This window comes from Micromonospora sp. CPM1, assembly GCF_023896895.1.
GTDB classification, from domain to species: Bacteria; Actinomycetota; Actinomycetes; order Mycobacteriales; family Micromonosporaceae; genus Micromonospora; species Micromonospora tulbaghiae.
The window spans coordinates 283,130-395,708 of record NZ_JAMHIU010000002.1 but is presented as its reverse complement, the minus strand read 5'-3'; the positions used below and the strand labels follow the sequence as shown (position 1 = coordinate 395,708).

112 protein-coding genes (2 of these 112 cut by a window edge) are annotated in these 112,579 nt (G+C 73.1%); 51 read left to right on the top strand and 61 right to left on the bottom strand.

Annotation, left to right across the window (positions count from 1 at the left end; genetic code table 11):
* The 4 genes in view from M8C11_RS04390 to M8C11_RS04375 are tightly spaced (at most 37 nt apart) and all read left to right on the top strand, a layout consistent with a single transcriptional unit that may run on beyond the window.
* Positions 1-1,386, top strand: partial view of an alpha-N-arabinofuranosidase gene (locus M8C11_RS04390; RefSeq protein ID WP_252448428.1) — the 3' portion only. 126 nt of this gene lie to the left of the window's left edge; the window shows 1,386 of its 1,512 coding nt (coding positions 127-1,512); the start codon falls outside the window, past its left edge; the stop codon is at positions 1,384-1,386.
* A gap of 37 nt (positions 1,387-1,423) precedes the next feature.
* A complete protein-coding gene (locus M8C11_RS04385) occupies positions 1,424-2,758 on the top strand; it encodes an ABC transporter substrate-binding protein (protein ID WP_252448427.1) in 1,335 nt (444 codons plus the stop codon).
* Between the two features lie 6 nt (positions 2,759-2,764).
* Positions 2,765-3,727: a carbohydrate ABC transporter permease gene (locus tag M8C11_RS30485; protein WP_120572986.1), complete on the top strand. Its 963-nt coding sequence runs from the start codon at positions 2,765-2,767 to the stop codon at positions 3,725-3,727.
* Positions 3,728-3,737: 10 nt separating this feature from the next.
* On the top strand, positions 3,738-4,562 hold the full coding sequence (locus M8C11_RS04375) for a carbohydrate ABC transporter permease (protein WP_252448425.1): 825 nt from the start codon (positions 3,738-3,740) through the stop codon (positions 4,560-4,562).
* Positions 4,563-4,630: 68 nt separating this feature from the next.
* On the opposite strand, the gene M8C11_RS04370 is transcribed toward M8C11_RS04375, so the two are convergent.
* Positions 4,631-6,124 (bottom strand): amino acid permease, encoded by a 1,494-nt coding sequence (locus M8C11_RS04370; protein WP_252448424.1) that lies wholly within the window; start codon positions 6,122-6,124, stop codon positions 4,631-4,633.
* 273 nt (positions 6,125-6,397) lie between these two features.
* On the opposite strand from M8C11_RS04370, the gene M8C11_RS04365 reads away from it, so the two are divergent.
* Positions 6,398-8,062 carry a glycoside hydrolase family 10 protein gene (locus tag M8C11_RS04365; protein WP_252448423.1) on the top strand — a complete coding sequence of 555 codons (1,665 nt, stop codon included), beginning with the start codon at positions 6,398-6,400 and terminating at the stop codon, positions 8,060-8,062.
* A 160-nt stretch (positions 8,063-8,222) separates the two neighbouring features.
* Positions 8,223-8,765 carry a phospholipase gene (locus tag M8C11_RS04360; protein ID WP_252448422.1) on the top strand — a complete coding sequence of 181 codons (543 nt, stop codon included), beginning with the start codon at positions 8,223-8,225 and terminating at the stop codon, positions 8,763-8,765.
* A gap of 44 nt (positions 8,766-8,809) precedes the next feature.
* On the opposite strand, the gene M8C11_RS04355 is transcribed toward M8C11_RS04360, so the two are convergent.
* Together M8C11_RS04355 and M8C11_RS04350 are read right to left on the bottom strand one after the other, a co-directional pair.
* Complete coding sequence (locus M8C11_RS04355; protein WP_252448421.1) at positions 8,810-11,626, bottom strand: adenylate/guanylate cyclase domain-containing protein; 2,817 nt, start codon at positions 11,624-11,626, stop codon at positions 8,810-8,812.
* Between the two features lie 155 nt (positions 11,627-11,781).
* Complete coding sequence (locus M8C11_RS04350; protein ID WP_013288739.1) at positions 11,782-11,997, bottom strand: zinc ribbon domain-containing protein; 216 nt, start codon at positions 11,995-11,997, stop codon at positions 11,782-11,784.
* Between the two features lie 38 nt (positions 11,998-12,035).
* On the opposite strand from M8C11_RS04350, the gene M8C11_RS04345 reads away from it, so the two are divergent.
* From M8C11_RS04345 to M8C11_RS04335, 3 genes are all read left to right on the top strand, one after another.
* The gene (locus tag M8C11_RS04345; protein WP_252448420.1) at positions 12,036-13,283 is read left to right on the top strand and encodes a murein transglycosylase; all 1,248 of its coding nucleotides are present in this window, start codon (positions 12,036-12,038) and stop codon (positions 13,281-13,283) included.
* 67 nt (positions 13,284-13,350) lie between these two features.
* The gene (locus tag M8C11_RS04340; protein ID WP_120572980.1) at positions 13,351-14,367 is read left to right on the top strand and encodes a GNAT family N-acetyltransferase; all 1,017 of its coding nucleotides are present in this window, start codon (positions 13,351-13,353) and stop codon (positions 14,365-14,367) included.
* 92 nt (positions 14,368-14,459) lie between these two features.
* Entirely contained in the window at positions 14,460-17,732 is a 3,273-nt protein-coding gene (locus M8C11_RS04335) for a lamin tail domain-containing protein (RefSeq protein WP_252448419.1), read from the top strand.
* Between the two features lie 32 nt (positions 17,733-17,764).
* Here the strand turns inward: M8C11_RS04335 and M8C11_RS04330 are convergent, their stop codons facing one another.
* The 6 genes from M8C11_RS04330 to M8C11_RS04305 form a co-directional block, all read right to left on the bottom strand.
* Positions 17,765-18,397 carry a helix-turn-helix domain-containing protein gene (locus tag M8C11_RS04330; protein ID WP_252448417.1) on the bottom strand — a complete coding sequence of 211 codons (633 nt, stop codon included), beginning with the start codon at positions 18,395-18,397 and terminating at the stop codon, positions 17,765-17,767.
* A gap of 460 nt (positions 18,398-18,857) precedes the next feature.
* Positions 18,858-19,841, bottom strand: coding sequence for a porphobilinogen synthase (hemB, locus tag M8C11_RS04325; RefSeq protein ID WP_120572977.1), 984 nt, complete (start codon positions 19,839-19,841; stop codon positions 18,858-18,860).
* Between the two features lie 13 nt (positions 19,842-19,854).
* Complete coding sequence (locus M8C11_RS04320; protein ID WP_091426652.1) at positions 19,855-21,435, bottom strand: uroporphyrinogen-III synthase; 1,581 nt, start codon at positions 21,433-21,435, stop codon at positions 19,855-19,857.
* Positions 21,432-22,418, bottom strand: a complete 987-nt coding sequence (hemC, locus tag M8C11_RS04315; RefSeq protein ID WP_120572976.1) for a hydroxymethylbilane synthase — start codon at positions 22,416-22,418, stop codon at positions 21,432-21,434. Before hemC ends, M8C11_RS04320 begins: the two co-directional genes overlap by 4 nt.
* Complete coding sequence (locus M8C11_RS04310) at positions 22,415-23,788, bottom strand: glutamyl-tRNA reductase (RefSeq protein ID WP_120572975.1); 1,374 nt, start codon at positions 23,786-23,788, stop codon at positions 22,415-22,417. The genes hemC and M8C11_RS04310 overlap by 4 nt, the downstream gene beginning before the upstream one ends.
* Entirely contained in the window at positions 23,785-24,555 is a 771-nt protein-coding gene (locus M8C11_RS04305) for a redox-sensing transcriptional repressor Rex (protein ID WP_252448416.1), read from the bottom strand. Before M8C11_RS04305 ends, M8C11_RS04310 begins: the two co-directional genes overlap by 4 nt.
* Before the next feature lie 389 nt (positions 24,556-24,944).
* On the opposite strand from M8C11_RS04305, the gene M8C11_RS04300 reads away from it, so the two are divergent.
* Complete coding sequence (locus M8C11_RS04300) at positions 24,945-26,249, top strand: sensor histidine kinase (RefSeq protein WP_252448415.1); 1,305 nt, start codon at positions 24,945-24,947, stop codon at positions 26,247-26,249.
* Positions 26,250-26,315: 66 nt separating this feature from the next.
* Complete coding sequence (locus M8C11_RS04295; RefSeq protein WP_252448414.1) at positions 26,316-26,972, top strand: response regulator transcription factor; 657 nt, start codon at positions 26,316-26,318, stop codon at positions 26,970-26,972.
* Positions 26,973-26,981: 9 nt separating this feature from the next.
* Here M8C11_RS04295 and M8C11_RS04290 read toward each other — a convergent pair whose 3' ends face one another.
* Genes M8C11_RS04290 through M8C11_RS04280 form a run of 3 tightly spaced genes read right to left on the bottom strand, consistent with a single transcriptional unit; the run spans position 26,982 to position 29,568 of the window.
* Positions 26,982-27,623, bottom strand: coding sequence for an HAD family hydrolase (locus M8C11_RS04290; RefSeq protein WP_252448413.1), 642 nt, complete (start codon positions 27,621-27,623; stop codon positions 26,982-26,984).
* 24 nt (positions 27,624-27,647) lie between these two features.
* Complete coding sequence (locus M8C11_RS04285; RefSeq protein WP_252448412.1) at positions 27,648-27,902, bottom strand: glutaredoxin family protein; 255 nt, start codon at positions 27,900-27,902, stop codon at positions 27,648-27,650.
* Positions 27,892-29,568, bottom strand: a complete 1,677-nt coding sequence (locus M8C11_RS04280; protein WP_252448411.1) for an AMP-binding protein — start codon at positions 29,566-29,568, stop codon at positions 27,892-27,894. Before M8C11_RS04280 ends, M8C11_RS04285 begins: the two co-directional genes overlap by 11 nt.
* Positions 29,569-30,063: 495 nt before the next feature.
* On the opposite strand from M8C11_RS04280, the gene M8C11_RS04275 reads away from it, so the two are divergent.
* From M8C11_RS04275 to M8C11_RS04265, 3 genes are all read left to right on the top strand, one after another.
* A complete protein-coding gene (locus tag M8C11_RS04275; RefSeq protein ID WP_252448410.1) occupies positions 30,064-31,047 on the top strand; it encodes an ECF subfamily RNA polymerase sigma factor, BldN family in 984 nt (327 codons plus the stop codon).
* A 292-nt stretch (positions 31,048-31,339) separates the two neighbouring features.
* Positions 31,340-32,200, top strand: coding sequence for a DUF5667 domain-containing protein (locus M8C11_RS04270; protein WP_120572968.1), 861 nt, complete (start codon positions 31,340-31,342; stop codon positions 32,198-32,200).
* Between the two features lie 112 nt (positions 32,201-32,312).
* Positions 32,313-33,191: an HAD family phosphatase gene (locus tag M8C11_RS04265; RefSeq protein ID WP_252448409.1), complete on the top strand. Its 879-nt coding sequence runs from the start codon at positions 32,313-32,315 to the stop codon at positions 33,189-33,191.
* Between the two features lie 16 nt (positions 33,192-33,207).
* Here the strand turns inward: M8C11_RS04265 and M8C11_RS04260 are convergent, their stop codons facing one another.
* The 11 genes from M8C11_RS04260 to M8C11_RS04205 form a co-directional block, all read right to left on the bottom strand.
* The gene (locus tag M8C11_RS04260; RefSeq protein WP_374667063.1) at positions 33,208-34,356 is read right to left on the bottom strand and encodes a lysophospholipid acyltransferase family protein; all 1,149 of its coding nucleotides are present in this window, start codon (positions 34,354-34,356) and stop codon (positions 33,208-33,210) included.
* 131 nt (positions 34,357-34,487) lie between these two features.
* Positions 34,488-35,561, bottom strand: coding sequence for an NAD-dependent epimerase/dehydratase family protein (locus M8C11_RS04250; protein ID WP_120572965.1), 1,074 nt, complete (start codon positions 35,559-35,561; stop codon positions 34,488-34,490).
* Positions 35,562-35,681: 120 nt separating this feature from the next.
* Positions 35,682-35,783 carry a 30S ribosomal protein bS22 gene (locus tag M8C11_RS04245; protein WP_007465623.1) on the bottom strand — a complete coding sequence of 34 codons (102 nt, stop codon included), beginning with the start codon at positions 35,781-35,783 and terminating at the stop codon, positions 35,682-35,684.
* Positions 35,784-36,004: 221 nt separating this feature from the next.
* Positions 36,005-36,214 carry a helix-turn-helix domain-containing protein gene (locus M8C11_RS04240; RefSeq protein WP_013288759.1) on the bottom strand — a complete coding sequence of 70 codons (210 nt, stop codon included), beginning with the start codon at positions 36,212-36,214 and terminating at the stop codon, positions 36,005-36,007.
* Between the two features lie 226 nt (positions 36,215-36,440).
* Entirely contained in the window at positions 36,441-37,625 is a 1,185-nt protein-coding gene (locus M8C11_RS04235) for an ABC transporter permease (protein WP_013288760.1), read from the bottom strand.
* The gene (locus M8C11_RS04230) at positions 37,622-38,536 is read right to left on the bottom strand and encodes an ABC transporter ATP-binding protein (protein ID WP_252448407.1); all 915 of its coding nucleotides are present in this window, start codon (positions 38,534-38,536) and stop codon (positions 37,622-37,624) included. Before M8C11_RS04230 ends, M8C11_RS04235 begins: the two co-directional genes overlap by 4 nt.
* A complete protein-coding gene (locus M8C11_RS04225) occupies positions 38,533-39,930 on the bottom strand; it encodes an efflux RND transporter periplasmic adaptor subunit (RefSeq protein ID WP_252448406.1) in 1,398 nt (465 codons plus the stop codon). Before M8C11_RS04225 ends, M8C11_RS04230 begins: the two co-directional genes overlap by 4 nt.
* 29 nt (positions 39,931-39,959) lie before the next feature.
* Entirely contained in the window at positions 39,960-41,591 is a 1,632-nt protein-coding gene (locus tag M8C11_RS04220) for a hypothetical protein (RefSeq protein WP_252448404.1), read from the bottom strand.
* 115 nt (positions 41,592-41,706) lie between these two features.
* Positions 41,707-42,042 carry a YrdB family protein gene (locus M8C11_RS04215; RefSeq protein WP_252448402.1) on the bottom strand — a complete coding sequence of 112 codons (336 nt, stop codon included), beginning with the start codon at positions 42,040-42,042 and terminating at the stop codon, positions 41,707-41,709.
* The gene (locus tag M8C11_RS04210; protein ID WP_252448400.1) at positions 42,039-42,608 is read right to left on the bottom strand and encodes a TetR-like C-terminal domain-containing protein; all 570 of its coding nucleotides are present in this window, start codon (positions 42,606-42,608) and stop codon (positions 42,039-42,041) included. The genes M8C11_RS04215 and M8C11_RS04210 overlap by 4 nt, the downstream gene beginning before the upstream one ends.
* The gene (locus M8C11_RS04205; protein ID WP_252448398.1) at positions 42,601-43,395 is read right to left on the bottom strand and encodes an alpha/beta fold hydrolase; all 795 of its coding nucleotides are present in this window, start codon (positions 43,393-43,395) and stop codon (positions 42,601-42,603) included. Before M8C11_RS04205 ends, M8C11_RS04210 begins: the two co-directional genes overlap by 8 nt.
* Positions 43,396-43,471: 76 nt before the next feature.
* Here M8C11_RS04205 and M8C11_RS04200 point away from each other — a divergent pair, with 76 nt between their 5' ends.
* Entirely contained in the window at positions 43,472-43,876 is a 405-nt protein-coding gene (locus M8C11_RS04200; protein ID WP_252448396.1) for a VOC family protein, read from the top strand.
* Position 43,877: 1 nt separating this feature from the next.
* On the opposite strand, the gene M8C11_RS04195 is transcribed toward M8C11_RS04200, so the two are convergent.
* A complete protein-coding gene (locus M8C11_RS04195) occupies positions 43,878-44,798 on the bottom strand; it encodes a proline dehydrogenase family protein (protein WP_252448394.1) in 921 nt (306 codons plus the stop codon).
* Between the two features lie 127 nt (positions 44,799-44,925).
* Here M8C11_RS04195 and M8C11_RS04190 point away from each other — a divergent pair, with 127 nt between their 5' ends.
* The 3 genes from M8C11_RS04190 to M8C11_RS04180 are packed head-to-tail and all read left to right on the top strand — an operon-like array spanning position 44,926 to position 46,955.
* Positions 44,926-45,201: a hypothetical protein gene (locus M8C11_RS04190; RefSeq protein WP_233585676.1), complete on the top strand. Its 276-nt coding sequence runs from the start codon at positions 44,926-44,928 to the stop codon at positions 45,199-45,201.
* A 1-nt stretch (position 45,202) separates the two neighbouring features.
* Entirely contained in the window at positions 45,203-46,369 is a 1,167-nt protein-coding gene (locus M8C11_RS04185) for a glutathionylspermidine synthase family protein (RefSeq protein WP_252448392.1), read from the top strand.
* Positions 46,370-46,388: 19 nt separating this feature from the next.
* Positions 46,389-46,955, top strand: a complete 567-nt coding sequence (locus M8C11_RS04180) for a CGNR zinc finger domain-containing protein (RefSeq protein WP_018787720.1) — start codon at positions 46,389-46,391, stop codon at positions 46,953-46,955.
* 52 nt (positions 46,956-47,007) lie between these two features.
* Here the strand turns inward: M8C11_RS04180 and M8C11_RS04175 are convergent, their stop codons facing one another.
* Positions 47,008-47,814, bottom strand: coding sequence for a sugar phosphate isomerase/epimerase (locus tag M8C11_RS04175; protein ID WP_252448390.1), 807 nt, complete (start codon positions 47,812-47,814; stop codon positions 47,008-47,010).
* Positions 47,815-47,889: 75 nt separating this feature from the next.
* Positions 47,890-48,834 carry a Ppx/GppA phosphatase family protein gene (locus M8C11_RS04170; RefSeq protein WP_121684347.1) on the bottom strand — a complete coding sequence of 315 codons (945 nt, stop codon included), beginning with the start codon at positions 48,832-48,834 and terminating at the stop codon, positions 47,890-47,892.
* Positions 48,835-48,908: 74 nt separating this feature from the next.
* On the opposite strand from M8C11_RS04170, the gene M8C11_RS04165 reads away from it, so the two are divergent.
* Positions 48,909-49,715 (top strand): hypothetical protein, encoded by an 807-nt coding sequence (locus tag M8C11_RS04165; protein ID WP_121684348.1) that lies wholly within the window; start codon positions 48,909-48,911, stop codon positions 49,713-49,715.
* A 42-nt stretch (positions 49,716-49,757) separates the two neighbouring features.
* Here M8C11_RS04165 and M8C11_RS04160 read toward each other — a convergent pair whose 3' ends face one another.
* From M8C11_RS04160 to M8C11_RS04150, 3 genes are all read right to left on the bottom strand, one after another.
* Entirely contained in the window at positions 49,758-50,333 is a 576-nt protein-coding gene (locus M8C11_RS04160; RefSeq protein ID WP_252448389.1) for a hypothetical protein, read from the bottom strand.
* A gap of 1,061 nt (positions 50,334-51,394) precedes the next feature.
* Entirely contained in the window at positions 51,395-52,078 is a 684-nt protein-coding gene (locus tag M8C11_RS04155) for a response regulator transcription factor (protein ID WP_030272198.1), read from the bottom strand.
* Between the two features lie 21 nt (positions 52,079-52,099).
* Positions 52,100-53,392: a sensor histidine kinase gene (locus tag M8C11_RS04150; RefSeq protein ID WP_374667014.1), complete on the bottom strand. Its 1,293-nt coding sequence runs from the start codon at positions 53,390-53,392 to the stop codon at positions 52,100-52,102.
* 201 nt (positions 53,393-53,593) lie between these two features.
* Here M8C11_RS04150 and phoU point away from each other — a divergent pair, with 201 nt between their 5' ends.
* The gene (phoU, locus tag M8C11_RS04145; RefSeq protein ID WP_252448387.1) at positions 53,594-54,238 is read left to right on the top strand and encodes a phosphate signaling complex protein PhoU; all 645 of its coding nucleotides are present in this window, start codon (positions 53,594-53,596) and stop codon (positions 54,236-54,238) included.
* Between the two features lie 46 nt (positions 54,239-54,284).
* Here the strand turns inward: phoU and M8C11_RS04140 are convergent, their stop codons facing one another.
* On the bottom strand, positions 54,285-55,052 hold the full coding sequence (locus tag M8C11_RS04140) for a phosphoglyceromutase (RefSeq protein ID WP_120572950.1): 768 nt from the start codon (positions 55,050-55,052) through the stop codon (positions 54,285-54,287).
* 151 nt (positions 55,053-55,203) lie between these two features.
* Between M8C11_RS04140 and M8C11_RS04135 the strand changes: the two genes are divergently transcribed.
* Positions 55,204-56,529: an MFS transporter gene (locus tag M8C11_RS04135; RefSeq protein WP_252448385.1), complete on the top strand. Its 1,326-nt coding sequence runs from the start codon at positions 55,204-55,206 to the stop codon at positions 56,527-56,529.
* Positions 56,530-56,609: 80 nt separating this feature from the next.
* Positions 56,610-57,866, top strand: coding sequence for an MFS transporter (locus M8C11_RS04130; RefSeq protein WP_252448383.1), 1,257 nt, complete (start codon positions 56,610-56,612; stop codon positions 57,864-57,866).
* 379 nt (positions 57,867-58,245) lie between these two features.
* Here the strand turns inward: M8C11_RS04130 and M8C11_RS30685 are convergent, their stop codons facing one another.
* The 3 genes from M8C11_RS30685 to mshA all read right to left on the bottom strand — a co-directional run bounded on the left by M8C11_RS30685 (position 58,246) and on the right by mshA (position 61,391).
* The gene (locus M8C11_RS30685) at positions 58,246-59,373 is read right to left on the bottom strand and encodes a hypothetical protein (RefSeq protein WP_374667009.1); all 1,128 of its coding nucleotides are present in this window, start codon (positions 59,371-59,373) and stop codon (positions 58,246-58,248) included.
* A gap of 77 nt (positions 59,374-59,450) precedes the next feature.
* Positions 59,451-59,984 (bottom strand): YbjN domain-containing protein, encoded by a 534-nt coding sequence (locus M8C11_RS04120; protein WP_252448379.1) that lies wholly within the window; start codon positions 59,982-59,984, stop codon positions 59,451-59,453.
* Between the two features lie 45 nt (positions 59,985-60,029).
* On the bottom strand, positions 60,030-61,391 hold the full coding sequence (gene mshA, locus M8C11_RS04115) for a D-inositol-3-phosphate glycosyltransferase (RefSeq protein WP_252448377.1): 1,362 nt from the start codon (positions 61,389-61,391) through the stop codon (positions 60,030-60,032).
* A gap of 171 nt (positions 61,392-61,562) precedes the next feature.
* Here mshA and M8C11_RS04110 point away from each other — a divergent pair, with 171 nt between their 5' ends.
* On the top strand, positions 61,563-62,327 hold the full coding sequence (locus tag M8C11_RS04110) for an SDR family NAD(P)-dependent oxidoreductase (RefSeq protein ID WP_121685736.1): 765 nt from the start codon (positions 61,563-61,565) through the stop codon (positions 62,325-62,327).
* Positions 62,327-63,109, top strand: a complete 783-nt coding sequence (locus M8C11_RS04105; protein ID WP_252448376.1) for a class I SAM-dependent methyltransferase — start codon at positions 62,327-62,329, stop codon at positions 63,107-63,109. The genes M8C11_RS04110 and M8C11_RS04105 overlap by 1 nt, the downstream gene beginning before the upstream one ends.
* Positions 63,110-63,381: 272 nt before the next feature.
* Here M8C11_RS04105 and M8C11_RS04100 read toward each other — a convergent pair whose 3' ends face one another.
* Positions 63,382-64,473, bottom strand: coding sequence for a UDP-N-acetylmuramate dehydrogenase (locus tag M8C11_RS04100; RefSeq protein WP_308212720.1), 1,092 nt, complete (start codon positions 64,471-64,473; stop codon positions 63,382-63,384).
* A gap of 70 nt (positions 64,474-64,543) precedes the next feature.
* On the opposite strand from M8C11_RS04100, the gene M8C11_RS04095 reads away from it, so the two are divergent.
* The 7 genes from M8C11_RS04095 (at position 64,544) to M8C11_RS04065 (ending at position 72,032) form a co-directional block, all read left to right on the top strand.
* Positions 64,544-65,299, top strand: a complete 756-nt coding sequence (locus M8C11_RS04095) for a maleylpyruvate isomerase family mycothiol-dependent enzyme (RefSeq protein WP_252448375.1) — start codon at positions 64,544-64,546, stop codon at positions 65,297-65,299.
* 176 nt (positions 65,300-65,475) lie between these two features.
* Positions 65,476-66,783: an ABC transporter substrate-binding protein gene (locus tag M8C11_RS04090; protein WP_120572942.1), complete on the top strand. Its 1,308-nt coding sequence runs from the start codon at positions 65,476-65,478 to the stop codon at positions 66,781-66,783.
* 70 nt (positions 66,784-66,853) lie between these two features.
* Positions 66,854-67,843: a carbohydrate ABC transporter permease gene (locus M8C11_RS04085; protein ID WP_252448374.1), complete on the top strand. Its 990-nt coding sequence runs from the start codon at positions 66,854-66,856 to the stop codon at positions 67,841-67,843.
* Positions 67,840-68,673 carry a carbohydrate ABC transporter permease gene (locus M8C11_RS04080; protein ID WP_121683310.1) on the top strand — a complete coding sequence of 278 codons (834 nt, stop codon included), beginning with the start codon at positions 67,840-67,842 and terminating at the stop codon, positions 68,671-68,673. The genes M8C11_RS04085 and M8C11_RS04080 overlap by 4 nt, the downstream gene beginning before the upstream one ends.
* Positions 68,670-70,037: a GH1 family beta-glucosidase gene (locus tag M8C11_RS04075; protein WP_252448373.1), complete on the top strand. Its 1,368-nt coding sequence runs from the start codon at positions 68,670-68,672 to the stop codon at positions 70,035-70,037. The genes M8C11_RS04080 and M8C11_RS04075 overlap by 4 nt, the downstream gene beginning before the upstream one ends.
* A gap of 19 nt (positions 70,038-70,056) precedes the next feature.
* On the top strand, positions 70,057-71,064 hold the full coding sequence (locus M8C11_RS04070) for a LacI family DNA-binding transcriptional regulator (protein ID WP_252448372.1): 1,008 nt from the start codon (positions 70,057-70,059) through the stop codon (positions 71,062-71,064).
* Between the two features lie 62 nt (positions 71,065-71,126).
* On the top strand, positions 71,127-72,032 hold the full coding sequence (locus M8C11_RS04065) for a GNAT family N-acetyltransferase (RefSeq protein ID WP_252448371.1): 906 nt from the start codon (positions 71,127-71,129) through the stop codon (positions 72,030-72,032).
* On the opposite strand, the gene M8C11_RS04060 is transcribed toward M8C11_RS04065, so the two are convergent.
* Together M8C11_RS04060 and M8C11_RS04055 are read right to left on the bottom strand one after the other, a co-directional pair.
* Positions 72,025-72,543: an O-acetyl-ADP-ribose deacetylase gene (locus M8C11_RS04060; RefSeq protein ID WP_252448369.1), complete on the bottom strand. Its 519-nt coding sequence runs from the start codon at positions 72,541-72,543 to the stop codon at positions 72,025-72,027. The genes M8C11_RS04065 and M8C11_RS04060 overlap by 8 nt on opposite strands.
* 1 nt (position 72,544) lies before the next feature.
* A complete protein-coding gene (locus tag M8C11_RS04055; RefSeq protein WP_120572935.1) occupies positions 72,545-73,336 on the bottom strand; it encodes an EI24 domain-containing protein in 792 nt (263 codons plus the stop codon).
* Positions 73,337-73,376: 40 nt separating this feature from the next.
* Between M8C11_RS04055 and M8C11_RS04050 the strand changes: the two genes are divergently transcribed.
* The gene (locus M8C11_RS04050; protein ID WP_252448367.1) at positions 73,377-74,366 is read left to right on the top strand and encodes a YafY family protein; all 990 of its coding nucleotides are present in this window, start codon (positions 73,377-73,379) and stop codon (positions 74,364-74,366) included.
* Here the strand turns inward: M8C11_RS04050 and M8C11_RS04045 are convergent.
* Entirely contained in the window at positions 74,357-75,271 is a 915-nt protein-coding gene (locus M8C11_RS04045) for an SDR family oxidoreductase (RefSeq protein WP_252448366.1), read from the bottom strand. The two genes, M8C11_RS04050 and M8C11_RS04045, sit on opposite strands and share 10 nt — an antisense overlap.
* A gap of 76 nt (positions 75,272-75,347) precedes the next feature.
* On the opposite strand from M8C11_RS04045, the gene M8C11_RS04040 reads away from it, so the two are divergent.
* Positions 75,348-76,019, top strand: coding sequence for a DNA polymerase beta superfamily protein (locus tag M8C11_RS04040; RefSeq protein WP_252448364.1), 672 nt, complete (start codon positions 75,348-75,350; stop codon positions 76,017-76,019).
* Between the two features lie 6 nt (positions 76,020-76,025).
* Here the strand turns inward: M8C11_RS04040 and M8C11_RS04035 are convergent, their stop codons facing one another.
* Positions 76,026-76,475 carry a VOC family protein gene (locus M8C11_RS04035; RefSeq protein WP_252448363.1) on the bottom strand — a complete coding sequence of 150 codons (450 nt, stop codon included), beginning with the start codon at positions 76,473-76,475 and terminating at the stop codon, positions 76,026-76,028.
* A 43-nt stretch (positions 76,476-76,518) separates the two neighbouring features.
* On the opposite strand from M8C11_RS04035, the gene M8C11_RS04030 reads away from it, so the two are divergent.
* Positions 76,519-77,118: an ABATE domain-containing protein gene (locus M8C11_RS04030; RefSeq protein WP_252448361.1), complete on the top strand. Its 600-nt coding sequence runs from the start codon at positions 76,519-76,521 to the stop codon at positions 77,116-77,118.
* Position 77,119: 1 nt separating this feature from the next.
* Here the strand turns inward: M8C11_RS04030 and M8C11_RS04025 are convergent, their stop codons facing one another.
* From M8C11_RS04025 to M8C11_RS04005, 5 genes are all read right to left on the bottom strand, one after another.
* Positions 77,120-77,857 carry an alanyl-tRNA editing protein gene (locus M8C11_RS04025; protein WP_064446700.1) on the bottom strand — a complete coding sequence of 246 codons (738 nt, stop codon included), beginning with the start codon at positions 77,855-77,857 and terminating at the stop codon, positions 77,120-77,122.
* 11 nt (positions 77,858-77,868) lie between these two features.
* Positions 77,869-78,756, bottom strand: coding sequence for an alpha/beta fold hydrolase (locus M8C11_RS04020; RefSeq protein WP_013475119.1), 888 nt, complete (start codon positions 78,754-78,756; stop codon positions 77,869-77,871).
* Entirely contained in the window at positions 78,753-79,067 is a 315-nt protein-coding gene (locus tag M8C11_RS04015; RefSeq protein ID WP_013288803.1) for a DUF2516 family protein, read from the bottom strand. The genes M8C11_RS04020 and M8C11_RS04015 overlap by 4 nt, the downstream gene beginning before the upstream one ends.
* Positions 79,068-79,139: 72 nt before the next feature.
* A complete protein-coding gene (locus M8C11_RS04010) occupies positions 79,140-79,865 on the bottom strand; it encodes a hypothetical protein (RefSeq protein WP_252448360.1) in 726 nt (241 codons plus the stop codon).
* On the bottom strand, positions 79,862-80,470 hold the full coding sequence (locus M8C11_RS04005; RefSeq protein ID WP_252448358.1) for a helix-turn-helix domain-containing protein: 609 nt from the start codon (positions 80,468-80,470) through the stop codon (positions 79,862-79,864). The genes M8C11_RS04010 and M8C11_RS04005 overlap by 4 nt, the downstream gene beginning before the upstream one ends.
* Before the next feature lie 113 nt (positions 80,471-80,583).
* On the opposite strand from M8C11_RS04005, the gene M8C11_RS04000 reads away from it, so the two are divergent.
* On the top strand, positions 80,584-81,381 hold the full coding sequence (locus M8C11_RS04000; RefSeq protein ID WP_252448357.1) for an alpha/beta fold hydrolase: 798 nt from the start codon (positions 80,584-80,586) through the stop codon (positions 81,379-81,381).
* A 120-nt stretch (positions 81,382-81,501) separates the two neighbouring features.
* Here M8C11_RS04000 and M8C11_RS03995 read toward each other — a convergent pair whose 3' ends face one another.
* The 4 genes from M8C11_RS03995 to M8C11_RS03980 form a co-directional block, all read right to left on the bottom strand.
* Positions 81,502-82,461, bottom strand: a complete 960-nt coding sequence (locus tag M8C11_RS03995) for an asparaginase (RefSeq protein WP_252448356.1) — start codon at positions 82,459-82,461, stop codon at positions 81,502-81,504.
* Positions 82,462-82,555: 94 nt separating this feature from the next.
* The gene (locus M8C11_RS03990) at positions 82,556-83,398 is read right to left on the bottom strand and encodes a 3-keto-5-aminohexanoate cleavage protein (RefSeq protein WP_120572926.1); all 843 of its coding nucleotides are present in this window, start codon (positions 83,396-83,398) and stop codon (positions 82,556-82,558) included.
* Between the two features lie 112 nt (positions 83,399-83,510).
* Complete coding sequence (locus M8C11_RS03985; protein ID WP_252448355.1) at positions 83,511-84,620, bottom strand: folate-binding protein YgfZ; 1,110 nt, start codon at positions 84,618-84,620, stop codon at positions 83,511-83,513.
* Positions 84,617-85,048, bottom strand: coding sequence for a Fur family transcriptional regulator (locus tag M8C11_RS03980; RefSeq protein WP_252448354.1), 432 nt, complete (start codon positions 85,046-85,048; stop codon positions 84,617-84,619). Before M8C11_RS03980 ends, M8C11_RS03985 begins: the two co-directional genes overlap by 4 nt.
* A 68-nt stretch (positions 85,049-85,116) precedes the next feature.
* Between M8C11_RS03980 and M8C11_RS03975 the strand changes: the two genes are divergently transcribed.
* Entirely contained in the window at positions 85,117-85,962 is an 846-nt protein-coding gene (locus tag M8C11_RS03975; RefSeq protein WP_252448353.1) for an aminotransferase class IV, read from the top strand.
* 74 nt (positions 85,963-86,036) lie between these two features.
* Here the strand turns inward: M8C11_RS03975 and M8C11_RS03970 are convergent, their stop codons facing one another.
* Both M8C11_RS03970 and mtfM read right to left on the bottom strand, forming a co-directional pair.
* Positions 86,037-86,627: an FABP family protein gene (locus M8C11_RS03970; protein WP_120572922.1), complete on the bottom strand. Its 591-nt coding sequence runs from the start codon at positions 86,625-86,627 to the stop codon at positions 86,037-86,039.
* A gap of 55 nt (positions 86,628-86,682) precedes the next feature.
* Positions 86,683-86,787 carry a small membrane protein MtfM gene (mtfM, locus tag M8C11_RS30395; protein WP_013288813.1) on the bottom strand — a complete coding sequence of 35 codons (105 nt, stop codon included), beginning with the start codon at positions 86,785-86,787 and terminating at the stop codon, positions 86,683-86,685.
* 23 nt (positions 86,788-86,810) lie between these two features.
* On the opposite strand from mtfM, the gene M8C11_RS03965 reads away from it, so the two are divergent.
* The 3 genes from M8C11_RS03965 (at position 86,811) to M8C11_RS03955 (ending at position 89,710) form a co-directional block, all read left to right on the top strand.
* A complete protein-coding gene (locus M8C11_RS03965) occupies positions 86,811-87,173 on the top strand; it encodes a DsrE family protein (protein ID WP_135242222.1) in 363 nt (120 codons plus the stop codon).
* A gap of 72 nt (positions 87,174-87,245) precedes the next feature.
* Positions 87,246-87,635: an SCP2 sterol-binding domain-containing protein gene (locus M8C11_RS03960; RefSeq protein WP_252448352.1), complete on the top strand. Its 390-nt coding sequence runs from the start codon at positions 87,246-87,248 to the stop codon at positions 87,633-87,635.
* A complete protein-coding gene (locus M8C11_RS03955; RefSeq protein ID WP_252448351.1) occupies positions 87,632-89,710 on the top strand; it encodes a glycogen debranching N-terminal domain-containing protein in 2,079 nt (692 codons plus the stop codon). Before M8C11_RS03960 ends, M8C11_RS03955 begins: the two co-directional genes overlap by 4 nt.
* Before the next feature lie 2 nt (positions 89,711-89,712).
* Here M8C11_RS03955 and M8C11_RS03950 read toward each other — a convergent pair whose 3' ends face one another.
* The 6 genes from M8C11_RS03950 to M8C11_RS03930 form a co-directional block, all read right to left on the bottom strand.
* Positions 89,713-90,564 (bottom strand): hypothetical protein, encoded by an 852-nt coding sequence (locus M8C11_RS03950; RefSeq protein WP_252448350.1) that lies wholly within the window; start codon positions 90,562-90,564, stop codon positions 89,713-89,715.
* 112 nt (positions 90,565-90,676) lie between these two features.
* Entirely contained in the window at positions 90,677-91,015 is a 339-nt protein-coding gene (locus M8C11_RS03945; RefSeq protein WP_252448349.1) for a DUF1416 domain-containing protein, read from the bottom strand.
* Positions 91,015-91,863: a sulfurtransferase gene (locus M8C11_RS03940; protein ID WP_120572916.1), complete on the bottom strand. Its 849-nt coding sequence runs from the start codon at positions 91,861-91,863 to the stop codon at positions 91,015-91,017. Before M8C11_RS03940 ends, M8C11_RS03945 begins: the two co-directional genes overlap by 1 nt.
* Before the next feature lie 205 nt (positions 91,864-92,068).
* Complete coding sequence (locus M8C11_RS30680; RefSeq protein WP_310503780.1) at positions 92,069-92,146, bottom strand: Ms5788A family Cys-rich leader peptide; 78 nt, start codon at positions 92,144-92,146, stop codon at positions 92,069-92,071.
* 136 nt (positions 92,147-92,282) lie between these two features.
* Positions 92,283-93,065, bottom strand: a complete 783-nt coding sequence (locus tag M8C11_RS03935) for a DUF2993 domain-containing protein (protein ID WP_252448347.1) — start codon at positions 93,063-93,065, stop codon at positions 92,283-92,285.
* Positions 93,066-93,144: 79 nt separating this feature from the next.
* Positions 93,145-94,191 carry a hypothetical protein gene (locus tag M8C11_RS03930; RefSeq protein ID WP_252448345.1) on the bottom strand — a complete coding sequence of 349 codons (1,047 nt, stop codon included), beginning with the start codon at positions 94,189-94,191 and terminating at the stop codon, positions 93,145-93,147.
* A gap of 243 nt (positions 94,192-94,434) precedes the next feature.
* Here M8C11_RS03930 and M8C11_RS03925 point away from each other — a divergent pair, with 243 nt between their 5' ends.
* The 7 genes from M8C11_RS03925 to pstB all read left to right on the top strand — a co-directional run bounded on the left by M8C11_RS03925 (position 94,435) and on the right by pstB (position 101,504).
* A complete protein-coding gene (locus M8C11_RS03925; RefSeq protein WP_176722767.1) occupies positions 94,435-95,154 on the top strand; it encodes a response regulator transcription factor in 720 nt (239 codons plus the stop codon).
* A 150-nt stretch (positions 95,155-95,304) separates the two neighbouring features.
* A complete protein-coding gene (locus M8C11_RS03920) occupies positions 95,305-96,159 on the top strand; it encodes a polysaccharide deacetylase family protein (protein WP_252448343.1) in 855 nt (284 codons plus the stop codon).
* Positions 96,160-96,226: 67 nt separating this feature from the next.
* A complete protein-coding gene (gene mshD / locus M8C11_RS03915) occupies positions 96,227-97,165 on the top strand; it encodes a mycothiol synthase (RefSeq protein WP_252448342.1) in 939 nt (312 codons plus the stop codon).
* A 232-nt stretch (positions 97,166-97,397) separates the two neighbouring features.
* A complete protein-coding gene (gene pstS / locus M8C11_RS03910) occupies positions 97,398-98,495 on the top strand; it encodes a phosphate ABC transporter substrate-binding protein PstS (protein WP_252448341.1) in 1,098 nt (365 codons plus the stop codon).
* 41 nt (positions 98,496-98,536) lie between these two features.
* Complete coding sequence (gene pstC, locus M8C11_RS03905) at positions 98,537-99,622, top strand: phosphate ABC transporter permease subunit PstC (protein ID WP_252448340.1); 1,086 nt, start codon at positions 98,537-98,539, stop codon at positions 99,620-99,622.
* On the top strand, positions 99,619-100,707 hold the full coding sequence (gene pstA, locus M8C11_RS03900) for a phosphate ABC transporter permease PstA (protein ID WP_252448339.1): 1,089 nt from the start codon (positions 99,619-99,621) through the stop codon (positions 100,705-100,707). The genes pstC and pstA overlap by 4 nt, the downstream gene beginning before the upstream one ends.
* Positions 100,708-100,727: 20 nt before the next feature.
* Complete coding sequence (pstB, locus tag M8C11_RS03895) at positions 100,728-101,504, top strand: phosphate ABC transporter ATP-binding protein PstB (RefSeq protein ID WP_120572908.1); 777 nt, start codon at positions 100,728-100,730, stop codon at positions 101,502-101,504.
* Here pstB and M8C11_RS03890 read toward each other — a convergent pair.
* A complete protein-coding gene (locus M8C11_RS03890; RefSeq protein ID WP_252448338.1) occupies positions 101,485-102,690 on the bottom strand; it encodes an epoxide hydrolase family protein in 1,206 nt (401 codons plus the stop codon). The genes pstB and M8C11_RS03890 overlap by 20 nt on opposite strands.
* 63 nt (positions 102,691-102,753) lie before the next feature.
* Here M8C11_RS03890 and M8C11_RS03885 point away from each other — a divergent pair, with 63 nt between their 5' ends.
* A complete protein-coding gene (locus tag M8C11_RS03885; protein WP_091425447.1) occupies positions 102,754-103,710 on the top strand; it encodes a YafY family protein in 957 nt (318 codons plus the stop codon).
* A 2-nt stretch (positions 103,711-103,712) separates the two neighbouring features.
* Here M8C11_RS03885 and M8C11_RS03880 read toward each other — a convergent pair whose 3' ends face one another.
* Positions 103,713-104,540, bottom strand: coding sequence for an NUDIX domain-containing protein (locus M8C11_RS03880; protein ID WP_252448337.1), 828 nt, complete (start codon positions 104,538-104,540; stop codon positions 103,713-103,715).
* 430 nt (positions 104,541-104,970) lie between these two features.
* Here M8C11_RS03880 and M8C11_RS03875 point away from each other — a divergent pair, with 430 nt between their 5' ends.
* Together M8C11_RS03875 and M8C11_RS03870 are read left to right on the top strand one after the other, a co-directional pair.
* The gene (locus M8C11_RS03875; RefSeq protein ID WP_252448336.1) at positions 104,971-105,558 is read left to right on the top strand and encodes a DinB family protein; all 588 of its coding nucleotides are present in this window, start codon (positions 104,971-104,973) and stop codon (positions 105,556-105,558) included.
* A 61-nt stretch (positions 105,559-105,619) separates the two neighbouring features.
* A complete protein-coding gene (locus M8C11_RS03870; RefSeq protein ID WP_121682908.1) occupies positions 105,620-106,588 on the top strand; it encodes a Gfo/Idh/MocA family protein in 969 nt (322 codons plus the stop codon).
* A 48-nt stretch (positions 106,589-106,636) separates the two neighbouring features.
* Here the strand turns inward: M8C11_RS03870 and M8C11_RS03865 are convergent, their stop codons facing one another.
* The 3 genes from M8C11_RS03865 to M8C11_RS03855 form a co-directional block, all read right to left on the bottom strand.
* Positions 106,637-107,641, bottom strand: a complete 1,005-nt coding sequence (locus M8C11_RS03865; protein WP_252448335.1) for an inorganic phosphate transporter — start codon at positions 107,639-107,641, stop codon at positions 106,637-106,639.
* Between the two features lie 4 nt (positions 107,642-107,645).
* Entirely contained in the window at positions 107,646-108,272 is a 627-nt protein-coding gene (locus tag M8C11_RS03860; RefSeq protein ID WP_030504473.1) for a DUF47 domain-containing protein, read from the bottom strand.
* Between the two features lie 149 nt (positions 108,273-108,421).
* Positions 108,422-109,372 (bottom strand): PPK2 family polyphosphate kinase, encoded by a 951-nt coding sequence (locus M8C11_RS03855; protein ID WP_252448333.1) that lies wholly within the window; start codon positions 109,370-109,372, stop codon positions 108,422-108,424.
* A gap of 197 nt (positions 109,373-109,569) precedes the next feature.
* On the opposite strand from M8C11_RS03855, the gene sigJ reads away from it, so the two are divergent.
* The gene (gene sigJ, locus M8C11_RS03850) at positions 109,570-110,523 is read left to right on the top strand and encodes an RNA polymerase sigma factor SigJ (RefSeq protein ID WP_252448331.1); all 954 of its coding nucleotides are present in this window, start codon (positions 109,570-109,572) and stop codon (positions 110,521-110,523) included.
* Positions 110,524-110,529: 6 nt separating this feature from the next.
* Here sigJ and M8C11_RS03845 read toward each other — a convergent pair whose 3' ends face one another.
* Positions 110,530-111,036: a DUF402 domain-containing protein gene (locus M8C11_RS03845; RefSeq protein ID WP_252448330.1), complete on the bottom strand. Its 507-nt coding sequence runs from the start codon at positions 111,034-111,036 to the stop codon at positions 110,530-110,532.
* Between the two features lie 124 nt (positions 111,037-111,160).
* Here M8C11_RS03845 and M8C11_RS03840 point away from each other — a divergent pair, with 124 nt between their 5' ends.
* Positions 111,161-112,579, top strand: partial view of an ATP-dependent DNA helicase gene (locus M8C11_RS03840; RefSeq protein ID WP_252448329.1) — the 5' portion only. 723 nt of this gene lie beyond the right edge of the window; only the first 1,419 of its 2,142 coding nucleotides appear in the window; the start codon lies at positions 111,161-111,163; its stop codon lies beyond the right edge, outside the window.

The window sequence follows — 112,579 nt, the reverse complement described above, 5'->3', positions numbered from 1 at the left end:
CCGAGCGCCGACCGGCGGGGTCTGCGGCGCGACGTGCTGGACCTGACCCGCGAGCTGGGCGTGTCGGTGGTCCGGTACCCGGGCGGAAACTTCGTCTCCAGCTACCGCTGGGAGGACGGCGTCGGCCCGGTCGGCGACCGCCCGCGCCGGCTCGACCTGGCCTGGAAGACGATCGAGACCAACGAGTTCGGGCTGGACGAGTTCATGACCTGGGCGGCGGAGGCCGGTATCGAGCCGATGATGGCCGTCAACCTCGGCACCCGCGGCGTCACCGAGGCGCTCGACCTGCTGGAGTACACCAACCACCCGGGCGGCACCCAGCTGTCCGACCTGCGCCGCAAGCACGGCGCCGAGCAGCCGTACGGGGTGCGGCTGTGGTGCCTCGGCAACGAGATGGACGGGCCGTGGCAGGTCGGGCACAAGACCGCCGACGAGTACGGCCGCCTCGCCGCCGAGACCGCCCGCGCGATGAAGATGATCGACCCCTCGATCAGCCTGGTCGCCTGCGGCAGCTCCGGCCGGGGGATGCCCACGTTCGCCGCGTGGGAGGCGACAGTGCTGGAGCACACCTACGAGCACGTCGACTACATCTCCGCCCACACCTACTACGACCCCTCCGACGGCGACCGGGCCAGCCTGCTCGCCTCCGCCGTCGACATGGACGCCTTCATCACCGAGGTCGTCGCCACCGCCGACCACGTGGGCGCCAAGCTGCGGCAGAAGCGCAAGCTGAAGATCTCCTTCGACGAGTGGAACGTCTGGTACCAGTCCCGCCTCCAGTCCGACCTGGACCGGCGCGGCTGGGTCGAGGCGCCGGCGCTGATCGAGGACGACTACACGGCCGTCGACGCGGTGGTGGTGGGTGACCTGCTGATCACCCTGCTCCGGCACGCCGACCGCATCGGCGTGGCCTGCCAGGCACAGCTCGCCAACGTGATCGCCCCGATCCGTACCCGCAACGGCGGCCCGGCCTGGCGGCAGAGCATCTTCCACCCGTTCGCGCTGACCGCCCGGTACGCCCGCGGCACCGTGCTGCGAACCGAGCCCACCGGCCCGGCCTACGAGACGAAGCGGTACGGCGACGTGCCCGCGCTGGACACCGTCGCCGTGCACGACGAGGAGACCGGCGGGCTGGCCGTCTTCGCGGTGAACCGCAGCTCGCAGGACGTCCCGCTCGACCTGGACCTGCGCGGCCTGCCCGGCCTGCGGGCCGAGGCGCACACCACGGTGGCGGCCGGAACCGACCCGGACGCCACGAACACCGAAGCGGCCCCGGAGCGGGTCACGCCCCGGGACCTCACCACTCCCACTGTCGACGGCGGCCGGGCCTCCGTGCTGCTGCCGGCCACCTCCTGGAACCTGCTGCGCTTCGTGCCGGCGCCGTGACCAGGCAATACTCCATCCCGTCCCCCAAGGAGTACCCATGATCCAGAACGAGATGAGCCGGCGGCGCCTGCTCGGCCTCGGCCTCGGGCTCGGCGCGGCCGCCACGCTGACCCTCAGCGGCTGCGGCGGCGGCAGCAGCAGCTCCGACAGCACCGGCGCGTCCGGCAACGGCGGCAAGGACTACACCGGCCCGAAGGTGGACCTGAAGCTGTGGAACGGCTTCACCGGCGGCGACGGCGAGATCTTCAAGGCGCTCGTCCAGCAGTTCAACGGCGAGCACCAGAACATCGCGGTCAGCGTGATCACCTACGAGTGGCAGGACTACTACAGCAAGCTCCCCGGCGCGGTCTCCAGCGGCAACGGCCCGGACATCGCGGTCATGCACATGGACCAGCTCGCCACGTTCGCCGCCCGCGGCACGATCAGCGAACTGGACGACGTGGCCAAGGCCCTGGAGCTGAGCGAGGGCGACTTCGCCCCGACGGTCTGGAAGGGCGGCCTCTACAACGACAAGCGGTACGGCATCCCGCTCGACATGCACCCGCTGGGCTTCTACTACAACAAGGCCGTCATGCAAAAGGCCGGCCTGGACCCGGAGAAGCCGCCGACGACCCGGGACGAGTACACCGCGGCGCTCACCGAGCTGAAGAAGTCCGGCGTGCAGGGCTTCTGGGTCAGCCCGTTCCAGTTCACCGGCGGCATGACCTTCTACAGCCTGCTGCACCAGTGGGGCGGCACGCTCTTCGACGCCGAGGTGGCGAAGGCGACGTTCAACTCCGACCCGGCGGTCGAGGCGTGCACCTGGCTGGTCGACATGATCAAGCAGGGCCACTCCCCGGCGAACGTCGGCCAGGACGCCGACTACCTGGCGTTCAAGAACGGCAAGAACGCCTTCACCTGGAACGGCATCTGGCAGATCAACGATCTGAAGAAGAGCCCGAACGTGCAGTGGGGCGTGGCGCCGCTGCCGCAGATCGGCAGCCAGAAGGCCGCCTGGGCGAACTCGCACAACTTCACCATCGTCAAGCAGCGTTCCGCGAACGCGAACAAGACCGCCGGGGCGAAGGTGTTCATCAACTGGCTGAGCCAGCACTCGCTCGACTGGGCCAAGGGCGGCCAGGTGCCGGCCCGCAAGGCGGTCCGCGAGAGCAGCGACTTCAAGGGCCTCACCGAGGTCAACGCGCTCGCCCCGGAGCTGGAGTACGCCGCCTTCCCGCCCGCCGCGCCGGGTCTGGGCGAGGTCATGCTGACGTTCTACAGCGCGTTCAACGAGGCGGCGCTGGGCAAGAAGTCGCCGAAGCAGGCGCTCGACGACGGCGTGGCCAAGGCGAACAAGCAGCTCGAGGACAACCGCAAGAAGTACGGGAACTGATCCGCCGTGGCGGACGTGATCGAGGCCGGGGCGGTGCGTGAGAACGCGCCGCCCCCGGCGGCGCCCACCCGCCGCCGGGGCGCGACGGAACGCGGCAACCGCGCGACCCCGTACCTCTTCCTCGCGCCGTACCTGATCCTGTTCGGCGTCTTCGGCCTGGCGCCGATCCTGTTCGGGCTCTGGATCAGCCTGCACCAGTGGGACCTGCAACTGCCCAACCGGCCGTTCGTCGGGCTCGGCAACTACCGGGACCTGTTCTCCAGCGAGTCGGCGATCTACGGGGACTGGTGGTCGAGCGTCCGGGCCACCGGGATCTTCACGCTGTTCTCCGTACCGCTGCTGGTGGTGATCCCGCTCGGGCTGGCGCTGCTGCTCAACCGCTCTTTCCCCGGCCGGACGTTCTTCCGGGCCGCCTTCTTCGCGCCGTACGTGCTGGGCGTGGCGGTGATCGGTCTGCTCTGGCGGTTCCTGCTCGACGCCAACCTGGGCCTGGTCAACCGGCTGCTCGGCGTGGCCGGGCTACCGTCGGACACCCCGTGGGTGACCGACGTGCCGTGGGCCTGGGTGTCGCTTGTCGGCGTGACCGTGTGGTGGACGTGCGGCTTCAACGCGGTGATCTACCTGGCCGGTCTCCAGGACATCCCGGCCGAGCTGTACGAGGCGGCCAAGGTGGACGGCGCGGGCGCCTGGGACCGGTTCCGCCACGTCACGATCCCCGGGCTGCGCCCGGTGATGCTGTTCGTCTTCACCACCACGATCCTCGCCTCGGCGAACGTGTTCGGGCAGGCGTTCCTGATCACCCAGGGCGCGCCGGGCGAACAGACCCGGACCGTGGTCTGGCGGATCGTCGACGAGGGGCTGCGGGACTACGACGCCGGCCGGGCCGCCGCGATGAGCGTGTTCTTCGCGCTGTTGCTGGCCGTGGTGAGCGTCGTCAACTTCCGGCTGTTCCGCTACCGGGAAGACTGAGGGCTACGACATGAGGAACATGCGCGCGGTGGCGCGGTACGGCGTCCTGCTGCTGATCACCGCGATCTTCGTGACCCCCCTGGTCTGGATGCTGCTGACCTCGGTGAAGACGTACGACGACGCGCAGCGGGTGCCGCCCGGCTGGCTGCCGGACCCGTTCTCCACCTACGGCTACGAGCAGATCGTCGACAACGCGGCGAACCCCGTGCTGCGCTGGTTCGTCAACAGCATGGCGGCGGCCACGCTGCACACGCTGCTGGTGCTGGTGACCGCGTCGATGGCCGCGTACGCGCTGGCCCGGATGCGGTTCCGCGGCCGCAAGGTGCTGTTCGCGCTGATCGTGGGCACGCTGTTCCTGCCGCCCACCTCGCTGATCATCCCGAACTTCATCATCGCCGAGCGGCTGAACTGGATCGACACGCTGACAGTGGTGATCGTGCCGGGCGCGGCCAGCGCATTCGGGGTGTTCTTCCTGCGCCAGTTCTTCCTGTCCATCCCGGCCGAGCTGGAGGAGGCGGCGGTGCTGGACGGCGCGAACCACTGGCAGATCTTCCGACGGGTGCTGCTGCCGCTGTCGAAGCCCGCGCTGGCGACGCTCGCGGTGCTGTCGTTCCTGACCAACTGGAACGACTTCCTCTGGCCGGTGTACGTGCTGTTCAGCCCCGAACGGCTGACCCTGCCGGCGGGCCTGGGCCTGCTCCAGGGCGCGTACGTCACCGACTACCCGGTCATCATGGCGGGCGCGGTGCTGGCCAGCGTGCCGGTGCTGATCCTGTTCGTGCTGGCCCAGCGGCACATCATCCAGGGCGTCTCCCGCAGCGGCCTGAAGGGATGAGCAGATAGGGAACGGCCCCCTTCTCGACGCGCGCCGGCGTCGAGAAGAGGGCCCTTCAGGTGCCCGCCTCAGGGGGTGGGGGCGGGCTCGGGGGTGTCCGAGCGCTCGCGCCGGGCGAGCCGGTTCTTGCGGTGGCCGTACCCGAAGTAGATGACCGCGCCGAGCAGCATCCAGGCGAGGAACCGCAGCCAGGTCTCCACCGACAGGTTCAGGCTCAGGTAGAGGCACGCCACGGCGGTGAGGATCGGCAGCACCGGCGAGAACGGCACCTTGAACGGCCGCTCCAGGTCGGGACGGCGCTTGCGCAGGATCGGCACCGCGATGGCGACCAGCGTGAACGCGCAGAGCGCGCCGATGCTGACCAGGTCGGCCAGCGCGGACAGCGGCAGGAAACCGGCGAGCAGCGCCACCGCGATCGTCATGATCCCGGCGATCCGGTACGGGGTGCCCCAGCGCGGGTGCACCTTGGCGATGGCGGGCGGAATGAGCCCGTCCCGGGCGATGGCGAAGCCGATCCGGCCCATGGCCACCAGGTCGACCAGGATCACGCTGGTGAGCCCGGCGACGGCGGCGATGGAGACGAGCACCGCGGCCCAGCCGGCGCCGACCGCCCGGAACGCGGACGCGATCGGCGCACCCTCGTCGATCTCGGTGTACTTGACCATGCCGACCACGACCAGCGAGACGCCGATGTAGAGAACCGTGGAGATCACGAGCGTGCCGAGCAGGCCCAACGGCAGGTCCCGCTTGGGCTTGCGGGTCTCCTCACCCAGGTTCGCCACGGCCTCGAACCCGGTGTACGCGAAGAACACGACGGCGGCGGCGGTGAGCACCCCGACGAAGCCGAAGACGGAGGGTTCCAGCCCGAAGATGGCCTGGGTGACCGGTTGCTTGATGCCGTCGTCCCCGGCGCCGGCCGGCTCGGCGGACGGGATGAACGGGCTGAGGTTGGCCGCCTTGACGAAGAACAGCCCGGCGATGATGACGAAGGCACAGATCGCCACCTTGACCAGCACCAGCAGGTTGGTGACCCGGGCCGACTCGCGGATGCCGACGATGGCGACCACGCCGAGCACCAGCACGATGCCGATCGCGCCGAGGTTGACGACGCTGCCCTCCTCGGCGAACCAGGCGCTGGGCAGGCCGAACAGGTCGGCGAGGTAGCCGGACCAGCCGCGGGCCACCACCGCCGCGCCGAGCGCGAACTCCAGCAGCAGGTCCCAGCCGATGATCCAGGCGACGATCTCGCCCATCGTCGCGTACGCGTAGGTGTAGGCGCTGCCGGCGGTCGGCACGCTGCTGGCGAGTTCGGCGTAGCAGAGCGCGGCGAGCAGCGCGACCAGGCCGGCGATGCCGAACGAGATCACCACGCCCGGCCCGGCGCTGTTGCGCGCCTCGACGCCGGTGAGCGTGAAGATGCCGGTGCCGATCACGATGCCGATGCCGAAGCCCATCAGGTCGACCGCGCCGAGCCGGCGCCGCAGGCCCGGTTTGCCGTCCTCGCCGTCGGCGTCGCCCTGGGCGAGCACGTCCCGGATCGGCTTGGTACGCAGGACCGACATCTGATCACCTCCCCCGCCGTGCGGCCGCCACGGTGGCGGTCTGTGACCGGGCAAGCTACCCAGCCGTTTTCCGCTCCAATCCCGCACCGTGTGTCTCGGAATCGTCACGATCCGGCCGATCGGACGACACGGGACATCGATCGGCCGTCAGGGTCTTGCGCCGGGCACGGATAGATGAAAGTTTTCTACCGGAGGCATGGGTGGCGCGGCGAATCTTGCCGCCACACCCCGCCGCCGACCGTCCCCCCGGACCCGACGAAGGGACCGCACCGCATGAAGGCAACTCGGCTCGGAGCCGCCGCGCTGGCCGCGGCGCTGCTCGGCACGCTGGTCGCCGGCACGCCGGCGCAGGCCGCCCCCGGCGACACCGGCACCGCCACTTCCCCCTCCACCGACTGCGTCACCGACCCGGCCACCCCCAAGCGCCAGTTCCGGGCCATGTGGATCGCCTCGGTGACGAACATCGACTGGCCCAGCAAGGACTCCTGGACCGCACCGGACCAGGTGGCCAAGCAGAAGGCCGAATACCTGGCCTGGCTCGACCTGGCCCAGAAGCTCAACCACAACGCCGTCGTGGTCCAGGTCCGCCCGACCGCCGACGCGTTCTGGCCCTCGCCGTACGAGCCCTGGTCGGAGTACCTGACCGGCGTACGCGGCAAGAACCCCGGCTGGGACCCGCTGGACTTCCTGGTCGCCGAGTCGCACAAGCGCAACCTGGAGTTCCACGCCTGGTTCAACCCGTACCGCGTCTCCATGCCCGCGCCCGGCGGCGCCGGCGCCGACCTGTCGCAGCTGGCCCCGGACAGCCCGGCCCGCCAGCACCCGGACTGGGTCTTCGCCTACCCGCCCGCCGGCGTCGCCGGCAGCCGGCTCTACTACAACCCCGGCGTCCCCGAGGTCCGCGAGTTCGTCCAGACCGCGATGATGGACGCGGTCAAGCGGTACGACATCGACGGCGTGCACTTCGACGACTACTTCTACCCGTACCCGAGCGGCACCCACCAGGTGCCCGACGACGCCACGTTCGCGGCGTACAACCGGGGCTTCACCGACAAGGCCGACTGGCGGCGGGACAACATCAACCTGCTGATCCAGGAGATGAACGCCAAGATCAAGGCGGTCAAGCCGCATGTGAAGTTCGGCGTCAGCCCGTTCGGCATCTGGCGCAACGCGTCGGCCGACCCGAACGGCTCGGACACCACCGGCTCGCAGTCGTACGACATCATCTCCGCCGACTCCCGCAAGTGGGTCAAGGAGGAGTGGATCGACTACATCGTGCCGCAGCTCTACTGGTACATCGGTCAGTACCCGGCGGCCGACTACGCCCGGCTGGTGCCGTGGTGGGCCGAGCAGGTGCGCGGCACGCGGGTGCAGCTCTACATCGGCCAGGCCGACTACAAGAGCGGTGACCCGGCGTACGGGTCGTTCTGGATGAACCCGCAGGAGCTGTCGAACCACCTGACGCTCAACCGGTCGTACCCGGAGGTGCTCGGCAACGTGCACTTCTCCGCGGTGCAGGTCCGGGCGAACCGGCTCGGCGCCACCGACATCTACGCCGCCGAGCACTACTCCCGCCCGGCGCTGGTGCCCACCATGACGCACCTGCCGCGCAAGCCGCTGTTGTTCCCGGTGGTCACCAAGGCCCAGCGCGAGGCGGACGGGGTACGCCTGAGCTGGCGTCAGCCGGCCGACGGCAAGGGCCCGCTCGGCACCGCCGCGTCGTACGCGATCTACCGGTTCGACGGGCACGGCCTGGCCGGGCGCTGCGACTTCGCCGACGCCTCGCACCTGGTCGGCACCGTGCGGGCCACCGACGGCGCCGTGCAGTCCTGGGTGGACACCACGGCGGCCGACGGCGCCCGGTACACCTACTACGTGACCGCGCTGGACCGGCTGGCGAACGAGAGCCCGGCGAGCCCGCCGCGCTTCGTGCGCTGACCCCCACCGGATGCCCCCGGGCCGCCTCGCGCGACCCGGGGGCATTCGTCTGTTCAGGCGGATGTCAGCGAGCCGTTCCCCGGGGCATCGCCCCAGCTCACTCCTTTGATCGACACTTGTCGACATCCGGAGATCCCGGCCACCACCCGCGGAGGTTCCCGTGTCCCGTCGCCTCGCCACCACCCTCGCCGCCGGCGCACTCGCCCTGCTCACCATGCTCGGCCTGGCCACACCGGCCGCCGCCGCGGTGAGCACCCAGCAGAAGCTGTCCGTCCTGACCAGCTGGACGCAGACCAGCGCGTCCAGCTACAACGCCTGGAACAGCGCCCGGCAGAACCGGGCGCCCTGGACCGAGTACGGCTTCGACTGGTCCACCGACTACTGCTCGTCCAGCCCGGACAACCCGATCGGGTTCAACTTCAAGCTCTCCTGCTACCGCCACGACTTCGGCTACCGCAACCACAAGGCGATGGGCGTCTTCTCGGCCGGCAAGTCCCGCCTGGACAGCGCCTTCTACGCCGACCTGAAGCGGGTCTGCGCCACGTACAACGCGGTGGTCCGGCCCGCCTGCTACAGCCTCGCCTGGACGTACTACCAGGCGGTGAGCGTCTTCGGCTCGGTCGCCGCCGTGTCGCAGGCCGACCTCGACCGCGCCGCCCGGATGAAGGCCGACGCCGAACGTCGCGCCGCCGCGCGCGCCTGACCCACCGCACGGGGAGTCCGCCGCCCGCGGGCTCCCCGTCCGGCTCAGCCGGCCGTGCTGCGTGGCTCGAACGCCGGCCAGGAACCCGGCGGCCGCACGCCGAACCGGGGCGAGTCGGCGGCCAGGTCCGGATGCTCGACGTGCAGCGCCAGCGCCGCCACCTCGTCCAGCCGCAGCCCCGACCCGGCGCCGTAGGCGGCGTCGAACGCCTCGTCACCGAGCACCCGGCGCAGCTCCTTCTGCCGGGCCGACCAGTACGGGCCGTATATCCCCGGCGTGGCCCGCAGGTTCGCCCGGGTGGCCTGCGCCGCCCCGAACAGCCGGGCCGCGGAGAGCGCGTCCCCGGCGAGCGCGCAGCGCACCGCTATCGCGTTGATCGTGTCGCAGGCCCGGCCCAGGTAGCCGTGGCTCATCCGGGACCGCAACGCCACCAGCAGATGCTCGTGCGCGGCGACCAGATCGCCCCGGGCCAGGGCCACCATGCCGAGCAGCATGTCCACCGACCGGCCGCCCCGCTCGGCCGGCCGGGCCGCCTCGACCGGGCGGGCCGCGGCGAGCAGGTCGGCCGCCTCGTCCAGCGCGCCCCGGCGCCAGAGCAGCTCGGCGAGGTTGTAGACGGCCAGCAGCGCGTCCCCCACCACGTCCTGCGCGAACGCCCAGTCGATCACCTCGCGGCAGACCCGCTCCGCCTCGGCGAACTGCCCCATGTCGACCAGCGGCGCGGCGCGTCCGGCCAGCACCCGGGCCAGCAGCCCCCGGTCGCCGGACTGCCGGGCCGCCGCCTCGGCCCGCTGCGAGTACCGCAGCTCCTCGCCGAACTCGCCGTCCGCGCCCGCGTGCAGCGAGTGCATGTGGTACGCGGCGGCCAGCTCGGCGTCCGGCATCACCTCGCCGGTCTCGGCGAGCCGGCCGTAGAGCCGGAACAGCCAGAGCCGCCCCTCCCGGGCCAGCCCGCGCTCCCGCCACCACTGGTCCAGGTCACCCGCCAGCGACAGCCCCGACCGGGCGCTGCCGCCGGTGGCGCACCAGCGCAACGCGGCCCGCAGTTCGTTCGCGAGCGGGTCGAGCGCGTACAGGGACAGCGTCACCGGGCGGCCGTCCGCTCCCAGGTGCGCCCGGTCCAGCGCGTGCCGGCACCAGGCGACGTGCCGGTCCCGGGCGCTCTGCTCCTCACCCGCCTCGACCAACCGCCGGGCCGCGTACGCCCGGATCGGGTCGAGCATCCGGTAGGTGCTGCCGGAGGCGTGCGGCTCGGCCAGCACCATCGACTTGTCCACCAGCACCGAGAGCGGGTCGAGCGGGTCCTCGTCGAGCAGCCACTGCACCGTCGGCAGGTCCACCGGGCCGGCGAACACCGCCATCCAGCGCAGCAGCCGGGCCGAGCGCGCGCCCAGCGTCCGGTACGACCACGTCACGGTGGCCTGGATGGTCAGGTGCCGCTCGCTGGCCGAGCGCTGCACCGCCCGGGTCGCCGGGGTGGGCGGGGCGGCGCCGGTCGCGGCGGCCACCAGGTCCACCGTGTCCTGCTGGTTGCCGCTCCAGCCCGCCTCCACCGGCGGCGGTTCCGCGGTCTCCCGGCCGGCGTCGAGCGTGCCCAGCATGTCGTCCAGCCGTTCCGCCAGTTGCCCGGCGGAGAGCACCCGCAGCCGGGCCGCGGCCAGCTCGATGGCCAGCGGCAACCCGTCCAGGCGGCGTACCACCCGGTGCAGGTCGGCCTGTTCGGCGGGCTCCGGCGCGCGGCCGCCCCGGGCCACGGCGGTACGGTCCAGCAGCAGCGCCACCGCGTCGCTGCCCCCGCCGTCGGGCCCCTCGTCCACCGACAGCGGCGGGATCCGCCACACCACCTCGCCGGGTACGCCGAACGACTCCCGGCTGGTCGCCAGCACCCGCACGCCCCGGCCACCCGCGAGCAGCCGGCTGATCACCTCGGCCGACGCGGCGGTCTGGGCGTCGCAGGTGTCCAGCAGCACGAGCATCCGGCGCGGCGCCGCGTACTCGACGAGGGTGTCGACCATCGGCCGGCCCGGCTCCGGACGGAGGCCGAGCACGGCGGCGATCTCGAACGCCACCAGCCCCGGGTCGGTCACCGCGGCGATGTCGACGAACCAGACGCCGTCCGGGTAGTCCTCGACGATCCCGGAGGCCAGCTCCACCGCCAGCCGGGTCTTGCCGGCGCCGCCCGCGCCGAGCACCGTCACCAGGCGGTACGCCTCGACCAGCCGCCCCAGCTCGGCCCGCTCGGCCTGCCGGCCGACGAACGAGGTGACCTGGGTGGGCAGGTTGTGCGCCGTCGCGTCGGCGGTACGCGGACGCGGGAACCGCCGCTCCAACCCGGGCGCGACGAGCTGGAACAGCCGCTCCCGGTCGTCGAAGCCGCGCAGCCGGTGCAGCCCCAGGTCCAGGAGGGACACCCCGTCCGGCAGCGGGTCGGCGTGCTGGGCGGTGGCGGCCGAGCAGAGCACCTGCCCGCCGTGCGCCGCGGCGGCCACCCGGGCGGCCCGGTGCACCTCCGGGCTGGCGTACTCGCCGTCGCGGGGCTCGGCGTAGCCGGTGTGCAGCCCCATCCGTACCCGAGGGGTGGCGTCCGGGTTGGGCCAGTCGTGGCCGGCGAGCGCGCGCTGCGCGGTCAGGCAGGCGCGGACCGCGGCGGCGGCGTCCGGGAACGCGAGGAAGAACGAGTCCCCCTCGGTCAGCAGCTCCGCGCCGTCGGTGCCGGCCAGGGTGTCGCGCAGCAGCCGCCGGTGCTCGTGCAGGACCGGGCGGTAGACCGGGCCGAGCATCCGGGCCAGCCGCGTCGAACCCTCGATGTCGGTGAACACGAAGGTCACCCACCCGCTGGGGAGGTGGTGTCCTTGCGACATACGTCGAACCTCCGCCCGGTGACGTCGGGTTCATGCTGCCCTATGGTCGTGCCGTCACGCATCGTGAGAACGGCTGGGCAGATTCCGCCCCAAGGTGCCAAAAGATCACAGCGGCGGCAAGACCCCGATCGACCCGCGGGACGGGCGGCGGAAAGTCAGCAGCCGCAGGAGCCGCCGCAGCAACCGCCACCGCTGGGAATCCCACCGCTCGGGGCGGAGCCGCCCCGGCCGGTGACGGCCACCGTGGACAGCAGTTTCACCGTGTCGGCGTGGCCCTGCGGGCAGGTGGCCGGCCGTCCGGCCTCGGCCATCGGGCGGTTGACCTCGAAGGTGTCGCCGCAGGCGCGGCAACGGAACTCGTACCGGGGCATGTCCCAAGCGTACGGCCGGGCCTGACGTCGTCACCCGGATGGGTGATACTCGACGGGTGGTGGACGGCGAACGGCGAGCGACGGCCCGGCCCCTGCGACCCGCCGCGCCGCCGCCCGACGACGGCGCCCCGCCCGTCCCGCGTCCCCGGCGCGAGCGCGACGCGCTCCCCCCGAAGCCGCCCGCCGACCCGGCCCGCGACGCGGGTGCGGCTGCCGGCGCGGGCGCCGAGCCGGGTGAGAAGCCGCAGCCCGAGCCAGGTGCGAAGCCGGACGGCGAGTCCGGGGCGAGCGGACCCCAGCAGACCGACTCCGGCCCGGAGGCGAAGGCCGAGGCGGCCGCCGGCGGCGGGCGGCGTCGGCGGATGCCGTTCGCGCACGCCGTCCGGGCGCACCCCAGGCAGCTCGCCGTCGGCGCCGCCCGGGCCACCCGTGCCTGGTCCCGGCGGCCCGGCGGGCGCACCACGCTGCCCGCGCTGTTCCTGCTCGCCCTGGTCGCCGCCGCCGCCACGGCCGGTGCGGTGATCGTGCCGGCGGCGGTCGGCCGGCCGGAACCGGTCGCCGACGCCACGCCGTCGCAGAGCGTGCCGCAGACCGCGGCGGCACCCGCCACGCCCCCGTTGCCGGAGCTGACCGGCCTGCCCGGCACCGCCGCACCGACCGGCACGCCGCTGCCCGGCGCGACCACCGCCCCGGTGCTGCCCGCCGGACGCCCCGCCGACGCGCTCGCCGGCTGGGCGCAGCGGGTCGGCGCGGTGACCGGCATCCCCGCGGTGGCGCTCCAGGCGTACGCCTACGCCGAGCTGGTGCTCGCCCAGACCAACCGCGCCTGCCAGTTGAGCTGGACCACGCTGGCCGCGATCGGGTACGTCGAGTCGCGTCACGGCGCGGCCAACGGCGCCACGCTGCAAGCCGACGGCCGGGCCCTGCCGGAGATCAAGGGGCAGCCGCTCGACGGGCAGGGCGGCCGGTCCCGCATCCTCGACACCGACCAGGGAGCGCTCGACGGCGACCGGGTCCACGACCGGGCGCTCGGCCCGATGCAGTTCATCCCGACCACCTGGCAGGAGATCGGCGCGGACGCCGACGGCGACGGCGTGAAGAACCCGCACGACATCGACGACGCGACGCTGGCCGCCGGGCTCTACCTGTGCAAGGGCGGCCGGAACATGACCATCCCCGGCGACTGGTGGGGCGCCATCCTCTCCTACAACGATGTGCGTCGGTACGCCCAGGCCGTCTTCGACAAGGCCGACGAGTACGGCAGGCTCAGCCGCAACGTGAGGTGACGGCTCGCGTACATTCGCGGACTGAACCCTTCCCCCCGGCTGCCGTTGACGGCAAGCTAGACGGGTGATGGTGCGCGAGTGGGATCCCAGGACCGCGTCGTCCGCCGAGATCGCGTCCCTGCTGGACACGCTGAACGCGGTCCTGGCGGCCGATCTGCCGCAGGATCCGCCATGGCGGGAGAGCTCCATGCGGGAGTATCTGTCCGAGGTCATGCCCGGCGAGCGGCGGATCTCGTGGGTCGCGCAGGACGACGACGCCCCGGACGGCACGCCCGGTGCGATCCTCGGGCATGTGCACGTGCTGCTGCTCGGCGGGATCGGCGTGCTCGAGGTGCTGGTGCACCCGTCGATCCGGCGCAGCGGCATCGGCCGCGAGCTGGTGCGGGTGGCCGCCCGCCGGGTCTGGGACGAGGGCTTCCAGTCGATCGGCGTGGAGGTGGTCGGCGACACCCCGGCCGTGGGGTTCTACGAGTCGCTGGGCTTCACCCGCGACTACGTGGAGACCCGCAGCGTGCTCGACCTGCGCACGGTGGACTGGCCGGCGCTCACCGAGATGGCCGCCGAGGTCGGCGCGGGCTACCGCGTGGAGTTCTGGCCGGGTGGCCCGCCGGACGAGCTCATCGAGGCGTACGCGCGGGCCAAGGCCGAGGTGCGCGACTCCGACGACGTGGAGCTGCGGCCCAGCTCCTACGACCCGGACCGGCTGCGCGACAGCCTCGCCACGCTGCACCGGCGCGGCATGAAGCCGTACATCGTGCTGGCACTGCACGAGCAGACCGGCGAGGTGGCCGGGTTGACCGAGGTGGTGGTGCCGGCGCAGCACCCGACCCGGGCCGACCAGTACGACACGATCGTCGTCCACGACCACCGCGGCTACGGCATCGACCGGGCCATCAAGGCGCGGATGCTGCTGGAGCTGCGCTCGGCCGAGCCCGAGGTGGCCGAGGTGCAGACCTGGAACGCGCAGGACAACGAGTCGATGCTGAAGGTCAACGCCGAGCTGGGCTACCGCCCCGACCGCGACTGGTGCGAATACGGTGTGGACGTGGCCGAGCTGGTGCACCGGCTGGACAGTCACCGCTGAGCGTTCACCGGCCGGCCATCGAAGGGGCTGGACGGTGCACCCACCAGAGCCTTAACGTTCGTTAGTTCCTGTCCACCCATCGTGGAGGCCCCATGCGCCCGCGCCGCACCCTCGCCGCGCTCGCGACCACCGCCGCCGTCACCCTCACGGCGATCGCTGTCGCACCCACCGCGGCCAGCGCCGCGCCCACCGACCTGTTCATCTCCGAATACGTCGAGGGGTCGTCCAACAACAAGGCCGTCGAGCTGTACAACGGCACCGGCGCCCCGATCGACCTGGCGACCGGCGGCTACCAGCTCCAGCTCTTCTTCAACGGCGCCACCACCTCGACGAACGTGGCCCTGACCGGCACCGTCGCGGCCGGTGACGTGTTCGTCTTCGCCGCCGCGGCGGCCGCGCCGGCGATCCTCGCCCAGGCCGACCAGACGTACTCCGGCTCGCTGTTCAACGGCGACGACGCGATCGTGCTGCGCAAGGGCGACGCGGTGGTCGACTCCCTCGGCCAGGTCGGCGTCGACCCGGGCAGCGAGTGGGGCAGCGGGCTCACCAGCACGGCGGACAACACGCTGCGCCGGCTGCCCTCGGTGACCGCCGGCGACACCGATCCGGCGGACGCGTTCGACCCGGCCGCGCAGTGGGCCGGCTTCGCCACCGACACGTTCGACGGGCTGGGCAGCCACACCGTCGGCGGAGGCGGCCCGGTCGACCAGCCGCCCACCCTGGCCTGCGGCGGGGCGCTGACGCTGTCGGCGGGCGCCACGGCGACCCGCGAGGTCACCGCGACCGACGCCGACGACACGGTCACCGATCTGGCGGTCACCTCGGTGGTGCCGGTGCCGGCGAGCGGCTCGATCAGCCGTACCGCCTTCACCCCGGCGGCCGGGAACGGTGGCACGGCCACCGCGACGGTCACCGCCACCGGCCTGCCGGCCGGCAGCTACGCGGCCACCGTGACCTCCACCGACGCCGAGGGCGGCACCGCCACCTGCACGCTCACCGTGCAGGCCACCAGTGTGCTGTCGATCGGTGAGGTGCAGGGCCGCACCGCCGGCGACGAGGACGGCCGCACCGACCGGTCGCCGCTCGCACCGGCCAGCGGCAACGGCACCAGCTCCACGCTGTACGACGTGCGCGGCGTCATCACCGGCATGTCGCTGACCCGCAGCTCGGCCGGAGCCGACCAGTGGGGCTTCTACCTACAGAGCCGGCTCGGCACCGAGGACGGCGATCCGCTGACCTCCGACGGGCTGTTCGTCTTCATGGGCTCGTTCACCACGCTGATCGGCGGGTACGCCCCGACCGTCGGCGACGAGGTCGTGCTGCGCGGCCGGGTCTCCGAGTACTTCAACCAGACCCAGCTCTCCGGTGCCTCGCTGGTCCGCAAGCTGGACTCCGGCCTCGACGTGGACACCGCGGTCCGGGTCGACGACGCGGTCCCGCCGGCCGAGGCGGCCGCCGCCGACCTGTTCTGGGAGCGGCACGAGGGCGAGCGGATGCGGGTACGCGCCGGCAGCGGCGTCTCGGCGCCCCGGCACATCTACTCCTCCACCGCCGACTCCGAGATCTACGTGCTGGACCGCGAGGACCCGGTGATGAAGCGGTCCGACCCGTACGCCCGCCGGGTGTTCCGGGACGCGCACCCGCTCGACGACATCCCCGGCACGCTGTTCGACAACGGCAACAACCAGCGCATCCTGCTGGGTGCCGGCGGCGTGAAGGCGACCGCCGGTGACTCCCGGGCGCTGCTGCCCGAGGCGCGCACGTTCGACACGCTCACCGAGGACGCCTACGGCTCCGTCTCGTACGCGTTCAGCAAGTACAGCGTGCAGCCGGAGCAGCTCACCCTGACCGGCGGCGCCGACCCGGCCGCGAACCACCCGCCGCAGCCCGCCGACCGCGGCAGCGAGGTCGCGATCGCCACGTACAACGTGGAGAACCTGTACGACTACCGGGACGACCCGTTCGACGGCTGCGACTTCGCCGGCAACACCGGGTGCCCGGGGGTCAGCCCGCCGTTCGACTACGTGCCGGCGAGCCCCGAGGCGTACGCCGCCCGGCTGGCCGTGCAGGCCCGTCAGATCGTCGACTCGCTGCACAGCCCGGATCTGATCCTGGTGCAGGAGGCCGAGGACCAGGACATCTGCTCGGTGGTCGACGGCGCTCTGGCCTGCGGCGACACCAACAACGCCGACGGCGCGCCGGACACCGTGCAGGAGCTGGCGCTGACCATCGCGGCGAACGGCGGCCCGGCGTACGCCGCCGCGTACGACCGGACCGGCGCGGACGCCCGGGGCATCGCCTCGGCGTTCCTCTACCGGACCGACCGGCTCACGCTCGCGGAGGCGACCGCCGCGGACCCGCTGCTGGGCTCCGCCCCGACGGTCCAGTACCGCTCGGCGGCGCTGCCGTCCAACACCGACGTGCAGAACCCGAAGGCGTTCAACGCGGTGCTGCCGGCCGACGTGGACCGGTCGACCGGCGTGGACGGCAGCAACGTCTACACCCGCGCGGCACAGGTGGCCCGGTTCACCGTGAAGGCCGGCCCCGGGTCGACCGAGCGGTTCACGCTCTGGGCGGTCGCCAACCACTTCTCGTCCGGGCCGGACAGCCGGGTCGGGCAGCGCCGCGAGCAGGCGGCGTACGGGGCGGCGATCGTCCAGGCGGTCGAGACGAGCGACCCGAATGCCCGCGTGGTGTACGGCGGCGACCTGAACGTCTTCCCCCGCCCGGACGACCCGATCGCCACCGCCCAGAACCCGACCCCGTCGGACCAGCTCGCCCCGCTGTACGAGGCCGGGCTGCACAACCTCTGGGACGACCTGGTGGCGGACGCGCCCGCGTCGGCGTACTCGTACACCTTCAGCGGTCAGGCGCAGACGCTGGACAACCTGTTCGTGAACGACCCGATGCACGACGACCTGGTGCAGGTGCGGACGGCGCACATCAACGCCGACTACCCCACCGACGCGCCGGAGCTGGGCGACCGGGGCGCCAGCGACCACGACCCGCAGGTGGCCCGGTTCCGGTCGCGCGCCTCGCTGCGGGTCGCGGACACCTCGGTCGCCGAGGGCGACAAGGGCACCAGCGCGATGACGTTCACCGTCACCGTGTCCCGCCCGCTCTCCGAGCCGGCCCTGATCTGCGCGACCACGTACGGCACCACAGCTCAGGCCGGGTCGGACTACGACCCGTACGTGGGCTGCCGGGTGCTGGCCGCGGGCCGGACCTCGCTGACGTTCCCGGTCACCGTGCGCGGTGACCGCAAGCGCGAGGCGGACGAGAAGCTCACGCTGTACGTGGCGGGTGTGCCGGGCCTGCGGCTCGCCGACCCGTCCGGCGTCGGGACGATCCTGAACGACGACTGAGCGACGTTCCGCGCGGCGGCCCGTCGATTCGCTCATGGGCGGATCGGCGGGCCGCCGCGGTATCCGCACCGCTGCGGGTCGGGCGGGGGCGGCACGCTCCGGTACTTGGCCACCCGCACCTCCCACTGGCTGCGGCGGCGCAGCCAGTCCCGGACCTCCCGATTGCGGTAGAAGGTCTCCGGCGGGCGGGCCAGCCCGTACCGGTCGGCCCACCACTCCCCCGGCTCCGGGTCGGTGACGATGTCGAGGTGGGACGGGTACCGCCGCTCCGCGCCGTCCCGCAGGTCGGCCCGGTCCCGCATCGGCTTGAGCACCCGGCCGGCCTCGTCGACGACCACGAGCCGGAAGCCGGCCGTGCCGACGATGCGGGACAGCATGGCCAGGCTCGGCGTCAGGCTGCCCGCCTCGATCCGCCCGATCGTGCTCGGATGCACCCGGGCGAACCGGGCCAGCTCACGTTGGCTGGTGTCGGCCCGGCGACGCACCGCCCGGACGATCCCCGGCGCCGGGAACGGCACGTCGAAGGGCTCGGTGAGCAGTGCCGGCCCGCCGTCTTCCGCCGCCGCGGCGGTAGTCCCGGCCTCGGCGCCTGGATCGGCGGACACGGCGCGTGCGGTGCCGGTAGCGGGAGCGGTTTCCGGCCCGGTGTCGGCGATGTCTGTCACGCCGCCCACGGTCCCGCCGTCCGCCCTGGCCCGGCAACCCCGCGCCCGGCTCCTGTGGAAAACCCGGCAGACGGCGCCCAACCCTGTCCGACGCCAGCCGCCGACTCACACAGAGCGTGACCTTCACTCAGCGTTAGGTATCGCGCGGAAGCCGGCAGCCCAACGCGATCAACAAACGCGACTTAAGCGGACACAATCTCCGAGATCGCGGCAGCAACAGGAACCACCTCGGCAGACTTTGCTCTGCAGCCATCGAGGCAGCGCTCACGCTTCGTGACAGTTGCGCCCATGGCTGCAGAGCAAAGCGGACCAGAGGTGAAGGAGCCCGCAGGCCGGAACGTTGCGCTGAGTGACCGGCATGGCTGTGGACAACGATCGTCGGCCGCACGAACCGGGGTAAGCCCGCAGTCGACCTGCCGGCAGCGCGAGCGACGTCGGGCGAGCGTCGGGCGAGCGTCGGTCAGTAGCGCTCGCGCAGCAGCTGGGCGGCCTCGACGGCCCAGTAGGTGAGGATGATCTGGGCGCCGGCCCGGCGGATCGAGGTGAGCGTCTCCAGCATCACGCGCTCGCGGTCGATCCAGCCGTTCGCGGCGGCGGCCTCGACCATCGCGTACTCGCCGGAGACCTGGTAGGCGGCGACCGGGACGTTCACCGCGGCCCGGACCGCCGACACCACGTCGAGGTAGGGCAGCGCCGGCTTGACCATCACCATGTCGGCGCCCTCGGCCACGTCCAGCTCGACCTCGCGCAGCGACTCGCGCAGGTTCGCCGGGTCCTGCTGGTAGGTGCGCCGGTCCCCCTCCAGCGCCGACTCCACCGCGTCGCGGAACGGGCCGTAGAAGGCGGAGGCGTACTTCACCGCGTACGCGAGCACCGAGACGTCCTGGTGCCCGGCGGCGTCGAGCGCCTTGCGGACCACGCCGACCTGGCCGTCCATCATCCCGGACGGCCCGACCACGTGGACCCCGGCGGCGGCCTGGGCCACCGCCATGTCGGCGTACGCGGCGAGCGTGGCGTCGTTGTCGACCCCGCCGTCCGGGGTGAGCAGGCCGCAGTGCCCGTGCGAGGTGAACTCGTCCAGGCACAGGTCGCTCATCACCACAGTCGAGTCGCCGACCTCGGCGATCACGTCCCGGATCGCCGTGTTGAGCACGCCGGCCGGGTCGACGCCACCGGAGCCGGTCTCGTCCCGCGTCGCCGGCACCCCGAACAGCATGATCCCGCCGACCCCGGCCTGGACCGCCTCCGCGGCGGCCTTGCGCAGCGAGTCCCGGGAGTGCTGGAGCACCCCCGGGAGCGACGCGATGGCCCGCGGCTCGGTCAGCCCCTCCTTGACGAACATCGGCACGACCAGTTCGGCCGGGTCGACGCGGGTCTCGGAGACCAGCCGCCGCACGGCCGCGTTGCTACGCAGCCGGCGGGGCCGGATCTCGGGGTACGGCATGACGGGCCTCCTGTCAGCGGAACCGCAGGGCGGTCGGGCCCTGCACCTTCGAGCCCCGGCGCTGCTTCGCCGGCATGGCGGCGAGCTTCTCCCGCAGCTCGACGGCGTAGGCGGCGAGCGCCTCCACCAGGTCGGGCACCGAGGCGTGCGGCGGCTGCACGTCGACGCGCAGGCCGAACTCGGTGGCGGTCTCCGCCGTCTTGGGCCCGATCACTGCAACAACGGTCCGCGCGTGCGGCTTCCCGGCGATACCGACGAGGTTCCGCACCGTGGACGACGAGGTGAACAGCACCGCGTCGAACCCGCCCGACTTGATCGCGTCGCGGATCTCGGCGGGCGGCGGCGCCGCGCGCACGGTCCGGTACGCGGTCACGTCGTCGACCTCCCAGCCCCGCTCGGTCAGGCCGGCGGCCAGGGTCTCGGTGGCGATGTCGGCGCGCGGCAGCAGCACCCGGCCGACCGGGTCGAGGATCTCGTCGTGCGGCGAGAACTCGGCCAGCAGGCCCTCGGAGGACTGCTCCCCGGACGGGATCAGCTCGGGCTGGATGCCGAAGGCGCGGACCGCCTCGGCGGTGGCGTCACCGATGCAGGCGATCTTGACGCCGCCGAAGTGGCGGGCGTCGAGGCCGTGCTCGGCGAACTTCTCCCACACCGCCCGGACCGCGTTCACCGAGGTGAAGATGACCCAGGCGTACCGGCCGTCGACCAGGCCCTTGACCGCCCGCTCCATCTGCGCCGGGGTACGCGGCGGCTCGACCGCGATGGTCGGCACCTCGCACGGGATCGCCCCGTACGCGCGCAGCCGTGCGCTCATCACGCCGGCCTGCTCCTTGGTGCGGGGCACCAGCACCTTCCAGCCGTACAGCGGGCGGTTCTCCCACCAGCTCAGCTTGTCGCGGTCGGTGACGGCCGCGCCGACGGTGAGCACCACCCGGCCGGTGAAGCCGAGCGCCGCCGCGACGAACGAGTCCACGCTCGACGTGGTGGTGTACTGCGTCTCGCCGGTGCCGTCGCCGGTCACCCCGACCGCTGTGGTGCCGTCGACACCGGCGGCCAGCAGGCCGTCCCGGACCGCGGCCAGGTCACCGGCGTCCACCGCGAGCGCCAGCGAACCCCGGCCCACGGCCGTGGCGAGCGCCTCGAAGTCCAGCGCGGTGACGTCCTCGACGTCGGCGGCGGTGCGTACGCCCGGCAGCGGGACACCCGCGTAGGTGGCGACGCCCTCGGCCTGGCCGACGCCCGGCACCACCTCGAAGTGCGCGGCGGTACGGGCGACCGCCTGCACCTCCTTGACCACCGAGTCGTGGCCGAACGGGTCACCGGCGACCAGGTGCACGGCGTTCTGCCCGGCCCGGGCCGCGGAGATCAGCACCTTCGCCACGTCCCCCGGTACGCCCTCGGCGGGGCTGAACTCGGCGTCGGGCCGGGCCTGGGCGCGGACGTGCGCCAGGAGCGACTCGGGTACGCCCCGGTCGTAGACCACCTGGTCGGCGTCGACCAGGGCGTCCAGCGCCCGGCGGGTCAGCAGGCCCGGGTCGCCGGGACCGGCCCCGACGAATGCGATCTGGCCTACGGGCTTACGGGTGCGGGTCATTCTGTGCTCCCAAGTTGCTGGGTCCCCGGGCCGGCCTGTGCGTCCTGGCCGAGGATCGAGTCGGCGCCGAGTTCGAGGAGTTCGGCGGCGAGTGCCTTGCCGATCTCCGCCGCGTCGGCGGGCGTTCCGGTGCGGGACAGCCGGAGGTCACGCGAACCGTCCGGGCTGATCACCGCACCGCGCAGGTAGATCTCCTGATTGACGTCGCCCTCGTCGGTGGGCTCACCTTCGGCGAGGACGGCGTACGCGGCCACGGGTGCGCTGCATCCTGCCTCCAGGGTGGCCAGCAGCGCCCGTTCCGCGACGATCGCGGCACGGGACGGTGCGTGGTCGAGCAGCGCGAGCAGCTCGATCACGTCCTGGTCGTCGGCCCGGCACTCGACGGCCAGCGCACCCTGGGCGGGCGCGGGCAGCATGAGCATCGGGTCGAGCGTCTCGGTGATGACGTCGGCGCGGCCGATCCGGTTGAGCCCGGCGCGAGCCAGCACGACGGCGTCGAGGTCGGCGTCCGGGCCGAGCACCCGGCCGAGCCGGGTGTCGACGTTGCCCCGGATCGGGGTGACCTCCAACTGCATGCCCAGCGCGTGCAGCTGGGCGATCCGGCGCAGCGCGCCGGTGCCGACGCGGGCGCCGGGCGGCAGCTCGGCGAGCGTACGGCCGTTCGTCGCCACCAGCGCGTCACGCGGGTCCTGCCGGGGCGGTACGGCCGCGACGTGCAGGCCGGGCGCCGCCGCGGTGGGCAGGTCCTTGTACGAGTGGACGGCGAAGTCGATCTCGCCGGCGGTCAGCGCGTCGCGCAGCGCGGAGACGAACACACCGACGCCGAGCCGCTGCACCGGGGCGGTGGACCTGTCGCCGGCGGTCACCACCTCGACCAGCTCGACCGGTCGGCCGGTGGCCGCGGTGAGGGCCTCGGCGACGTGGCCGGACTGGGCCATCGCCAGGGCGCTGCCCCGGGTACCGAGGCGAAGGGGGGCGGTCATCGCGCACCTCCGGTGGGCGGGACGTCGGCGGCGTCGAACGACGACCGGCCGTCGGAGTCGGTGGCGACCACGTCGGGAACGGTGTCGACCGGGGACGTCTGCGGAACGTCCAGGTCGAACAGTTCGCGCAGCAGCGCCGCGTACTGGTCGCCGCCGGGCTCGGCGGCGAGCTGGCGGACCCGTACGGTCGGCTGGTGCAGCAGCCGCTGCACGACCCGGTGCACGGTGCGGGCGACCTCGGCGCGCTGGTCGTCGCTGAGGTCGGGGCGGCGCTGGCCGAGCCGGCGCAGCTCGGCGGTGACGACGTCCTCGGCCCGGCCGCGCAGGGCGGCCACCGTCGGCGCGACGTCGGCGCCGCGCAGCCAGCTCAGGAACGCCTCGACCTCGCCGGCCACGATCCGGGCCACCTCGGCGGCGTCGGCCGCGGCCGGTCCGTCGGCGAGGACGGCGGCCATCCGGTCGATGTCGATCACCTCGACGCCGGGCAGCTCGGCGACGCCGGGCTCGACGTCACGCGGGACGGCCAGGTCGAGCAGGACCAGCGGCCCGCGGTCGGCGTCCCGGCGGGCCAGCGCCCGGGTCACGACGTCACGGGTGAGCACCGGCTCGGTGGCGGCGGTGGCGGCGACCACGACGTCGACGTCGGCGAGCGCGGTGATCAGCTCGGCCATCGGCACGGCGGACGCGCCGTACGACTCGGCGAGCCGGACGGCACGGGCGGCGCCCCGGTTGGTCACGGTGAGCGGGCCGGCGCCCAGCCGGGACAGCGTGGCCACGCCCAGCGAGCCCATCGCGCCCGCGCCGACCACCATCGCGGGCCGGCCGGCCAGGTCACCGTCGAGCAGCTCGGCGGCGAGGTCGAGGGCGGCGGTGACGACGCTCTGCCCGGCCCGGTCGATGTTGGTCTCGGCGTGCGCGCGCTTGCCGACCCGCAGCGCCTGCTGCATCAGCTCGTGCAGCAGCCGGCCGGCCGAGTCGGCGCCACCGGCGGAGTGGTAGGCGTCGCGGAGCTGGCCGAGGATCTGCGCCTCGCCCACCACCATCGAGTCGAGCCCGGCGGCCACCCGGAAGACGTGGTCCACGGCGGCGGCGTCGTAGTGCACGTAGAGGTGCGGGGCGAGCGCCGCCGGCTGGCAGCCGGCCTGGTCGGCCAGGACCGCGCAGATGTCGCCGAGTCCGCCGTGGAACCCGGAGACGGCGGCGTAGACCTCCACCCGGTTGCAGGTGGAGACCAGGACGGCCTCGGCGACGTACGGCTGGGCGATCAGGCGGTCCAGCGTGCGGGTGAGGTCGGCGGGCGGGACGGCCAGCTGTTCCAGGGTGGCGACCGGGGCGGTGCGGTAGGACGCGCCGACGACGAGCAGTTTCACGTGCCGATCGCCTCCTGGGTGTCGGTGGCCGCGAGTCCGCCGGGCAGGGCGGTGAGGGCGGACCCGCCGGTGGCGGGGAGCGCGGTCAGCGATGCCTTGCGGTGCTCGTGGAAGGACAGGATCTGCAGCTCGATGGCGAGGTCGACCTTGCGCACGTCGACCCCGTCCGGAACCGAGAGTACGCACGGCGCGAAGTTGAGGATGCTCGTCACGCCGACGGCGACCAACTGGTCGGCGACCGCCTGGGCGGCGGGGGCGGGGGTGGCGATGACGCCGATCGAGATCGACTCCTCGGCGACGATCTGTGGCAGCTCGTCGACGTGCCGTACGACCAGGCCGTTGATCTGTTCGCCGACGCGGGACCGGTCGGCGTCGACCAGCGCGGCGATGCGGAATCCGCGGTTGGCGAAGCCGTCGTAGCCGGCCAGGGCGTGACCGAGATTACCCACGCCGACGAGCGCGACGGTCCGGCACTGGGTGAGCCCGAGCACCTCGGAGATCTGGTCGACCAGCAGCGCCACGTCGTAGCCGACGCCCCGGGTGCCGTACGAGCCGAGGTGGGACAGGTCCTTGCGGAGCTTCGCGGAGTTGACGCCGGCGGCGTTGGCGAGGCCCTCGCTGGACACCGTCTCGTGCCCGGCGTCGGCGAGCGCGTGCAGCGCACGCAGGTATTCCGGGAGCCGCGACACGGTCGCCTCGGGCAGGTCCGGAAGCGCCGGTACGGCACCGGTGCGACCGGGCGCGCCTGGTTGACGGTGCTGGCTCATGAGACTCCGTGCGGTGCGATCCTCGACCAGCGACGGGGGCCGGTCGTTTCGGGACTCCCGCTGGCGACCGAGATTGCCGGCTGTGCTAGCAGGGCGCGTCGGAACTACAGAGTAGGTGTTTGTGAAGGGGTGCACAAATCGCGATCTTGAAAGCTCGCGACGCGCCTTCACCTGCCCCTCCATTCCCGCAAGATCGATCAACCGCGTCTCTCGGCGGCGCGTGGCGATTATTGCTCAATCCAGACTTCCCTGACCAATCGCGCGGGGGCCGTAGCGCTCCGTGACCGGCGTGGCGAGGCGAGTCTCACGTTTTCAGTAGGGACAACCCCACCCCCGAAAGGCCAGCGTGCGGGATGGGTGGGCGGGGCGCGCGCCCATAGCCTCGAACCATGACCGCCGCACCACTCGCCACCGCGCCCACTCCGCTGTCCCCCGTCCACGGGCTCCTGCGCCGCCTCGCCCGCGAGACCACCTACGTACTGGTGGGCTTCCCGCTGGCGCTCGTCGGCTTCGTGCTGGCAGTGGTGGGGATCTCACTCAGCGCCGGGCTGCTGGTGACCACGCTCGGCCTGCCGATCCTCGCCGGCTTCCTCTACGCGGCCCGCGGGCTGGCCGACATCGAGCGGCTCCGGCTCGCCGGGGTGCTGGACCGGCCCCGGGTACGGCCGGTCTACCGCACGCCGGAGCCGGGCGCCGGGTTCTGGCGGCGGGTGTTCACCCCGATCCGGGACGTGCAGTCGTGGCTCGACCTGCTGCACGCGTTCCTCCGGTTGCTGGTGGCGGTGCCCACGTTCGTGGTGCTGGTGGTGTGGTGGGTGCTGGCCCTGGGCGGCACGCTCTACATCACCTACGACTGGGCCATCCCGCGTGGCGCCGGCGAACAGGACCTGAGCCAGCTCCTCGGGATGGGCGACGGCCCCGGCGCGCGGATCGCCCTGAACACCGCGATCGGGCTGTTCGCCCTGTTCACTCTCCCGCTGATGGCGCGCGGCTGCGCCCGGCTCCAGGCCGGGCTGGCGTACTCGCTGCTCACCGGCGTGGCCGAGATGCGGCAGCGGATCGTCACGCTGGAGGAGCAGAAGCGGGCCGCCGCCTCGGCCGAGGCGGTCGCGCTGCGCCGGCTGGAGCGCGACATCCACGACGGCCCGCAGCAGCGGCTGGTCCGGCTCGCCATGGACCTCGGCCGGGCCCGCCACCAGCTCACCGCCGATCCGGAGGCGGCCCGGCAGACGCTGGACGAGGCGGTCGCCCAGACCCGGGAGACGCTGGACGAGCTGCGTGCCCTGTCCCGGGGCATCGCGCCGCCGATCCTGGTCGACCGGGGCCTGCCCAGCGCGCTCGCCGCGCTCGCCGCCCGCGCCCTGGTGCCCACCGAACTTGCGCTCGACGACGACCTGGGCACCGCCGCCGGCCGGCTCGACCCGGGGCTGGAGAGCACCGCGTACTTCGTGGTGGCCGAGGCCCTGACGAACGTCTCGAAGCACAGCCGGGCGACCGCCTGCCGGGTCGAGGTCACCCGGAAGGTGGGCCGGCTGGAGATCACCGTCACCGACGACGGAGACGGTGGCGCGCACGTGGCCAAGGGGCACGGGCTCAGCGGCATCGCCGACCGGGTCCGGGCGGCGGGCGGCACGCTGGAGGTGGACAGCCCGGCCGGCGGGCCGACCCGGATCCACGCCGAGCTGCCGAGGTGACCCGGTTCGCCCGGATCCGGGGCCGCCGGGCGGCCACCGGGTCCGGGCGTGATAGACACCGGACCCATGCGGGTGGTGATCGCGGACGACGCCGTACTGCTCCGGGAGGGGCTGGTCCGGCTGCTGACCGAGTTCGGGCACGAGGTGGTGGCGGCCGTCGGTGACGGTGACGCGCTGGTCGAGGCGGTGGTGGCGCACCGGCCCGACATCTCGGTGGTGGACGTGCGGATGCCGCCGTCACACACCGACGAGGGACTGCGCGCCGCGGTGGAGGCCCGCCGCCGGGTGCCGGGCACGCCGATCCTGGTGCTCTCCCAGTACGTCGAGGTGTCGTACGCCGACGACCTGCTGGACACCGCGGGCGGCGCCGGCGGCGGCATCGGCTACCTGCTCAAGGACCGGGTCGCCGCGATCGACGAGTTCCTGGACGGACTGGCCCGGGTGGCGGCCGGCGGCACCGTGCTCGACCCGGAGGTGATCAGCCAGTTGCTGGTCCGGCGGCGGCGCGACGACCCGCTGGCGTCGCTGACCCCGCGCGAGCGCGAGGTGCTGGCGCTGATGGCCGAGGGCCGCTCGAACACCGCCATCGCCCGGACGCTCGTGGTCAGCGACGGCGCGGTCGAGAAGCACGTCCGCAACATCTTCACCAAGCTCGACCTGCCCCCGGACGCGACCACCCACCACCGCCGCGTCCTGGCCGTCCTGGCCCACCTGCGCGCCTGACCGGGCGGGTCAGGCGAGCGTGCGGGCCAGTGTCACCGCCTCGGTGAGCGTGTCGGCGGCCGGGTGGCCGCTGCCGCGCAGCCGGTCCGGGTCGGACAGGCCACCGGTGTAGAGGACGCAGCGGGCACCGACCGAGGCGGCGGCGTCGGCGTCGTCGATCGAGTCGCCGATCAGCACCACCTCGTGCCCGCCCAGCCCCAGCTCGGCCAGGTGCTTCTCCAGCCACTCGGCCTTGCGCCCGCCGCCGACTGTGGCGCGCAGCCCGTCCACCCGGCGGAAGTGCGGCGTCAGCCCGTACGTGTGCACGGTCGGCACCAGCTCGTCGTGGAACCACATGGACAGCAGCGACTGGCTGCCCTCCCAGGCCTCGATCGCGGCGGTGGCGTCGGCGGCCAGGGCACAGGTGGTCAGCCCGGCCCGGTACGCGTCGTGGAAGACCCGGTCGAGCGTGCCGAACGCCTCGGCGTCCACTGCCCGGCCGAGCATCTCGGCGTAGTAGTCGGCGATCGGCCGCCGGAACCGCACCCGGTGCTCCGCCGCCGTGACCGCCGGTCCGCCGGCGCTGGCGAAGGCGACGTTCGTGGCCTGGACCACCAGGTCGAGGTCGTCGAGGAGCGTTCCGTTCCAGTCCCACACGAGGTGGCGTCGCATACCCGTCACCCGAGCACTCTAAGGCTAGAGCTGCGGCGTCGTCAGGTCGCGCAGCAGCCGGTCCTCCTCGACCCGCCAGTAGCCGTGCTCCTTGCCGTCGAGCAGCACCACCGGCAGCCGGTCGCCGTAGTCGCGCTCCATCTCCAGGTCCCCGGTGACGTCCCGCTCCACCCAGCGGTCGCCGGTGACCGCCACCACCCGGTCGAGCGCGGCCTTCGCGTCGTCGCACAGGTGGCAGCCGGGCCGGGTGATCAGAATGAGCCTCGCGTCACTGGACATCGGATACCTCCGTGCGGATCTCGGTCGGCGGCGCCGGCGACGGCACCGCGGGCGCCGGGCGCAGCTCGGTCTTGCGTACCTTCCCGATCGCCGAGTACGGCAGGCTGTCGACGAACTCGACGGCGGTCGGGCACTTGAACCGGGCCAGGTTACGCGCGCAGTGGGCGAGCAGTTCCTCCGCCGTCACCGGCGGACCGGCCGCCCGGACCACGTACGCCCGCACAGTCTCGCCGGTCCGCGGGTGCGGCACGCCCAGGACGGCCGACTCGGCCACCCCGGGGTGCGCCTGGAGCACCAGCTCCACCTCGTGCGGGTAGACGTTGAAGCCGTTGACCAGGATCAGCTCGCCGAGGCGGTCGACCAGGAACAGGTCGCCGTCGGCGTCGGCGTACGCCATGTCACCGGTGGCCCACCAGCCGTCCGGGTCCGGCCCGCCCCGCCCGTCCGGCCAGTAGCCGGCGAACAGGTTCGGTCCGCGTACCACGATCTGCCCGGGGTCGGTGCCGCCCGGCTCGTCGGAGAGGTCCATCTCGTCCTCGTCGGGGGCGTCGGCGGGCACCCCGTCGCGCCACAGCTCGACGCCGTCGGAACCGGTCAGGCGCAGCCCGACGCCGGGCAGCGGGCGGCCGATCGAGCCCGGTTTCGGCTCGCCGCCGACGAGCGTCGAGGTGAGCACCGGCGCGGTCTCGGTGAGCCCGTAGCCGACGTGCACCGGGTGCCCGGTCAGCTCGGTGAAACGCGCGCCGGCCGCGAGCGGCAGCGGCGCCGCGCCGCAGACCGCGACGCGCACGGAGGCGAGCGCCGCGGCCGGATCACGCGCCGCCTCGGCCCAGGTCAGGAACATCGACGGTACGCCGACGAGGACCGTGACCCGGTGCCGGGCGATCTCGTCCAGCGCGCCGGCCGGACCGGGCTCGTCGACGAGCACGCCTGTCGCGCCGTGCCGCACGACGGCGCCGAGCGCGGAGTTCAGCCCGTACGCGTGGAACAGCGGAAGGGCGAGCAGCACGACGTCGTCGGGGCCGACCACCGGCGGTTCGATGCGGTCGACCTGGTCGTGGTTGGCGGCGAGCGCCCGGTGCGACAGCATCGCGCCCTTGGGCCGGCCCTCGGTGCCGGAGGTGTAGAGCAGGACGGCCAGGTCGTCACCGGAGCGGGCCCGATACCCGTCCGGCGGGTCGTCGTCGGCGACCGGCGGCGCGGTGTGCACGGCGCGCAGCGCGGGCAGTTCGGCGGCGTCCACCCGCGCGGTCACCTCGGGCGCGCCGACCAGCACGGCGGCACCGGAGTCGGCGAGCACGTGCCGCAGCTCGCGGGCGGTGAGCGTGGGGTTGACCGGTACGGCCACCAGTCCGGCCCGGAGCGCGGCGAGGTACGTGACGACGAAGTCCGGTGTGTTGCCGAACGCGATCGCCGCCCGGGGCGGGTGGCCGGTGCCGTCGGCCGGTGGCGCGTCGGCGAGCAGCGCTCGGGCGGTGGCGGTGACCGCGTCGTCCAGCTCGGACCAGGTCAGCGTCCGGTCGCGCCAGTGCAGCGCGGCCCGGTCGCCCCGCCGCGCGGCGGCGTCGCGGAGCCGGTCGGCGAGGTTCGGCGCGGAGCTTTCGGCGGCGTCCTGCACGGTGGCTGAGTCTGGCACAGCCGGGTCCGCCGGGCCATGCCCGAACACCGCGTGGGGTCCGCCGCACGGGACTGCAATTGCCGTACGGTGGGATTCCTGACCACGGGATGAGGATCTCCACCGATGCCGGGGCGGGCAGCCGGAGTCGACCCGGCCGCACCCCTCCCGCGACACGCCGAGCGAAAAGAAAATCGGCTCCGACCAGGACTTTCCACTCCGGACCAGGTTCCGGCGCGAAAGTCAACCACACACGACGGACAACGGGTCCGCCATGTGTGCGACCTGGCGGGAAATACTTCCGCTCTGTGTAACGGACTTGCCACGCGTGGGTGACGTTGGCCCTATCATCACTCGGGTCGGCTCACCCCATTTGCCGTGAGTCGACACCCCTCAGCCCGAGGAGGCCCCCGTGCCCGTGAGCGCATTGGACCAGCACCTCAAGGGGATCTGCCGCCCGCCGGCACGTCCCGACCCGGCCGTGCCCGACCGGGTGACACCCGGTCCTCCGGCGCGGTCCCTGTCCGCTCAGCCTGGGGAGGCGCGGTGACCACCTTCGGTTACGCCGAACGACCGGCCGGCGTCACCGGCCCGACACAGCGCAACCCGCTCAACGAGCGCGCGGACCCCCCCGGCCCACGGGGCGCCGACGGACAGCTCGCGGTACGCGGCGACGGGCGGCGGGTACGCAGCCGCGCGCACCACACGAACGAGGCGCCGCCCCGCCCCGCGACCCCGGGCGGCAACGCGAAGCCCGCGGCCGGCCGCCTGGGCAGCCCGACCCGCCCGACCATGCCGGCCCAGGCACGGCGCGGCGACGCGGCGACCGGGGCCGAGCCGTCCGCCGCCGAGACCGCTGTCCTGCCGGCGGTGACCACCGGCGACACCGCCGTCCTGCCCGCCGTGCCGGCCGCCCCCGCGCCCGCGCCCGCCACCGGCTTCCCCAGCCGCCCCGACCCGTCCGACCCGGCCACCGAGGTGTGGACGCTGGTCGAGCGCGCGCAGGCCGGCGAGTCCGAGGCGTTCGGGCTGATCTACGACCGGTACGTCGACACCGTCTTCCGGTTCGTCTACTTCCGGGTCGGCAACCGCCAGCTCGCCGAGGACCTCACCTCCGACACGTTCCTGCGGGCGCTCAAGCGGATCGGCAGCTTCACCTGGCAAGGGCGCGACCTCGGCGCCTGGCTGGTCACCATCGCCCGCAACCTGGTCGCCGACCACTTCAAGTCCGGGCGCTACCGCCTGGAGGTCACCACGGGTGACGTCCTGGACGCCGACCGGGAGGACCGCGGGCCCGAGGGCAGCCCGGAGGCGGCGGTGGTGGAGCACATCACGAACGTCGCCCTGCTGACCGCCGTCAAGCAGCTCAACCCGGAGCAGCAGGAGTGCATCGTGCTGCGGTTCCTCCAGGGCTTCTCGGTGGCCGAGACGGCCCGCGCCATGGGCAAGAACGAGGGCGCCATCAAGGCCCTGCAGTACCGGGCGGTCCGGGCGCTGGCCCGGCTGCTGCCCGACGGCTTCCACTCCTGAGCGGCAGACACACCCGTCCTTCTCCACCGGCGCAGGCGCCGGGCGCTGTCGTGTGCCCGACGCCCCAGGCGAGCCGATCACTCTTGGTGATTTCGCCGCCGTCCCAGCCGTAACCGGCGACCGGCGCGGTCCGTTTCTCCGGGTGCGACCAGTGGTTGTCCCGGCGTCCCCCGGGCCACCCGGTCCGGCGGGTCAGGTCGGCCGTCCCGGTCGGCTCTGCGCCACACGCTGCCACCGGTCGCTGGTGACGACGACGGCCGCCCGGCCGTGACCAGCGAGAGGGGGTGCCGCGGTGGACAGCGACCTCTTCTCCCGTCGGCGGGCCGAGCGCTTCGCGCAACTCCTCGACGAGGCCAACGGCGGACGCCGGCACCACGTCCGGTCCAAGGCGGACGGTGAACTCACCGCACTCGTCGAGGTGAGCCGCCGGCTCACGACCGAGCGGCCCGACGTCGAGGTGGACGCCGAGTTCCGTACCGGCCTGCGGGCGATGCTCGTGGCCACCGCCGAACGCGAGGGCATCGGGACGCCGGCCAGGACCACCACCACGAGCGGGGTACGCGGCGCGCTGCTGCCCGCCATCACCGGCCGCCGGGCGCGGGCCCGGGGCGCGATCCTGGTCGGCGTGGCCGCCGGGGCGGTCGCCCTGTCCGGCATCTCCGCCGCCAGCGAGAACGCGCTGCCCGGTGACGCCCTGTACGGCATGAAGCGCTCCACCGAGCGCGCCCAGCTCGCGCTCGCCAGCTCGGACATCAGCCGCGGGCAGCTCTTCCTCGACTTCGCCCGCACCCGGCTCGACGAGGCCGCCTCGGTCCGCGACGACCGGCTCGGCTTCAGCGCCGTCCTCGACGACATGGACGCGGACACCCGCCAGGGCGTACGCCTGCTGACCACCGTCGCCGCGCAGCGCTCCGACCCGGCGGCGCTGGACGCGGTGGACACGTTCCTGGCCGGCCAGCGCCGGGTGGTCAGCGGCCTGCTCGACCGGCCCGACCACGCCGACCGGGACCGCACCCGCCGCTCGCTGGCCCTGCTCGACGCGGCCGGCAAGCGCGCCGACGCGCTCCGCGAGGCGATCGCCTGCGGGCTGCCCGCGCCGCAGGCCAGCGACACGCTCGGGCCCGCTCCGGCCACCTGCCCGGCCGACCGCTGAGCGGCGGGCGCGTAGCGCGCCACACTTCTCCCGGCGGACACCAGGCCGTCACACGGTGCCGGATACGCTCGACGCGGAGGGCGTACGCGGTCGTCGAGGCAGGGAGGTCGCCGTGGCCGGAAGCCGGAAGGTGACCGTCAGCACCGACGCGCACGGGCACACCGCGGGCTGGTCGGAGGCCCCGTCGGCACCGGCGACCACAGTCACGCCCGACCCCACGGCCGCCGCGTTCTTCGACGTGGACAACACGATGATGCAGGGCGCGTCGATCTACTGGTTCGCCCGCGGGCTGGCCGCCCGGAAGTACTTCACCACCGGTGACCTGGCCCGGTTCGCCTGGCAGCAGGCCCGGTTCCGGCTGCTCGCCACCGAGCACGCGGGCGACATGTCGCAGGCCAAGGACGCCGCGCTCGCCTTCGTCGAGGGCTGGCGGGTCGACGACATGGAACGCCTCGCCGACGAGATCTTCGACGAGCTGATGGCGCCGCGCATCTGGGCGGGCACCCGTCGCCTGGCCCAGCGTCACCTCGACGCGGGTGAGCGGGTCTGGCTGGTCAGCGCCGCCCCGGTCGAGATCGGCCGGGTGATCGCGGCCCGGCTCGGCCTGACCGGCGCGATCGGCACGGTGGCCGAGGTGGTCGACGGCGCGTACACCGGCCGGCTGGTGGGCGATCTGATGCACGGGCCGGCGAAGGCCGAGGCGGTCACCCAGCTCGCCGCCGTGGAAGGGCTGGACCTGGCCCGGTGCGCCGCCTACAGCGACTCGGCGAACGACCTGCCGATGCTCTCCGTGGTCGGCCGCGCGGTGGCGGTGAACCCCGATCCGGCGCTGCTGCGGCAGGCCCGCGAGCGGGGCTGGGACGTGCGCGACTTCCGCACGGGGCGGCGGGCCGTACGCATCGCCGTGCCGTCCACCGCGGCCGCCGGGCTGCTCGCCGGCGCGGTCACGGCCGGCCTGGCGCTGCACCGGCGCCGCCACCGCGACGCCTGAACCGGCGCGCCCCGGCTCAGGGGCCGAACGGGTCCGGCCGGCGTTCGAGCAGCTTGTGCAGCGTCTGCTGGATCGTCTCCCGCACCTGGTCGGCGAGGTTGAACACCACGAGCGGGTCGTCCGCCGCGTCGCGCAGGTGCGCGGTCGGGATCGGCGGGCAGAACTCGATCAGCCACTTGCTCGGCAGCGGGACCATGCCCAGCGGCCCCAGCCAGGGGAACGTCGGCGTGACCGGGAAGTACGGCAGTTTGAGCAGCCGGGCCAGCGGCTTGATGTCGGCGAGCATCGGGTAGATCTCCTCGCCGCCGACGATCGCCACCGGCACGATCGGCGTCCCGGTCCGCAGCGCGGCCGAGACGAACCCGCCCCGCCCGAAGCGCTGGAGCTTGTAGCGGTCGGCGTAGAGCTTGCCGACGCCCTTGAAGCCCTCCGGGAACACGCCCACCAGTTCCCCGTTGCCGAGCAGCCGCTCCGCGTCCGGGTTGCACGCGACGGTGCCGCCGGTCTTGCGCGCTATCTCGGAGACGACGGGCATCCGGAACACCAGGTCGGCGCCGAGCAGCCGCAGGTAGCGGTGCGCCGGGTGCCGGTCGTGCAGCGCGGTGGAGAGGATCAGCGCGTCGAGCGCCACGGTGCCGGAGTGGTTGCCGACGACCAGGCCGGCGCCCTCGGCGGGCACGTGCTCGACGCCGGTGACCTCGGTGCGGAACCAGTCCCGGTAGAGCAGCCGGACCAGCGGGTGGACCACCGCGTCGGTCAGGTCGGGGTCGAAGCCGAACTCGTCGACCTCGTAGTCGCCGGCGAGCCGCCGCCGCAGGAACGCCAGCCCCTGGGCCACCTTGCGGTCCCAGTGGTCCCCGGGCCGGTCGGCCACGGCCGGGCCCGGCGGCGTGTCACCGGCCGGCGCGTTCCCGGTCGGCGCCGCGTCCGCGGGCGCCTGCCGCGCGACGGCCTTCTTCGCGACGGCCTTCTTGGCGACGGCCTTCTTCGCGACGGCCTTCTTGGCGACCGTCTTCTTGGCCACCGTCTTCTTGGCCACCGTCTTCTTGGCCACCGTCTTCTTGGCCACCGTCTTCTTCGCCGGCTGGTGGGGCGTGGCCGGGCCCGGAACGCCCGCGTCGGCGGCGCCCGGCTCGTCGGTGGAGGTGTCCGGCTCGTCGTCCATCGCCGGCGCGGCCGGGCGGGCGGACGGTGCGGTCACCCGGCGGTGCCCGTTGCGCCGCGCCGGCTCCGCGCCCGGATCCGGCACACCCAGCGGTACGTCGTAGCGCGCGTCACGCCGCTCGTCGGGGCTGCTCACGAGCGCTCCCGCACCGACGAGCGGACCTGCCGGATGCTCTCCAGCACCAGCTGCTCGGCGGCGGCGAGCTGGTCCCGGGTGACCACGACGCCGCCGTGGTGGGCGCGGATGAAGTCGTCGAACGCGGCGGCGGTCGAGCGGGGCGTGAAGCCGTACTCCCGCTCCAGTCGGCTGGTGTCCACCACCCGACCGTGCACGAAGAGGTCCACCTGGTCCAAGCCGTACCCGCCGAAGCCCAGACTGCGGGCGATGGCGGCGACCCCGGCCAGGCCCGGTTCCAGCACCGGCACCGCCACCCGGCCGGCCCGGCGGATCGCCTGCGACAGCGACAGCACTCCCGGCCCGGCGACGTTGTACGTGCCCGGGTGGTCCTCGGCGACGGACCGGTGCAGCACCTCCAGCGCGTCGTCGAAGTGCACGAACTGCAGGCGCGGGTCGCGGCCGAAGACGGTGGGCACCACCGGCTGGGAGAAGTAGCGGGTGAGCGTGGTGTCGGCGGCGTACCCGATGAACGGCGCGAAGCGCAGCACCGTGGCGGTGACGTCGGGCCGGCGGCGGCGGAACCCGCGGACGTACCCCTCGATGTCGAGGATGTCGCGGCCGAAACCACCGCGCGGCACCTCCCGCGGCTCGGTCTCCTCGGTGAAGACGGCCGGATCGCGGAACGACACCCCGTACGCGGCGGTGGACGAGCGGACCACCAGCTTGCGCAGCCGGGGCGCGCGTTGCGCGGCGGCGAGCAACTGCATGGTGCCGATGACGTTCTGTTCCTTCATCCCCGCCCGGCCGCCCTGCTGCGGGTCGGGGGCGGTGACGAGCGCCAGGTGCACCACCGTGTCGACGTCGAGGTCGAGCAGGAGGCCGCCGAGCGAGTCGAGATCCAGGCGGATCCGTTCGACGTCGGAGAGCAGGTCGGTCAGCTCGGGGTTGGGTGGCGCCGGGTCGACCCCGATGACGCGCTCGATGCGCTCGTCGGCGGCGAGCCGGGCGGCCACGTGGGCGCCGAGCCAGCGACCGACCCCGGTGACGACGACGACCCCCGGGGCACCGGAGGTGTCACCGGGGGTCATGTCGTGCGCCTAGCGCGGCAGGGGGGATCGAGCCGGGACATCCACGGCCTGATCACCTGAGCCTCCGAGGGTCGACAGTTGGCAAGTGGTGCCGGGTGCCGGGCCAGTGCCCGGCACCGGTCACTTGCCGAGACGGCGACGCTGGACGCGGGTCTTGCGCAGCAGCTTGCGGTGCTTCTTCTTAGCCATGCGCTTGCGGCGCTTCTTGACCACCGAGCCCATACGACAGCCTTTCGATGCAACGTGCGGGGCGGACCGGACGGCACCACCACGGGTGGCGCCGTGACCGCTTGCGGACAACGGACCGGACCAGCGTGGTGGGCAGGGCACACCAGAGAGCGGTCACGGTCGTGGCCCAGCCTAACCGGAGTGCGTCAGCAGGACCAACGCGCCCCCGTCGATGCCCCTTTTCGTCGCACTCGGCGGACCGGCGCGGCGAGTGCTCAGGCGGACTCCTGGAAGGCGCCCCGGAGGTATTCGTGCACGGCGTGCTCGGGCACCCGGAACGACCGGCCGACCCGCACGGCGGTCAGCTCACCGCTGTGCACAAGGCGGTAGACGGTCATCTTGGAGACCCGCATGACCGTCGCCACCTCGGCGACGGTCAGGAACCTGACATCCGACAGCCGTGCGTCGGACTGCGACCCGGCCATGGCTCACCGACCCATTCCCGTGCCCGGCGCGTGTCACCGGGCAGGTGTTCCCGCCTCGACGAGCGACGCGCGTGTAACCAGTACGGTAGCGGGACGGCTGTGACCTGCGCGATCCCTTCCACCCTTTGATCATGGCGAGACAGCCGTTCACCCGATGTCTACCAGGGCTTTTTCGCCCGGACGGGTGTCTCGTCCGATCCGGCTACTCGGCACGCAGCGCCACCACCTACTCCGCGCGCAGCGCCACCACCGGGTCGAGCCGTCCGGCCCGCTGCGCCGGCACCACGCCGAAGACGATGCCGACCGCCGCGGACACGCCGAACGCCAGCGCCAGCGACCACCAGGTGATCGCCGCCGGGATCGGCGAGAACGCGTCCACGAGCAGCGCGGTGCCCACGCCCAGCGCCATCCCGGTCAGGCCGCCCACCGAGGTGAGCAGCACCGCCTCCAGCAGGAACTGCACGCCGATGTCGCGGGGGCGGGCGCCCACCGCCTTGCGCAGCCCGATCTCGCGGGTCCGCTCGCGTACCGAGACCAGCATGATGTTGGAGACACCGACGCCGCCGACCAGCAGCGAGATGCCCGCGATGGCCGCCAGCACACCGGTCAGTACGCCCAGGATGTCGCCGAGCACGCCGAGGATCTGCCGCTGGGTGACGGCGCTGAACTCGGTGTCCGGGTGCCGGCGGGACAGCTCCGCCACGATCCGGTCACCGAGTTCGTCGATCCGCTCCCGGTCCGGTGCCTTCACCGCGATGCCGTCGATGCGCTGCGTGCCCCACAGCCGTTGCGCCGCCGTCACCGGTACGTGCACCTCGTCGTCCCGGTCCACGCCGAGGCTCTGCCCGAGCGGGGCGAAGACGCCGATCACCCGGAACCGCACGCCGGCCAGCGTGACCTGCTGGCCGAGCGGGTCACGGTCGGGGAAGAGCGCCCGGGCCACCGAGTCGCCGAGCACCGCCACCCGGCGGCTGGTGTCCACGTCCGCCCCGGTGAGGTAGCGGCCCCGCGACAGCGACCGGGTGAACACCGACGGGGTGGTCTCCAGGACGCCCTGCACGGTGGTGAAGTCGGAGCGGTTGCCGGCCCGCGCGGTCGCGCCGGAGGCCACCGTGACGGCGACCCGGCCGGGGTCGCCGACCACCCGGGAGACCGCGTCGGCGTCGCTGAGGTCCAGCGGCGAGACCACCGGCGCGTTGCCCACCTCGATCCGGCCCGGCACCACCAGCAGCAGGTTCGAGCCGAGCCCTTCGACCTGCTGCTCGACCTGCTGTTTCGTGCCGGTGCCGATGGCCACCAGGATCACCACCGAGGCCACCCCGATGATCACCCCGAGCATGGTCAGCAGGCTGCGCATCCGGTTGGCCCGCAGCGCGTCCGACGCCACCCGCCACGCCTCGGCCAGCCTCATCCGGCGTCGCCCCCGCCTCGCGGGAGGCGGCCGTCCGACCGGGGAAGGCGCTCCTCGTTCCGGAGGCGCTCCTCGTTCCGCGGAAGGCGCCCGGTGGCTCCGGTGGCGCCACCGGGGCCACCGGGCGGGTGCCCCGGGCCGCTTCCGGACGCGGACCGGGGCTCCGCGCTGGGAGCGGGGTCCAGTGTCGCAGGTACGCCGGAGCCGTCCGACGGCGGTCGATCATGAAGGCTGTCGGACCGGATCAGCCCGTCCCGTACCGCGATGCGCCGGTGCGCCCGGGCGGCCACCTCCTGGTCGTGGGTCACCATCACCAGCGCCACCCCGGACTCGGCGTTCAGCCGTTCGAGCAGTTCCAGCACCGCCTCGCCGGTGGCGCTGTCCAGGTTGCCCGTCGGCTCGTCGGCGAGCAGCACCGCCGGCTCGGTGACCAGCGCCCGGGCGATCGCCACCCGCTGCTGCTCGCCGCCGGAGAGCTGGTTGGGCCGGTGGTGCAGCCGGTGGTCGAGCCCGACCCGGCCCAGCATCGCCGCCGCCCGCTCCCGCCGCTGCCGCGCCCCGACACCCCGGTAGACCAGCGGCAACGCCACGTTGTCCACAGCCGACGTACGGGCCAGCAGATGGAACGCCTGGAACACGAAGCCGATGGTCTCGTTGCGCAGCGTCGCCAGCTCCGGGGCGGTGAGCGTGGTCACGTCCCGCCCGCCGATCACCAGCCGGCCGCCGCTGGGCCGGTCCAGCCCGCCGAGCAGGTGCATCAGCGTCGACTTGCCCGAGCCGGACGGCCCGATCACCGCCACGTACTCGCCCTGGTCGATGGTGAGCGACACCCCGCGCAGCGCGGACACCGACACCCCGTCCAGCTCGTACGTGCGCCAGACGTCGACCGCCTCGACCGCCGGTACGGTCACGGCAGTTCCTGGCCGTCGCGCACCTGGTCGGCGCCGCGCACCACCACCCGGTCACCGGCCCGTACGCCGTCGACGATCTGCACCAGGTCCTGACCCTGCACGCCGACCGTCACCGGCACCCGGCCGGCCCGGCCGTCGCGCAGCACCCAGACCGCGTCCCGCCCGTCGGCGGAGAACACGGCCGACGCCGGCACCGCCACCGCGTCGGCGGCCTCCCGCACCCGCAGCCGCACCACCGCGTTCATGCCGGGCCGGGGCGCCGGTGCCGCCTCGGCCTCACCGAGGCGTCCGGCACCGAGGTCGAGCCGGACCCGGTAGGTGACGCCGCCCCGCGCCGAGCTGGTGGGCAGCACGTCGACCGAGCGCACAGTCGCGTCGTACGTCGCGCCGGTCACCGCGTCCAGCTCGACCGACGCGGGCACCCCGGCCCGGACCAGCAGCACGTCGGTCTCGTCCACCTCGGCGAGCAGGCCGAGCCGGCCGATGTCCACCACCGTGAGCACGGGCGTGCCGGCGGTGACCCGGCCACCGGCCGGGATCGCGTCGTCCACGCCCGGCGGCGGGCCGCCCTGCCCGCCCGTGCCCAGCGCCGACGGGTCGAGACCGGGCACCGCCGCGCCACCGGCAGCACCGAGCAGCCCGGCCAGGTCGGCCGGTGCCGCCGCCCGGGTGCCGCCCGGCTGCACCACACCGGCGATCGGCGCGCGCAACGTCAGCGCGTCCACAGTCGCCTTCGCCAGGTCGTACGCCTGCTGGGCCTGGAGTCGTTGCGCGGCCGACAGCGCGCCGACGGCGCTGTTCAGGCCCGCGACGCCGCGCTGCACCTGGGCGACCGCCCGGTCGGCGGCGCGGGCGGCGGACTCGTACTGCCGCTGCGCCGACTGGACCTGGAGCAGCAGCGCGGCGCGTACCTGCGGGTCGCCGACCTTGCCGGCGGCGGCGCGGGCGGCGGCGAACGCCTCGTCGGCGGCCCGGTCGGTGCCGCGGAGGCTGCCGCCCAGGTCACCCGTGCCGGTGCCCCGCCCGGCCCGCTTCGCCGCGCGCAACGCGTCCCGCGCCTTTGCCAGACGGTCCCGGGCCGACGGCGAGTCGATCACCGCGAGCACCTGACCCCGGGTCACCCGCTGTCCCGGCTGGACCCGCAGGCGGGCCAGCGTGCCGTCGGCCGGTGCGGTGAGCGTGGCCGCGGCCCGCGCGGTCACCGTGGCCGGGGCGTCGATCACCTCGCTGACCGGCGCGCGGCCCACCTCGGCGACGGTGACCGCGGGGGCGTCGTCGCCGCAGGACGCGGCGGTCGTGCCGGTCAGCGCGACGACGGCGAGCACGACGGTGACGAGACGGGGGCGGCGGGCCGCGGGCAGCCGCGGCGAGGGAGTGCGGGCCACCCGGCCCATGCTACGACCCGTCGACAGGCGTCGACGTGTCAGCCGACGACGGCCCGGACGTAGGCGACGCAGTCGTCGTGCAACATCGACCACGGGTCGCCGAACACCTCGTCGGCGGCCTGCTCCGGGGTCCGGCCCTGGTGCACCACGGCCCGGTAGAAGTCCAGCATCCGCTGCTCGCCGTACCTGTCGACCAGATGCCGTACGGCCAGGTAGCCGACGCCGTACGCGCCACCGACCCGGTCGTCGCTCGCGTCGTCGGCGGGCGCCACCGCGTCCAGCCGCCCCGACCACCCGCCGCGCAGCAGGTCCCGCACCTCGGTCAGGCCGTCGTAGCGGTGCACGGGCTGCCCGTCTGCACCGGCGTACTCGGCCAGCCCCTCCACCAGCCACCAGTCCGCGCGGTCGGCGTAGCCCCGGTCGGGCAGCGAGGCCGCGTGGGTCAGCTCGTGCCGGAGCAGGTCGTCGAGGCCGGCCGGGGTGACGATCTGGGCGTTGAGCACCACGTCGTGGCGTCCACCCCCGACACCCACCGCGTAGCCGGCGGTCCACTTCGGCCGCCCGCCGCCGTACCAGCGCTGCCACTCCCCCTTCCCGGCGTAGTAGACGAGGTACCGGTCCGGCGGCCGGCCGCCGATCGCGTACCGGTCCGCGGCCCGGGCGGCGGTCTCGGCCTGGGCGAGCAGACCGGGCAGCCGGCTGCGCTGGGCCGGCGTGGTGGCCACCACGACCCGCTTGCCGACCGCCACCGCCAGGTCGTTCACCTGCCACGGACGCACGCCCGCCGGGTCCGTCGACGCCGGGTCCACAGCGGTCAGCCGGGGCTCCTCCCCCGCCAGCCGCCAGCGCGTGCCCAGCTCCACGGTGCTCGGCGCGCACTCCGGCACCACGAAGCAGTAGCCGACCGTCACCGCGAACCGCCACTCCCCCGGCTTCCCGTCGACCGCCGCCGGCACCCCGTCCGCCGCCGACCGCCAGGTCGTGACCCGCAGTGCCCGCAGCGCCGCGTACCGGCGGCTCAGCGCGGGCCGGGCCGCCGGCTCGGCGATCGCGAGGAAGCCGGCCCGGTCGGCGCCGACGAGCGCGGCGGCCTGCCGGTCGAGCAGCGCGAGCATCCGCTCGCCGAGCCGCCGCTGCGCCGCCGTGCCCGGGTCGTGCTTCGCGGCCGACCGCCCGGCCGCGTCCGGCGCCGACTCCCGCAGGAGTACGCCGGGCACCGCGCCCGCCACCAGGCCGAGCGCGAGTCCGAGCGCGGTCCAGAGCGGCCACCGCCGCCGTTGCCGCACCGTCCGCGCCGGGTCCGGCTGCGCCAGGGGTACGGGGTACGGCGCCGGACCAGCGGCGAAGTGCGGCAACGACGCCGCGTCCGGTGCCGGTGCCGGTGCCGGTGCGATGGTGTCGACGGCGGCGTCCACGCCGGCAGAGGTGGCGGCGTTTTCGGCGTGGGTGTCGTCAGCGCGGGCGGCGGCGGCGGCGCTGAGGTTGGCAGCGCTCGCGTCGGCCGCGCGGTCGGCGCTGGCGCTGACGTGGACGGTGCTCGTGTCGGCGGCGCTCGCCTTGTCGGCGCTCGTTTCGGCGGCGCTCGCCTTGTCGGCGCTCGCGTCGGCGGTGGGACGAGGCTCGTCGCCGTCCGTCGTCCGGCCGGGAGGCTGCTCGTCGCCGTCGGTCACCGGCGAAGGGTACGACCAATCGGGCGTTCCGGGAAAGAGTCCCGCCGTGTTCCGCCTCGCCTCAAGATCTTGGTACGAAAGCGCCCTGATAGGGGCCGGTTCGTACCAAGATCTCTCAGATCGGGGTGCCGGTCAGCGTCAACGCCGTCTTGTCGGCTGCCCAGAGGGCCACCAGTGCCACGCCGGGTGCCGCGTGGCCGGCCAGGGCGAGCAGCACGCCGCCGGCCAGGAAGCAGGCGGCCTGGACGGCGAGCTTGGCCGGGTCGGGCAGCGTCACCGTGGCACGCGGTGAGCAGAACAGTCCCCACACCACGGCGATCACCAGCGGCGCACCGAGCCCGGCGAGCAGGCGCAGCGGCCAGCCGGCGTCGAGCGTGAAGCCCCAGTACCCGGCCGAGCCGAGCACGGCCAGCTCCAGCAGGAAGATCACGCCCAGCAGCAGCGCGGTCATCGGTCCTCCCAGGAACGGTAGGCGCGGTCCAGGCCGGCGATCATCTGGTCGAAGGAGCGGTCGGTGTCGCGGGGCAGCCCGAATCCGCGCGCCGCCTCCAGCGCGACGAAACCGTGCACGGCGGCCCGGAACATCCGGATGGCGTCGGTCGCGGCGTCGCCGTCGAGGCCGTACCCGAGCAGGATGGCCCGGACCGCGCCGACCGCGCGCTCTCCGGCGGCCAGGTGTTCGGGGTCGGCCGGGTCGGGCGCCCGCTGGGCGGCCGGGTAGCGGCCGGGGTGCTGCCGCGCGTACGCCCGGTAGGCGGCGGCGACGGCGCGCAACGCGTCGCCACCGGCCCGGCCCGCGGCGGCGCCCGTGAGCACGTCGGCGATCTCGGCGGTGGCGAGCACGGCGAGCTTCTGGTGCAGCGCGTCCACGCCCCGCACGTGCTTGTAGAGGCTCGGCAGCGCGACGCCGAGGCGGGCGGCGAGCGCGGCCAGCGTCAGCTTCTCGTAGCCGACCTCGTCGGCGAGCGCGGCGGCCTCCCGCACGACACTCGCCGGGGTCAGGCCGGCCCTAGGCACGTGCGGTCACCGCCAGGAACTCGACCAGGTCGGCGGCGGTGGCGTCGGGCTGGTCGGCGTGCGGGTAGTGGCCGGAGTCGGCGACCATCCGCGCCTCGGCGACGGCGAACAGCCGCCGCGCGGCGCGCGCCTCGGCGCCCGGGTCGGAGAAGTCCGGGTCCTTCGCGCCCATCAGCACCAGCGCCGGGCGGCGCACCTCGGGCGCCCGCGCGGTCCAGTGCGGGTCGGCCGGCGCGACCACGCCGCGCACCGCGGCCATCCGCCCGCGCAGCTTGGCGACCATCTCCTTGCGGTACGCGGCGTCGTCCGCCGGGCGCCCGCACGGGAACAGCGTGCGGTGGAACAGCCCGAACAGGCGGGGACTGCGGAGTACGGCGGCCTGCGCGACCCGCATCAGCGGGTTCGGCTTCGGGGTGCCGACGAACGCGCCGATCTGCACGATGCCGCTGACCAGTTCCGGCGCCTCGGCGGCGGCGAAGACGACCGCGGCGGCGCTGGACGAGCTGCCGACCAGGGTGGCGGGCTCCCCGCCGAGCGCCCGCACCACGGCGAGCAGGTCGCCGCCGACGTGCTCGGGGGCGTACGTGGGCCAGTGCGGGCTGGAGTCGCCGTGCCCGCGGACGTCGACCGAGGCGACCCGGTAGCCGGCCGCGACCAGCCGGGGCGTCAGGTGCCGGAAGGCGGCCCGGTTGTCCCCCATGCCGTGCGCGAGGACCACGAGCGGTCCCGATCCGTGCACCTCGTACGCGATCGTGCCGCCGTCCCGCACCACCTGGCTAACCGTCATAGCCGTAAAGCTAATGTCATTAGCCAACCTCGTCAAGCTTGACCTCAACCCGAGGTGAGGTCGCACGATCCCGGGCATGCCGATCACCGCCGACACCCACGTACGCCTCGCCCGCCCGAGCCGCGACCTCGCCGCCGCCGAACGGTTCTGGACGCAAGGGCTGGGCCTGGACGTGCTCTACCGGAGCGAGGGCGGTCACGCGGACGAGCACGACCTGGTGATGCTCGGCCTCCCCGGAGCCAGCTGGCACCTGGAGCTGGTCGGCGGTCCGACGCTCGCGGTCGAGCCGCGTCCCACCGGGGAGGACCTGCTCGTGCTCTACCTCGACGGCCCGGCCGACGACGAACTGGTCCCGAGACTGGAACGGGCCGGCGGGACCAGGGTCTCCGCCGGCCCGTACTGGGACAGGTGGGGTGTCACGTTGACCGACCCGGACGGCTACCGCCTCGTGCTGTGCACCCGGGCCTGGTCGAACGACTGACTCACTTCTTCGACAGCACCGCGCGGCCGAAGAACGCCAGGTTGGCCGGGCGCTCCGCGAGCCGGCGCATCAGGTAGCCGTACCACTGGTCGCCGTAGGGGACGTACGTCCGCACCGTGTAGCCCTCCCCGACCAGGCGCTGCTGCTCCTCCGGGCGGATGCCGTAGAGCATCTGGAACTCGAACCGGCCCGGGTCGCGGTCGAACCAGCGCGCCCGGTCCTCCCCGATCGCGATCAGCCGCGGGTCGTGCGTGGCGAGCATCGGGTAGCCGTCGCCGGACATCAGCACGTTCATGCAGCGCACGTACGACTTGTCCACCTCGCGGGCGGACTGGTACGCCACCGACTCCGGCTCCTTGTACGCGCCCTTGCACAGCCGCACCCGCGACCCCGCCGACGCCAGCTCCCGGCAGTCCGACTCGGTCCGCCGCAGATACGCCTGGAGCACCGCGCCGGTCGACGGGTGGTCCTTGCGCAGCTTCGCCAGGATGTCCAGCGTCGAGTCGGTGGTGGTGTGGTCCTCCATGTCCAGCGTGACGGTGGTGCCCGCCGCGTCGGCCGCCGCGCAGATCGCCCGCGCGTTGTCGTACGCGAGCTGCTCGTCGAACATCTGGCCCAGCGCGGACAGCTTCACGCTGACCTCGGCGGCCGGGGTGAGCCCGGCGGCGGCGAGGCCGCTGAGCAGCGTGAGGTACTCGTCCCGGGTGGCGTTCGCCTGCTCCGGGGTGGTGGTGTCCTCGCCCAGGTAGTCGAGGGTGACCGCTTGGCCGTCGGCGACAAGCTCGCGGGTGGCGCGCAGCGCGTCGTCGGTGGCGGCGCCGGCGACGAACCGGCGGACGACGTCCCGGGTGAACGGGGCCGTCGCGACGAGCCGCTCCACCTGGGAAGACCGGGAGGCGGCGAGGATGACGGAACGGAGCATGAGCCGAGCGTAACGCTCACCACCGGGCCCCCGCCGGGTGCGTCCGAGGCCCGCTCCTCCCGCCCGCTCCCGCCCTCCGGCCCGGGCCGGGCACCCCCGGCTGGCGGGGATCGGCTACAACGTTCACGTGGATCGACGACACCCCCGGCGCCGGCTCCGCTCGGCCTCCGTGCAGCTCGGCGCGCTGACCGCGCTGGCCCTCGCGCTCTCCGGCTGCAACAACGGTTACGACGACGACGATGACGACTGCGCGCTCGGCCCGGCCGGCGGGGGCGGCGACATCGTCGCCGTGGCCCTGCACGTGCCCGCGCCGGTCACCGCCGCTCGCGGCGAGCCGGCCCCGACCACCGCGCTGCCCGAGCGCGGCGGCTTCGGCACCCACCTCGCCTCCTGCGGCGGCTGACGTGCGCCGCGAGGCGAGCACGCCGCGCCCCGGCTGGGACGAGACCATCCGGGCCCAGGGCCTGGTGTACGTCGACACCGAGCTGCCCGACGGCGAGATCATGTCGTACTGGGACGAGACGGCGGCGTACTCGTTCACGCTCGACGAGGTGCTCCGGCTGGAGGAGGCCACGGAGGAGCTGCACCGGATGTCGGTCGCCGCCGCCGAGCACGTGGTGACCCGCCGCCGGTACGCCGAGTTCGGCATCCCCGAGTGGGCCGCCGAGGCGGTCGCCCGCTCGCTGCGGGAGAACCCGCCGACGCTCTACGGCCGCTTCGACCTCTGGTACGACGGCAGCGGCCCGCCGAAGATGCTGGAGTACAACGCCGACACCCCGACCGCGCTGGTCGAGGCGAGCATCGTGCAGTGGTACTGGCTGGAACACACCCGCCCGGACGCGGACCAGTGGAACAGCCTGCACGAACGCCTGGTCGGCGCCTGGGCCAAGATCGGCGCCGGGCTGCACGAGCCGCGGGCGCACGTGCTGTGGTCCGAGGAGGAGGAGTCGGGCGAGGACCAGATCACCGCCGGCTACCTGGCCGAGACGGCCCGCCAGGCCGGGCTGGACGTGACGCTCATGCCGATCCAGCGGGTCGGCTGGGACGGGCGACGCTTCGTCGACGCCGACGACCGGCCGATCACCACCTGCTTCAAGCTCTACCCCTGGGAGTGGATGCTGGCCGAGCCGTACGGGCGGCCGGCGCTGGACCCGGGCACGCCCACCACCTGGATCGAACCGGCCTGGAAGCTGCTGCTGTCGAACAAGGCACTGCTGGCGGTGCTCTGGGAGATGTATCCGGGGCACGACTACCTGCTGCCCGCGTACCTGGACTCGCCGCGCGGCATGACCGAGTACGTGGCCAAGCCGCTGCTCGGCCGCGAGGGCGGCTCGGTACGCATCGTGACCGGCGACACGGAGATCACCAACCCGGGGATCTACGGCGACGAGGGCTTCTGCTTCCAGGAGTTCCGCGCGTTGCCCGAGTTCGAGGGCAACCGGACGGTGCTCGGGAGCTGGATCGTGGACGGCGAGTCGGCCGGCGCCGGCGTACGCGAGAGCGAGAGCCTCATCACTGACGGTTACGCGCGGTTCCTGCCCCACTACATCGACGCACCGCGTGTGCTCTGAGTCGTCTACCGTTGGTGTCGTGAACTTCGACGCGTACGCCCGGACCGGGGTCGAGCTCGTCAACGCCCGGCTGGACGACCTGGACGGCCTGCGGGCCGTCTTCTCGGACGAGCAGGGCTGGATGCGCGACGAGGTCGCGGAACGGGACCTGGCGATCTTCCGGCGGGCGCAGAAGCGCCTCCGGGACGTCTTCGAGTACGGCACCTCCGGCCGGGACAACGAGGCGGTGGCGGAGCTGAACGCGCTGCTGGAGGCGTTCCCGGTGCAGCCGCGGATCTCCGGCCACGACTCCTCCGACTGGCACATGCACGTGACCAGCCGGGGCGCGTCGGTCTCCTCGGAATACCTGGCCGGCGCGGTCTGGGGCCTGTCGGTGTGGCTGTGCGAGTACGGCAGCGCCCGCTTCGGGGTCTGCGCCGACGACCGCTGCGGCAACGTCTACCTGGACACCTCGTCCAACTGCTGCCGGCGGTTCTGCTCCGAGCGCTGCGCCACCCGCTCCCACGTGGCCGCGCATCGGGCCCGCAAGCGGGCAGCGGTCGGCGAGCAGGCCGTCCCGGCGCAGCCGCTGTCCCCGGTGAGCTGACCTCCGGCGTACGCCCCGGCCGCGTGCGAGCGGCCGGGGTGGCCCGTGCCGGTCAGACGTCGACCGGGGAGGGCGCGGTCAGGTTCGCCCGGGCGAACTCCAGCGACTCCCGCAGGTCCGCCTCGCGGACCGCGCGGCTCTTCGCGCCCCGGGTGGTCACCTCCACCGCCACCGAGCCGGTGAACCCCCGCCCGGCGAGCGAGCGGAGCATCTCCGCGCAGGGCTGACCGCCGCGACCGGGCACCAGGTGCTCGTCGCGCCCCTCGCCGGTGCCGTCACCCAGGTGCACGTGCGCCAGCCCGGAACCCATTCGGTCGGCCATCGCCAACGCGTCGGTGTGCGAGGCCGCGCAGTGCGACAGATCCAGCGTGTACGAGGCGTACCCGATCTCGGTCGGATCCCAGCCCGGCGCGTACGGGACGAACTGCCGCCCGGCCATCCGCACCGGGTACATGTTCTCCACCCCGAAGTGCAGGCCGCCGAACTGCCCGGCGATCGTGTCGAGCCCGTCGGCGAAGGTGCGCGCGTAGTCACGCTGCCAGGTGAACGGCGGGTGCACCACGACGGTCGGCGCCTCCAGCGTCTCGGCCAGCTCGGCGGCCCTGCGCAGCCGCTCCCACGGGTCGGGGCTCCACACCCGCTGGGTGACGAGCAGACAGGGGGCGTGCACCGACAGCACCGGCACGCCGTAGTGCTCGGCGAGGCCGCGCAGCGCGCCCGCGTCCTGGCTGACCGGGTCGGTCCAGACCATCACCTCGATGCCGTCGTAGCCGAGCTCGGCGGCGAGCTGGAACGCCGCCGCGGTCCGTTCGGGGAAGACCGAGGACGTGGACAGGAGCACCGGAACGCGGTAGGTCACGCCTTCGAGGGTAGCCCCAACCGCCAGCGAGCATCGGGACGAGCAACCGCAAAGCAACCCAGAGCGCTCGTACGGTCACATCGGCGCGAGCTGATCCAGCCGGCGCAGGATGACACCCTCCCGCAACGCCCACGGGCAGATGTCCACGCAGTCCACGTCGAGGCGCCGCATCACCGCCTCCGCCACCACCGCACCCGCGAGGAGCTGGTGCGCCCGCTGCGCGCTGACCCCCTCCAGCTCGGGCAACTGGGCCGGCGGGATGTGCCTGATGAACCCGAGCACCTGCCGCAGCCCGGTACGGGTCAGGCTGCGGCGCGCCCACAGCCCCGCCCCGGAGGGCGCGGCGCCGGCCAGCCGGGCCAGCATGCGGAACGTCTTCGAGGTGGCGACCGGACGCTCCCAGCCCACCGCCGTCAACTGCTCCACCACCGGGTCGAGCTGCGCGTCCACGTACGCCCGCAGTTCCTCCACGGCCTCGGCCGACGGCGGCGCCGTGCCGGCCGGATCCACCGCGAGCCGCTCCCGGCTGAGTCGCCCCGCGCCGAGCGGCAGCGAGATCGCCACGTCCGGGTGCTCGTCGATCCCCGCGGCCAGCTCCAGCGAGCCGCCGCCGATGTCCATCGCCAGCAGCCGGCCGGCGGACCAGCCGAACCACCGCCGCACCGCCAGGAACGTCATCCGCGCCTCGTCCGCGCCGGAGAGCACCTCCAGGCGTACGCCCGTCTCGTCGCGGACGCGGGCCAGCACGTCGGCGGCGTTCGTGGCGTCGCGGACCGCGCTCGTGGCGAACGCCAGCAGATCCTCGGCGCCCAGCCCGTCGGCCGCCGCCCGGGCCATGCCGACCGCCTTGACCAGGCCGTCCGCGCCGCCGTCGGTGAGCGCGCCGTCCGGCCCGATCTGCTCGGCCAGCCGCAGCACCACCTTCTCCGAGTGCGCCGGCCAGGGATGCGCGCCGTGGTGGGCGTCGACCACCAGCAGGTGCACCGTGTTGGAACCGACGTCGAGGACACCCAGTCGCATGGGAGAGACCCTAGGGCCAACACGTTTCGTCGGCTCGGCGGCCGGGCGGGGTCACCGCGCGTACGCTGGTCCGAGTGACAGGGCAGATCGAGCTTCACGTGCTGGTGGACGACCCCGAGGACCCGCGCAGCCGCGAGGTCGGGCTGGACTTCCCACGGGAGTGGATCGAGTTCGTCGACCCGGCCGACGCGAAGCACGTCGTCCGCGCCGACCTGACCTGGCTGCTGTCCCGCTGGACGTGCATCTTCGGCCAGGGCTGCCACGGCATCATCGCCGGGCGCGCCGCCGACGGGTGCTGCTCGCACGGCGCGTTCTTCACCGACTCCGACGACGAGAAGCGCGTCCGGGCGGCGGTGAAGCGGCTGACGCCGGAGACGTGGCAGCACTTCCGGCGCGGGTTCAAGAACTGGACCGAGAACGACACAGTCGACGGCAAGACCCCGGCCCGGCGTACCGCCACCCGCGACGTCGACGCCCCGTGCGTGTTCCTCAACGACGCCGACTTCCCCGGCGGGGGCGGCTGCGCGCTGCACGCCCAGGCGCTGCGCGACGGGGTGCACCCGCTGGAGTACAAGCCGGACGTCTGCTGGCAGCTGCCGGTACGCCGCGACCAGGAATGGCACAAGCGGCCGGACAACACCAAGGTGCTGATCTCCACGCTGGCCGAGTTCGACAGGCGCGGCTGGGGCGCCGGCGGGCACGACCTCGACTGGTGGTGCACGTCCTCCACCGACGCGCACGTCGGCGCCGAGCCGATGTACGTCTCGTACGGGCCGGAGCTGACCGCGCTGATCGGCGCGCCCGCGTACGCGAAGCTGGCCGAACTCTGCGCCGCCCGGCAGCGCCAGGGTCAGGTCGCCCCGCACCCCGCAAGCGAGTGAAGGCCGGCACCCCTTGGTTCGGGGTGCCGGCCTTCGTGTCTCTTACTTGTTCCAGTGCTCGGCGACCAGGTCGGCGGCCTGCTTCTCCCACTGGGCGTAGTGGTCGGGGTAGGCGGACACCTGGACGGTCTGGGCGGCCTTGGTCAGGGGCATGTCCTGCCAGCCGTCGACCTGCTTCAGGCCCTTCAGGAACGCGGTGGTGGAGTATTCGGGGTCGGTGATCTGCTCGACCGTGCCCCAGCCGGAGGAGGGGCGCTGCTGGAACAGGCCCTGCGAGTCGTGGTCGTTGCGGTCACCGAGGTGGCCGAGGTTCTCCAGCTTCGACTCCTGCAGCGCGGTGGCGATGGACACGACGGCGGCGCGCTCGTCCATGCCGGCCTTCTTCGTCGCCGCGATGATCGCCTTCACGTTGGCGGTCTGCTCGTCGTTCAGGTCGATACGGGACTGGGCGCCCTGCACACCGTGCGGGATCAGCTTGTCACCCTGCACGCTCACACTCACCGGCTTCGCATGCGTGGTGGTGTCCGCCGCGTGAGCGGCGACCGGGCCGGCGAAGACGCCACCGGTGAAGGCCAGACCAGCAATACCCAGGATGCTCTTACGCAGGATCGTGTTCATGAGGGGGCTCCATTCGGGGGATCGACGCCCACACCGACGGGGGTCGGCGCGGGTGCGAGCACCGTCAGGCACTCAAGAAAGTCTTCAAGGGGGGATCTCGGCTGCTCGCGGGGCAAGGGGGTGCCTCGTCGCGGTGCCGGAAGGATGTCCAACGACCCGCCACCCGCCATCATTCCCGAGGCGGTGCACGCCACCAGGGGGCGGGGGTTCACGTCGTCGGAACCGTGTTCAACGACCAGCCCGCCGGGATCATTCCCCGCGGCTCACGTCGCCAGAACCGAACTCAACGACCGACAGCCCAGGACTGTTCCCGCAGCCAGCACGGCCCCTAGAAGGGCTCGGCCGGTACTCGGTCGCTCACCCGGTTACAACGCCACCCACCCGCCAGCCATTCCACCGTCAGAGTGCCGCCCACCACCCCCGAACCGGACACCCCACCCACACCAGCCCGCCAACGACCGATGTCCCGACCCCGGGGCACCCGCGAACCGAACAGCCTCACCCACACGGGCCACCCACTCCCGCACCGTCGATCATGAGGTTAGCGGCCACAAAACGGGCACCCGACACCGCTAACCTCATGATCGACGCAGCCGGGCGGGCCGAGCGAGGGCGGAACCAGCGAGGCGCCGCGCGACCGCTCCGCGATCTTGCAGTTCGAGCCTCCCGGGTGTGCCATTCGCGCGTTTTGCGGGGCACCGAAGTGCAAGATCGGCGAGGAGGGAGGGGATGGTGGGCTGCTCCCGCCCGAAGGGTGGCGGGATCTGCGCACCACCCGCTGCGGTGATCAAGGAGTTTGCGGCCAGCAGGAGGCGCGAGGCGTCCGCTAACTCCTTGATCAACCGAGTGGGACGGGGCCTGGAGGGGCGCAGCCGAGAGGACTCGTCCAGGGGACGGGGCCGGGGCGGCAGGTCGGGTGGCCGGAGGGCCGGCCAGGGCGGGGCCGAGATCCGAGGTCCGTCGCGTCGATCTTGGAGTTGTGGCAGCTCGCGAAAGTGCCTGAACCGGGCATGTCGTGGCGCCACAACTCCAAGATCGACGAGGGTAGGGCGCGGAGGGGATCAGGGCTCGAACTTGTAGCCCAGGCCTCGGACCGTGACGATGTAGCGCGGTGCGGACGGCTCCGGCTCGATCTTGGAGCGCAGCCGCTTCACGTGCACGTCGAGCGTCTTGGTGTCGCCCACGTAGTCGGCACCCCAGACCCGGTCGATCAACTGGCCCCGGGTGAGCACCCGCCCGGCGTTGCGCAGCAGCAGCTCCAGCAGCTCGAACTCCTTGAGCGGGAGCTGCACGCCGGCGCCGCCGACGGTCACCACGTGCCGTTCGATGTCCATCCGGACCGGGCCGGCGGCGAGCGTCGGCGCGCCCGTCTCGTTCGACTCGGCGCTCTGCCGCCGCAGCACCGCCCGGATGCGGGCGACCAGTTCACGCGGCGAGTACGGCTTGGTCACGTAGTCGTCGGCGCCGATCTCCAGGCCGACCACCTTGTCGATCTCGCTGTCCCGCGCGGTGACCATGATGATCGGCACGTGCGAGCGCTGGCGGAGCTGCCGGCAGACCTCGGTGCCGGACATCTCCGGCAGCATCAGGTCGAGCAGCACGATGTCGGCACCGGTCCGGTCGAACTCGGTGAGGGCGGCGGGGCCCGTCGCGGCGACGGAGACCTCGAAACCCTCCTTGCGGAGCATGTAGGACAGGGCGTCGGAGAACGACTCCTCGTCCTCGACCACCAGTACGCGGCTCAACGGGTGTTTCCTTTCCTGTGGTCAGGCCTGCCGGAGCTCGGCCGGGCCGGCCTCGATCCCAGCGGAGGCGAGTGTCGCCTCCAGGTCGTCCGGGGGGCGTGCGGGCAGCCGGAGGGTGAACGTCGACCCCCCACCAAGGGTGCTCGACACCTCCACCCGGCCGCCATGGTTGCTGGCGATGTGCTTGACGATGGCCAGGCCCAGGCCGGTGCCGCCGGTCGCCCGGGAGCGGGCCTGGTCGGCCCGGTAGAACCGCTCGAAGATCCGGTCGACCTCGTTCGGGGCGATGCCGATGCCCTGGTCGGCCACGGCGATCTCGACGTGTTCCTCGGCGCCGGTGACAGTCACCCGGACCGTGGTGTCCTCGCCGGAGTAGGTGATCGCGTTCTCCACCAGGTTCGCCACCGCGGTGGCGAGTTGGCTGTCGCTGCCGTACACGGTGAGGCCCCGCTGCCCGCCGACGGCGATCTCCACCCGGCGGGCGGTGGCGGCGGTGCGGGTGCGGTCGACGACCTCGGCGAGCACCCAGTCGACCGAGACCGGCTCGGGGGCGGGCTGCGGTTCGGCGCCCTGGAGGCGGGTCAGTTCCAGCAGTTCCTGCACCAGGCGGCCGAGCCGGGTCGACTCGTGCTGGATCCGCTCGGCGAACCGCCGCGCGGCGACCAGGTCCTCGGACAGGTCGGGCGCGCCGCCGGCGGCCGGTTCGGTGGCGTCGACGAGCGCCTCGGCGAGCAGTTGCAGCGCGCCGATCGGCGTCTTCAGCTCGTGGCTGACGTTCGCCACGAAGTCCCGGCGCACCCGCGCGAGACGGTGCGACTCGGTGACGTCGACCGCCTCGATCGAGATGTAGCCGGAGCCCAGTCCCATTGCCCGCAGGTGCACGCCGAGCGGGTTGTCCCCGCCGCCGTCGCGGCCCCGGGGCAGGTCCAGCTCTATCTCGCGCCGCACGCCCGTGCGGCGGACCTGCCCGGCGAGGGTACGGATCAACGGGTGCGCCGCGATCGAGCCGGGTGTCGCCCCGGTACGGAGCAGACCCATCGCCCGGGCGGCCGGGTTCACCAGCACCGGCACGTCGTCCGGGCCGAGCACCACCACGCCTGCGCGCAACGAGTCGATCGTCTTGCGGCCGAGCCCGGATAGGCCCCCCTGCTGGTCGTCCGGAATCGTCGTCCTCCCTGCGTCACGACGGAGGATCCCGCCGCCCCGCGACGCCCGGCGGCGCCGCCATTCGTCAACGGGTCCGGACAGCAGCGCCCCGGCGACCAGCCCGGTCACCAGCGCTCCGGCCACCACGACCGCCACCGCCCATTCCACCCGGCGATCGTAGGGTCATTGTTAACCCGGGGATCGGGCACAAAGGGACGAACCACTCTCGCTTTCGGCAAAGTTCACCTGCGGGCCCCGCGTCGTTCATCCACGTTCACCCTGGTGCCGACCGTCCGGCCTAGCGTGGGGCGCGCACCTGCTCCTGCCGTACCCCGTGGGGGTGGCGGCCACCGACCCCAGGAAGTGACGATGCGCGACGAGTTCCGGGCCGACCTGCAGATTGTCAGCCAGTTGCTGGTGGACATGGCCGAGGCGGTACGCGCGGCCATGCGGCAGGCCACCAAGGCGCTGCTCACCGCCGACCGGACGGCCGCCGAGACGGTGATCGCGCGGGACGCCGAGATCGACGACCTCTACCGGCACGTGGAGGAGCGGGTCTGTGACCTGCTGGCCCGGCAGGCGCCGGTGGCCTCCGACCTGCGCGCGATGATCACCGCGTTGCACGTGGCAGCCGATCTGGAGCGGATGGGCGACCTGGCCGACCACGTGGCGAAGACGGCCCTGCGCCGGCACCCGTCCCCGGCGGTGCCGGCGGAGCTGCGGCCGGTCTTCACCGACATGGCCGGGATCGCCGACCGGATGGCCGAGAAGATCGGCTCGGTGCTGGCCAAGCCGGACGCCGCCGTGGCCGCCGAGCTGGACGGCGACGACGACGCGATGGACGACCTGCACAAGAGCCTGTTCGGCGTGCTGCTCGGCGACGACTGGCCGTACGGGGTGGAGACGGCGATCGACGCGACGCTGCTGGGCCGCTTCTACGAGCGTTTCGCCGACCACGCGGTGAACGCGGGTGAGCACGTGGTCTACCTGATCACCGGTTCGACGTCCGGCTGAGAACCGTGGGCGGGGCCGCCTCGGGGGAGGCCCCGCCCACGCCGTCTCAGCGACCCTGGTTGGCGACCGCGGCGGCGGCGGCCTTCGCCGCCTCCGGGTCCAGGTACGTTCCGCCGAGCACGTGCGGACGCAGGTCGGCGTCCAGGTCGTAGCGCAGCGGGATGCCGGTGGGGATGTTCAGCTTGGCGATCGCGTCGTCGGAGATCTGGTCGAGGTGCTTGACCAGGGCGCGCAGCGAGTTGCCGTGCGCGGCCACGAGCACCGTCCGGCCGGCCAGGATGTCCGGCACGATCGAGTCGTACCAGTAGGGCAGCATCCGTTCGACGACGTCCTTCAGGCACTCGGTGCGCGGCATCAGCTCGGTCGGCAGCAGCGCGTACCGGGGGTCGCCGACCTGCGACCACTCGTCCGCGTCGTCGATCGGAGGCGGCGGCGTGTCGTACGAGCGGCGCCAGAGCATGAACTGCTCCTCGCCGTACTCGTCGAGGGTCTGCTTCTTGTCCTTGCCCTGCAGGGCGCCGTAGTGGCGCTCGTTCAGCCGCCACGACCGGCGCACCGCGATCCAGTGCCGGTCGGCGGCGTTCAGCGCCAGCTCGGCGGTGCGGATCGCCCGGCGCATCAGGCTCGTGTGCACCACGTCCGGCAGCAGGTCGTGCTCGCGCAGCAGTTCGCCGCCGCGCCGCGCCTCGGTCTCCCCCTTGGCGGTCAGGTCGACGTCGACCCAGCCGGTGAAGAGGTTCTTGGCGTTCCAGTCGCTCTCGCCGTGCCGCAGCAGGACCAGCGTCCCGACGGTGGGCCCCTCGCTCGCAGTCATGCCGATCATCCTGCCGTACCGGCCGGGCGGACACGCGGCGACCTGTGGTGACGACCACCACGTGGAAATCCTGATGACCACGGCTCCGGCCCGGCACTAGGTTGTAAGGCGTTCTGATCAGGTCGGTCATTACCAAGCGGGGGGCGTCGGAATGCGGACGGTACGGGGCTGGTTCCAGGACACGGCGGGTGGCCTGCCACGGACGTTCTGGTACCTCTGGGCCGGCACGCTGATCAACCGGCTCGGCTCGTTCGTCCTGATCTTCCTGGCCATCTACCTGACCCAGGAACGCGGCTTCTCCGCCTCCCAGGCCGGTCTGGTGATCGGCCTCTGGGGCGCCGGCGGCGCGGTCGGCACCACCATCGGCGGCACCCTGACCGACCGCTGGGGACGGCGGCCCACGCTGCTCGCCGCACACGTCGGCGCGGCGGGCATGATGATCGCGCTGGGCCTCGCCCGTCCGCTGTGGGCGGTGGCAGTGGGCGCGCTGCTGCTCGGCGCGTTCGCCGAGGCGGCCCGCCCGGCCTTCGGCGCGATGATGGTCGACGTGGTGCCGGACAAGGACCGGCTGCGCGCCTTCTCGCTGAACTACTGGGCCATCAACCTCGGCTTCGCCTGCGCCGCCGTGCTCGCCGGCTTCGCCGCCCAGGGCAGCTACCTGCTGCTGTTCCTGGTGAACGCGACCACCACGCTGGTGACCGCACTGATCATCTTCGCCAAGGTCGGCGAGACCCGCGGCCCGGTCACCGCGCTCCCGGTCAAGGGGATGACGGCGCCGGCCGGCGCGCTGCGCACCATCCTCGCCGACCGGGTGTTCCTCGGCTTCGTCGCGCTCAACCTGCTCGCCGCGCTGGTGTTCCTCCAGCACATCTCGATGCTGCCGATCGCCATGGGCGACTCCGGGCTCAGCCCGGCCACGTACGGCTCGGTGATCGCACTGAACGGCGTGCTCATCGTGTTCGGCCAGCTCTTCGTACCCCGGCTCATCAAGGGCCGCAGCCGCTCGCACGTGCTGGCGCTCGCGTCGCTGGTGATGGGCGCCGGGTTCGGGCTCACCGCGCTCGCCGACACGGTCTGGCTCTACGGCCTGACCGTGCTGATCTGGACCCTCGGCGAGATGCTCAACTCCCCGTCCAACGCCACCCTGATCGCGGAGCTGTCGCCGGCCGCGCTGCGCGGCCGCTACCAGGGCGTCTTCTCGCTGTCCTGGCAGCTCGCCGGCGCCGCCGCGCCGATTCTCGGCGGCCTGGTCCGCGAGCACGCCGGCAACAGCACGCTCTGGCTCGGCTGCGCGGGCATCGGCGTCGTGGCGGCGGTCGCCCACCTGATCTCCGGCCCGGCCCGGGAGCGCCGCGCGGTCGAGCTGCGCGCCGTGGGCACGCCCGTCACGCCGGTCACCGCCACCGCTTCCCCGGCGCCCGAGGCGGGCGAGGCCGCGGCCACCGCACCCGCCGCCCCGGTCCGGTCCGGTTCCTGAGTACGCCCCGGCGCGACCGCACCGAGGCGGGTGGATACGGTACGGGACGGAATCGGTAAGGAAACCTTCCTGGAGGACGTGTGCGCGGCCTGCGGCGCTGGTGGGACGACACGGCCGGCGGACTGCCCGCCACGTTCTGGTACCTCTGGTCCGGCCTGCTGATCAACCGGGCCGGCGCGTTCGCGCTGCTGTTCCTGTCGCTCTACCTCACCGCCGCGCGGGGCGCCCCGCCGTCGCTGGCCGGGCTGGTGGTCGGCGCGTACGGGATCGGCGGCGCGGCCGGGACGCTACTCGGCGGCGTGCTGGCCGACCGGTGGGGCCGCCGGGCCACGCTGCTCGCCGCCCACGTCGCCGCCGCCGGGCTGATGGCGGCGCTGGCGTTCACCACGCACCTGGCGGTGATCGCCGTACTCGCCACGCTGGTCGGGGTGGCGCACTCGATGCCCAGCCCGGCGTTCGTGGCCGCCATCGTGGACGTGGTGCCCGAGGCGCGCCGCTCACGCGCGTTCAACCTCCAGTTCTGGGCGTTCAACCTGGGCATGGCGGTGGCCTCGCTGCTGGCCGGCATCCTCGCCGAGGCGAGCTTCACGGCGCTGTTCCTGGTCGACGCCGGTGCCACGCTGGCGGCGGCGGTGGTGATCGCGCTGAAGGTGCCGGAGACGCTCACCCGGCGGCCGGCGCCCACGCCACGGGCGGTGGCGGGACGCCGTCCCGGTCTGCACACCGCGCTGACCGACCGCACCTTCCTGGTGTTCGTCGGGCTGACGTTCCTGCTGGCCGTGCTCACCATGCAGACCTCCACGATCATGCCGCTGGCGATGCGCGAGGACGGACTGCGCCCGTCGGCGTACGGGCTGGTGGTGGCGCTCGGCGGGGCGCTGATCGTGGTCGGGCAACTGTTCGTGCCCCGGCTCATCGAGCCGTACCGGAAGTCGAGCGTGCTGGCCGTCTCCACCGGCCTGATGGCGCTCGGGTTCGGCGCGCTCACGGTGGCCGACGGGCTGCCGCTCTACCTGGGCGCCGCTGTGGTCTGGACGATCGGGCAGATGCTCGCCGCGCCGCCGAACGCGCAGATCAACGCGGACCTCGCGCCGCCCGAACTGCGCGCCCGCTACCAGTCGGTGTTCTACCTGACGTTCCCGGCCGCGTCGTTCGTGGCGCCGGCGCTCGGCGGGCTCAGCCTGGAACACCTGGGCGAACGGCACTGGCTGGTGGTGGGCGCGCTCGGTCTGCTGGCCGCCGCCGGGCACCTGCTCGCCGGGCCGCGCCGGGAGCGGCGGGTGGCCGCGCTGCGGGCCGCGGCGCAGCGGCCCGGGACCGTCGGGTCCACCCGCTGACGGGATCGGAGACAACGGCAGAGCGCCCACCCCGACTCCCGTCGAGATGGGCGCTCGTACCGTACGCCCGGCGGCGGCGGGCGACACTCACCCCCGTAAGCGTCGCCCGCTCGCGCCGCCGGTTCCACGGGCGGCACCGTCCCCCAACGGTGTGCTCCACCCGATCTTCGCATCTCGCCTGCGCGGATCTGATCGATCCACCGCTCCCCCGAACGGAAACAAGCGTGACGCGGTGCAATAAAGTTAGTTCGCCCGGATTCCGGATTCAACCCAGAACGCTGTCTTGCCCGTCACAGCACCCGTGTCGCAAACCCGGCTGTCCGTGCTGTCGTCCCTGGAATGGCAAACACGGGGTTCCCGTCGGCCATTCCCGCAAACCTCAGCCGTCCTCGCGATTCGGGTTCTCGGTCCGGAAGAAGTTGCTCTGCCGGCCGTCCCGCATCTGCTCCTGGTAGATCAGGTTCAGCCGCCGCAGGTCGAACGTGCGGAACCAGTCGTCCCAGGTGATCTCGCGGATCCGGCTGCTCTCCCGGTACCCGGGGATGTTGAACGTCAGCACCCCGGGCCGGCCCTCGCGCTCGGTGCCGGCGATGGTGGCGGGCTTCGCGCCCCGCGCCCGCGCCCAGCGCTGGATCACCTCGTGGTTACGGGTGACCAGGCTCCGGCCCGGACGCTCCGGCCGGTCCGCCGGCGACGTGATGAGCTGCGACGATCCGATCGACCGGCTGGATGCCGGCCCACGGGTCGGCGCCGTCTGCGCGCTCGGCGCCTTCCGGGCCGGCGCCGCCTTGGCCCGTGACGGAGCCGCCTTGGCCCGCGAGGGGGCGGCCTTCGCCCGTGACGGGGCCGCCTTGGCCCGCGACGGAGCGGCCTTCGCCCGCGACGGGGCTGCCTTCGCCTGAGCGGGCGCGGCCTTCGCGCGGGACGACGCGGCGGTAGCGCGGCCGGGTGCCGCCTTCGCGCGGGACGTCGTCGCCCGCGACGAGGTCGCCCTGGCCCGGGCCGGAGCCGCCTTCGCGCGCGCCGGAGTGGCCTTCGCGCGGGACGAGGTCGCCTTCGCCCGCGACGAGGTCGCCTTGGCGCGCGACGGGGCCGCCTTGCGCGTACCCGTCGCCTTGGCCCTGGCACCGGTGGCGCGTGCGGCCGGCGCGGCCTTGGCCGGCGACGTGGCGCCCCGGCGGGCCGACGTGGTCCGCTTCGCCGCCGTGGTCTTCTTGGCGGCGGTGCTCTTGCGGGTCGCCGACGGCCGGCCGGCCGGGCCGGTGCTCCGCCGGGCGGCGCCGCCCTCCCCGCGCATGCTTCGCGCCAGGGTCTTCACCAGTTCCGGCTTCCGCAGCGCGGAGATCCCCGAGACCCCGCGCCGCCGGAGCTGGCTGCGGATGTCGTCGACCTTCATCCGGGAGATCGCCGACTCCGACACCCCCGGGGTGTTCGGCGTCTGGTTGCCGGTTTGCCGCTTGGTCCGAGTCGCAGTCGTGCCGCGACCTGAGCTGTTGCGCTGAGCCATGGGAAACGCTCCTCGACAGTCCGTCCTCGGCCCGCGGTGGGTCCCAGTGCTCCGCACCGCGCGGGGCGGCATACCCGTCAGGAGGGCTCCGAACCTCCGGCGGACGATCCGGCAGTCGCGGACGGCTCGAAGAGGTGCGCGAACGCGGCCAGATTGGCTGTCGACTCACCGCGCTTGACCCGCCACTCCCACTCCCGGCGGATCGCGGTGCCGAAGCCGATCTCCAGCATGCTGTCGAACGACTCGTCGGCGTACGTCAGCACGGAACCGAGCAGCCGGTCCAGCTCGTCGGCGTCGATCCCGGCCAGGTTGACCCGCCCGGTCAGGTAGACGTCGCCGACCGAGTCGATGGAGAACGAGACGCCGTACATGCGGGCGTTGCGCTGGAGCAGCCACGCCCACAGCTCCTCGCGGCGCTCGTCGGGCTGGCGCATCACGAACGCCTCGACCCGCAGCGCGTGCTCACCCACGATCAGGTTGCAGATCGTCTTGAGCTTGTGCGTGCCGGGCAGCGTCACCGCGTACGACGCCTCGCCGGTCGACTCCCACTCCAGCTCACGCTCCGCGCAGACGGACTCGATCAGCGCGGTGACCTCACTCCTGCGGCTCATCGCACCCACTCTACGACCGGCGTACCGGGGCCGCCCGGTGGCGGATCACCAGGAGCACAGCAGGGCCGGGTCGCCGAGCCGCCGCGCCAGCCGGGCCCGGTGCTCGGTGATCGCCTCCCCGTAGACCGCGAGCAGGCCGGAGGCGGTGCGGTGCCAGGAGAAGTCCCGGGCGTGCCGCTCGGCACCCCGGCCCAGCGCGGCACGGCGTACCCGGTCGGGTAGCAGCCGGGCCATCGCGCGGGCCCAGTCGACCGGGTCGTGCCCGTCGATGAGCATGCCGCTGACGCCGTCGCGTACCGCGGTGACCAGGCCGCCCACGGCGGCGGCCAGCACCGGCGTGCCGCACGCCTGGGCCTCCAGCGCGACCAGCCCGAACGACTCGTTGTGCGACGGCACCGCGACCAGGTCGGCGGCGCGGTAGAGGGCGGGCAGGTCCGCGCCGGTCTGCGGCGGGAGGAAACGCACCCGGTCGGCGATGCCGAGCGCGTGCGCCAGTTCGATCAGGGCGGTGGGCCGGTCCAGGCCGGTGCCGCTCGGCCCGCCGCAGATCACCACGGTCAGCTCGTCGGCCAGCGCCGGATCCCGCTCACGCAGCGCGGCGGCGGCGCGGACCAGCACGTCCGGCGCCTTGAGCGGCTGGATCCGGCCGACGAACGCGACCACGTACCCGTCGGCCGGCAGGCCGAGCCGGCGGCGCGCGGCCCGGGTCGCCGCGTCCCGGTCGCCCGCGGCGGGACGGAACCGGTCCAGGTCGACGCCGGGTTCCACGACCGCCACCCGGTCCGGGACGGCCGCGTACCGGTCGAGCAGGTCGCGGGCCTCGACGCGGGTGTTGGCGACCAGCCGGTCCGCCTCGGTGACCACCTGCTCCTCGCCGATCACGCGCGCCTTCGGCTCGGGCCGGTCCCCGGCGGCGAGGCGAGCGTTCTTGACCTTGGCGAGCGTGTGCGCGGTGTGCACCAGCGGTACGCCCCAGCGCTCCTTGGCCAGCCAGCCGACCTGGCCGGAGAGCCAGTAGTGCGAGTGGATCAGGTCGTAGTGGCCCGGCGGGCGGGCCGCCTCGGCCCGCAGCACCCCGGCGGTGAAGGCGCAGAGCTGACCCGGCAGTTCCTCCTTGGTCAGCCCTTCCAGCGGCCCCGCGGTGACGTGCCGAACGGACACCCCGGGCGCCACCTCGACCACCGGGGGCAGGTCACCGGCGGTGGCCCGGGTGAAGATCTCCACCTCGACGTCGGCCTCGGCCAGCCGCCGGGCCACCTCCAGGATGTAGACGTTCATGCCGCCCGCGTCGCCCGTACCGGGCTGGTGCAGCGGCGACGTGTGCACCGACAGGGTGGCGATACGGCGGGGCCGCGGCCACGGAAGGGCACCTCGCTGACGACCGACACCGGTGTGCAAATCCGCCACGTCCGCTCCCTCTGTCACGGTTGATGCCGTCCCGCACGACCGGCGCTTCTCGGTCAACCCGTGTGCCGGATGTCATCTTCCCCATCGGGGTACGGAAATGCTTTGCGCCGGGTCCCGGGCGTGACGGACCTCATCCCGCCGCCCGGCCCGGCGACGGGAGACAATGACCGGATGACTTCAGTCGCCATCGTCACCGGGGCGTCCAGCGGGATCGGCGCGGCCACCGCCCGCCGGCTCGCCGCCGAGGGGTTCCACGTGCTGGCCGCCGCCCGGCGTACCGACCGGCTGGCCGCGCTCGTGGCCGAGATCGAGGCGGCCGGCGGCGCCGCGACAGCGGTGGCCTGCGACGTGACCTCGGACGAGTCGGTCGCCGGCCTGGCCGCCGCCGCCGAGGCCGCACCCGGTCCAGTCACGCTGCTGGTGAACAACGCCGGCGGCGCCCGCGGCCTCGACCCGGTCGAGACGGCCGACGTGGGCGACTGGCAGTGGATGTACGACGTGAACGTGCTCGGCACGCTGCGCGTCACCAAGGCGCTGCTCCCGGCGCTGGAGCGCTCCGGCGCCGGCACGATCGTGATCGTCAGCTCCACCGCCGGGCACGTGGTCTACGAGGGCGGCGGCGGCTACACGGCCGCCAAGCACGCGCAGACCGCGGTCGCCGGCACGCTGCGGCTCGAACTGTGCGGCCGACCGGTGCGGGTGATCGAGATCGACCCCGGCATGGTGAAGACCGAGGAGTTCGGCCTGGTCCGCTTCGACGGTGACGCCGACCGGGCCGAGGCGGTCTACGCCGGAGTCGCCGAACCGCTCGTCGCCGACGACGTGGCCGACTGCGTCGCCTGGTGCGCGACCCGCCCGCACCACGTCAACGTCGACCGGCTCGTGGTCCGCCCGCTGGCCCAGGCCGCGCAGCACAAGGTACACCGGACGTCCTAATGGAGCGTCCGCTCGGCGTGGCCACCCGGGGCACCACCAACCCCAACCGGCTCCGGCGGGTGGACAACTGGATCGTCGAGACCTGCGGCGACGCGCTGCGCGCCGCCGCCGACCCGCTCGTGGTCGACCTCGGCTACGGCGCCACCCCGGTCACCCCCGTCGAGCTGCGCGCCCGGCTGGCCGCCGGGGTCCGCGCCGACGTGCGGGTGGTCGGCCTGGAGATCGATCCGGTACGCGTCGCCGCCGCCCTGTCCGCCGCCGACCCGCCCGGACTGACGTTCGCCCGGGGCGGCTTCGAACTGGCCGGACTGCGTCCCGCGCTGGTCCGGGCGTTCAACGTCCTCCGCCAGTACGACGAGAGCGAGGTGGCCGACGCCTGGCGTACCGTCACCGGGCGACTCGGGCCGGGCGGGCTGCTGGTCGAGGGCACCTGCGACGAGCTGGGCCGGCTCGGCTCCTGGGTGCTGCTCGACGCCACCGGCCCGCGCACGCTCACCCTGTCGGCGAAGCTGGTCACGCTGGAGACCCCGGCGACGCTCGCCGAGCGGCTGCCGAAGGCGCTGATCCACCGCAACGTGCCGGGCGAACGCGTCCACGACCTGATCGACGCGCTGGAGCACGCGTGGCGCTCGGCCGCCGGTTACGCCCCGTTCGGCCCCCGGCAGCGCTGGCTGCGGACGGTCGAGACGGTGAAGGAGGCGGGCTGGCCGATCCTGGACACCCCCCGCACGTGGCGCCACGGCTACCTGACGCTCCCCTGGCCCGCCGTAGCCCCCCGCTGACCCCCGCCGCCCAGCCCTGTCGCCGCCGCCCGTCGATCTTGGAGTTGTGGCGCCCAAGATGCCCGGGTTGGCGCATTTCGCGAGGTGCCACAACTCCAAGATCAGCGAAAACACCCGTCCCACCCTGGAGACCTTGCGAGTTCTCGTGAGGAGCTGACGCCACGCCCCACGAACCGCCCCACCTGCGCTGATCTTGCAGTTGCGGTCCCCGCAAAGCGGGCGAACCGGTCACGCCGAGGGCCGCAAGAGCAAGATCGCCGGGGCGAGGGCGGTCAGATGGTGCAGTTGATGAGGACCGGCTCGGGGTGCAGGGTTACGCCGAAGCGGGACTCCACGCCGTCGCGGATCTCGCGGGCCAGCGCCACCAGCGCGGCCGCACTCGCCGTGCCGGAGCGGTTCGTCAGCGCCAGCGTGTGCTTGCTGGAGATGGCGACGCCCTCCGGGCCCGCGTACCCCTTGGCGAACCCGGCCTTGTCGATCAGCCACGCCGCGCTGACCTTCACCGTGCCGTCGGCGCCCGGCCAGTTCGGCGGCTGCCCCAGGTCGGCGGCGCGTTCCCGCACCTGCTCGAACACGTCGCCCGGCAGCACCGGGTTGGTGAAGAACGAGCCCACCGACCAGGTGTCCGGGTCGGCCGCGTCCAGCACCATGCCCTTGCCGGCGCGCAGCTTGCGCACCGTGGCGCGGGCGTCGGCGAGCGGCACCCGGTCGCCCACCTCGACGCCGAGCGCCCGGGCCAGTTCGGCGTAGCGGACCGGGCCGGACAGCGGGGACCGGGTGAGCCGGAAGTCGACGGTGAGCACGACCCAGCGGTCGCTGTACTTGAAGATGCTGCCCCGGTAGACGAACCCGCAGTCGGCCGCCGGGATCCGCACCACCCGGCGCTCCGTCCGGTCGTACGCCTCGACGGCGACGATCGTCTCGGACACCTCCTGGCCGTACGCGCCGACGTTCTGGATCGGGGTCGCGCCGGCCGACCCGGGGATGCCGGAGAGGCACTCCAGCCCGGACCAGCCGCGCTCGACGGTGGCGGCGACGAAGTCGTCCCACGGCTCACCGGCTTCGACACGTACCGTGACGGTGTCGACGTCCTCGGCGACGGCCTGGAACCCCCGGGAGCGGACGAGCACGACGGTGCCGGCGAAGCCCTGATCGCCGATCACGACGTTGCTGCCGCCCGCCAGCACCAGTACGGCCTGCTCGCGGTCCTCCGCTTCCTGCACTTTTAGTACGATCTGGTCGGCGTTCTCGGCGGTCTCCAGCCGCCCGGCGGGTCCGCCGAGCCGGAGCGTGGTGTAGCGCGCCAGGGTGGCCGGATCGGTCGGGTCACCGGCAGTAGCCGGTTCGGCGTAGACGTCTGACACGCCTTTCACCCTAGGCTGAGGGGTAGCCGGAGCACCCACTGGTGGCCCGGTCACCCCCGGGAGGATGGCGATGAGCAGACTGCACCACACGAAGGACTTCTGGATCGGCTCGCTGCGCACGGAGGGCCCCGCCTTCGCCGCGGCGGTGGCGGAGGCGCCGCCCGAGACACCCGTGCTGTCCTGTCCCGGCTGGACGGTGACCGATCTCGCTCATCACCTGGCCCGCACGTACGCCTGGGCGGGCACCGTGCTGACCGCCGGCGTGCCGACCCGCCCCGAGCGGCACGACCCGGAGCCGCCCGCGGGCCTGACCGCGGCGCAGTGGTACACGCAGGAGTACGAGCGGATCAGCGCGCTGCTGGAGTCGACGGACCCGGAGGCGCCGGCCTGGAACTTCGCGCCCCAGCCGAAGAAGGCGGCCTTCTGGCCGCGCCGGCTCGCGCACGAGACGGCCGTGCACCGCTGGGACGCCCAGCTCGCGATCGGTGCGGGTGATCCGATCGAGGCGAAGCTCGCCGCCGACGGGGTGAGCGAGGTGCTGGACACCTGGCTGCCGGCGGGACGGCGGGTGCATCCCGGGCAGTGGCGCGGCGTGGTGCAGCTGAACGCGACCGATGCCGCGCAGGAGTGGTACCTGCGGTTGCGGGGTGAGGGGGTCGCGCTGCTGGACACCGCCACGATCCTCGACCACGACGACCACCGCGCCCGGGTGCAGGTGGCCGGCACTGCGAGCGATCTGCTGCTGGCGCTGATGGGCCGGATCAGCTTCGACGCGCTGGACGTGGCGGGCGACCGTTCCCTGCTGGGCGGCCTGCGGGTCGGCTGACGAACGGCACCACGCGGAGAGGGGCGGCCATCGCCCCTCTCCTTCTTTTCGGACACCTCTGAGAGCGCTCTCTTGACAAGGTCCACGCCCCTCCCCCACGCTGTCGTGAGAGCGCTCTCTTAGTTCCGGAACCGCCTTCCACCACCCGTTTCGACGACCCGAGAGGTCAGGACAGCATGCTCACCTTCACGCGCCGCCGCCTGGCGGCGGTTGCAGTGGTCGCCGCCACCGCGCTGCTCGGCACCACCGCCTGCGGCGGCGGCGACGATGCCGCCGCCGACGGGCCGATAACGCTCACCGTCGACGTCTTCGGCCAGTTCGGTTACGCCGATCTCTACCAGGAGTACATGGCCAGCCACCCCGGCGTGAAGATCGTCGAGCGCGGCACCGGCGGCAACCTCGACGAGTACTCCCCGAAGCTCACCCAGTGGCTCGCCGCGGGCAAGGGCGCCGGTGACGTGGTCGCCATCGAGGAGGGCCTGCTGGTCGAGTACAAGGCCAACCCGCAGAACTTCGTCAACCTGCTCGACCACGGCGCGGCCGACCTGAAGGGCAACTTCCTCGACTGGAAGTGGAACCAGGGGCTCACCGCCGACGGCAAGCAGCTCATCGGCCTCGGCACGGACGTGGGCGGCATGGCGATGTGCTACCGGACCGACCTGTTCGCCAAGGCCGGTCTGCCCACCGACCGGGAGGCCGTGTCCAAGCTCTGGCCCACCTGGCAGGACTACATCAAGGTCGGCGAGCAGTTCACCGCGAAGAAGACCGGCGCCTCGTTCCTGGACGCGGCGACGAACACCTTCAACACGATCCTGCTCCAGACCGCCGGCAACAGCAGCGGCTACAGCTACTACGACACCGGCAACAACCTGGTCGTGGGCAGCAACCCGGCGGTGAAGCAGGCGTACGACACCACGATGGACATCATCGACTCGGGGCTGTCCGGCAAGTACGGCTCGTGGTCCGAGGAGTGGGTGTCGGCGTTCAAGCAGTCGAAGTTCGCCACCATCGCCTGCCCGGCCTGGATGACCGGCGTGATCGAGGGCAACGCGGGCGCCGCGGCCAAGGGCAAGTGGGACATCGCCCAGATCCCCGGCAACGGCGGCAACTGGGGCGGCTCGTTCCTCGCCGTGCCGAAGCAGAGCAAGCACCAGGCCGAGGCGATCGAGCTGGCCAAGTTCCTGACCAGCGCCAAGGGTCAGATCGGCGCGTTCAAGGCGAAGGGTCCCCTGCCCTCTTCGCCGCAGGCGCTGGAGGACCCGGCGATCATCGACTCGAAGAACGCCTACTTCTCCGAGGCGCCGGTCGGGAAGATCTTCGCCGAGGGCGCCAAGAGCCTGAAGCCGGTCTACATGGGACCGAAGAACCAGGCAGTACGCACCGAGGTCGAGAACGCCGTCCGCTCGGTGGAGTTGGGCAAGCGCTCACCGGAGCAGGGCTGGACCGACGCGGTCGCCAACGCCGAGAAGGCCGCCGCCAAGTAACCCGAGCAGCGCGTGCGGGCGGCCACCCGGGCACGGGGGCCGCCCGCACGGCGGAAAGGAGTCCCGGGTCATGGCCGTCCAGCTCGACGCCCGCCCGCCGGTCGCACCGGCACCCCGTCCCACCCGTCCCGGCCTGGGCAACCGGCTCAGCCGGATCGACACCAAGTACTCGCCGTACCTGTTCATCGCCCCGTTCTTCCTGCTGTTCGGCGTCTTCGGGGCGTACCCGCTGGCGTACACGTTCTGGGTCTCGCTGCACGACTGGGACCTGCTCGGCGCCGAACACCCGTTCATCGGCTTCGACAACTACACGCAGTTGCTCGCCGACTCGGACTTCTGGCACTCGGTCGTCAACACGCTGGGCATCTTCGTGATCTCCACGGTCCCCCAGCTGCTCGCCGCACTGTGGCTGGCCAACCTGCTCAACCGGCAGCTTCGCGCCCGTACCACCTGGCGGATGGCGGTGCTGATCCCGAACGTCACCTCGACCGCCGCCGTGGCGATCGTGTTCGCGGTGCTGTTCGGCCGCGAGTTCGGCATGATCAACTGGTTGCTCGACCACATCGGGATCAATGCGATCGACTGGAAGGCGAACCGGTTCGCCGCCTGGGTCGCCATCTCCACCATGGTCGACTGGCGCTGGACCGGCTACAACGCGCTGATCTTCCTGGCCGCCATGCAGGCCATCCCCCGTGACCTGTACGAGTCGGCGGCGATCGACGGCGCCGGCCGGGCCCGCCAGTTCTGGTCCATCACGGTGCCGCTGCTCAAGCCGACGATCATCTTCGCGGTCATCATCTCCACCATCGGCGGGCTCCAGCTCTTCACCGAGCCGCGGATGTTCAACTCCGGCACCAACGCGATCCGCGGCGGACCGCTGCGGGAGTCGCAGACGGTGACCATGTACATGTTCGAGAACGCCTTCGCGCCGCACTACAACTTCGGCTACGGCTCGGCAGTCGCCTGGCTGCTGTTCGCGCTCATCGCCGTGGTCGCGGCGATCAACGTCCTGCTCCTGCGCCGGCTCGGCGGCGGCTCCCGCAAGGAGGTCTCCCGATGACCCGCCTCTGGTCGGCAAGCCGGCTCACCTACCTGGCGCTGACGCTCTCGGCCGTCCTGTCGATCTTCCCGATCTACTGGATGTTCGTGGTGGCCAGCCGCACCAGCGACACGATGGGCCAGGTCCCGCCGCCGCTCACGCCCGGTGGCAACCTCGGCGCCAACATCGCCCGGCTGTTCGACAACACCGACGCGTACTTCCTGACCGGCCTGATCAACTCGGCGATCGTGGCCACCACGGTGACGATCTCGGTGGTGTTCTTCTCCACGCTGGCCGGGTTCGCGTTCGCCAAACTGCGCTTCCGCGGGCGCAACGCGCTGCTGCTGGTCATCGTCGCCACCATGATGGTCCCCACCCAGCTCGGCGTGATCCCGCTCTACCTGCTGATGACGAAGCTGAACTGGAACGACCGGCTGCCCGCCGTGATCGTGCCGGCGCTGGTCACCGGCTTCGGCGTGTTCATGATGCGGCAGTACGCCGGCCAGGCGGTGAGCACCGAGCTGATCGAGGCGGCCCGGATGGACGGCTGCAACACCGCGCGGATCTACTGGAACGTGGTGCTGCCCGCGCTGCGCCCGGCCGCCGCCGTCCTCGGCCTGCTCACGTTCATGACCACCTGGAACGACTTCCTGTGGCCGTACGCGGTGCTGAACGACCCGGAGAACCCGACGGTGCAGCTGTCGCTGCGGGCCCTCTCCGACGGGTACTACCAGGACATGTCGCAGGTGTTCACCGGCACGGCCATCGCCACGCTGCCGCTGCTGCTGGTGTTCGTCGTCTTCGGCCGCCAGATCATCGGCGGCATCATGGAAGGTGCGGTCAAGGCATGAGCAACGTCCGATTCCCGGAGGGCTTCGTCTGGGGCGGAGCCACCGCCGCGTACCAGATCGAGGGCGCCGCCCGCGAGGACGGTCGCGGTCCGTCGATCTGGGACACCTTCAGCCGTACGCCGGGCGCGGTGTTCCAGGGCCACACCGGCGACGTGGCCTGCGACCACTACCACCGGTACGCGCAGGACGTCGCGCTGATGGCCGAGCTGGGGCTGCGGGCGTACCGGTTCTCGGTGTCCTGGCCCCGGGTGCGGCCGGACGGGACCGGGCCGGTCGAGCCGCGCGGCCTGGACTTCTACGACCGGCTGACCGACGCGCTGCTGGCCGCCGGCATCGACCCGATCGTCACGCTCTACCACTGGGACCTGCCGCAGGCGCTGGAGGACCGGGGCGGGTGGACGGTCCGGGAGACCGCCGAGCACTTCGCCGAGTACGCGCTCGCCGTGCACGGCCGCCTCGGCGACCGGGTCCGCACCTGGACCACACTCAACGAACCGTGGTGCTCGGCCTACCTCGGGTACGGCTCCGGCGTGCACGCGCCGGGGCGCCGTGACTCCGGTGACGCGTTCCGGGCCGTACACCATCTGCTGCTCGGCCACGGCCTGGCGGCGCGGGCGTTGCGCGCGGCCGGCGCGGAGACGCTCGGGATCACGCTCAACCTGGCCGACGTGCAGCCGGCGGACGCGGGCAGCGCCGCCGACGCCGAGGCGGTCCGGCTGGTCGACGGCCTGCACAACCGGATCTTCCTGGACCCGCTGACCGGCGGCGGCTACCCGGCGGACGTGCTGGCCCACGTCAGCCGGATCGTCACGCCGGACTTCGTCAGGGACGGGGACGAGAAGCTGATCGCCGCGCCGCTGGACCTGCTCGGTCTGAACTACTACGCGCCCACCTACGTGGCCGGGCGGGCCGACGGCGCGGGAGGTGGCGCGTACCCGGGCACCGCCGGGGCGGTCGAGTTCCTGCCGCCGGCCGGGCCGCTGACCGACATGGGCTGGTCGATCGAGCCGGCCGGGCTGACCCGGCTGCTCGAACGCGTGGCGGCCGACCACCCCGGGCTCCCGTTGATGATCACCGAGAACGGCGGGGCGTTCCCGGACACCGGGCTCGACGAGCGGGGCGAGGTGGCCGACGCCGACCGGGTCGCCTACCTCGACGGGCACCTGCGCGCCGCGCACGAAGCAATCGCCCGGGGCGTGGACCTGCGCGGTTATCTCGTATGGTCGGTGCTGGACAACTTCGAATGGGCCGAGGGTTACCGGAAGCGGTTCGGGATCGTCCACGTCGACTACCTGACCCAGCGGCGCACACCCAAGCGCAGTGCCCGCTGGTACCAGGAGGTGATCGCCCGGAACGGGCTGTGACGAGGTGGTGGTTACGGGGATGACGACGGCACAGCGACCGACCCTGGAGGCGGTGGCCCGGCTGGCCGGCGTGTCCCGGGCAACGGTCTCCCGGGTGGTGAACGGCTCGACGACAGTCGCCGAGCCGATCCGGCAGGCGGTACGCCGGGCGGTCGAGGAACTCGGCTACGTCCCGAACCTCGCCGCCCGCAGCCTGGTCACCCAGCGGACCGACTCGGTGGCGCTGGTGCTGCCCGAGGCGGCCACCCGGGTCTTCTCCGACGACCAGGTGTTCCCGGGCATCATCCGGGGCGCGGCGCAGGAGCTGGAGGCGGCGGACAAGCAGCTCGTGCTGATGCTCGCCGGTTCGCCGGCCGGGCACGAGCGGGTCGAGCGGTACACCACCGGCCGGCACGTCGACGGGGTGCTGTTCGCCTCGCTGCACGGCGAGGACCCGCTGCCCGGCCGGCTGGCCCGCCTCGGCATCCCGGTGGTGTGCAGCGGGCGGCCGCTCGACGGCGCCGACGTGCCGTACGTGGACGTCGACCACGAAGGCGGCGTGAGCACAGCCGTCCAGCACCTGATCGGGAGCGGGCGGCGGCGGATCGCCACCATCGCCGGGCCGCAGGACATGGTCGCCGGGATCGAGCGGCTGATCGGCTACCGCAGCGCGATCACCGACGCCGGGCTGCCGGAGCTGGTCGCGTACGGCGACTTCACCCGGGAGTCCGGCACCGCCGCGATGCGCGAGCTGCTCGCCGCCGACCCGGAGCTGGACGCCGTGTTCGCCGCCTCCGACCTGATGGCGCACGCCGCCCTGCGGACGCTGCGGGAGGCCGGGCGGCGGGTGCCCGAGGACGTGGCGGTGATCGGGTTCGACGACATCGAGACGGCCGCGTACACCGAGCCGCCGCTGACCACGGTGCGGCAGCCGATAGTGGAGCTGGGCCGGTCGATGACCCGGCAACTGCTGCGGATCGCCGCGGGCGAGGAGGTCGAGCAGACGCTGGTGCTGCCGACCGAGCTGGTGCTGCGCGAGTCCGCCTGATCATCCGGTCGCGCTGGTTATCCGGTCGCGGCGCGGGCGGCGACGGGTCTAGGGTCCGCCGAATGAGTGGAGCCGAGATCCGTCCCGCCCGCCCCGACGACGCGCCCGCCGTGGTGGCGTTGCGCGCGCTCGTCTACCCCTACCTGGTGCGCGGCGTCGAGTCGACCCACCGCATGATCGCCGACCCGCCGGCCGGCGAGGACTGGTCGGCCTGGGTCGCCGAGGCGGACGGGCAGGTGATCGGCTGGGTGTCGGCGTACCGCAACACGCAGACCTCGACGCCCGGCGTGGGCGAGATGGCCCTGCTGCACGTCCACCCAGAGCACCGCCGCCGGGGCACCGGCACCGCGCTGTTCGACGCCGCGTTCGGTCACCTGCGCACGCTCGGGTCCACCCGGGTGCTGACCCACGCGCGTACCGAGTCGCTGCCGTTCGCGCAGCGGCACGGCTTCACGCCCAGCCGGGAGCTGCGTTACTCGGCGCTGGACCTGAGCACGCCCCCGCCGATGCCGCAGGCGCCGCCGGGCGTACGGCTGGTGTCCGCCGCCGGGCTCGACCCGCGCCTGGTGCACCGGGTCGACGCCGAGTCGTCCCGGGACGAGCCGGGCGACGTGCCCACGGACTCGCTCGGCTTCGACCTGTGGCTCCACGAGTGCTGGGACAACCCGGGTCTGGACCGGGAGGCCAGCACGCTCGCCGAGGTGGACGGCGAACTGGTCGCGCTCAGCCTGGTGAAGCGCGACGGTGACCGGATGTGGTCGGACTTCACCGGCACGCTGCCCGCGTACCGGGGGCGAGGGCTGGCCCGGCTGGCCAAGCAGGCCGCCCTGCACGCCGCCGCCGCGCGCGGGGTATGCACCGCGTACACCTCGAACGACGAGGCGAACGCGCCGATGCTGGCGGTGAACGAGCGGCTCGGCTACCGGCCGGTGGACAGCCAGTGGTCGTGCCGGCGCAAACTCACGTGAGCCCGGCGGCCACCCGCACCGCTGTGGCGTACGTGTCCGCGCCGAACAGCACCAGCCGGGCCTCGGTGACGTGCGCCGGGGTGGCCGCGTGCAGCACTGTGAGCGCCTGCGCCACCGCGTCCTCGACCGGCCAGCCGTAGATCCCGGCGGAGATCAGCGGGAACGCGATCCGGGTCGCTCCCAGCCCGTCGGCGACCCGCAGGCTGTTGGCGTAGCAGTCGCGCAGCAGCGCCGAGCGGTCCTCGCGCGGCGAGAAGACCGGCCCGACGGTGTGCACCACCCAGCGGGCCGGCAGGTTGCCGGCGGTGGTGGCGACGGCCTGGCCGGTGGGCAGCCCGCGCCCGTAGCGGGACGCGCGCAGCGCCCGGCACTCCTCCAGGATCGCCGGGCCGCCGCGCCGGTGGATCGCGCCGTCCACTCCCCCGCCGCCGAGCAGCGACGAGTTCGCGGCGTTGACTATGGCGTCGACCTGTTGCGCGGTGATGTCCCCCTCGATCAGGACGGTGTCCATCTCAGCTCTCCTCGATCGGCTGGCCCAGCGACCGGCGGGCCAGCAGCGCGGCCCCGGCGACGGCGGCCGGCATCACCAGCACCGCGCCGAGCGGGATCAGGAAGCACAGGAAGACCGCCACCCCGAAACCGAGCGCCGTCGGGCGGTCGGTCCGCAGCCGCGCCCGCCGGTCCGGCAGCCGCATCCCCCGCCGGTAGAACGGCGCGCCGACCAGCTCCAGCGCCAGGAACCAGCCACCCACCAGGGCACCGACCACCGGGACCACCGTCTGCCCCACCACCGGGATGAAACCGGCCGCGAACAGGGGTACGCCGATCAGCGCGGACAGCGCGACCAGGCGCAGCGAGTCGGCGAGGCTGCGCCGCAGCGAGGACCAGAACGGCACGTCGACCGCGCCGGGGGTGCCGCCGAGCCGGTTCTCGACCCGCTCGGAGATCGCCTCGTAGAACGGGTCACCGATGACCAGCGTGACGGCGGTGAACGTGAGCACACCGACCAGCCCGGCGACCCCGACCACCGCCAGCCCGGCGGCGACCCGCAGCAGCCCGCGCCAGGGCGACGACCAGTCGTCGGCGAACGGGGTGAGCCAGCCCGCCAGGTCGTCCACGAAGTAGAGCAGCGTGGCGAACAGGGCCACGTAGAGCGCGCCGGTGATCAGCGCCGGGATCACGCCGAGCAGCATCAGCTTGGGGCTGCGGACGTACATGCCGAAGCCGCGCAGCAGCAGCCCGGCGCCGCCGAGGAAGCGGGTGGCCGCGCCGGTGACCGGCGCGACGGTACGGGAGGCGTTCACGACGGCACAGCCTAATCTCCCGGTGCACCACAATGGGCCTGTGCGTGCGTCCCGGCTGATCTCGCTTGTGCTGCTGCTCCAGTCCCGGGAGACGATGACCGCCGCCGAGCTGGCCCGCGAGCTGGAGGTGTCCGAGCGGACCGTCTACCGGGACGTGCTGGCGCTCTCCGCCGCCGGTGTCCCGGTGTACGCGGACCGGGGCCGGGCCGGCGGCTACCGGCTGCTGGGCGGCTACCGGACTCGGCTGACCGGGTTGAGCCGGGACGAGGCCGAGGCGCTGTTCCTGGCCGGGCTGCCCGGACCCGCAGGGGACATGGGACTGGCCGACTCGGTGGCCGCCGCCGAGCTGAAGGTGCTCGCCGCGCTGCCGCCGAGCCTGCGGGACGCGCCCGCTCGTACCGGGCAGCGGTTCCATCTGGACGTGCCCGGCTGGTTCCGGGAGACCCCGCCGCCGCCGGCACTCGCCGAGCTGGCCCGGGCGGTCTGGCGGGACCTGATGGTGGAGCTGCGCTACCGGCGCGGGGACCGCGAGGTGACCCGCACGCTGGCGCCGTACGGGCTGGTGCTGAAGAACGGGGTCTGGTACCTGGTCGGCCGGGTCGACGACGCCTGGCGGACGTACCGGGTGGACCGGGTGGTGGCGGTCGAGGTGGGCGCCGACGGCTTCGACCGGGACGAGGACTTCGACCTCGGGGCGTACTGGCGGGAGCAGGCGGGCGCGTTCCTGCGCGAGCTGCTGCGGGAGCGGGTCACCGTGCGGCTGAGCCCGGCCGGGCTGCGGATGCTGCGGCACCTGGTGGACGCGCCGTTCGTCCACACCGAGGCGGTGGACGCGGCCGGTCCGCCGGACGAGCAGGGCCGGCTGGTGCTGCGCCTGCCGGTCGAGTCGGTGGACGTCGCGTACACCCAGTTGCTGGCGCTCGGCCCGGAGGTGGAGGTGCTGGCGCCGCCGCAACTGCGGGCCCGCTTCGCCGAGGCGACTCGCAGCGCGGCGGCGCTCTACACCGATCCGCCGTCGGGTCAGCGGTAGCCGTCGGGGTCGGCCGGCTTGCCCGGCTTGACCACCTCCTCGTAGTAGCGGGCCCAGTGCGGGCGGCTGCCGTCGACGTCGGTGAAGCCGTACACCTGGGCCAGGCCGCCGCTGTCGAGGGACTGCCCGTTCCAGCGGGCCCGGTCCGGGTCGGCGGCCAGGGCTGCCACCGCGCGCCCGACGAGCGCCGGCGTCTCCGACATGACGAAGTGCGGCTCGGTCTTCGCGGCGTCGCGCCAGGTGGCCTCGGTGACGCCGTAGTGTTCGAGCATCGCCTCCGAGCGCAGCCAGCCGGGCGTGAGCGAGACGGCGGTGCAGCCGTGCGGGGCCAGCTCGTGCGCCTGGCTGAAGCCGAGCCGGTTCACCGACACCTTCGCCAGGTCGTAGAAGACCGACAGGCGGTACTCGCTGTCGTTGTGCTCCTTGGTGCCGTCGCCGATCTCGACGACCAGGCCGCCCGGGTTGCGGATCAGCAGCGGCAACGCGAAGTGGCTGGTGATGATGTGCGTGTCGACCGCGAGCCGCAGCATGCGGAAACCGGCGTCGAGCGGCTGCTCCCAGACCGGCTTCTCCCAGGTGATCAGCGGATCGCCGCCCCAGACGTCGTTCACCAGCACGTCGAGGCGGCCCTGCTCGGCGTCGATCCGCTCGACCAGGCCGCGTACCTGCTCGGGGTCGAGGTGGTCGACAGCGACGGCGATCCCGGTGCCCCCGGCGGCGGTGACCAGCTCGGCGGTCTCCTCGATGGTCTCCGGCCGGTCCATCTCGGAGCGGCGCTCGCGGGTGGTGCGGCCGGTGGCGTAGACGGTGGCCCCGGCGGCGCCGAGCTGCACGGCGATCTGCCGGCCGGCGCCCCGGGTCGCGCCCGCGACGAGCGCAACCTTCCCGGTCAGTGGTGAGTTCATGGGATCACCGTGTCACCGATACCTGACAGCGGAAGTCCGGTTTTCCTCCAGACCCGGATGGGCGATCATCACCGGTATGCACCTGCTGCTGTCCGGGATCGTCGGCTCGGTCGCGTACGGGCTGGCCGGACCGGGCTCGGACACCGACCGGATCGGCGTGTTCGCCGCGCCCACAGTCGCGTTCCACGGCCTGCGCCCGCCCCGCGAGTCGGTCGTGACCACCGAGCCGGACGTCACGCTGCACGAGGCGCGCAAGTACGCGCTGCTGGCGCTGAGCGGCAACCCGACCGCCACCGAGCTGATGTGGCTGCCCGACGACTGCTACGAGACCCGCACCGGGTTCGGCGAGGAGCTGATCGCCATCCGATCGGCGTTCCTCAGCGCGCCGCGGGTCCGCGACGCCTACCTCGGGTACGCCTCGCAGCAGTTCCGCAAGCTCGCCAGCCGGAGCGCCGATGTCGGCGGGCGGCGACGCTCGGCGAAGCACGCCCGGCACCTGGCCCGGCTGCTGCACCAGGGCCGGGTGCTGTACGCGACGGGCGTGCTGGAGATCCGCCTCGCCGACCCGGAGTGGTTCCGCGCGTTCGGCGAGCGGGTCGCCGGTGGCGCGCTGGACGAGGCGCAGGCCCTGGTGGCGACCGCCGAGGCGGAGTTCGACCGGACCCGCTCGCCGCTGCCGGAACGCCCGGACGAGGAGATCGTGGAACGCTGGCTGCTCGCCGTCCGGGCGGCCCACCTGCCGCGCTGAGCGGGGTCACTGCACGTCGAACTCGTTGCCCTCCGGATCGGCCATCGTGGTGTGCTCGCTGCCCCGGTCGGCGACCTCGGCCAGCACCGTCGCGCCGAGTGCGGTCAGCCGCTTCACCTCGGCCGCCCGCCCCTCCGGGCCGACGTGCAGGTCGACGTGGAGGCGGTTCTTGACCCGCTTGGGCTCGGGAACGGCCTGGAACAGGAACCGCCGGCCCAGCCCGGTGCCGCTGGCCGGGTCCACCGGATCGTCCGGGTGGCGTACCGCCGCCAGTTCGCGCCACGCCTTGCGGCCGTCCACCTCGACGTACGCCTCCGGCGGCACCGCACCGGCGGCGGCCAGCCGCTCGATCAGCACGCTGTTGTCCTCGACCTGGTAGCCGAGCGCCTCGGCCCAGAAGCGGGCCAGCTCGATCGGGTCGGCACAGTCGATGACGAGTTTCCAGTCCCGCGCCATGTGTCCTCCGTGGTCGGTTGGTGTAACCAGTTATAGTGGTTACGTGACGAACGGCGCAAGCGGACTCACCCTGATCAGTCCCGAAGGCACGAGATACAGCTTCGACCCGGGCGCGCTCTGCCTGGAGCTGCTGACCACCGGCGGTCCGGGCGCGTTCGCCCGCTACGAGGTGCTGCACCGCCCGGACGACCTCGCGGGCTGGCTGGCCGCGTCCCGGCTGCGGCTGGACCCCGCCGCCGTCATCGTCGACGCGGACGACCTGGCCGCCGCCCGTCGACTGCGCGACGCGCTCTGGCGGGTGGCGCAGGCGCGTACCCGCGACGAGACCCCACCGGCCGCGGACCTGGCGGTGGTGAACGACGCCGCGGCCGGGCTGCCGCTGGTCCCGCAGGCCGGCCCCGACGGCGGCCGGTCCTGGCGTACGCCGCTGACCGGCGCGCAGGTGGTCGCGACGTTCGCCCGGGACGCGGTCGACCTGCTCACCGGCCCGTACGCGGCCCGGATCCGGGAGTGCGGCGCACACGACTGCCAACTGGTCTTCGTGGACACGTCGCGGCCGGGGCAGCGCCGCTGGTGCGCGATGGAACGCTGCGGCAACCGGCAGAAGGCACGCGCGCTGCGGTCCCGGCGCGCGCCCGGGTGAATCAGTCCGCCAGGCGCACGCGTACCCGGCGGTTGGCCCGGCCCTTGCTCTCCACCTTGACCACCTGGACCTTGCCGATCTGGGCGGTGGACGCGACGTGCGTGCCGCCGTCGGCCTGCACGTCCAGCCCCACGATGTCGACGATCCGCACCTCCTGCTCCTCCGGCGGGATCAGGTTCGACTGGGTACGGATGATGTCCGGCAGGGCGAGCGCCTCGGCGCGCGGCAGCACCCGTACGGCCACCGACCGGTCGGCTGCCACCTCGGCGTTCACCAACTCCTCGATGCGGGCCTTGAAGTCCGGCGGCACCTCGGGGAGGTTGAAGTCCATCCGCGCCTCACCCGGCTCCATGTTGCCGCCGGTGACGAGCGCGCCGAAGTCGCGGAACACCACGCCGCAGAGCACGTGCAGCCCGGAGTGGGTACGCATCAGCATGGTCCGGCGGGCGTCCTCCACCGCGCCGACCACCTCGGTGCCGACCGGCGGCACCGGGTCACCCTCGGCCGGGATCAGCCAGAGGTCGTCGCCCTTGCGGGTGCCGACGATCCGGGTCTGTACGCCCTGCCAGAGCAGCACCCCGTGATCCGGCGGCTGCCCGCCGCCACCGGGGTAGAACGCGGACCGGTCCAGCACGATGCCCTGCTCGGGATCGGCCGCCAGCACCCGGCAGGTCCACTCGCGCAGGGTCGGGTCGGCGAGGTCGAGCCGGTGCGTACGGCCGTGGTGTGTGACGCCCATGGACGGCGACGTTACCCGTTCAGGAACTCCGAGACGCGCTCCCGCAGGTCGGCGCGCTCGGTCCAGAGCACGCCGGGCCGGTCGTACACGTGCAGTGTGGCGTTCGGGAGCGCGGCGGCGAGCCGTTCGGCGACGGCGACCGGGTGCAGGTCGTCCTCGGCGGCGGCGATGACCAGCGCCGGCGCGGTGACCGCGGCGAGCGACCCGGCGTCGTCGAGCGGGGCCTGGGCGGGCAGGTCGGCCAGCCCCGGCGCGAGCCCGTCGCGCAGCAGCTGGTCGAGCCGCTGCCGCAGGTACGCCCAGCCGGCCGGGGTGTTGCGCACCGACGGCGGCAGCTCCAGCGACACCGCGTCGGCCAGCGCCGACGCGTCGCCCTCGGCCACCGCGTCGAGCAGGCCGGTGAGCCGGGCGCGCGCCGCCTCGCCGCGCGGCGTGTCCAGCACGGCGGGCAGGAAGAAGACGAGTTTCTCGAAGCGTTCCGGGCTCTCCGCGAGCAGCCGGCAGAGCGCGCCCGCGCCGAGGCTGGCGCCGAACGCCCGGGTCGCACCGCTCAGGTCCGCCATCGCGCGCAGGTCACGGGCGAGGTCCAGGTAGCTCCACGGCCCGGGCGGGGAGTCGGAGCGGCCGTGCCCGCGGAACTGGAAGAAGACGCGCCGCCCGGTGACGCCGCTGCCGAACGGGCGGGTGGTGGCGATGCCGCTCCCGAGCCCGTGCGCGAACACGGTGACCGGGTCACCGGTGCCGGTGACCAGCCGTTCCAGGCTCACCCCGTGCGGGGTGGCGACCAGCTCCGTCTCCGGCTCGGGCAACGCGGGACGCCCGGTGCGGGGCGCGCCGGGGCCGGGCCCCCAGGTGCGGGGACCGCCGTCCGGTGGCGGAGGCCAGCGGAAACCTCTCACCAGGACCCTCGGCCGTCGTGCAGGTCCCGCAGGCCGGGCCGCACGTCGAGCAGGTAGATGAGACCGGCCGCGATGCCGATCAGTCCGAACAGGCTGATCGGGCCGAAGCCGAGCAGGGTCAGCAGCAGGCAGACCGCCAGGATGGCGACCCAGCCGCCCTTGGGCAGCGTGCCGAGCGCGGCGAAACCGTCGCCGCGCTGGGTGACCGCGTGCACCAGCGCCACTCCCTGTACGACCAGGGCGAAGACGAGCAGGATCAGCTGGATCACGTCTTGGACTGCGAACGCGAAGATCGGCGCGGCGATGGCCATGGGGGCAAGCTTATGCCGAGACCCCGGAAACGTCCGACAAGACGTTGTCCGGGGTCCCGGTGGAGCTTCGGGTCACTCGGCGGCCGGGCGGGTCCGCTTCGTGGTCTTCGGCAGCTTCGCCGACGGGGTGGCCGGCTTGGCGGTCGTCTTCGTGGCGGCCTTTGTGGCGGTCGCCTTGGTGGCGCGGGTCCGCTTCACCGCGGCCGGCTTGGCGGCCACCGCCTCGGCCACCTCGGCCGGGGTGGGCACCTCGGTCGTCGCGGCGGCGGTCTCCGGCTTCGGGGCCACCTCGGTCTTCGGGGCGGTGTCGGCCTTCGGGGTCACGTCGGTGCCGGTGGCCTCGGTGGCCTCGATGTCGGCGTTCACCGTGTCGGCGGCCTCCAGCACGCCGGCGCCGACCACGCGCTCACCGCGGGCGACCAGCTCGGCGTACGCGGCCAGCGCGCGCTCCTGCGCGGCGTACGCGCCGGCCACCACGACGGCGGCGTTGCGGGTGGCGGCCTCGCGGAGCTTGTCCAGGTTCGCGGCCTCGCGCAGCTTCTCCAGGTTGGCGGCCTCGCGGAGCTGGTCGAGGTCGGTGGCGACGGCCCGCTCGCGCAGCCCGGTGGCGGTCTGGTTGGCGGTCTTCAGCGTCTCGGTGGCCTTCTGGCGCAGCTCGAAGCCGGTGACGACGGCCTTGCCGCCGAGGTCGGTCACCACAGTCGGCAGCTTGCGCAGCTGCTCCAGGGCCAGCTCACCGGCGCCGGCGGCGGCGTAGAGGGGTGCGGGGATGCGGTTGGTCTTCGGCTGGGTGGTCATGACTGCTCCTCCTCGGCCGCACCGGCGGCCTTCCGGGCCGCCCGGCGGGCGGCCGTCTGCTCAGGGGCGGCGGTGGTCGGGGCGGGCGCGCCGCCCGCTTCGGTGACGGCTACGGATTCGAGGACCGCCTCGGTCGGGGTGCCGTCCGGCGTCACCGGACCGGTGGCGGCCGGCGCGACGGTGGCCGGGGCCTCCGGCGCGGTGGCCGCCTCGGCCGTGGTGGCCGCTTCCGTCGTGGTGGCGGCCTCTGTCGCCTCGGCCAGGCGGGCGTTCTCGCGCCGGAACGTCTCGTAGATCTGGGTGAGCGACTGCTTCTGGGCCATGGTCAGCTCGGGGTCGACGGCGATCGCCGCGAGCACGCCCTGACCCTCCTTGTCGTCCAGCAGCCCGGCACGCAGGTACATCGCCGGGGTGGAGACGCGCAGCGCGCTGGCGAGCTGCTGGAGCACCTCGGCGCTCGGCTTGCGCAGCCCGCGCTCGATCTGGCTCAGGTAGGGATTGCTGACGCCCGCCTGCTCGGCGAGCTGGCGCAGTGAGATCTTCGCGTTGCGCCGCAGGTCGCGAATGAACCCGCCGACATCGGGAAGGTCCTTGCTGGTGGCCATGACTCAACGCTAGCTCGGGCTGCTAACTCCTGCAAGCAAAACGCTAGCCAGAGTTAGCGGGGTCACTGAAGGTGGGTTGCGGAGCCCATGTCCGGTCCGTACCGTTCTCCCCCGTGACCAAGATCGATATCAACGGCGCCCAGCTCGCGTACGACGAGAGCGGCACCGGAACCGCCGTGGTGTTGCTGCACGCCGGCATCGCCGACCGGCGGATGTGGCGCGGGCAGATCCCGGCACTCGCGCAGCGACACCGGGTGATCGCGCTGGACCTGCGCGGCTACGGCGACTCGGAGCTGCCGCCCGCGCCGTTCGCCCACCACGACGACGTGATCGGGCTGCTCGACGCGCTGGGCATCGAGCGGGCCGCGCTCGTCGGCTGCTCGTTCGGCGGCCGGGTCGCCGTGGACACCGCGCTCGCCCACCCGGAGCGGGTCTCGGCGCTGGCGCTGTTCGGCGCGCCCGTCTCCGGCAACGAGTGGTCCGAGGAGACCGAGCAGCTCTGGGACGAGCTGGTCGGTGACGTGGACCCGGAGGACTTCGCCGCCACCGCCGCCGGCGAGGTGCGGTTCTGGGTGGTCGGCCCGACCCGCCGCCCGGAGGACGTCGACCCGGAGCTGATCCGGTTCGCCGAGGAGATGGACCGACGGGCGCTCGCCGCCGAGCAGGCGCTGAGCGCGATCGAGGTGGGTGAGCTGGACCCGCCGGCGATCGACCGGCTGGGCGAGCTGCGCGTACCGGTGCTCGTCGGCACCGGCGCCGACGACCTGGCCGACATCCGCCGCCTGGCCGACCGCATCGCCGACGAGGCCCCGAACGGCGTACGCCTCCCCGACGTCCCCGATGCGGCCCACCTGCTCCCCCTGGAGCGCCCCACCGAGACCAACACCGCCCTCCTGTCCTTCCTCCCCTGACCCGCCCTCCCCGCGCCCCCTGCTCGGCGATCTTGCAGTTGCGGCCCTCGGCACGCCTGGAATACGCGCTTTGCCGGGGCGGTAAGTGCAAGATCGCCGGGGGGTGTGGCGGGGCGGGGGTTACCAGGTGGGGTGGATGGCGCCTACCGGGAGGCCGCCGCCCAGCAGGGGTGGTTCGGCGTACTCGGTGAGGATGGGGGCGCGCACGTTCAGGCGTGCCAGGGCCGAGGTCAGGACGGGTGTGCGGGCTCTGGCGGCGCCGTCGTCGATCTTCAGGGCCACGGCGCCGACCTCCGGGATCGCCGCCGCGATCACGCCCTCCGCGCCGATCTTGGCGAGCAGACCGGGTACGCCGCGCATCAGCCGCGTGTCCTCCGCCTGGGTGCCGCCGACCAGTTCCGGGTACGCCCGCATCGCGTCCGCCACCGTCCGCTCGACGGTGCCCGGCTCGGCGCTGACCATCCGCAGGAACGCCCGGGCCAGCCCGGTCAGCGAGACGGCGAGCACCGGCGCGCCGCAGCCGTCCACCCCGACGGCCGCCGCCCGCTCGCCGGTGAACTCCTCGATCGTGGCGGTCAGGCACTGCTGGAGCGGGTGCTCCGGGCGCCAGTAGCCGTCCAGCGGCCAGCCGGCGGCCAGGCAGGTCCGGACCATGCCGGCGTGCTTGCCGGAGCAGTTCATCAGCACCCGGGCCGGCCCGCCGCCGGCCCGCAGCACCGCCTCCCGGGCGGCCTCGCCGAACGGCAGGTCCGGCGGGCAGTGCAACGCGTCCTCGGTCAGGCCGGCGTCGCGCAGCAGCGCGGTGACCCGCTCGACGTGGAACTCCTCGCCCGCGTGGCTGGCCGCGACCAGCGCCACGTCGGCCGGGTCGGTGAGCGGCAGCCCGGCCCGGAGCATCCCGATCGCCTGCATCGGCTTGTTCGACGAGCGGGGGAAGATCGGCGAGGTGACGTCACCGGCTCCGTCGACCGGCTCGCCGGCGGCGTCGAGCACCACCACGGAACCCCGGTGGACGCCCTCCACGAAACCGGACCGGACCACCTGGGCGAGCGGCACGCCACCCTCGTACGTTTTTCCCACGGTATGGACCGTACCGAGGGGACGGACCCGGTCGGCGGCGGGGTGACCTGCGACGTCGACCGGGGCGGTACGGGGTCGCGGCCGGGTGTGCCGCTTACCGGGCGGTGGCCGGTACGCCGAGCAGCGTACGGGCCTCGGCGGTGGTCAGCGGAGGACGCTGGGCGAGCTGGGCGAAGCCGACCGCCCGCGCGACGAGCTGCATGTTGGACTCCACCGGGCGCCCCTTGGCGTACGTGACCGTGTCCTCCATGCCGACGCGCAGGTGACCGCCGGCCGACAGCGAGGCCAGCATCACCGGGATGGTGCTGCGCCCGATGCCGGTGGCCGAGAACGTGGTGCCCTCGGGCAGGTCGCGCACCATCTGCTGGGCCGCCACGAGCGTGGCCGTGGTACCCGGCATGCCGCCCGGCACGCCCATCACGAAGTCGACGTGCACGTGCCCGCCGTGCGGCAGGCCGTACTTGCCGAGCAGCCGCTGCAACGCGGTGAGGTGACCCAGGTCGAAGATCTCGTACTCCGGGACGACGCCCCGCTCCTGCATCCGGGTGTGCAGGTCGACGATGAACTCCCACCGGTTGAGGAACACGTCGTCGCCGAAGTTGACGGTGCCCATGGTGCAGGAGGCCATGTCCGGCGCGGCGTCGAGCACCGCCAGCCGGGCGGACTCCGGGTCGGTCACCGCGCCGCCGGAGGAGAGCTGCACGATCAGGTCGGTGTTCTCCCGCAGCGCGGCCACTGTGTCGCGCAGCCGCCCCTGGTCGAGCGTGGGCCGCGCGTCGTCGTCGCGGATGTGGACGTGGATCACGGCGGCGCCGAGCGCCTCGCACTCCTTGGCGGTCAGCAGCAGCTCGTCGAGCGTCACCGGCAGCGCCGGCACCTCCGCCTTCGCCGACTCCGCGCCGGTGGGGGCAACCGTGATCAACGTCCCTGTCGTCATGCCCCGGATCCTAGACCGGCGCCCGGCACCGGGTCGACCGGAGGATTTCCGGCGCGAGCGGCATCAGGAAGGGATCCTTCCGCCACCGAGGGCGTCCGGGAGGTTCCCTTCCTTACGCGTCGATCGCGGCGGCGCTGTCGCCGACGAGCAGGCGGGCGTCGTCGGGCGTGTTGCGCTTCAGGACGGCGAGCGCCACCTGACCCAGCTCGTAGTGCTGCACGGCGGTGCCCACGAAGCCGACGGTCCGGCCGTCGAGCGTCACCGGCGTACCGGCGACGGGCGGCTGGTCGCTCGCCACGCCGTCGAGGTGCAGCAGGACGAGCCGGCGGGGCGGCTTGCCCAGGTTGTGCACCCGGGCCACCGTCTCCTGCCCCCGGTAGCAGCCCTTGTCCAGGTGCACGGCCGGGGCGATCAGGTCCACCTCGGCCGGGATCGTCCGGTGGTCGGTGTCCACGCCGGCCCGGACCCGCTTGGCGGCCACCCGGATCGCCTCGTACGCCCACAGCCCGGCCACCGGCACACCGGCGCCGCGCAGCTCCGCCACCACCTCGTCCATGGCCGCCCGGGGCACCAGCAGGTCGACGCCGAGCGCCACCCGCCGGGCCCAGCCGCCGACCGGGAGCGGCTTGACGTCGTACACCACCGAGGGCCGCGCGGGCATCTCGCCGGAACGGAACTTCGGACCCGGCACCGCGACCACGTCGGGAGCGGCCAGCCCGGCGACGCCGAGCGTGTCCAGCGCGCCGGCCGCCTCCGGCCCGACCAGCGACAGCAGCGCGTGGTCGGCGGTGGCGTCGCGCGGGTCGACCTTGCTGAAGAACCGCATCTTCTCCAGGTATGACAGCAGGCCCTCGGTCATCCCCGGCTCGGTGTCCAGCCAGGTGGTCTCACCGTCGTCGGCGACCATCGCGTGCTGCTCGACGTGCCCGTGCGGGGAGAGCACCAGCAGCTCGGTGCCCTGCCACGGCGCCAGCGCGGCCAGGTGCTGGCTGGTGAGCGTGTGCAGCCAGCCGATCCGCTCCTCGCCGGGCACCGCGACCACGCCCCGGTGCGAGCGGTCGACCAGGCCCACGCCGGTGGCCAGGAGCCGCTGCTCGCGCATCGGGTCGCCGTAGTGGGCGGCCACCGGGCCGACGCCGGCCGCCCGGTGGGCCGGCTCCGGCTGGTCCCGGGTCTGCTCGTCGATGGCGTCGGTGGTCACCGCGCCCGCGATGTCGATCATGTGGGTTCCCCGTTCTGTGCGCAGCGGCCGCAGACCCCGAAGAGCGCGACATGCCCGATGTCGACCTTGAACCCGCGCTGCTCGTCCAGCTGGTCGGTGAGCGGGCGAAGCATCTCCGGGGCGATCTCGTCGATCGCCCCGCACTCCCGGCACACCAGGTGGACGTGCTGGTGCTCACCGGCCGCGTGGTAGGTCGGCGAACCGTGCGACAGGTGCGTGTGCGTCACCAGGCCGAGCCGTTCCAGCAGCTCCAGCGTGCGGTAGATGGTGGTGATGTTGACTCCGGCCGCCACCTCGCGGACCGCGGTGTGCACCTGCTCCGGGGTGGCGTGCCCCAGATCCAGGACGGCCTGGAGCACCAGCTGCCGCTGCGCCGTCAGCCGCAGCCCGCGCGAGCGGAGCATTTCCGCGAGGGAGGATTCGGACACCCTTCGATCATAGTTCGGCCGCCGCGCCGGCCGGTCCGCCGCCGGGGGTACGCCACTACGCTGCGCCAATGGGTACGACACGGGTGGCGGTGCTCGGCCAAGGGCTCGTGCCGGCCGGTGAGCCGGTGCTGCGCGGCGACGACCGGGGCGTCCTGCACGGCGACGGCCTGTTCGAGACGCTGCACCTGCGCGACGGCCGCCCCTGGCTGCGCGAGGCCCACCTGGCCCGGCTGCGGGCCGGTGCGGCGGCGATCGACCTGCCGCTGCCGCCGGACGCCGCGCTCGTCGAACTGCTGGACGCGGTCTGCGCCGGCTGGCCCGCGCAGACCGAGGGCGCGTTGCGGCTGGTCTGCACGCGAGGGCCGGAGGGCGGTGGGCCGCCCACGGTGTACGCCACGCTCGGCGAGGTGCCCGCGGCCGCCCGCCTGGCCCGGCGGGACGGGGTGACCGTGGCCACGCTGCCGCTCGGGGTGGCCGCCCGGTCCCGCCCGGAGCTGGGGTGGCTGCCGAGCGGCGTGAAGTCCACCTCGTACGCGCTGAGCACCGCCGCCCGGCGGTGGGCGCAGCGGACCGGCGTGGACGACGTGCTCTGGGTCTCGACCGACGGCTACGTGCTGGAGGGGCCCACCGCCAACGTGGTGTGGATGCACGACGGCACGCTCGCCACGGTCCCGGCGGCACAGACCGGCATCCTGCCCGGCGTGACCGCGAACCACCTGCTGGAACGAGCGGCAGAGCTGGGCCTGACCCCCGCCGGACACCTGCCCACCGTGACCGACCTGCACGAGGCCGAGGCGATCTGGCTGACCAGCTCCCTACGCGGCGTAGCCGAGATCACGGCCCTGAACGGAACCCCTCGTCCCGGTTCCCCCCTGACCCCCCGAATCCAGGCCCTCCTGAACTTCCCCCGTTGACCATGAAGTTGGCGGCGTCGGGTGACCGATTTGTCGCCGCCAACTTCATGATCGACGAGAGCAGAGGGCGGGGGTCAGCCGGCTACGCGGGTGAGGCGGGCGGAGAGGTGCGGGCTCAGGGGCTGGCCCACGGCGGCCATCTCCTGGGCGTAGAGCAGGGCGCCCTCGACGATGCCGAACAGCCGGGCGCCGGCGGTGACCTCCTTCGCCGTCGCGGTACGCACGACCGCGTCGGTGGCGAACTCGATCTGGGTGCCCTTGCGCTTGCCGATGTGCAGCTCCATCACGCCGGTCGGCGTGGTCATCAGCGCCTCCAGCTCGTCGGTCACCCGCTCACCGTCGAGCACCGGACGCCACCAGCCCACCTCACGGCCGGCGGGGCGGACCGGGCGGCTCTGCTCGTCCAGGATCCAGGCCCGCGACTCGTAGAACAGGAACGGCCGGCCGTCGTGGCTGATCCGGATCTCCTGCGCGTAGTCGAAGTCCTCGATCGTCGGGAACCCACCCCGGCCCCGGCCACGCCACACCCCGACGTACGGCAGCAGGCCGTCCAGGCTCGGGTGCAGCTTCGGGCCGACGCGCAGGTCGTGGCTCTCCTCGTACGGGTACGGGTCGACCGGCGGCGCGTTCAACCACGGCGGCTGAAGCGGATTCTCACTATTCACAGCGCCACCTTCGTTCGCGACTGCGGGGCTCGCAAAACCGGCTCACTCCTCGCGCTCACCATTTACCTCTAGCGATTCGCACTGCGACATAGACCAGGCCACCGGCGAGCGCGCCCAGGCCGGCGACCAGCAGGCTGACGAACCCGATCTCGGTAACCATCCGGACCATCCTATGCTGGCGTCATGGCGCGCACTCTCGTCGTCAAGGCCACCGCCGGCGCGGACTCCCCGGAACGCTGCGCCCAGGCGTTCACAGTCGCCTCGACCGCAGCCGCGGCCGGGGTGGACGTCTCGCTCTGGCTCACCGGCGAGTCCACCTGGTTCGCCCTCCCCGGGCGGGCGGAGACGTTCGAGCTGCCGCACTCCGCGCCGCTCGGCGAACTGCTGCACGTGGTCCTGACCACGGGCCGGGTGACCGCCTGCACCCAGTGCGCGGCCCGGCGGGACATCGGCCCGGGCGACGTCATCCCCGGCGTACGCATCGCGGGCGCCGCGGTGTTCGTCGAGGAAGCGATGGCCGAGGGCGCGCAGGCGTTGGTCTACTGAGCAACCCCCCGGGCTGTCCACTCTGCCCGGTGCGCCGATCCTGACCCGACATGTCCGGCTTGCGCCTACGATGTGAACGTGAGTGAGGCCATCCGACAGTTCTTCGCGTCGCTGCCGGCGCGCGCCGCGTCAGTGCTGAACAGCCCGATCGGCGGCACGCTCCAGATCGATCTGGCCGACGGCAACCGCACCGAACACTGGTACGTGACGCTGGCCCCCGGATCGGCCCAGGTGAGCCAGGAGGAGCAGCGGCCGGCCGACGGCGTGCTCACGCTCTCCAGCGAACTGTTCGAGAAACTGGTCACCGGCCGGGAGGCCGGCATGGCCGCGGTGCTGCGCAACGAGGCCACGTTCAGCGGGCACGTCGTGCTGTTCCTGGCGTTCCGCCGGTTCCTGCCGGCCCGGCCCGACGTACGGGATCCGCGGGACGCCGCCCGCGAACACGTCCGGCGGCTGGCGTGAAGGACCGGGTCAGCATCCTCGACGGCAACACGTTCCTGGTCAGCGACGATCGCGGCAACATCCAGCCGTCGTACGACTTCCCCACCGGGCTGTTCTCCTTCGACACCCGGTTCCTGTCCACCTGGATCCTCACCCTCGACGGGGAACCGCTGCACGCGCTCTCCATCGACGACTCGCTGTCGTACAAGACGCGGTTCTTCCTGGTCCCCGGCGAGCCGACGCACTATCTGGACGCGAACGTCTCGGTGATCCGCAGCCGCGCGATCGGCGCCAGCCTCGACGAGGAACTGACAGTGCTCAACCACTCCGCGCAGGAGAAGGAGTTCCGGCTCCGGTTGGACATCGGCTCCGACTTCGCCGACCTCTTCGAGATCAAGCACCAGCGGGACAAGAAGGGCCACACCACGCCCAACGTGGAGACGAACGCGCTGCGGCTGACCTACCGCCGGGACGCGTTCCACCGGGAGACGCTGGTGACCAGCAGCGCACCGGCCGAGGTCGACGCGAGCGGGATGACCTTCCGGATCCGGGTCGGCCCGCACGGCGAGTGGACCACCGCGCTGCACGTCGCCACGGTCATCTACGGCGCCCGGGGCGAGGACATCCGGGCCATCCTGCCGCTGGGCGGCCAGCGCACGGCCGCCGACATCGATGCCGAACAGAGCGCCCTGATCAGCCGCGCGCCCAAGCTGGGCTGCGACTGCGAGCCGCTGGCCGGGGCGTACCGGCGCAGCCTCAACGACCTGGCCGCCCTCCGGTACGAGTCGATCACGCTCGGCGTCCGGCTGCTCGCCGCCGGGCTGCCCTGGTTCATGACGCTGTTCGGCCGGGACAGCATCTTCACCTCGCTCCAGGTGCTGCCGTTCCTGCCGGAGATGGTCAAGCCCACGATCGTCATGCTCGCCGGCCTCCAGGGCAGCCGGGTCGACGACTTCCGGGACGAGGAGCCCGGCAAGATCCTGCACGAGCTGCGCTACGGCGAGACCGCCGGCTTCGAGGAGCAGCCGCACTCGCCGTACTACGGCGCGGCCGACACCACGGCGCTGTTCGTGATCCTGCTCGACGAGTACGAGCGGTGGACCGGTGACGCCGATCTGGTCCGCAAGCTGGAACACGAGACGCGCGCGGCGCTGACCTGGCTGGACACGTACGGCGACCTGCTCGGCACCGGGTACGTCTGGTACATGTCCCGCAACCCGGAGACCGGCCTGCCGAACCAGTGCTGGAAGGACTCGCCGGACGCCATCTCCTACGCCGACGGGCGGATGCCCGAGTTCCCCCGCGCCACGTGCGAACTCCAGGGGTACGCGTACGACGCGAAGCTGCGCGGCGCCCGGCTGGCCCGCACCTACTGGAACGACCCGACGTACGCCGACCGCCTGGAACACGAGGCCGCGGCGCTGAAGGAGCGGTTCAACCGCGACTTCTGGATCCCGGACCGGGAGTACTACGCGCTGGCGCTCGACCCGCGGGGCCGGCAGGTGGACGCGCTCACCTCCAACATCGGCCACCTGCTGTGGAGCGGCATCGTCGACGAGTCCCGGGCCCCGGCCGTCGCCGCCCACCTGCTCGGCCCGCGCCTGTTCTCCGGGTGGGGCGTACGCACGCTCGCCGACGACCAGGGCCGGTACAACCCGGTCGGCTACCACGTCGGCACGGTGTGGCCGTTCGACAACTCGATCATCGCCTGGGGGCTGTGGCGGTACGGCTTCCGGCAGGAGGCCGGCCGGATCTGCGACGCCCTGCTCAGCGCGTCGCACTACTTCGACGGGCGGCTGCCCGAGGTGTTCGCCGGCTACGAACGCGGCCTCACCGACTACCCGGTGGAGTACCCCACCGCGTGCAGCCCGCAGGCCTGGTCCGCCGGAACCCCGCTGCTGCTGCTACGGGTGATGCTGGGACTGGAACCGCAGGGCGAGCACCTGATCATCGACCCGGCCGTGCCGCCCGGGATGGGCCGGGTGGAACTGCTCGACATCCCGGGCCGCTGGGGCCGGGTGGACGCGCTGGGCCGCAGCCGCGAGCCGCACGAGGAACAGCCCTCGCCACCGGCGCTCGTCCTGCCCGGCGGCTGACGTCAGGCAGGGCAGGGCGTGGTCACCGCGACCCGGACCCGCTCCCCGCCCCGCTGCGCCAGCACCGCCGGGTCGCCCGGGCGCGCGTACGCGTCTGCCGAGTCCACCACCGGCGCGGCGCCCCCGGCGAACGCGGCGGCAAGCGGCTGATCGGCCGGCGCGGCCGCCTCCGACCGGGCGGTGCGGGCCGTCCCGCCGCCCGGGCAGGGCGCGGCGAGCACCTGGACCGGCCCGGTCGCGCCGCCCCACCGGCCCAGCGCCGACGCCAGCACCGCCGACTCGGCGGCGGCGTCGGCGGACGGGGCCCGGTAGCCGGAACCCACCGGGCGGCAGCCGGTGGCCGCGGTGAGCAGCACCCGGCCCGGGCCACCGGAGCGGCCCTCGACCGTGACGAACTCGCCCGCGTCGGCGCGCAGCAGCGGCTCGCCGTCGAGCGTCGACACACCGGCCCGCCAGCCCGACGGCAGCCGGTCGGCGATGCCGCGCAGCACCTCGCGTACGTCGCCGCCGCCGATCGCCACCTCGACGCCGCGTTCCAGCGTGGCGCCGTCGTCCATCGGCGTGATCCGGCAGCCGCGCTCCAGCCGGTCGGGCAGGAGCGCCGGTACGCCCACGGTGCCGACCGCGGCGGTCAGCGCACCGATCGCCCGGTCCACGACCGGGCCGGCCTGGTCCAGCGACCGCTGCTCCTTGACCGTCGGCGCATCGGTGCGCACCGACCACCAGGTCAGACCCGCGAGCAGCACGGCCCACGCGACGGTGGCGACCGTCAGCCAGCGCAGCCGGCGTCGGCCGCCGGGGCCGGGCCGGCCGGGCGGGGTTGGCGGGGCGTAACCCGTCTCGACGGCAGTCACCCCGCCATGGTGTCACGCGTCAGCGAGCTGCCCGGCCGCGCCTCGGACACCCGCCCGGAACGGCTCGTGGCCCGCCACCCGGGTGGGCGGCGGGCCACGATCAGAGCGTGGGTCAGGCGGCGACCGAGACGGTCACCTCGTTGATCCCGCGGGCCGCGGACACGGCGGTGTCGCCGTTGCCGTGGCGCGACAGCGCGCGCAGCGTCCAGGAGCCCGGCGCGGCGAAGAACCGGAACTGCCCGGCCGGCGACGTCACCACCTCGGCGGTGAACTCGCCGGTCGAGTCGAGCAGGCGCACGTACGCGCCCGGCACGACCTCACCGGACTCGGCCAGCACGCGGCCGGTGATCACGGTCTCCTTCTCCAGGTCCAGGCTCGCCGGGAGGGGGGCGGACTGGTCCGGAGCGGCGCAGCCGGCGGCAGCCGTCGAGGCGGCGGAGGCGGCGGTCATCAGGCCTCCCCCGGCTCGTCGCCGAGCGCCACCGGCACGCCGACGAGCGAGCCGTACTCGGTCCAGGAACCGTCGTAGTTCTTCACGTTGCGGTGCCCGAGCAGCTCCTGGAGCACGAACCAGCTGTGCGAGGAGCGCTCGCCGATCCGGCAGTACGCGATCGTCTCCTTGCTGTCGTCCAGCCCGGCGTCGGCGTAGATCTTGCGCAGCTCGTCGTCGGACTTGAACGTGCCGTCCTCGTTGGCCGCCTTCGACCACGGGACGCTGATCGCGGTCGGGATGTGGCCGGCCCGCTGCGCCTGCTCCTGCGGCAGGTGGGCGGGGGCGAGCAGCCGGCCGGCGAACTCGTCGGGGCTGCGCACATCGACCAGGTTCTTGGTGCCGATGGCGGCGACCACCTCGTCGCGGAACGCGCGGATCGAGGTGTCCGGCTCCTGCGCGACGTACTGCGTCTTCGGCCGCTCCGCCACGTCGGTGACGAGCGGACGGGCGTCCAGCTCCCACTTCTTGCGGCCGCCGTCGAGCAGCTTCACGTCGCCGTGGCCGTAGAGCTTGAAGTACCAGTACGCGTACGCGGCGAACCAGTTGTTGTTGCCGCCGTACAGGATCACGGTGTCGTCGTTGGCGATGCCCCGGTCGGACAGCAGCGCCTCGAACTGGCTCTTGTTGACGAAGTCCCGGCGGACCTGGTCCTGGAGGTCGGTGCGCCAGTCCAGCTTGACGGCGCCGGCGATGTGCCCGGTCTCGTAGGCCGAGGTGTCCTCGTCGACCTCGACGAAGACGACGCCCGGGGCGCCGAGGTTCTTCTCGGCCCACTCGGCCGAGACGAGTGCGGTGTCGCGACTCATCAGATCACTCCCTGGTGAGGATGGTTTGGTGAGTCTGCGCGTGGAGATCGATGTCGATGGTTGTCGCACCACACGCGGACCCTGAGCTAGGAACGGATCACGGGTACGTGCGACGGCGCCGCTGCCGGGCGTTGGGGAGGGGGAACCGGGGAAGGTTCGTGGACCCTGGTGGCCGCCGTTCAGGCGGCCGGAGACAGCCCCGCCGTCAGATGACGGGGCGACACAGGCAGGTGGCCACGCGGCACAGGTCGACCGCGCGCCGTTTGGTGAGGTGGGTCCCCATGGGCAGGGAGATTACCAGCCGGGGCGACAGCTGCCACCAGGCCGACCAGCATCCGGGACAGCCGGTCCGCTTGTCAGCCGGCGAAGTTGACGGCAGGCCGGCTTGTCAGCCGGCGGAGTTGACGGCAGGCCGGCTTTCAGCCGGCGGAGTTGATGGGGACGTTCGCCGCGTCCGCCGTGACCACCAGGCCCTCCGGCTTCGGCTCCACCTTGCGCAGGTTGAGCTGGAACGGCAGCTCCGGCAGCGGCACGTCGATCGAGATGCCCTGCGCGTACCGGGTCAGCGCGGCCCGGGCCAGCGGCACGTTCGGCAGGCCGTCGGCGGTGAGGTCGTTGAAGCGCAGCGCCACCTTGTTGCCGGCCACCGTGACGTCGGCGGTGCCGTTGACGGTGAGCTTGATGCCGAGGACGTCCACCGGGGCGGTGACCGCGAGCTTGCCGTTGCGCTCGCCCAGCGTCAGCCCGGGACGGTCCAGCAGCTTGGCCAGGCTCTCGTAGGTGATGGTGCCCCGACCGTCCACGCTCTCGGCCACCACGTCGCCCCGGCCCGAGCGCAGCGTGTCCAGCGAGGCGGTCACGTTGCGCGCGTCCACGTCGAGTTTCGGCACCTCGACCGCGTCGCCCTGCACGTCGCCGCGCACGTCGGTGAGCTGGATCGAGATGCGCTCGTACCGGCCGTCGAGCACCTGGGTGAGGAACGGGAAGCCACCCACCTCGACCTGCGGCGCGGCGGACTGCGCGTCCTGCTTGGCGATCTCCTGCCGGACCTGGTCGGCGATGGCGCGCTCGGCCACCCCGGCCGCGACCCGGTCGGCGACGACGAGCAGACCGGCCAGCACCAGCAGCAGGACGATGAAGCCGATCAGCACCTTCCGGCCCCGTCGCCGGGGTCGACCCTCCGCCGGATACGCCTCTGCCACGCCGCCTCCCGTCCTCGCCGCCGTCACCGCGCCTCGCGGCGCAACCGTACTTACCCGAGGCGAATCCTCCCCAACCGCGTCAGAGGAACAGCACGCACATGGCGTACGCGGCGGGCGCGGCCAGCGCGAACCCGCCCAGCGGCCCCTGCATGTGCCGGGCCACCCACATCGTCGGCGGTTCACCGGCCATCAGCCGGCCCGCCTCGGCGTACCCGACGGCGAGGTCGGCCAGGACGGCGGTGGCCGCGCTGACCACCCCGACCAGGGCGGCGCTGGTCGGGGTGAAACCGACCAGGTAGCTGCCGAGCACGGCGCTGGTGAGCGTGCCGAGCATGGCGCCGGCGACCACGCCCGCCGCGCCGCGCGGCACCTGCGGGGCGAGCCGGGGCCACGGCGCGATCGCGTCGGTGAGCCGGGCGACGAGCAACGCCACCCCGGCGGCGGTGAGGCAGACGGTGATCGCCTGGGTGCCCTTGGGGATCCGGCTGAGCACGACGAGCGTGGCGAAGGCGACCACACCCACCACGATGAGCAGGGTGCCGCCGAGCGAGTCGGTCACCCGGACCCGGTCCACCCGCCGTACGAGCTGTCCCAGCACGGCGAGCAGGAACCCGGCCGCGGCGGCGTAGCCGAGCGGGGCCAGGCCGGCGATGTCCGACTGCACGGCGGCGACGTCGGCGATCACCGCCGTCGCGGCGCTGACGAGCGCGACGACGAGCAGCGCCGGCGGCCGCATGGCCATCGTCCAGGCCAGCACGAACAGCAGTTGTACGCCGAAGATGATCACGGCGAACGGCAGCCGGTGCCCCGGGCCCGAGGTCTGCGCGCCCAGCACCAGGCCGACGCCGAGCAGCGCGGCGAAGCCGGCGACGGTGAGCGCCAGGGGGCGGCGTACCGGGACCGGCGGCACCTCCTCCTCGGGCTCCTCGTCGGACTCGTCGTCGGGACGCCGGCCGGGGCCGCCCTTGCGCAGCCGGCGCGGGCCCTTGCGTTCCGGCCGGTCGCCCTCGTCGGCGGGGCCGGTACGCGGGGCGGGCGGGTAGCCACGGGCGGGGCCGGACGGCCCGGCGGACGGGTCGTCGGCCCACGGTTCACGACCGGTGTCGCGCGAGGTGGAGGGAAACACGCCCCGATCGTGCCAGACCCGGGCGGCTCGGCGGAGGTCCCGGTTTCGGTGACGTTAAAACCTGCGCCGCGATCGAGGGCAGAAAGGGCAAACGGTAAATCGCGCGAAGGTGACGGCCGGTCCATCGGTTACGCTCAGGCCGTTACCCGCCCGTCGACGACGCCGGGACCCACGCAAGTTCACAGTGCCGCCCCACCGGGCGTGTCGCTGGTCGCGCGCGGCCGGAAGGCCGCCGGGACGGAGGTGATCGTGGAGCTCCTGCTGCTCGTGACCGCGCGGGCCGGTGAGCCGTCGGCGGTGCTGCCGGCACTCGACCTGCTGCCGCACTCGGTTCGCACCGCACCCCGTGACGTCCGCACGCTGGTCTCCGGCCCGACACCGGACGCCGTCCTGGTGGACGCCCGCTCCGAGCTGAGCGAGGCGCGCGCCACCTGCCGGATGCTGCACGCCACCGGGCTCGGCGTGCCGCTCGTCGCGGTCGTCACCGAGGCCGGGCTGATCGCGCTCAACGCGGACTGGGGCGTCGACGACGTGATCCTGGCCGGTGCCGGGCCGGCCGAGGTGGAGGCCCGCCTGCGGCTCGCTGTGGGCCGGCTCAGCAACGCCACCGCCGGCGCCGGCGGCTCGATCCGGGCCGGTGAGCTGAACATCGACCCGGACACGTACGCAGCCAAGCTGAAGGGCCGGCCGCTCGACCTCACGTACAAGGAGTTCGAGCTGTTGAAGTTCCTGGCCCAGCACCCGGGGCGGGTGTTCACCCGGGACCAGTTGCTGCGCGAGGTCTGGGGCTACGACTACTTCGGCGGCACCCGGACGGTGGACGTGCACGTGCGGCGACTGCGCGCCAAGCTCGGCTCGGAGTACGAGTCGATGATCGGCACGGTGCGCCAGGTGGGCTACAAGTTCGTCGTCCCGCCGTCGCGCTCGCTGCCGGAGTCGGAGCCCGCCCCGCTGCCGGTCTGACCGCCCACGCTCCACCCCGCTAGAGGGCACTTTTCTCGTATGCCCTTTTTGCCCGATCAGTCAGCCATATCCTGGCTGCCGGAATTGTCGGGCTAAGGGGGCGACGGTGCGTGCGGTGAACACGGGGGCGACGAACGGCCGGTACCGCTGATGCGGGGCCCGACGCTGCGCGCCGCCGGCCTCGTGACCGTCGTGCTGGCCGGCCTGCTCGGTTCGGCGTTCGCGCTGGGGCGCAGCCTGGTGCCCGACCCGCATCCGTCGGCCGCCGGAGTCGCCACCACGCTCAACGGGCCGCGGTACGGCGACCAGCCACCCAGCACCGACTTCCCGGGCGGCACGGCCAGCGCCCGGCCGAGCCCCGACGCCGCGCCGGACGCCGCCCCGGTCGAGCCCGACGGCGACGGCCCGTACGGCTCCCTGGTCGCCACCGGCTCGTCCCGGGTCGCGCTGACCTTCGACGACGGCCCCGATCCCCGCTGGACCCCGCAGGTGCTCGCGCTGCTGGCCCAGTACGGCGTGCGGGCGACGTTCTGCGTCGTCGGCGAGAACGTCGAGGCCCACCCGGACCTGGTCCGGTCGATCGTGGCCGAGGGCCACACGCTGTGCAACCACTCCTGGAACCACGACGTCAACCTGGGCAAGCGATCCCCGGCTACGATCCGGGCCGACGTGCTGCGCACCAACGACGCGATCCTGGCCGCCGCGCCCGACGCGCGGATCGCGTACTACCGCCAGCCCGGCGGGGCCTGGACGCCGTCCATCATGTCGGCCTGTGCCGACCTGGGCCTCACCCCGCTGCACTGGAGCGTGGACCCGTCGGACTGGAAGGCGCCGGGCGCCACCACCATCGAGGCGATGGTCCGCTCCCAGATGGGGCCCGGGGCGATCGTGCTCATGCACGACGCGGGCGGGGACCGTTCCGGCACCGTCAGCGCGTTGCAGCAACTCCTGCCCGAACTGCTGACCCGGTTCGAGTTGGAGCCGCTGCCCGTCGGCACCCCGTGACGAGCGCCACCGATCGCCGTCGCCGTCCGGCGCGAACCGCGGCCCGCCGGCCGTTACCGTGACTCAGATGAGCAGCACCGAGCCGACGAGTGGTCCCGCGACCGATCGGATCGACCGGGCGGACCGGCTGACACCGGACGAGGTCGCCGAGGTGCTGGCACTGGCCCGCGCCGCCGGTGACGCCGACGGCGCCGACCCGCTCGACGAGCACGTGCTGCTGCGGCTGCGCGACCCCGAGGCGCCCGCCGTGCACCTCACCGCCCGGACCACCGAGGGCACCCTCACCGGGTACGCGCACCTCGACACCACCGCCCCGGCCGAGGGCGTCGGCGTGGAGATGGTCGTGCACCCGGCGTACCGGCGGCGGGGTTCCGGCCGCGCGCTGGCCCGTGGCATGGTGTCCGACGCGCCCGGACCGCTGCGTGCCTGGGCGCACGGCGACCACCCGTCGGCCGCCGCGCTCGCCGTCGACCTGGGCTTCTCCCGGGCACGGGTGCTCTGGCAGATGCGCCGCCCACTCACCGCCGAACTGCCGGCGCCGGTCGTGCCGGACGGCGTGACGCTGCGCGCGTTCCGACCCGGCGAGGACGACGAGGCCTGGCTGGCGGTGAACAACGCCGCCTTCGCCCAGCACCCCGAGCAGGGGAAGTGGACGCTCGACGACCTGCGCGTCCGCATCGCCGAGCCGTGGTTCGACCCGGCCGGTTTCCTGCTCGCCGTCGACTCCGCCACCGGGCGGCTGCTCGGCTTCCACTGGACCAAGGTGCACGAGCGGCCGGGGTCGGCCCGGATCGGCGAGGTCTACGTGCTCGGCGTCGACCCGTCCGCGCACCGGGGCGGCCTCGGCCGGGTGCTCACCGCCGCCGGCCTGACCCACCTGCGCGAGGAGCGCGGGCTGGACCGGGTGATGCTCTACGTGGACGAGAGCAACACCGCCGCGGTCGCGCTCTACGAGCGGCTGGGCTTCGCGCGCTGGTCCGCGCACGTCAACTACCAGCTCGGCTGAGCGCTCGCCGGCCCGGGAAAATCGCCACAAAGGCGATGCCGGGCCGCTAGTTCACGAAATGGACAACCCTTCCTCAGCGTACGGCCACCTCGTCGGCTGAACGTGTTCACCGCGCGTTCACTTGCGTCCGGCGAACCGTCCACCTGGCCCTCCTACCTTCATGTCAGCCGGTCAGCGCCGGCCCCCGGCACTCCGGGCGACCTGACCAAAGACGTGAAGGGAAACCCCTGAAGTGAAGCTCCAGCGGCACGGCGCCATCGCCTGTCTCGCTCTTACCGCGGTTCTCGGTCTCAGCGCCTGCGGCTCGGACAACAACGAGCCGGCCAGCGCCTCCGGTTCCACCGCCGCGGTGGACTGCGCGACGGGCACGCTGAACGCGCAGGGCTCCTCCGCCCAGAAGAACGCCATGGCCGAGTGGATCAAGGCATACCAGCAGAAGTGCGCCGGCACCACGATCAACTACGAGCCCAGCGGCTCGGGCGCCGGCATCCAGGCGTTCATCGCCGGCACCGCGGACTTCGCCGGCTCGGACTCCGCCCTCAAGCCGGAGGAGCAGCCGCAGGCCGACGCCAAGTGCACCGGCGGCCAGGCGCTCAACCTGCCCATGGTCATCGGCCCGGTCGCTGTCGTCTACAACGTCAACGGCGCGGACGACCTCCAGTTCAGCCCGGCCACCCTGGCGAAGATCTTCGCCGGCAAGCTGACCAAGTGGGACGACCCGGCGATCAAGGCCGACAACCCGGACGCCAAGCTGCCGTCGACCGCGATCCAGGCGGTGCACCGCTCCGACGAGTCGGGCACCACCGACAACTTCACCAAGTACCTCTCCAAGACCGCCGAGGCGGACTGGACGCTCGGCAACTCCAAGGCGTGGAAGGCCCCGGGCGGCGTCGGCGCGGCCAAGTCCGACGGTGTGGCCAGCAAGGTCAAGAGCACCGACGGCACCATCAGCTACGTCGAGTGGTCGTACGCCGAGAACTCCGACCTGAAGATGGCCAAGATCAAGAACGGCAACGGCGAGTTCGTCGAGCTGACCGGCGACTCGGCCGGCAAGACCATCGCGGGCGCCAAGTTCGAGGGCCAGGGCAACGACCTGAAGATGTCGATCGACTACAACACCAAGGAGGCCGGGGCGTACCCGATCGTCCTGGCGACCTACGAGATCGTCTGCAGCAAGGGCCTCGCCGCCGACAAGCTCCCGCTGGTCAAGGGCCTGCTCGGCCACGCCGCCAGCGCCGAGGGGCAGAAGGAGCTCGTCGAGCTGGGCTACGCGCCGCTGCCCGAGACCGTCCGCACCAAGGTCGAGGCCGCGGTCAAGAGCCTCTCCTGACGCTCCGACCGACACCTCCTCAACACGAAGCGAGCGAGCAGATGGGTGACACCCCTCACCGCTCGGCCCACGCCGGCACCGGCGGGAACCCCGTGGCCACGAGCCACGAGCGACCCGCCGGTGCCTCGGCGCGTGTGGCCGAGCGCCCCGGCAACCCGGGCCGCCCCGACGGTGGCCTCGGCGGCGGCGGTGCCCTCCCCCGGGCCCGCGCCTTCGGCGCGGAACGGGCGTTCCGCGGTCTGACCCTGGCCGCCGGCACCACGGTCCTGGTGGTCATCGCGGCCATCGCGATCTTCCTGGTCGCCAAGGCCGTCCCGGCGCTGCGGGCGAACACCGAGTCGTTCTGGACGTTCGAGGGCTGGTTCCCGAACGACGACCCGCCGCAGTTCGGCATCGGCGCGCTCGCCTTCGGCACCGTCCTGAGCTCGCTGCTGGCGCTGCTCATGGCGGTGCCGGTCGCGCTGGGCATCGCCCTGTACCTGTCGCACTACGCGCCCCGGCGGCTCGGCAACGCCCTGGGCTTCCTGATCGACCTGCTCGCCGCCGTGCCGAGCGTCGTCTTCGGACTCTGGGGCCGGGACTACTTCGCCCAGCCGGTCGCCGACCTGTCCGCCTGGCTGAACAGGTACTTCGGCTGGATCCCGATCTTCGGCGACGGCCCGTACGGCAACTCGATCCTGCTCGGCTCGGTGGTGCTCGCCATCATGGTGCTGCCGATCGTCACCTCGCTGTCCCGCGAGGTGTTCCGGCAGACCCCGACCGCGAACGAGGAGGCCGCGCTCGCTCTCGGCGCCACCCGCTGGGAGATGATCCGCACCGCGGTCCTGCCGTACGGGCGGCCGGGGGTCATCGCCGCGGTGATGCTCGGCCTGGGCCGGGCACTGGGCGAGACCATCGCGCTGGCGCTCACGCTCGGCTCGACGTACGCCATCTCGTTCAACATCCTGGCCAGCGGCGGCAACTCGATCGCCGCCAACATCGCCAACCGGTTCGCCGAGGCGAACGACACCGGCCGGGGCGCACTCATCGCCTCCGGCCTGGTGCTGTTCGCGATCACGCTGATCGTCAACATCACCGCGCGGGCGATCATCTACCGGCGGCGCGAGTTCACGGAGTCGGCCGCATGACCACCACCCTCACCCCCCGCCGCCCGCGCCCGCCGGCCCAGCCGGCCACGCTGCGGGCGAGGCGACTTCCCGCGTACGCCGCTCCGGTCATCGCCGTCGCGGCGCTGCTGCTCGCGGCGGCCCTGGTGTACGGCGCCGGCATCGGCGGCCCGGTCCTGGTCGTGGTGGTCGGCGCGTTGCTCTACCTGGCCGGTCTCTTCGTCGCGGCGAACGCGGTGGAGGGCCGCCGGTCGGCCCGCAACCGGACCTGGAGCGCACTGATCCACTCCGCGTTCGTGCTCGCCGTGCTGCCGCTCGCATCGGTGGTCTGGACGCTCGTCAGCAAGGGCTCCGAGCGGCTGGACGCGAACTTCTTCGGCACCTCGATGAACAACATCGGGTCGCGGGACGCCAACGGCGGCGCGTACCACGCGATCGTCGGCACGTTGCAGCAGGTCGGCATCGCCACGCTGATCACGGTGCCGCTGGGCGTGCTCTGCGCGATCTACATCGTCGAGTACGGCCGGGGCCGGTTCGCGTTCACCATCCGCTTCTTCGTGGACGTCATGACCGGCATCCCGTCGATCGTCACCGGCCTGTTCGTGCTGGCCTTCTGGGTGCTGATCGTCTCGCCGTGGTTCAACGACGGCCGGCCGGGCTTCTCCGGCTTCGCCGCCGCGCTGGCGCTGAGCGTGCTGATGCTGCCCACAGTGGTCCGGTCCACCGAGGAGATGCTCCGGCTGGTGCCGGCGCCGCTGCGCGAGGGCGCGTACGCCCTGGGCGTACCGAAGTGGAAGACCACCCTGCGGGTCGTGCTGCCGACCGCGCTGCCCGGCATCGTCACCGGCATCATGCTCGCCATCGCGCGGGCCGCCGGCGAGACCGCGCCGGTGCTGCTCGTCGCCGGCGGCGGCGCGGCGATCAACTTCAACCCGTTCGAGAACAACCAGTCGTCGCTGGCCCTCTTCGTCTACCAGCAGGCCGGTGAGGCGTCGAAGTACTCGCCGGCACGGGCGTGGACCGCGGCGCTGACCCTGGTCGCTCTCGTCCTCGTCCTCACCGTGGCGGCGAAGCTGCTGTCCCGCCGCAACCGGCTCGGCCGATGAACCCCGGAGGTACCGCCACCATGGCCAAGCGCATCGAAGCCACGAACGTGACCGCCTACTACGGCGGGTTCAAGGCGATCGAGAACATCAACCTGACAGTCGAGCCGAAGACGGTCACTGCCCTGATCGGTCCGTCCGGATGCGGCAAGTCCACCTTCCTGCGGTCGATCAACCGGATGCACGAGGTGCTGCCCGGCGCCCGGGTCGAGGGCAGCCTCACCATCGACGACCAGGACATCTACGACCGGGACGTGGACGTCACCGCGGTCCGCCGGATGATCGGCATGGTCTTCCAGCGGCCGAACCCGTTCCCCACCATGAGCATCTTCGAGAACGTGGTGGCGGGGCTGCGGCTCAACGGCGTCCGGCGCAAGTCGATCCTGGAGGAGGCGGCCGAGCGGGCGCTGCGCTCGGCGAACCTGTGGGACGAGGTGAAGGACCGCCTGGCCAAGCCCGGCGCGGGCCTGTCCGGCGGTCAGCAGCAGCGCCTCTGCATCGCCCGCACCATCGCCGTCGAGCCGCAGGTCGTGCTGATGGACGAGCCGTGCTCGGCGCTGGACCCGATCTCGACGCTGGCCATCGAGGACCTGATGTTCCAGCTCAAGGACAAGTTCACCATCATCATCGTCACGCACAACATGCAGCAGGCCGCCCGGGTGTCGGACCGGACCGCCTTCTTCTCCATCGAGAAGACCGGCGATCCGGGCCGCCTGATCGAGTACGACAACACCCAGAAGATCTTCAGCAACCCGGCCCAGAAGAAGACCGAGGACTACATCACCGGTCGCTTCGGCTGAGCGGTGCGGCGAAGAACTGCCGCAGGTCGGCCACGAGCAGGTCGGGTACCTGGTGGGCCGCGAAGTGCCCGCCCCGGTCGTACGTGCGCCAGGAGACGATGTTCTTGTGGTCGCGCTCGGCGAGCGTACGGATCGACTGAAAGTCCCAGGCGAAGTTGGCGAGACCGAGCGGCACCGTGGTCGGCTCCGGCATGTCCGTTCCCCGTCCGTTCACCTTCTGCGTCGGGTGCACCACCTCTGCGTCCTCGTAGTAGTAGCGGGCCGCTGAGGCGGCCGTGTTCGTCAGCCAGTAGACGGTCGTGTGGGTGAGCACGTGGTCGACGTCGATCTGATCCCCCATCAGCTGGCCGAGCCAGCCGAGCAGGCCGACCGGCGAGTCGGCCAGCGCGTGCGCCACGTTCTGCGGCGCGGTCGAGTGCAGCTTGTCGTAGCCGCCCTGCCGCTGCACGAAGAACTCGGCGAACGCCACCTTGCCGCGTTCTTCCTCGGTGAGCGCGGCCAGCTCGGCCGGATCGCCGGACGGCAGGGAGAAGATCTGCGTGACGTGCACACCGAGCACGTGCTCCGGGTCGGCCCGGCCCACCTCGGGCGACACGAACGCGCCGAGGTCGTTGCCGGCCGCGCCGTACCGGTCGTAGCCGAGGCGGCGCATCAGCTCGGCCCAGGCCCGGGCGACCCGGTAGCGGTTCCAGCCGCGCTCCCGGGTCGGCCCGGAGAAGCCGAACCCCGGCACCGACGGGATGACCAGGTGAAAGGCGTCGGCCGGGTCGCCACCGTGCGCCCGCGGATCGGTCAGCGGACCGATCACGTCCAGCCACTCGGCAACGGTGCCCGGCCAGCCGTGGGTGAGGATCAGCGGGGTGGCGCCGGGCTCGGGCGAGCGGACGTGCAGGAAGTGGATCCGCTGCCCGTCGATCTCGGTGGTGAACTGTGGGTACGCGTTCAGCCGCGCCTCCCACTCCCGCCAGTTGTAGGTGGTGCGCCAGCGCTCGGCCAGGCGCCGTACCCAGCTCAGCGGAACGCCGTACTCCCAGCCGGGCGCGACGGGGCCGGCGGGGGCGGCCGGGTCGGGGTCGGGAGGTAGTTCCTCGGCCCAGCGGGTCCGTGCGAGCCGGTCGGCGAGGTCGTCCAGGTCGGCCTGCGGGACGTCGATGCGGAACGGGACGATCGCTGTGTTGTCTGCCATGCCCAGGAGCGTAGGAGGCAATTAGGAATATCCCGTTCCTAATGAACTGGCAGGATTCGCGAAATGTTGGAGACCTCCGCACGGCTGCTGCGCCTGCTGTCGCTGTTGCAGACCCCGCGTGACTGGACTGGCGCCGAACTGGCCGAGCGCCTCGCGGTGAGCACCCGGACCGTGCGCAACGACGTGGAGCGGCTACGCGAGCTGGGCTATCCCGTACACGGCACGCGGGGCGCGGTCGGCGGGTACCGGCTGGGCGCCGGTGCGGCCCTGCCCCCGCTGCTCCTCGACGACGAGGAGGCGGTGGCGGTGGCGGTCGGGCTGCGCACGGCCGCGGGCGGCAGCGTCGCCGGCATCGAGGAGACATCCCTGCGTGCGCTGGCCAAGCTGGAGCAGGTGCTCCCCCACCGTCTGCGCCGGCGCGTCGCCGCCCTGCACACCCACACCATCCGGGTGCCGCACGACCAGCCCGGCCCGACCGTGGACGCCGGGACCCTCAGCCTGATCGGGGCCGCCTGCCGGGACCGGGAGCGGCTGCGGTTCGACTACGTCCGGCACGACGGGACCGCCGATCGACGGGACGTCGAGCCGTACCGGCTGGTGAACTGGGGCAGGCGCTGGTACCTCGTGGCCTTCGACCCGGCGCGGGACGACTGGCGCACGTTCAGGGTGGACCGGCTCACCCCGCGTACCCCGACCGGCCCACGGTTCGCGGCGCGCGAGTTGCCCGGGGACGTGGTGGACCGGGTCCGGCAGGGTGTCTCCTCGGCGGCCTGGCGGCACCGGGCGCGCGTCCGCGTGCACGCCCCCGCCGAGGCGGTGGCCGACCGGATCAATCCGGCCGTCGGCACTGTCGAGCCGGCCGGCGACAGCGCCTGTCTCCTGCACACCGGCGCCGACCGGCTGGAGAACATCGCGGTCTGGCTCGGCCTGCTCGACCTCGACTTCACCGTCGAGGAACCGCCCGAACTGGCCGATCTCCTACGTACCCTCGCGGCCCGCTACCTTCGCGCCGCCGGCTGACGTCAGGACAGACGGAAGCGGGGGGCCTCGACGTCGGAGAGGTCGAGGTGCGGCATGACGGGGACGCCGGGGTCGCGCTTCGCCGCCGCGCCGGCCACACCGCCCAGGTCGCCGGCGGCGGCCACCTCGGCCAGCGTGACCATTGTGGGCGGCAGCATGGTCAGCTCGCCGGCCTCCGCCCGGGCCAGGGCGTCCGCCGGACGCAGCCACAGCGTGTGGTCGGCCTCCCCGGAGACGTCCCGGGTCCGCTGCCCCTCGGGCAGCAGGGCGACGAAGAAGTACGTGTCGAAGCGGCGCGGCTCGAACTCCGGGGTGATCCACCGGCTCCACGGCAGCAGCAGGTCGGATCGCAGCGTCAGACCCCGACCGGCCAGCAGGTCCGCAAAGCCGACCCGCCGTCCCTCCAGATCCTGCCGGGCCGCCTCCCAGTCGTCGCCGCTCACGTCGCCGACGACCGTGCCGGGGTCCGGGCCGGCGAGCAGCACGCCCGCCTCCTCGAAGACCTCGCGGGCGGCGGCGCACACCACCGCCTGCGCAGCGGCCGGGTCGAGCCGGAGCCGCTCCCCCCACTCCGCCGGGTCCGGGCCGGCCCAGCCGAGGTGCGCCTCCGAGTCGGAGCGGTCCACCCCGCCGCCCGGGAAGGCGTACATGCCGCCGAAGGTCATGGCCGCGACCCGGCGGATCATGTAGACCTCGAACCCGTCGCCGGCCGGGCGGAGCAACAGCACCGTGGCGGCGACCCGGGGCACGGCCGGTACGGCGCCCTCGGCCCGGAATCGGCGGGCGTGCTCCACCAGGGCGGGGGGTGCGGCGAAGCCGTCGATCGTCATGCGCCGAGCCTAGTTCCCGCCCAGCAGTCCGGTCGGCGACGGTTCCCGTCGACTCACGGGACACACGTGCTCCGAGCGCGGGATGCCTGGTCACGGTGCGTAGTTCTCTCCGTCCGCCCAAAGGCATACCTCCGTGCCCTTTGCTCTGCAGCCGAATCCGCAATGGCAACCCTCCGTTCGCGGAGCGCATGAGGCTGCAGAGCAAAGGGGACGAGAGGGCATCGACCCAGCCGCGCGGGCTCGGGGCTTATGTCCGTAAGAGCGCCTTTGGGCGCCCGGTCCTGGCGAAGAGAGAAGCAATCGCCGTCACGCTGCGCTATCTTCACGCTCCGTATTCGATCGACGTCACATGGCGTTCGGGGCGCAGCGTCGGAAGCCGCAGGAAGCGCGGGACTGCGTCCGCCGGTCGCGCCTGGCAGGGTCGTGACCCGTGATCGACGACTTCGCGAAGGAATACCTGCACAACGACCTGCGCCAGATTCGCGAGGCGGTGCTGTGGAAGCTCGACGGGCTGTCCGAATACGACGTACGCCGTCCCCTGACCGCGTCCGGCACCAACCTGCTCGGCCTGGTCAAGCACCTGTCGTTCGGGGAGGCCCGGTACTTCGGCGAGGTGTTCGGCAGGCCGTTCCCGGAACCGCTGCCCCGGTGGGACGACCCGGATCCGGACGGCATCGACATGTGGGCGAGTGAGCACGAGACCCGCGAGGAGGTGATCGGCCGCTACCGGCGGGCGGCGGAGCACGCGGACGCGACGATCGACGCCCTCGCCGTCGACGCTCCCGGCCACGTGCCGTGGTGGCCCCGCCCGGACGTCAAGTTGTTCAACATCCTGGTCCACGTGGTGGCCGAGACCAATCGGCACGCGGGGCACGCCGACATCCTGCGCGAGCAGCTCGACGGCTCGACCGGGGCCTGGGCCGACTACGCGCACCTGGAACCCGACCAGCCGACGCTGACGGCGCGGCGGGCGCTCGTCGAACAGGCTGCCCGCGCCGCCGCCGACGCACGCCGCTGAGTCGTCCCGACGGGTGGATCACCCTGCCGGCCCCGGAGCGGCAGGGGATAGCGTGCCGGGCATGACGCGTTGGGGAATCCTGGCCACCGGAAACATCGCCGCCCGCTTCGCCGAGGACCTGCGGCTGGTGCCGGACGCCGAACTGGTCGCGGTCGGCTCGCGTACCCGGGAGAGCGCCGAACTGTTCGCGCGCCGGCACGACGTGCCGCGGGCGTACGCCTCGTGGGCGGAACTTGCCGCGGACCCGGACCTGGACGCGATCTACGTGGCCACCCCGCACGCCGCGCACCACGAGGCGGCGCTCGCCTGCCTGGCCGGCGGCAAGGCCGTGCTGGTGGAGAAGCCGTGCACGCTGGATCTGCCGACCACCACCGAGCTGGTGGAGACGGCCCGCGCCCGGGGCCTGTTCCTCATGGAGGCCATGTGGATGCGGACCAATCCGCTGATCCTGCGCGTGCTGGAGCTGATCCGGGACGGCGCGATCGGTGAGGTGACGCACGTACGGGCGGACTTCGGCGTGGCCGGCCCGTTCCCGCCGGAGCATCGGATGCGGGCCCGCACGCTCGGCGGCGGCGCGCTGCTCGACCTCGGCGTCTACCCGCTGAGCCTGGCCCACCTGGTGCTCGGCGCGCCGCAGCACGTGCAGGCGTGGGCGAAGCTGACCCCGGAGGCGGTGGACGAGAACACCGGCATGGTGCTCGGATGGGACTCCGGCGCGGTGGCGACGCTCAGCTGCGGCATGGTCGGCGCGACAGCGATCACCGCGTCGATCACCGGTACGACGGGTCGGATCGACCTGCCCGAGCTGTTCTTCCGGCCCGCGCACGTGGTGCTGCACCGGGCCGGCGCCGAACCGGAGACGATCCCGGCGGACCTGACCGGCGGCGGTTACCAGTACGAGGCGATCGAGGTGCAGCGCTGCCTGGCGGCCGGGCTGACCGAGAGCCCGCTGGTGCCGCACGCCGCCACGCTCGAGGTGATGGGCCTGATCGACGACATCAAGGCCCGGATCGGCGTCTCCTACGCGTGAGGGGTCCCCCGCCACGGCGGGGAACCCCTCGACGTCAGCGCGCGGAGATCAGAACAGGGGCCGGACCAGCAGGTACGCGAGGCAGGCGATCGCGGCGGCGGCCGGGAACGTGATGATCCAGGCGATCACGATGTTGCCTGCCACGTTCCAGCGCACCGCGGAGAGCCGTTTCGTCGCGCCCACACCCATGATCGCCGAGGTGATCGTGTGCGTGGTGGAGATCGGTGCCTTCAGCACCAGCGCGTTGAAGTAGAGCACCGCGCTGGCCACGGTCTCGGCCGCGAAGCCCTCCGCCGGGCCGAGGTCGATGATCTTCCGGCCGAGCGTCCGGATGATCCGCCAGCCGCCCGCGTACGTGCCGGCCGCCAGCATCGCCGCGGAGGTCCAGAAGACCCAGCCCGGGATGTGCGTCTTGCTCTCCTGGAAACCACCGGTGTAGAGCGCGAGCACGATGATGCCCATGGTCTTGGCGGCGTCCTGCATGCCGTGGCCGACCGACATCGCGGCGGCGGACAGGGTCTGCGCCCAGCGGAAGCCACGGCTCAGCTTGCCCGGCTGCCCCTTCCGGAACGTCCACATGATCGCCAGCATCACCAGGAAGCCGAGCACCAGGCCGACCACCGGCGAGACCACCATCGGGATGAGGACCTTCTCGATGATGGTGCCCCACTGCACGATGCCGTCAGCGGCGAACAGGGTCGCGCCGACCAGGCCGCCGAAGAGGGCGTGTGAGGAGGACGAGGGCAGGCCGAAGTACCAGGTGATCAGGTTCCAGATGATCGCGCCGAGCACGCCGGCGAAGACCACGCCGAGGCTCTCCACCCCGGTCGGCAACGTGACCAGCCCGTCGCCGACCGTCTTGGCCACCCCGGCGCCGAAGTGCGCGCCGACGAAGTTGCCGACTGCCGCCAGCGCGAGCGCGATCCGGGGGGTCAGCGCCCGGGTCGAGATGCTGGTGGCGATCGCGTTGGCCGCGTCATGGAAGCCGTTCGTGTAGTCGAACGCCATGGCGACCGCGATCACCGCCAGCACGGCGATGAGTTCGGGACTCACTGGATCAGGACTCCTTGACCGCGATGGTCTCGACGGTGTTGGCCACGTGCTCGAAGGCGTCGCAGGCGGCCTCCAGCTCGTCGGCCACCTCCTTCATCTTCAGCACCGTGAGCGCGTCGTACTCACCGGAGAAGAGGCGTACCAGCAGCATCCGGTACGCCTGGTCGCCGTCGTTCTCGAGCCGGTTGCACTCGATCCAGTAGTCCTCGAGATCCTTCATCGACTTCAGCCGGGGCATCGCCTCGGCGGTGAGCTTGGCCTGCAGGTCGAGCACGTTCACCAGCTCGTGCAGCTCGCGCGGCAGCGACGGGAGCTTGGTCAGGCCGTACAGGTAGAGCAGGTTGCCGACCGCCTCCAGGTGGTCCATCACGTCGTCGAGCAGCGAGCCCAGCCGGTAGATGTCCTCCCGGTCGAACGGCGTGATGAACGTGGAGTTGATCTTCTTGTACAGCTCGTGCGTGATCTGGTCGCTGTCGTGCTCGATGTCGGTCAGCCGCTCGCTGATCGACTGCACGTCGGCACCGGGCAGACCCAGCTCGTTGAGCAGGTCGGTCCCCTTCACCAGGTTCTGCGCAGCCCTGGTGAAGAGCTCGTAGAAGGCGCCCTCGGTGGGACGGAAGGAAAACTTCACAGCACGGACCTCGTCGTGTCGGTGGAAGGGTGGCCGTCGCCCCCCGGGCGTCTGCTCTGCGCATGCTAGGGACCGCGCCGAACCCACTTTCGATCGGCCCACCCCTGGTCAGGCCCGATTCACCGCTCGTTCACCTTCCGTTCACCTGATCACTCACGGCGCTGGCTCCGTAACCGGTCACGCTCCCGTTCGACGTCGAAATCGGCAGGCGGATACCCCAGATCCAACCCGTCGAACGTCTCCCGCAGCAGGTGGGCGACCGCCCAGTCCCGGTACCACTTGCGGTCCGCCGGCACCACGAACCAGGGCGCGGCGTCCGTGCCACAACGCTCGAAGGCCTCGGCGTACGCGGCCTGATAGTCGTCCCAACGTGCCCGGGTGTCCAGATCGCTCGGGTTGTACTTCCAGAACTTCGCCGGGTCGGTGAGCCGCTCCATCAGCCGCTCGCCCTGCTCGTCGTACGAGATGTGCAGCATGACCTTCACCACTGTGACCGCCTGCGCGGTCAGTTCCCGCTCGAAGTCGTTGATGATCGCGTACCGGGATCGCCAGGTCGCCTCGTCGACCAGTCCTTCGACGCGGGCGATGAGCACGTCCTCGTAGTGCGAGCGGTTGAACACGCCCACGTACCCGGGTGGCGGCAGCGCCCGGCGTACCCGCCACAGGAAGTCGTGCCGCAACTCCTCCTCGGTCGGCGGCCCGAACGAGCGGATGTGCAGCCCGAGCGGGTTCATCGCGCCCGCCACCCGCTTGACCGTGCCGTCCTTGCCGCCGCAGTCCATCGCCTGGAGCACCAGCAGCACCCGGCGCGGCCGGTTCCCGTCCAGCCCGGCGTCCGCCTGCGCCGGCGCGCTGGTGGCGCCGCCCGGTCCGGCGGCGCTCTGCGCCGAGGCGTACAGCATCTCCTGCTGCCGCCCCAGTTCCGCGCCGATCAGCTCGACCTGGGCCCGCGCCCACTCCTTGCGCGTCGGCCCACGCCCCGCCGCCGCCGGCAGCCCGGGCGTCGACCGGGGGTCGATCGCCGTCAGATCCACCGTCCCCGGCCCCACCCGAAGCAGTTCCCGCATACGCCCACCCTCGGGCCCAACCACCTCACTCATCCCCCGATCCTCACCCCCAGAGCCCTTCCCCGCTCGCCCCGCGACCCCGCCTCGGCCCGCCGATCTTGCAGTTGCGGCCCTCGGCACGCCTGGAAAGCACCTTTTGTCGGGGCGGCAAGTGCAAGATCAGCGAGCCGAGGTGGGGGCGCGCGGCGGGCGGGGCGGTGGGGTGGGGGGTGGGGCGGGAGAATGGGTGGGTGGAGGAGCTTGCGGGGGAGTTCGAGGCGGAACGAGGGCGTCTCCTGGCCGTCGCGCAGCGGATGCTCGGTAGCCGCAGCGAGGCCGAGGACGCGGTGCAGGAGACCTGGCTGCGTTTCTCCGGCGCGCTGAGCGACCCGGAGGAGCGTGCCCGCGTACGCGATCTGCGGGGCTGGCTCATCACCACCTGCTCCCGGATCTGCCTGGACGTGCTCCGCTCCGCCCGGGTGCGCCGGGAGGCGTACCCCGGTCAGTGGCTCCCCGAGCCGATGGTGACCGCGGTGCCGGCGGCGGACGGGTTCGCCCCCGACCCGGCCGAGCGGGCGGTACGGGCCGACCAGCTCGGCACCGCGCTGCTGGTGGTGCTGGAACGGCTGACGCCCGAGCAGCGGGTCGCGTTCGTGCTGCACGACGTGTTCGCGGTGCCGTTCTCCGACGTGGCGGACGTGCTCGCGGTGACGCCGGAGGCGGCGCGTCAGCTGGCGTCACGCGCCCGCCGGGCGGTGCACGGGCCGGACGCGCCCCGGCACAGCGCCGACCTCGCCGAGCAGCGGCGGGTGCTCGCCGCGTTCGCCGCCGCGGTGGAGTCGGGTGAGCTGGAGCAACTGGTCCGCGTGCTCGCCCCGGACGTGGTGTCGATCGGCGACGCCGGCGGTCACTTCCCGGCCGGACGCCGGCCGGTGGTGGGCGTCGACTCGGTCGCCCGGCTGCTCCTCGGTCTGTACGGCCAGGCCCGGCAGCGGGGTGGCCTGCGCGGCCGGCCGGTGCTGGTGGACGGGACGCTGGGATGGCAGTCGGAGTTCTTCCACCGCGACGGGCGGCCCATCCGCATGGTCACCTCGTTCGCCGTCCACGAGGGGCGGGTCACCGGCGTGTTCAACCAGCTCAACCCGGCCAAGGTGAGCGACCTGCCGCCGCTGGGGCCGGACGCCGTCTGGCCGCCGCGCTGGTGAGCCGGCTCAGACCACCAGGGCCAGCCACTTCCGGTACGACGTGGCGAACGGCTCGGTGCCGTCGCCGAGCGCGCCGAGCAGCCAGCGGGACGCGGCCTCGGCCTCGGTGACCACGTCGTCCGGGTAGCCCCAGCGGGCCCGGTGCACGGCGAACTCGTCCTCGTCGCGCAGCTCGACCAGGCCGGTCTCGCGGCGGCGCACCACGTCCAGGTCGAGGTCGACCAGGTGGACCGTCTCCTCGCCCTCCCAGCGGGCCGGGGTGGCGATGTCGCAGTAGACCTCGCTGGTGCGTGGCGGCGGGTTGAACATGCCGGTCCACCAGCCGTGGTGCGGCACCAGCAGGACGAACGGGATCTGCTCGACGGACGGGCGGCCGTGGTAGACGGATTCGGTGCCGGCGGGAACGCCGAGCCAGACGCCGAGGTCGTCCTCGGCGAGCCGGCGGGCCGGGTAGTCGCGGTGGGCGCTGCCGTCGTACTTGCGGTAGATCACGCGGACCACGTCGCTCGGCATGCCTGGCACCCTAACCGATTCCGGCCACGCCACGCGATCGGGAGGTAACCGGACGCGACCCGCCGTCCCGCCACGCCGCCGGAGCGGCCGGACCCCCGTCGGTGCCGGCGGGTACGGTCGCACGGTGACCCCGTCCCGCACCGCCACCGGCCCGGCCGTCCCGAAGAAGCGCCGGAGCAACCGACCCGGTGCCGGGGAGCTGCTGACCGCCGCGGTGGGCGCGGTTCCCGGCGGCGCGGCCCGGCCGGGTCAGCAGCAGATGGCCGAGGCGATCGAGCGCAGCATCGGCTCCGGCGAGCACCTGCTGGTGCAGGCCGGGACGGGCACCGGCAAGTCCCTGGCCTACCTCGCTCCGGCGCTCACAGTGGACGGGCCGGTGGTGGTGTCCACCGCCACGCTGGCGTTGCAGTCCCAGCTCGTCGAGCACGACCTGCCGAGGCTGGCCGACGCGGTCGAGCCGGTGCTGGGCCGCCGTCCCACCTTCGCCGTGCTGAAGGGCCGCCACCACTATCTCTGCCTGGCCCGGCTGGACAGCTCGGTCGAGGACGAGCCGGACGACGCGCTGTTCGACGCGCCCCGCTCCGGCAACGGGGGCACCAAGTGGCTCGGCGAGGCGGGCCGCCTGGGCAAGCAGGTGCAGCGGCTGCGCGACTGGGCCGAGGAGACCGCCACCGGCGACCGGGACGAGCTGGATCCGGGCGTGGACGACCAGGTGTGGCGCAGCGTCTCGATGCCGGCCCGGGAGTGCGTCGGCGCGAGCCGCTGCCCGTTCGGCCAGGAGTGCTTCGCGGAGGCGTCCCGGGCCCGCGCCCGCGAGGCCGACATCGTGGTCACCAACCACAGCCTGCTGGCCGTCGACATGCTCGCCGGGCGGCACATCGTGCCGCCGCACAAGCTGCTCGTGGTGGACGAGGCGCACGAACTGGCCGACCGCGTCTCGTCGGCCGCCCAGGCGGAACTGGTGCCGGAGCTGATCGACAGGTCCACCCGGCGGGCCCGGCCGCTGCTGCGCCCCGACGTGGCCGAGCGGCTCACCGAGGCCGGTGACGCGCTCGCCGTGGGGCTGGCCGAGGCGCCCGCCGGGCGGCTCACCGCCGGTCTGCCGCCCGCGCTGCGCGAGGCGTGCACGCTGCTGGACTCGGCGACCCGGACCGCGCTGGAGGGGATCGGCGACGTGAAGTCCGACGACCCCGACCCGGTACGCAAGCAGCAGGCCAAGGCGGTGCTGGACGAGCTGTCCACCACCGCCCAGCGGCTGTTGGAAGAGGCCGACCACGACGTCGCCTGGGTCGAGAAGCCGGACAACGGCAGTCGCCGGGCACTCGTGGTGGCGCCGCTGTCCGTCGCGGGCACGCTCGCCACCCACCTGTACGACGAGCGCACGGTGGTCGCCACCTCGGCCACGCTGGCGCTGGGCGGCCGCTTCGACACGGTGGCCCGGGCGCTGGGGCTGGACGCGCCGCCGCCCGCCCCGCCGTCCCCGGCCGCCGCCGCGATCGCCACCGCTTCCGCCGCGGGCCGCTCCCCGGTCACGCCGGTGGCC

Bases quoted from the DNA above. Each gene is read 5' to 3' on its own strand.
- M8C11_RS04385 (WP_252448427.1), top strand. From the start codon at position 1,424: ATGATCCAGAACGAGATGAGCCGGCGGCGCCTGCTCGGCCTCGGCCTC.
- M8C11_RS04375 (WP_252448425.1), top strand. From the start codon at position 3,738: ATGAGGAACATGCGCGCGGTGGCGCGGTACGGCGTCCTGCTGCTGATC.
- M8C11_RS04370 (WP_252448424.1), bottom strand. From the start codon at position 6,124: ATGTCGGTCCTGCGTACCAAGCCGATCCGGGACGTGCTCGCCCAGGGC.
- M8C11_RS04365 (WP_252448423.1), top strand. From the start codon at position 6,398: ATGAAGGCAACTCGGCTCGGAGCCGCCGCGCTGGCCGCGGCGCTGCTC.
- M8C11_RS04355 (WP_252448421.1), bottom strand. From the start codon at position 11,626: ATGTCGCAAGGACACCACCTCCCCAGCGGGTGGGTGACCTTCGTGTTC.
- M8C11_RS04350 (WP_013288739.1), bottom strand. From the start codon at position 11,997: ATGCCCCGGTACGAGTTCCGTTGCCGCGCCTGCGGCGACACCTTCGAG.
- M8C11_RS04345 (WP_252448420.1), top strand. From the start codon at position 12,036: ATGGGTGATACTCGACGGGTGGTGGACGGCGAACGGCGAGCGACGGCC.
- M8C11_RS04340 (WP_120572980.1), top strand. From the start codon at position 13,351: ATGGTGCGCGAGTGGGATCCCAGGACCGCGTCGTCCGCCGAGATCGCG.
- M8C11_RS04335 (WP_252448419.1), top strand. From the start codon at position 14,460: ATGCGCCCGCGCCGCACCCTCGCCGCGCTCGCGACCACCGCCGCCGTC.
- hemB (WP_120572977.1), bottom strand. From the start codon at position 19,841: ATGCCGTACCCCGAGATCCGGCCCCGCCGGCTGCGTAGCAACGCGGCC.
- M8C11_RS04320 (WP_091426652.1), bottom strand. From the start codon at position 21,435: ATGACCCGCACCCGTAAGCCCGTAGGCCAGATCGCATTCGTCGGGGCC.
- hemC (WP_120572976.1), bottom strand. From the start codon at position 22,418: ATGACCGCCCCCCTTCGCCTCGGTACCCGGGGCAGCGCCCTGGCGATG.
- M8C11_RS04305 (WP_252448416.1), bottom strand. From the start codon at position 24,555: ATGAGCCAGCACCGTCAACCAGGCGCGCCCGGTCGCACCGGTGCCGTA.
- M8C11_RS04300 (WP_252448415.1), top strand. From the start codon at position 24,945: ATGACCGCCGCACCACTCGCCACCGCGCCCACTCCGCTGTCCCCCGTC.
- M8C11_RS04295 (WP_252448414.1), top strand. From the start codon at position 26,316: ATGCGGGTGGTGATCGCGGACGACGCCGTACTGCTCCGGGAGGGGCTG.
- M8C11_RS04290 (WP_252448413.1), bottom strand. From the start codon at position 27,623: ATGCGACGCCACCTCGTGTGGGACTGGAACGGAACGCTCCTCGACGAC.
- M8C11_RS04285 (WP_252448412.1), bottom strand. From the start codon at position 27,902: ATGTCCAGTGACGCGAGGCTCATTCTGATCACCCGGCCCGGCTGCCAC.
- M8C11_RS04260 (WP_374667063.1), bottom strand. From the start codon at position 34,356: ATGGACGACGAGCCGGACACCTCCACCGACGAGCCGGGCGCCGCCGAC.
- M8C11_RS04250 (WP_120572965.1), bottom strand. From the start codon at position 35,561: ATGACCCCCGGTGACACCTCCGGTGCCCCGGGGGTCGTCGTCGTCACC.
- M8C11_RS04245 (WP_007465623.1), bottom strand. From the start codon at position 35,783: ATGGGCTCGGTGGTCAAGAAGCGCCGCAAGCGCATGGCTAAGAAGAAG.
- M8C11_RS04240 (WP_013288759.1), bottom strand. From the start codon at position 36,214: ATGGCCGGGTCGCAGTCCGACGCACGGCTGTCGGATGTCAGGTTCCTG.
- M8C11_RS04235 (WP_013288760.1), bottom strand. From the start codon at position 37,625: ATGAGGCTGGCCGAGGCGTGGCGGGTGGCGTCGGACGCGCTGCGGGCC.
- M8C11_RS04225 (WP_252448406.1), bottom strand. From the start codon at position 39,930: ATGGGCCGGGTGGCCCGCACTCCCTCGCCGCGGCTGCCCGCGGCCCGC.
- M8C11_RS04215 (WP_252448402.1), bottom strand. From the start codon at position 42,042: ATGACCGCGCTGCTGCTGGGCGTGATCTTCCTGCTGGAGCTGGCCGTG.
- M8C11_RS04205 (WP_252448398.1), bottom strand. From the start codon at position 43,395: ATGACGGTTAGCCAGGTGGTGCGGGACGGCGGCACGATCGCGTACGAG.
- M8C11_RS04200 (WP_252448396.1), top strand. From the start codon at position 43,472: ATGCCGATCACCGCCGACACCCACGTACGCCTCGCCCGCCCGAGCCGC.
- M8C11_RS04195 (WP_252448394.1), bottom strand. From the start codon at position 44,798: ATGCTCCGTTCCGTCATCCTCGCCGCCTCCCGGTCTTCCCAGGTGGAG.
- M8C11_RS04170 (WP_121684347.1), bottom strand. From the start codon at position 48,834: ATGCGACTGGGTGTCCTCGACGTCGGTTCCAACACGGTGCACCTGCTG.
- M8C11_RS04160 (WP_252448389.1), bottom strand. From the start codon at position 50,333: ATGAACACGATCCTGCGTAAGAGCATCCTGGGTATTGCTGGTCTGGCC.
- phoU (WP_252448387.1), top strand. From the start codon at position 53,594: ATGCGCGACGAGTTCCGGGCCGACCTGCAGATTGTCAGCCAGTTGCTG.
- M8C11_RS04140 (WP_120572950.1), bottom strand. From the start codon at position 55,052: ATGACTGCGAGCGAGGGGCCCACCGTCGGGACGCTGGTCCTGCTGCGG.
- M8C11_RS04135 (WP_252448385.1), top strand. From the start codon at position 55,204: ATGCGGACGGTACGGGGCTGGTTCCAGGACACGGCGGGTGGCCTGCCA.
- M8C11_RS30685 (WP_374667009.1), bottom strand. From the start codon at position 59,373: ATGGCTCAGCGCAACAGCTCAGGTCGCGGCACGACTGCGACTCGGACC.
- M8C11_RS04120 (WP_252448379.1), bottom strand. From the start codon at position 59,984: ATGAGCCGCAGGAGTGAGGTCACCGCGCTGATCGAGTCCGTCTGCGCG.
- M8C11_RS04110 (WP_121685736.1), top strand. From the start codon at position 61,563: ATGACTTCAGTCGCCATCGTCACCGGGGCGTCCAGCGGGATCGGCGCG.
- M8C11_RS04105 (WP_252448376.1), top strand. From the start codon at position 62,327: ATGGAGCGTCCGCTCGGCGTGGCCACCCGGGGCACCACCAACCCCAAC.
- M8C11_RS04095 (WP_252448375.1), top strand. From the start codon at position 64,544: ATGAGCAGACTGCACCACACGAAGGACTTCTGGATCGGCTCGCTGCGC.
- M8C11_RS04090 (WP_120572942.1), top strand. From the start codon at position 65,476: ATGCTCACCTTCACGCGCCGCCGCCTGGCGGCGGTTGCAGTGGTCGCC.
- M8C11_RS04085 (WP_252448374.1), top strand. From the start codon at position 66,854: ATGGCCGTCCAGCTCGACGCCCGCCCGCCGGTCGCACCGGCACCCCGT.
- M8C11_RS04080 (WP_121683310.1), top strand. From the start codon at position 67,840: ATGACCCGCCTCTGGTCGGCAAGCCGGCTCACCTACCTGGCGCTGACG.
- M8C11_RS04075 (WP_252448373.1), top strand. From the start codon at position 68,670: ATGAGCAACGTCCGATTCCCGGAGGGCTTCGTCTGGGGCGGAGCCACC.
- M8C11_RS04070 (WP_252448372.1), top strand. From the start codon at position 70,057: ATGACGACGGCACAGCGACCGACCCTGGAGGCGGTGGCCCGGCTGGCC.
- M8C11_RS04065 (WP_252448371.1), top strand. From the start codon at position 71,127: ATGAGTGGAGCCGAGATCCGTCCCGCCCGCCCCGACGACGCGCCCGCC.
- M8C11_RS04060 (WP_252448369.1), bottom strand. From the start codon at position 72,543: ATGGACACCGTCCTGATCGAGGGGGACATCACCGCGCAACAGGTCGAC.
- M8C11_RS04045 (WP_252448366.1), bottom strand. From the start codon at position 75,271: ATGAACTCACCACTGACCGGGAAGGTTGCGCTCGTCGCGGGCGCGACC.
- M8C11_RS04040 (WP_252448364.1), top strand. From the start codon at position 75,348: ATGCACCTGCTGCTGTCCGGGATCGTCGGCTCGGTCGCGTACGGGCTG.
- M8C11_RS04035 (WP_252448363.1), bottom strand. From the start codon at position 76,475: ATGGCGCGGGACTGGAAACTCGTCATCGACTGTGCCGACCCGATCGAG.
- M8C11_RS04025 (WP_064446700.1), bottom strand. From the start codon at position 77,857: ATGGGCGTCACACACCACGGCCGTACGCACCGGCTCGACCTCGCCGAC.
- M8C11_RS04015 (WP_013288803.1), bottom strand. From the start codon at position 79,067: ATGGCCATCGCCGCGCCGATCTTCGCGTTCGCAGTCCAAGACGTGATC.
- M8C11_RS04010 (WP_252448360.1), bottom strand. From the start codon at position 79,865: ATGACCACCCAGCCGAAGACCAACCGCATCCCCGCACCCCTCTACGCC.
- M8C11_RS04005 (WP_252448358.1), bottom strand. From the start codon at position 80,470: ATGGCCACCAGCAAGGACCTTCCCGATGTCGGCGGGTTCATTCGCGAC.
- M8C11_RS03990 (WP_120572926.1), bottom strand. From the start codon at position 83,398: ATGACGACAGGGACGTTGATCACGGTTGCCCCCACCGGCGCGGAGTCG.
- M8C11_RS03985 (WP_252448355.1), bottom strand. From the start codon at position 84,620: ATGATCGACATCGCGGGCGCGGTGACCACCGACGCCATCGACGAGCAG.
- M8C11_RS03975 (WP_252448353.1), top strand. From the start codon at position 85,117: ATGGGTACGACACGGGTGGCGGTGCTCGGCCAAGGGCTCGTGCCGGCC.
- mtfM (WP_013288813.1), bottom strand. From the start codon at position 86,787: ATGGTTACCGAGATCGGGTTCGTCAGCCTGCTGGTCGCCGGCCTGGGC.
- M8C11_RS03965 (WP_135242222.1), top strand. From the start codon at position 86,811: ATGGCGCGCACTCTCGTCGTCAAGGCCACCGCCGGCGCGGACTCCCCG.
- M8C11_RS03945 (WP_252448349.1), bottom strand. From the start codon at position 91,015: ATGACCGCCGCCTCCGCCGCCTCGACGGCTGCCGCCGGCTGCGCCGCT.
- M8C11_RS03940 (WP_120572916.1), bottom strand. From the start codon at position 91,863: ATGAGTCGCGACACCGCACTCGTCTCGGCCGAGTGGGCCGAGAAGAAC.
- M8C11_RS30680 (WP_310503780.1), bottom strand. From the start codon at position 92,146: ATGGGGACCCACCTCACCAAACGGCGCGCGGTCGACCTGTGCCGCGTG.
- M8C11_RS03920 (WP_252448343.1), top strand. From the start codon at position 95,305: ATGCGGGGCCCGACGCTGCGCGCCGCCGGCCTCGTGACCGTCGTGCTG.
- mshD (WP_252448342.1), top strand. From the start codon at position 96,227: ATGAGCAGCACCGAGCCGACGAGTGGTCCCGCGACCGATCGGATCGAC.
- pstC (WP_252448340.1), top strand. From the start codon at position 98,537: ATGGGTGACACCCCTCACCGCTCGGCCCACGCCGGCACCGGCGGGAAC.
- pstA (WP_252448339.1), top strand. From the start codon at position 99,619: ATGACCACCACCCTCACCCCCCGCCGCCCGCGCCCGCCGGCCCAGCCG.
- pstB (WP_120572908.1), top strand. From the start codon at position 100,728: ATGGCCAAGCGCATCGAAGCCACGAACGTGACCGCCTACTACGGCGGG.
- M8C11_RS03890 (WP_252448338.1), bottom strand. From the start codon at position 102,690: ATGGCAGACAACACAGCGATCGTCCCGTTCCGCATCGACGTCCCGCAG.
- M8C11_RS03885 (WP_091425447.1), top strand. From the start codon at position 102,754: ATGTTGGAGACCTCCGCACGGCTGCTGCGCCTGCTGTCGCTGTTGCAG.
- M8C11_RS03880 (WP_252448337.1), bottom strand. From the start codon at position 104,540: ATGACGATCGACGGCTTCGCCGCACCCCCCGCCCTGGTGGAGCACGCC.
- M8C11_RS03870 (WP_121682908.1), top strand. From the start codon at position 105,620: ATGACGCGTTGGGGAATCCTGGCCACCGGAAACATCGCCGCCCGCTTC.
- M8C11_RS03855 (WP_252448333.1), bottom strand. From the start codon at position 109,372: ATGAGTGAGGTGGTTGGGCCCGAGGGTGGGCGTATGCGGGAACTGCTT.
- M8C11_RS03845 (WP_252448330.1), bottom strand. From the start codon at position 111,036: ATGCCGAGCGACGTGGTCCGCGTGATCTACCGCAAGTACGACGGCAGC.